Origin of the sequence: Rhodanobacter denitrificans, assembly GCF_003335105.1 — a bacterium.
Lineage (GTDB): Bacteria > Pseudomonadota > Gammaproteobacteria > Xanthomonadales > Rhodanobacteraceae > Rhodanobacter > Rhodanobacter denitrificans_A.
The window spans coordinates 1-109180 of record NZ_QFWQ01000005.1; the positions used below are offsets into that span (position 1 = coordinate 1).

A 109180-nucleotide genomic window follows, 5' to 3' on the forward strand; every position below is an offset into this window, starting at 1 on the left:
TCCGTAGGAGACTTCCCCGTCAACCCGTGCGTATGAAGCTTTTGCCCTGGGCTTTCGGGCCGCTGCCGGTGATGGGATTTCGAATGAGACGTGAAGCGTGCTGCGGTCGGTGCATGACGGCGGACAGCGTGTGTCAGACGGCATTTCCGTAGACGGTCTTGTTGCACCGGTGGGGCTGGTGCGGACCAGGGTATAAACCGCGCCCGGAGACCTCGTTCATTCAGCGGTGTCGTCGGTGGCTGGGGATCGGCCGGCACACCGTTTGGACGTCCGAATAGTTAGTCAGGTTCTCCCCGGGTGGGTCTGACCCGTTGTTACCGTGCTGCACTGACGGTGGAACGAAACGGTGAGGCAGAGCGGTGAAGCGAAAGCGTGCGATTCAGGTCGTGCTGGCCTGCCGGTGCATGGGATGGGCGAGGCAGGCTGAGGGATCGTAGTCGACGTCGTGCGCGAGCATCGCCCAGATTTGTCGGGCGTGTTTATTCGCAATGGCCACCAGCGCCTTGCCGAACGGCAGGCGTTGGTCGAGCGTGCGTATCCAGCGCTGCTCGGGCGTGGCCTTGTCGATGGTGACGGCCTTGGCACGTTGCAGGCTGCTACGCGCGCCCTGGATCAGCAGGGTGCGCAGGTAGGCGTCGCCACGACAGCTGATGCCGCCCAATCGCGCATGCCCACCGCTGGAGTGCTGGGTGGGTACCAAGCCCAGCCATGCTGCCATCTGCCGGCCGTTCTTGAACTCGCGCGCCTGGGTCACCGTGGCCACGGCGGCATCGGCGGTGATCAGCCCCACGCCGATCAGGTGGCCAAGCCGCTGGCAGCGCGTATCCTCGCGCGCGTGGTCGGCGATGCGTGCACTGCACGCGTCGACGGCCTCGCGCAGACGTGCCCAGTGGGCGCGCAGCCCGCCGAGCAGCTCACGCAGCTCATCGGGCAGTGCCGGCTGCGCATCGAGATCGGCCAGCACGCGGCGCAGCGCCGTGTCGCTCTTCGCCACCACCAGGCCGAACTCGGCCAGCAGGCCCCGGATGCGGTTGCCCAGCGCCAACGCCTCGACCTTGTAGCCTTCGCGCACACGGTGGCAGGCGAGCCGCGCCTGCTGCTCCACCGTCTTCACCGGCACGAAGCGCATGTGGCCCTGCTGCGCCGCCGTGGCGATCGCCTCGGCATCGTTGCGGTCGTTCTTGATGGTGCGGCTCTTGCGGAACGGCGCCACGAACTGTGCGGCCATGAGCCTGGGCTGCAGACCGTACTCGATGCAGCGTCGCGCCCAGTGGTGCGCCCCGCTGCACGCCTCCATCGCCACCACCGTGCCCGCCGGCCGTTGCGCCAGCCACACGGCAAATGCCTCACGCTTGAACTCCCGCTGTCGCAGCACGTGCCCGGTGCCGTCCATCTCGCACACCGAGAACACGTTCTTCGCCAAGTCCACACCCAGGGTTATAGTGCTCATGGAGACTTCCTCTTCTGCTGACGGTTGTTTCGCAACACCATCATGGCCCTCGAGGCCGAAAGGGGAGGAAGTCTCTTTTTACTCGTTCAAGGCGGACGACTTCACCGCCACTCAACTCAGGCGTTAGCTGGCAATGGATAAATCCCCAGAGTTTGCAGAGCAGTACAGCAGAGCCGAAAGAATTCGGATTGCGTTGCTTGGTACAACGGCGGGAGGGTTGCTTGTAGCTTTTGAGAAGCTTTGGCTCTCTCCTTGGTTGCGTGAATTTTCAACCTCGGCGCAATGTCGGACTGTCTTTGGTGTCAGCGGGACTACCGTGCTGTGGCAGGGTCTTTTTGTCGGCCTGCCGTTTCTCGCTGGGCTTGTCGTTGCCTTTGCGTTCGGGCGGCGTGGCTTCAAGATCCTCAGAGACGGACAGGTCCCTCCCTTGCGTGAGAAATCGTTGCGCCTGATCAGAGTTCGGCGGGGGTCCGGGGCAAAAATCATTGGTTACTTGCATTTGGTGGCGTTCGTGCCTTTCCTCGCTCTCGGGCTCTGGGGATATGCGCAGGCAGAAGGCTTGTCCAGACAGGCGCAGCACAAAGCTGTCGATTGCTCGGCAAACAATTCATTCAAGCCGAAGCCGCTTCACAGCTCGACTTGATTCAGGTGTCAGGCGCCGTCTGGAGATTCGTACAATAAAAGGGGCGTGGCTAATTAACCCTCGCCCTTCACGTTGGCGAGCCTTGGACGTGGGATTGGTTGGCCATGTTATGGCCCCGGAATTCCGATGGCGCGACGCCCGGTATCGCACTACTCTGCCTGCTTCCGCATCGGGGGATGGGGAGGGGCTATATGCGCAGGGTATGGAAGTGGCTCGGCCGCCTGCTGGCCGCCGTGCTGGTGCTGTTGCTGGCGGTGGTGCTCTCGGCCTACGTGCTGAGCGAGCGGCGCATGGCGAAGGTGTACCGGATCGATCCACCGGTGCCGGCGGTGCCCAGCGATGCGGCGGCGGTCGAGCGGGGCAGCCACCTGGCCGCGATCCGCGGCTGCAAGGACTGCCACGGCCCTGACCTGGGCGGCGCCACCTTCATCGACAATCCACTGTTCGCCCGGCTGTCGGGCGCCAACCTCACGCCGGCCGGGGCGGGCGGCAAGCTCACCGACGTGGACCGGGTGCGTGCGATCCGCCACGGCGTGGCGCCGGACGGGCGCCCGCTGCTGTTCATGCCGGCGCAGGAGTTCAGCCACCTCGGCGATGCGGACCTGAGCGACCTGCTGGCCTACCTGCACAGCGTGCCGGCGGTCGAGCGCACGCCGCCGGCGAACCGGGTCGGCCCGCTGGGGCGCGTGCTGTTCGTGGCCGGCAAGGTGCCGCTGCTGCCGGCGGAGATCGTCGACCACGCCATGCAGCATGGCGAGCCGCCGCCGGCCGGCCCCACCGCCGCCTATGGCGCCTACCTCGCCACCGCCTGCGCCGGCTGCCACGGCAAGGGTTTCTCCGGTGGGCATATTCCGGGCACGCCGCCGGACTGGCCCGATGCCGCCAACCTCACGCCGGACCCGAGCGGCCTGGCGAACTGGAGCGAGGCCGACCTGAAGAAGGCATTGCGCGAGGGTATGGCGCCGGGCGGCCGCGCGCTGAAGACCGACTACATGCCGGTGCGGGTGACCCGCTTCCTCACCGACGAGGAGGTCGGCGCGCTGTACGCCTACTTCCGCAGCCTGCCGGCCAAGCCGCACGGGCGGCACTAGGGATGACCTGATCGAGTCCTTGCTTGTCATCCCAGCGAGGTGCCTTTCCACAGCGAAGGCGGGCCAAGTTGGAAATCCAGGGTCTTCGAACAGTTGCGGAGGCACTGGATCCCAGCTTTCGCTGGGATGACGGCTTGGCTGTGGCGGCGGCTAAGGGGCGGGTTGCGCGGCGCATGGATGCGGCGTGCGCTTTTCGGTATGTTGGCGCCTTCCCAACGCCAAGGCGCGCCGCATGACCGCATCGCTGGAACACCCGGATCACCTGAGGCGCAGCCTTTCCAACCGGCACCTGCAGCTGATCGCCATCGGCGGCGCGATCGGCACCGGCCTGTTCATGGGCTCGGGCAAGACGATCAGCCTGGCCGGGCCCTCGATCCTGCTGGTCTACCTGATCATCGGCGTGATGCTGTTCTTCGTGATGCGGGCGATGGGCGAGCTGCTGCTGTCCAACCTCGAGTACAAATCCTTCATCGACTTCTCCACCGACCTGCTCGGGCCATGGGCCGGCTTCTTCTGCGGCTGGACCTACTGGTTCTGCTGGGTCATCACCGCGATTGCCGACGTGATCGCGATCGCCGCGTATGCGCAGTTCTGGTTTCCGGGGCTGGCGCCGTGGATTCCCGCGGTGCTGTGCGTGCTGCTGCTGCTCAGCCTGAACCTGGTGACGGTGAAGCTGTTCGGCGAGATGGAGTTCTGGTTCGCGCTGATCAAGATCGTCGCGATCGTCGCGCTGATCGTCACCGGCTTCGTGCTGGTCGCCTGGGGCTTCACCTCGCCGACCGGGCACAAGGCTTCGCTGGCCAACCTGTGGAGTGACGGCGGGTTTTTCCCGAAGGGCATCAGCGGTTTCTTCGCCGGCTTCCAGATCGCGGTGTTCGCCTTCGTCGGCATCGAGCTGGTCGGCACCACCGCCGCCGAGACGGCCGACCCGAAACGCAACCTGCCGAAGGCGATCAACTCGATCCCGGTGCGCATCATCATCTTCTACGTGCTGGCCCTGGTCGCGATCATGATGGTGACGCCATGGCGCCTGGTGGAAGCGGGCAAGAGCCCGTTCGTCGAATTGTTCGTGCTGGCGGGCATCCCGGCTGCGGCCAGCCTGATCAACTTCGTGGTGCTGACCTCGGCCACCTCCTCGGCCAACAGCGGCATCTTCTCCACCAGCCGCATGCTGTACGGCCTGGCCGAGGAGCAACATGCGCCGAAGACGTTCGCGCGGCTCTCGCGCGCTGCGGTGCCGTCGCTGGGCCTGCTGTTCTCCTGCTTTTGCCTGCTGCTGGGCGCGGCGCTGATCTACCTGATCCCCGACCTGATCACCGCATTCACCCTGATCACCACGCTGTCTGCGGTGCTGTTCATGTTCGTGTGGTCGCTGATCCTGTTCGCCTACATGGCCTACCGGCGCAAGCGCCCGCAGCTGCACGAAGCGTCGACGTACAAGATGCCCGGCGGCGTGTTCATGTGCTGGGTGTGCCTGGCGTTCTTCGTGTTCGTGCTGGTGCTGCTGAGCCTGCAGCCGGATACCCGCGAGGCGCTGATCGCCAGCCCGGTGTGGTTCGTGCTGCTGGGCATCGGTTACCTGTGGAAGGGGCGCCAGGCGCGTCGCGCGGTGGCCGTGGCGGCCGAGTGACCCCAGTCACCGCAGCAGGCGGCGCAGTCCGCGCCGGCTTCGTAGGGCGGGCACGGCCCGCCGCTCTGGATGATGCGCATCGTTGAAAAACATGGCGGGCGGTGCCCGCCCTACGAAGCGGCAATCGCGGGCAGCTCAGTACTGGTCGTGGATCTTCACCTGGCTCCAGGTGGGGTGCTGCGGCCAGCCTTCGGGCGAGTCCTCCCAGGCTTCCTGGCGGCCCCACGGCGTGACGTCGAGCAGGCCGAAGCTGCTGATGGGCAGCTCGATGCCGCGGCCGGTGGTGAACCAGGTCTGGAAGATGCCCTCGTCCGTGCGCAGGAACACCGACAGGCCGAACGGCGCGCCTTCGGCGGTCACGAAGTCTTCGTGGAAGCGGGTGCCGAAGCATGAGTACCAGGGAAAGTTCCAGCCCAGCCGTGCCTTGACCGGCTCGATTTCGGTCACCCGGGCGCGCGAGACCACCGCGAAGGTGACGCCGCGTGCGCGCAGGTGCGCCAGATTGCCGATCTGGTCGCAGTAGAACGAGCAGCCGGGGCAGACGTGGTCCGACTCCGGCGCCAGCATGTTGTGGTAGACGATCAGTTGCGGCCGGCCCTCGAACATGTCGGCGAAGCTGTGCATGCCAACGGGCGAGCCGAACGTGTAGCTGTCGTCGACGCGAGTCATCGGCAGGTGCCGGCGCTTGGCGTTCACGGCGTCCTGCGCGCGGGTCAGCGCCTTTTCTTCCGCGAGCTGGGCGTGGCGCGCGGCCTGCCATTGTTCGCGGCTGACGATGGGCGGGTGGTTCATGGCGGTCTCCTGCGGGTTGCTCAGTCGCGGTCGGGCGCGCCGAGCGGGAAGTACGAACGGTACGGTCGCGCCTCGTCCACCGCGCGGGCGAACGAGGGGCGCGCCAGCAGGCGTTGCCGGTAGGCCAGCACGTTGGCGCATCCCGCCGGGATGCGATGGGTCCAGTCGGCGTAGAACAACGCTGGCGCGGCGGCGCAGTCGGCGAGGCTGAAGTCGCCGCCGATGGCCCAGTGGCGGCCGGCGAGTTTCCCCTCCAGACAGGCGTAGGCGGTGTCGAGCATGGCGCGCGCCTCCTTCACGCCGTAGGGGTCGCGGTCGGTGGCGGGGCGCAGACTGTCCCACACGATCTTCTGCTGGGGCGTGTGCACATAGTTGTCGAGGAAGCGGTCCATCGTGCGCGCTTCGAGCGCGGCGTCGGCGTCGGCGGGAATCAGCGGTGCGATGCCGGGGTAATGCCGGTCGAGGTACTCGATGATGATGCTCGACTCGACCACCATGCGTTCGCCGTCGCGCAGCAGGGGAAAGCGGCGGATCGGCCACAGCGCGGTGAATTCGCGGTCGGTGGCCGCGTCGTCCGGCGCGAGCAGGCGCCATTCGAACGGGATGCCGTTCTCGTACAGCGCGACCAGCACCTTCTGGCAGTAGGAGGAGAACGGGTGGGCGTAGAGCGCGAGGGGCATGTCGGATCGCCTTCTTGCAGAGGTTGTCCATGCGACGAACGGCCGCCGGCCGGATCGACATGGCCGGGCCCGTGCTTGACCGGGGTCAAGGCGGCAGCCGGCGGCGCTGCCGAATATCGGTGTCAACGACGCCGTGACAGTGTCCATGAAACGAGGCAATCCGATGGAATTCCACATCGCCCTGACCGATGCGTCCCCCAGCCCTGCCGTTGTGCAGGATGCCCTGTTCGACATCGATCCGACCGCGGTGGCCGATCTCGACATGAGCGGCCTGGTGCTGCGGGTATCCGCCTCGATGACGGCGGCGGACCTGATCGAGGTGCTGCGGCAGGTCGGCTGGCCGGTGGCACCGAAGCAGGTGGTGCAGTTGCCGTCGATCTGCTGCGGCGGTTGCGGCGCCTGACGTGTTCGCGGCGACGCCTCACGGGCTATGGGCTCGCGATCCCCCGTGAATCGGCATGGCTGGGCGGCCTCGATGGCCACAGCCACAAGGCAAGGCTGCCGAAGATGGCGACGACGAAGGCGAGGTACCACCGGTCCAGCAGCGGGTCGAGCGGCGTCGGCATCAGGTACATACCGAACATCCGCAGCGACAGCCGTACCGTGTTGAGGCCGAAGGCGCATGACGCCAGCCAGCCGAGGCGGCCACCGCCCAGACAGCAGGCGAGTACCAGGCTGCCCAGCGCCTGTGCCAGCAGCAACGGGAAATACAGCGCCCGTTGCACGGACTGGAATGCCGCCGCCTGCGCCAGCACCTGCGCCTGCGCGTCATGCGATGACGCCGCCCGGTACAGCTCCGGCAATGCCAGTTGCCCATGGAACAGCTCGACCGAGCGCAGCAGCACCTCGATCAGGCAGTACGCGAAGAAGCCGAGATAGGCCGCGACTGCGGCCAGCGGCGTGCGTCGGAACGCCAGCGCGCAGACCACCAGGAGCAGGTAGGCCTGGGCGAAGAACGAAAGCAGCATAAGCAGGGCGCGAGCGAGGTTCAGTGGTGCCGCTCCCAGCAGCAACTCCTGCGCGGGGCCGTCCGGCACCGGCAACTGCGCGAAAACGTATGACTGGAATGCCTGCACGAGGATGTAGAGCATCGCCACGATGGCCGCGGCGCGGCGGTGCAGGATCGATCCGGGCATGGCGGGCTCCTGGTTCTCCGGTCGCCGCAGTGTGGCAGCCGCGCGCCGGCCGACCTTGTGCCGGTGGTCATGCCTCGGGAGCGGGCCTCGTTGGCGTCGAAAGCCGCGGCGTGGGAGGCGCGGCTCCCGATGCCGCTTTCTTGACCGGTGTCAGCGCCGGTCCCGGCGTGGACCGATAGCTTGCCGTGGTCATCCCCTGGGAGTGCAGCGCATGTCGTTCGATATCGTGGTCATCGGCGCCGGTCCGGCCGGGTTGTGTTTCGCCCGCTCGCTGGCCGGCAGCGGCCTGCGCATCGCGCTGGTCGAGCGGCAGGAAGAGGCGGCGCTGGCGGCGCCGGCGGACGACGGGCGCGAGATCGCGATCACCCATCATTCGCAGCGGCTGCTGGGCGAGCGGGGCCTGTGGGCACGCCTGCGCGAGGAGGAGGTCGGCACCCTGCGCGACGCGCTGGTGCTCGACGGCGACGATCGCGACGGCCTGATGTTCCGCCACGACGAGGCGGGCAAGTCGCAGCTGGGCTGGCTGGTGAGCAACCACGCGATCCGCCGTGCCGCGTACGAAGAGGTGATGGCGCTGCCCGAGGTCGAGCGCATCACCGGCGCGCGGGTGGGCGCGGTGCGCACCGCCGCCGATGGTGTCGAGGTGAGCCTGGGCGGTGACGAGACCCTGCGCGCGCAATTGCTGGTGGCGGCGGACAGCCGTTTCTCCGAGACGCGCCGCGCGATGGGCATCGGCGCCGACCTGCACGATTTCGGCAAGACCATGCTGGTGCTGCGCATGCGCCACGACATGCCGCACGAACAGGTGGCATGGGAATGGTTCGGCGTCGGCCAGACCCTGGCTCTGCTGCCGCTGCACGATGCGCACACTTCATCGGTGGTGCTGACCCTGCCGCCGCCGGCGATGCAGGCCCTGCTGGCGCTGGACGACGCGGGGCTGGAGGCGGCGCTGGCCGAACGTTTCCAGCAGCGGCTGGGTGCGATGCGCGTGGCTGGCCCGCGGTGCGCCTATCCGCTGGTGGGCGTGTACGCGAGGCGCTTCGTGGCCGAGCGCTTTGCATTGATCGGCGACGCCGCAGTGGGCATGCACCCGCTCACTGCGCACGGCTTCAACTTCGGCCTGCTCGGGCAGGCCGCGCTGGCGCGCGAGCTGCGTGCGGCGGTGGCCGCGGAGCAGCCGTTCTGGAGTCCGGCGCTGCTGCAGCGCTACGAGCGCCAGCACCGGCTGGCCACGCGGCCGCTGTACCTGGCCACGCAGATGCTGGCCGGCCTGTACACCGACGACCGCCGCCCGGCGCGGGTGCTGCGCAAGCTGGCGCTGGGCGCCGGCGCCCGGTTGGGACCGTTCAGGCGGCTGGTGATGTCCGGCCTCGTCGCCGACCACGCTGGTGTTCCGGGGCCGTTGCGGCGGTTGCGATATTCGCGACCGTCGGCGTAGCTGGCGCGGATTCGGGAGGCGTCGCACCCGCGCACGGCGGGCTTCCCCGGATCGTGCGATAAGATCCGGGGATGAGCTTTTCCCCGTCCCCCGCCGTGAAAATCGGCCTCTCGATCGCCGTGGCGACCGGGCTGTACGGCGTGTCGTTCGGCGCGCTCGGCGTCGCTTCCGGGCTCGGCGTGTGGCAAACGGTGGCACTGAGCGCGCTGATGTTCACCGGCGGCTCGCAGTTCGCCTTCATCGGGGTAGTGGCCGGCGGCGGCGCCGGTTCGGCCGCATTCGGTGCGGCGACCCTGCTTGGCGTGCGCAACGCGGTCTACGGCATGCAGCTGAACCGGATGCTCAAGCCGCGCGGCTGGCGCCGGCTGCTTGCCGCCCAGGTCACCATCGACGAATCCGCCGCCACCGCCGCGGGCCAGCTCGATCCCGGCGAGCAGCGCCGCGGTTTCTGGAGCGCCGGGTTGGGCGTGTTCGTGCTGTGGAACCTGTTTACCCTGGCTGGCGCGCTGCTCGGCGACGCGCTGGGCGATCCCCGCCGCTGGGGCCTGGACGGTGCGGCGGTGGCCGCCTTCCTCGGCCTGCTGTGGCCGCGCCTGCGTGCCCGCGAGCCGGTGGCGCTGGCCGTGGTTTGCGCGCTGGTGACCGTGCTGGCGATGCCGCGGGTGCCGCCCGGCGTGCCGATCCTGCTCGCCGCGCTGGTCGCGGCGCTGTGGGGCTGGTTCAGTCGCGGGCCGGCGGACGAGGGGCTGGAGCCGGACGTCGATCCGGCTGATTTCGACGCCGCTGGCGGCTCGCCGCAGGAGCGTCGCTGATGGCGTTGTGGGGATGGTTGTTGCTGGCCAGCGCGGCGGCGTACGCGATCAAGCTGGCCGGTTACCTGGTGCCGGCGCGCTGGCTGGAGAACGAGCACATGAGCCGCGTGGCCGGCACGCTGACGATCGGCCTGCTGGCTTCGCTGACCGCGATGAACACGTTCAGTGCCGGGGCGGCGCTGGCGCTCGACGCACGACTTGGCGCGCTGCTCGCCGCCGCCTTGGCGTTGTGGCTGCGCGCGCCGTTCCTGCTGGTGGTGGTCGCGGGCGCGCTGGCGGCGGCGCTGCTGCGTCTGGCAGGCATCGGCTGAAGTTGCCCACGCCGGAGCTGCACGAGCAGATCCGATTCTGCCTGTCATTCCGGCGAAAGCCCATGGCTCCGAAAACCTTCAGTCGTCATTCCGGCGCAGGCCGGAATCGCACTTGAACGACGCAGAGGGGCGGCCCAGATGGATCGCCGGGCTAAAAATCATGGCCGATGCGATGCGTTGCTGCACAGGATGAAGTGCGATTCCGGCCTGCGCCGGAATGACGATTGGAAAGGCCCCGAAACGCTGGAGCTGCAGGCCACCAAAAATGTTCCGGACAGCAGTGTGCTTTCACAGGCATGCCGAACAAGGCACCCGATGGTTCAGGCCTTCCCTTGCGCGCCCGCCAGCTGCGAGGCGATCCGCACCTCGCCGGTCAGCACCTTGTGGATCGGGCACTTGTTGGCGATCTGCAGCAGGCGCTCGCGCTGCTCGTTGTCCAGCTCGCCGTCGAGCGTGATCACGCGGGTGATGTCGTTGCCCGCCGCGGGCGTGCCGTCGGGATTGAACTTGAGTTCCACCGCCACGTGGCGCAGCGGCCAGCCCTTGCGCGCCGCGTACATCTCCAGCGTGATCGCGGTGCAGGCGCCCAGCGCGGACAGCAACAGCCGGTGGGGCGCCGGGCCGGTATTGGCGCCGCCTTCCTCGACCGGTTCGTCGGCATGCCAGGTGTTGCCCTGGTCGTCGGTGAACTCGACTGCGTACGGCGCGCCGCCGGTGCTGGCGCGGACGGTGGGGATGCTCATGGCGGGTTCTCCTTGGTCGGGTTTCAGATCACGTCCCACATGTAGCCGTCGTGCGCGAGCACCGCGCCGGCCAGCTGTTCGATCGCCTCGTCCTCGTTGCGTTCCAGCCCGCGCACGTTGCGCGCCATGCGCCGGCGCGCCTGGCGCGCGAATACTTCGGCGATGCTTACGGCTTCGTCCGCGGCGGGATGCGCCTGCTTCAGCAGGCTGTCGGCGCGCGACAGCACGCACAGGCCCACGAACAGGTCGATCGCGATGTCGGCCAGGCGCTTCTGCGCGTGCTGCATGTCGGCCACCTTCTTGCCGTAGCGGCGCAGCAGCGCGTCGGATGATTTTGAAAGTTCCACCGTGTACTTCTCATAGGTGGCGGCGACCTTGCGCAGCCGCGGCGACAGCTCGTGCGCGATGCGGTCGATGCCGTAGCCGGTGGCCTCGCGCATGCGCCGGCCGGTGTAGCTGCCGAGCACGCCGAAGCCCTTGATCGGCTCGTTGAAGATGTCGCCCACGGCGGCCTTCAATTCGGAGAGGCCCGCGCCGACGCCCTTCAGGCCGGACAGCGCGATGTACAGCCGCAGGATCTCGTTGGTGCCCTCGAAGATCGACAGGATGCGCGTGTCGCGGGTGATCTGCTCGTACGGGAACTCGCGCATGAAGCCGTTGCCGGCGGCGATCTGCAGTGCCTCGTAGGACGCGCGCTGCACCGCCTCGCTGGCGAACACCTTGCTCATCGCCGCCTCGACCGAGTAATCGCTGCCGCCGCCGTCGATCAGGTGCGCCACCATCCACACCGCACTCTCGGCGGCGAAGCAGTCCACCGCCATCTGCGCGACCTTCTCGCGCACCAGGCCGAACTCGGCGATCGGCTGGCCGAACTGCTTGCGCTCCTTCGCCTGCGCGCTGGCCAGGCGGATCAGCGTGCGCATGCCGCCCACCGCGCCGCCGCCCAGGCCGGTGCGGCCCGAGTTCAGGATGCTCATCGCCACCTTGAAGCCCTTGCCGACCGGGCCCAGCACGTTTTCCGGCGACACGCGCACGTCGGCGAACGCCACCGTGGTGGTGCTTGATGCGCGGATGCCCATCTTGTCCTCGTGCGGGCCGTGGCTGACGCCGGGCCACTTCGCCTCGACCAGGAAGGCGGTGATCTTGCCCTCGGGCGTGTCGGTGCGCGCGAACACGGTGTAGAAGTCGGCGATGCCGCCGTTGGTGATCCAGATCTTCTCGCCCGAAAGCGTCCAGCTGCCGTCGTCGTTGCGCACGGCCTTGGTGCGGATCGAGGCGGCGTCGGAGCCGGCGCCGGATTCGGTGAGGCAAAACGCAGCGATCATCTCGCCCGTGGCCAGCTTCGGCAGGTAGCGCTGCTTCTGCTCATCGCTGCCGAACAGCAGCAGTCCCTTCATGCCGATCGAGCTGTGCGCGCCGATGGTCAGCGAGACCGAGCTGTCGTGGCTGCTGGTCTGGCCCAGCACGCGTGCGTAGGCGCCGTTGGACAGTTCCATGCCGCCGAACTGCTCGGGGATGATCAGGCCGAACAGGCCCATTTCGCGCAGCGCCTGGATGAACTCGGCCGGCTGCTCGGCGTCGCGGTCGTACTGCTTCAGCGCGGCGCCCTTGTCGGCGAGGAACTGGTCGATCGCGTCGGTCATCGCGCCCAGCATTTCCCTGTCGCGCGCGTTGATCTCGGGGTAGGGGAACAGGTTCTCCTCCAGGATGTTGCCCAGGAACAGCTGCTTGGCGACGCTGTCGTCGCTGCGCAAGGTAGCGGAAGCGGAAGTAGCGGGCGACGACGGGTTCATGACGCGATCTCCATGAAGGGCGAAGCGCCATTCTGGCACTTCCGCCATGCCCATCCATGTCGCCAATCGACGCACCCGGCGCGCTGCGCAGCGGCACCCTCCGGCGGCGCTGCCGGGCCGCCAACGCTTGAAACGTTTTCCCGGCGCACCCAAATTATCGTTTGTGATGCGTCATATCGGCGGGTTTTCGGAGGTAAGACCATGGCAACCGGATGGGCAGGCGACGGCGCCGTGCAGGACCAGATCGACGCCACGGTCGACGACGCGGTGCAGCGGGCGCGCCAGCAGTTGCGCAAGGGCCCGGGCCTCAAGCACTGCGAGGAATGCGACGCGCCGATTCCCGCGGCACGGCGCAAGGCCGTGCCCGGCGTGCGCCTGTGCGTGGCCTGCCAGGAAACGCAGGACGCGGCGCAGCGCAGTGCCGGCTTGTACAACCGCCGCGGCAGCAAGGACAGCCAGCTGCGCTGAGTGCTCCCGCGCCTAACGCCCGACGAAACTGATGTCCGCCAGTCCGTTCGATTTCGCGCTGGACAGCACGTCCGCCACAGCCTGGTAGGGAGTGCCGTCGGCAGCGTCGATGTGCAGCGCCGGCGGCTTCGCCTGCAGCGCCGCGAGGGCCAGCTGGACGTTCACCGCGGAGCGGTCGACCGGCACCGCGTTCCAGTACATCGAGCCGTCGGAGTGGATCGCCAGCTGGATCGGCGCGGGCCTCGGCAGGTGCGGCTGCGGCCCCGGCTGCGGCAGGTCGATCTTCAGCCGCCGGGTGACCACCGGCGCGGTGATCATGAAGATGATCAGCAGCACCAGCAGCACGTCGACCAGCGGGGTGACGTTGATTTGCGCAATGGCATCACGGGAAGCACGGACGGGGAGAGCCATGGGTCTTCCTCCAGTTGCGTGATGGTGTCGAGCGGCGGGATGCCCGGCGCGAGCGGGGGATGCCGGGCGAGTCCAGCTTACTCCCGGCTTGCCGGGATCGGCTGCTTGCCTCAGACGGCCGGTTCGGTGGCCGCCGCCGACGGCTGCCGCCGCTGGCGCGCCAGGCTGTGTTCGCGGTGGGCGATATACAGGCTGGCGCCGATGATGATGGCGGCGCCCGTCGCGGTGTAGCGGTTCACGTCCTCGCCGAAGATCCACCACGCCAGCACCGCCACGATCAGCAGCTGCAGGTAGCTGAAAGGGGCGAGCAGCGAGGCGTCGGCCAGCCGCAGCGCGCGCGTCCAGCACCAGTGGCCGCCGGTGCCTAGTGCGCCGGACAGCACCAGCCACGGCCAGATCCCGGCGTGCGGCCATTGCCATACAGGCAGCGCGGCGGGCAGCGACAACGGCACCCACAGCAGGGTGGTGAGCAGCACGATGCGGTCGGCCGGCTCGCTGCCGGTCAGCGACTTGATGCTGATCGTCACCGCGCCGGTCAGTGCGGCCGCCAGCAGCGCGACCAGGCTGCCGGCGGCGAACGCATCGCTGCCCGGGCGCACGATCACCAGCACGCCGATGAAGCCGGCGACCACCGCGCTCCAGCGGCGCAGGCGCACCACCTCGCCGAGGAACAGCACCGCGCCAATGGTGACGAACAACGGCGAGGAGTACGACAGCGCCACCGCCTCGGCCAGCGGCAGGTTCACGATCGCCCAGAACCCGGCCAGCATGCCGCCCATGCCCAGCACGCAGCGCATCAGGTAGAAGCCGAAACGCGGCGTGTGCAGCAGTGGCCAGCCGTGCACCCAGAGCAGCGGCAGGGCGAACAGCGTGCCGAACGCGCTGCGGAAGAAGGTGATCTGGAACGGGTGCAACTGGGCGGAGGCGAAGCGGATCGTCACCGCCATCAGCGCAAAGAAACTCGCGCTGCCCAGCATCAGCAGCACCGCGCGCAGCGGCAGCGGCGTGGAGGCGGGCGGCGATGCAGGGATCGGGTCCAGGGCCATGCCAGGGAAAGCTTGGGAGGTGCGCATGGTATCCCACTTGCACCACGGCTTTCGCATCGACGGCGTCCGCGCGCTGCCGCCGACGGGTTTCAGTGGGCGGGTCGTGCCCCGGTGTCCATGGCGCCGTTCGACCATGCCTGCAGCCGCTCGCGCACGGCCGGTTCCAGGCTCTTCAGGCCCCAGCGGCGACCTTCGGCGACAGCCGCCTCGGCCGGTTGGCCGCCGACCTGCGCGGCGCGCAACGCGATCATTGCGCCGACCCGGTTGCCGCTGGCGCAATGCACCAGGGTCGGCCGGTTGCCGGCTTCGCGCAGCAGCCGGTCGAACCGCGCGACGTTGGCGCGGGTGAGGTCGTCGGCGCCGCGGATCGGCAGGTTGCGGTAGCCGATCCCGGCCGCGCGCACGGCGGCACCCTCGTCGAAACCCGCTTTCTCGCGGTCCGTGCTGAGGTCGATCACCTGGCGGATGCCGCCGCGCCGCAGCGCGGCGATGTCGCTAGCCTGCAGGCGCCCGGAGGCAACCCGGTGCGGCGCCGGGAATGCCACGTGGGGCAGCCCGGCGAGGGCGGTGTCGGCCGGCGTGGCGGCGAGAGCGGCGCCGGCGGCGCACACGAGGGCGAGCGACAGCAGTAGCGAGCGGAACATCCCGGATGCCTCCAGCCGATGGAAGCGACACCATACCCGAAGCGGGCCGCGCACCGCCGCCAGCGCTTCAGGCGGTTGCCGACTCGACGAAGGTGACCCTGTTGCCGTCCGGGTCGCATACCGGGGCGAAGCGCAGATAGTGCGTCGCCAGCTGCGGCACGGGCACGTCGATCTGCCGGCCTTGCAGATCCTGCAGGATGCCGTCGAGGTCGTCGACGATGATGCCCAGCGAGGCGACACCGATTCGCCGGCTCGCCTCGGCCAGCCCGTCCCGCGATCGTACGCGGACCCGGGTGCAGTCGGCGAGCTGCCATTCCGCGCAGTCGGCGTCCGGGGTGCAGTCGGGCACGCGCCCGAACAGGCGGGCATACCAGGCGCTTGAGGCCGCGAAGTCACTCGCGGCGACCGTGGCGAGGACCTGGTGGGCATTCATGGCGAGTCTCCGCAAGGGCTCGCCTGCTTTATAGCCGCCGACCGATGTCGATCGTGTGAAAGGCGGCCAGCCCGTACAATCGCGTTTCGCTTGAATGATCGCCAGGATCCGCCGATGTCCGATTTTCCCGCTTGCCCATCATGCGCGATGGAGAACACCTATCCCGACGGCGACAGCTGGATCTGCGCCGACTGCGGCCACGAATGGCCGGTGGCGGGTGCCGCGGACGAGGCCGATGCCGCGGCGGTGGTACGCGATGTCAACGGCAACGTACTCGGCAGCGGCGATACGGTGACGGTGATCAAGGATCTGAAGGTGAAAGGCTCCTCGATCCCGCTCAAGCAGGGCACGGTGATCCGCAACATCCGCCTGGTCGATGGCGACAGCGGGCACATCGAGGGCAATTCGGACAAGATCAAGGGTCTGGTGCTGAAGACCTGTTTCCTGCGCAAGGCCTGACCGCGCCGGCTACGGCGGCGCCTCGCTCATCAGCGCGCAGTTGCCGCCCCGCCGCTTGGCGGCATACATCGTGTCGTCGGCGCGCCGCAGCAGCGCACGATCGTCCTCGCCGTGCTCGGGATAGACGGCCATGCCGATGCTCACCGACATCTGCACTTGCCGCCCGCCCAGCTCGAACGGCTGTGCCAGCGCGGCGAGGATATCGGCGGCGATCGCGGTGGCGATCGCGGCGGCGTGTCCGGACGGGCCGATGCCGGCCAGCAGCACCACGAACTCGTCGCCGCCGATGCGGCCGACCGTGTCCGACTCGCGCACGCAGCGGCGGATGCGCGCGGCGGCTTCGCACAGCAGCAGGTCGCCGATGTCGTGGCCGTAGCTGTCGTTGACCGACTTGAACCGGTCCAGGTCCAGGTACAGCACGGCCGGACGCCGGCTGTCGCGGTGCGCCTCCGCCAGCGCGGTGCGCAGGCGGTCGTGGAACAGCTCACGGTTGGGCAGCGCGGTGAGCTGGTCGTGCCGTGCGAGGTAGCGCAGCCGCGTTTCGGTCTGCTTGCGCTCGATCGCCGCGGCCACCTGGGTGGAGACGAACTGCAGCAGCGCCTTGTCCTGCTCGGTGTAGCGCACCTCGCCGGAATAGCTCTGCACCACGAGCGCGCCGATCACGCCGTGCTGGCCGGCGAGCGGCACGCCCAGCCAGTCCAGCGAATGGCGCCTGGTGAGCGACCGGTCCGGTTCGGCCGGTGTCGGCGTGTCCGGCGTCAGCAGCAGGGCCCGGCCGCTGCGGATCACCTCTCCGCTGAGCGTGCCCGAGTCCAGCCGGCATGGCGCGGGCGCTTGGTCATACTGGTCGACGAAGTAGGGGAAGCTCAGCTCGTCCTTCCTCGCGTCGTACAGCGCCACGAAGAAGTTGTTTGCCGGGAGCAGCTTGCCGATGATCAGGTGGATGTGCCCGAACAGCGTCATCAGGTCCGCCGCCGAGTGTGCGGACTCGGAGATCGCATGCAGCGCCACCTGGATCTGTTCGGCACGCTCGAGTTCGGTGATGTCGCGCGCCACCGCGATGCGCATCCCGTCCGCCTCCGACCAGCGCGCCGACCACATGATGTGGACCACCCGCCCGTCCTTGCGCACGTAGCGGTTCTGGAAATGCGGCTTGGGCTGGCCGGCCATGATCTCGTTCGCCGCCTGCAGGGTGCGTTCGCGGTCGTCGGGATGCACCAGTTCGATCATCGGCCGGCCGATGATCTCCTCCGGCGCATAGCCGAAGATGCGTTCGAACGCGGCGCTGACGAACACATAGCGCCCCTCGACATCCACCACGCAGACTGCGTCGAGCAGGAGATCCATCACGTGGTCGATGGAGGGGGCGGCACCGGATGGGGGCGGGAAAAGCGGCTGGTTCATGCGTGCCCGGGCAGCGGTCGAAGTGGCGGTGGTGCCGGCTTTGCAGCCTATCCCGATTTCACGCGGAAAATGTCTACGGAGGCGCCTCCGCGGTCAATCCAGCGGGGCGGTGAGGATCAGCTGGTCGACCGGGTAGCCGCGCTGGCGTGCGCGTTCCTTGAGGGTTGCGAACAGCGTGCGATCGAGCGCGGGGCGACGCGAGAGTATCCACAGGTGCCGCCGGCCGGGGCTGCCGACCACCGCCCATTGGTAGTTCGCGTCCACCTCGATCACCCAGTAGTCGGCCCACACCGCCGGCAGCCAGGTTAGCCAGGCCGGCGCGAAGCGCACTTCCAGCGCGGCCGGCTGGTGGCCCTTGATCCGCGCCACGCCGTCGACCGCCATCACGCCCTTGTCGGTGCGGCAGGTATTGTGGATACCGACGGTGCCGTCGGGATTGGGCGTGTAGGTGGCGATGACGGCATCCAGGCACTTGCGCTCGAAGTACATCGGCAGGCGTGCGATCTCGTGCCACTGGCCGGCGTAGCGGTGGAGGTCCAGCGATGGCACCGGCCGGTTCGGCAAGGTGGCGGTCGCAGCGGGCCAGGCGAAGATCATGGCCGCCGTGACCAGAAGCCGGTGGAACATGAGCATGGTCGGGCTCCGTGGCTTGTGCATGGGCGAGCAAGGCGGAATTTCCGGGACGATACAGCACGGACTAGCTAGCGGTAGCGTGCTTCCTGCAGGTCGATCTCGCGCACCAGTCGGCGCGAGACCTCGTCGGAGATGCGGCGGCGGCGTGCCAGTTCGAAGATGGCCTCGCGCTGGCCCTGCAGCGCGGCCAGGCGCAGCTCGCGTTCGGCCACGTCGGCCTTGCGCAGCTGTCGCGCCTCCTCCTCGTTGGAGGAGTCCTCGTCCAGCCAGTGCTGGTACAGCGCGATCACCCGGGTGCCCGCGCTGGTGTAGATATCGATGTCGCTGCCCGGGGCTTTTTCCAGCAGTTCGTGCTGGGCCTTCTCGACGGCGGCGATCGCCGCGGTGGCGGCGGTGCGGCGGGCCAGGTTCTCTTCCCGCAGGGCCGCTGGCTCCGGCGGCAATTCGAGGCCTTTCAGCAGCGGCGGCAGCCCGATGCTGGCGGCCAGCAGCGACAGCAGGATCACCGCGGTGGCGAGGAAGATCGCCAGCTCGCGCGCAGGAAAGGGCGTGCCGTCAGGCAGCAGCAGCGGCAGCGTCATCACGCCGGCCAGGGTGATCGCACCGCGCACGCCGGCCAGCGAGGTGGCCAGCAGCAATCGCCAGTGCGGCCGGCTCACCGGGGCGCCGCGGTGGTACGCCTTCAGCACGTTGATCCGCAGCGAGATCCACACCCAGGCCAGGCGCAGCAACGCCAGGCCGATATTGATCGCCAGCGCGTACACCAGCAGCCACCATGGATTGCGATGGCCGCTCTGCGCCACCGACGCCATCGCGCCCTGCAGGCTGGCGGGCAGCTGCTCGCCCAGCAGCACGAACATGATGCCGTTCAGGGCGAACTGCACGGTGTTCCATACCGCCGCGCGCTGCACCCGTGTGGTGGCCAGCAGGCGGCCGCTGAGCTCGACGTAGCTCATGGTGATGCCGGCCGCGACCGCGGCGAGGATGCCCGAGGCGGCAACCTGCTCGGCCAGCAGGTAGGCACCGAACGGGATCAGCAAGCTGATCAGGATCGGCGAGCCCGCCTCCTGGCCGAAGTGCCGCGACAGCCAGCGTTGCGCGAAGCTCACCCCCACGGTGAACAGCACGCCCACGCCGAGCCCGGCCAGCGCCACCCACAGGAAGGTCAGCGACGCCGACAGCAGCGAGAAGCCGCCGGTCACCGCCGCCGCCACGGCGAAGCGGAAACAGACCAGGCCGGTGGCGTCGTTGAGCAGCGACTCGCCCTCGAGGATGTGCATCAGCCGCTTCGGGATCGGCACGCGCGCGGTGATCGACGACACCGCCACCGGGTCGGTCGGCGACACGATCGCCGCCAGCGCGAACGCCACCGCCAGCGGCATTGCCGGGATCAGCCAGTGGATCAGGAAGCCGACGCCGACCACGGTAAACACCACCAGTCCCAGCGCCAGCGCCACGATCGCACCGCGGTCGCGCAGCAGCCCGTCCTTGGGAATGCGCCAGCCGTCGAGGAACAGCAGCGGCGGCAGGAACAGCAGGAAGAAGATCTCGGGGTCGAGCGCCACGCCATGCTTGAACACGCCGGCGATCACCGCGCCCAGCCCGATCTGCACCAGCGGCAGCGGCAGCGAGAACGGCAGCATGCGCACGAGGTAGCCGCTGCCGACCACAGCCAGCAACATGGCCAACGCTACTTCGATCGAATTCATGCGTGTTCCGGCGACGAGTTTTGACCTTAGCAAGAGCGTGGCCACATCGTCGAGAGGGTCACGGGAACGGGCGCGGCTGGCCGTGGCGGCAGGGATGGGCATACCATCGGCGCTCCCCGCCGCCATGACCGTGCCAGGAGACAGCGTGCAGCCGATCATTGCCGTCAACCAGCTCAGCAAGACGTATGCATCCGGGTTCCAGGCGCTGAAGCGGATCGACCTGGAGATCCGCCAGGGCGAGATCTTCGCCTTGCTGGGCCCGAACGGCGCCGGCAAGACCACCCTGATCAGCATCATCTGCGGCATCGTCAACCCCAGCGAGGGCACGGTGCTGGCCGACGGCCACGACGTGGTGCGCGACTACCGCGCGGCGCGCGCGAAGATCGGCCTGGTGCCGCAGGAGCTGACCACCGACGCGTTCGAGACGGTGTGGAACACGGTCAGTTTCAGCCGCGGCCTGTTCGGCCGGAGCGCCAACCCGGCGCATGTCGAGAAGGTGCTGAAGGACCTCTCGCTGTGGAGCAAGAAGGACAGCAAGCTGATCACCCTGTCCGGCGGCATGAAGCGGCGCGTGATGATCGCCAAGGCGTTGTCGCACGAGCCGCAGATCCTGTTCCTCGACGAGCCCAGCGCCGGCGTCGACGTGGAACTGCGCCGCGACATGTGGGCGATGGTGCGCGCGCTGCGCGCCACCGGCGTCACCATCATCCTGACCACCCACTACATCGAGGAGGCCGAGGAAATGGCCGACCGCATCGGGGTGATCCACAAGGGCGAGCTGATCCTGGTCGAGGACAAGGCCGAGCTGATGAACAAGCTCGGCCGCAAGCAGCTCACCCTGCACCTGCAGGATCCGCTGGAAACCATCCCCGCGGCGCTGGCCGGTTACCCGCTGGAACTGTCGGCCGATCGGCAGCAGCTGGTCTACACCTTTGACGCGCAGGGCGAGCACACCGGCATCGACATGCTGCTGCGCCGGCTCGGCGAGGCGGGCATCGACTTCAAGGACCTCAAGACCAGCCAGAGTTCGCTGGAAGACATCTTCGTCAGCCTGGTGAGGGAGCACGCATGAATATTTACGCGATTCGTGCAATCTACCTGTTCGAGATGGCGCGCACCTGGCGCACCCTGCTGCAGAGCATCGTCTCGCCGGTGATTTCCACCTCGCTGTACTTCGTGGTGTTCGGTGCGGCGATCGGTTCGCACATGACCGGCATCGACGGGGTCAGCTACGGCGCCTTCATCGTGCCGGGGCTGATCATGCTGTCGCTGCTGACGCAGAGCATCTCGAACGCCTCGTTCGGCATCTACTTTCCGAAGTTCGTGGGCACGATCTATGAGATCCTGTCGGCGCCGGTGTCGCCGTTCGAGATCGTCGCCGGCTACGTGGGCGCGGCGGCGAGCAAGTCGGTCATCCTGGGCCTGATCATCCTGGTCACCGCGCGGCTGTTCGTGCCGTTCCAGATCGAACATCCGCTGTGGATGCTGGCCTTCCTGCTGCTCACCGCAGTCACCTTCAGCCTGTTCGGCTTCATCATCGGCATCTGGGCGGACAACTTCGAGAAGCTGCAGCTGGTGCCGCTGCTGGTGGTGACGCCGCTGACCTTCCTCGGCGGCAGCTTCTACTCGATCCACATGCTGCCGCCGTTGTGGCAGAAGGTCACCCTGTTCAATCCGGTGGTGTACCTGATCAGCGGCTTCCGCTGGAGTTTCTACGGTGTGTCCGACGTCGGCGTGGGCGTCAGCGTGGGGATGACCGCGGTGTTCCTCGCGATCTGCCTCGCCGCGGTGTGGTGGATCTTCCGCACCGGCTACCGGCTGAAGGCCTGAGCCGGATGCGTGCCGACGTGCTCAGGTCAGCGCGGTATGCGCATGGAACGGCAGCGGCCGGGCGCCGGTGCGCACCACCGCCGGCTCGGCCGCATCGAGCTGTTCCCGGCTGGCGTCGATCACCACCAGGATGCGCCCTGCCGCGATCTCGTCCCTGAATTTGCGGCTCACCGTATCCGGCACTTCGAAGCCGACGATCTCGCCGATGCAGGTGCCGAATGCGGCGCCGGCGATGGTCATTGCCGCGGCGCCGGCCAGCGTCACACCCAGCGGCGGCACCGCGACCGCGATCAGCCCCAGCAGCAGGCCGGTGCCGCCGCCGCAGACGCCGCCGCGCACGGCGGCGGGATAGAAGTCGTTGCGTCCCTGCATCAGGTGATCGGGGATCTTCTCCAGCTCGATGTCCTCGCGGGCGACCAGCGAGATGTCGCGGTCCTCGACGCCGGCCTCGCGCGCCGCAGCCATCGCGGCGCGCGCTGCCAGCAGGTCGGCGGTGCTGAATACACAACGGGTTTTCATGGGGCGGCCCTCCGCTTCCGGCATGGCGACTGCTGCACGGATGCTCCGGTTGACCCGGTAGATCCACACGGGCAAGACGGTTGCGCAGTCGAACCTTTAGTCGTCACGACGTTGTCGGCGCGTGACCCGATTGTTATCGGACAAGGATGGGAGGCGGTCCGCGACAGGCCGCCGGGACAGCTGGTACGGTGTCGTGACATTACACGCGCGATGAACGAATCGCGCATGAACAAGTCCATACCGGATATCCGACGGAAGAACGGGAGTGAACATGCGCAGGCATGCATCGACAGGCAGCTGGATCGGCGCGGTGGTGGTAGTACTGGCCATCGTGGCGGGGGGCATATACCTCGCGCGCAAGGCCATGCATCCCGACATATCGGTGCCAACTGCGCCGGCGCCTTCGGCGTCGGCCGCCGCGGCTCCCGCCGCATCGTCGGTCCAGCATCCGATCGAACAGGTGCAGGCCGGTCCGGCGGCGGCCTCGACCGCTGCGTTGCCCGCGCTGGGCGACAGCGATGCCAATGTGGCCGCAGCGCTCCTCGCGCTGGCCGGCGACAGCAACCTGTCCTCGCTGCTGCTGAGCCAGCAACTGGTCGCGCGCATCGTCGCCACCGTCGACGCGCTGCCGCGCCACGACGGGCTGGCTGCGTTCACGCTGCCGGCGCGCACGCCCAGAGGCACGTTCGCCGTCGACCAGGCGGGCGCCGTCACGCACTCCGGCGCCGCGAACAGCGCGCGCTACGCGCCGTACATGCGCGTCGTGGATGCGGTCGATCCCCAGGCGCTGGTGGCCTGGTACGTCCATGCCTATCCATTGTTCCAGCAGGCCTACCGGCAGTTGGGCTACCCCAAGGGGTATTTCAACGACCGCCTGATCGTCGCGATCGACGACATGCTGGCCGCGCCGGAGCCCGCCCAGCCGCCGGCCGTGGTGCGCTCGAAGGCGTACTACGTCTATGCCGACCCGGCGCTGGAATCGCTGTCGACCGGGCAGAAGCTGCTGCTGCGCGTGGGTTCCGCCGATGCGGCGAGGATCAAGGTGAAGCTGCGCACTATCCGGAGCCTGCTGGCCAGGCGGCCCGTGCCGGTGGCGCCCACGCCGGCGGCCACCGCCGGCTAGGTCCGCGCGCCATGTCGGCAGTCCAGCGATGACCCGGCGACTCCAGTCCTCCGGTCCGCCCCAGCTCGACCTGCTCGGCGGTGACGTCACGCGGCCGGCCGAGGTGCATCGGTTGTTCCTGGCCCTGCTGCCGGATGCGGCGACGCGCACCCGGCTGGCGCAGGCCGCGGATGGACTCCGGGCCAGCCAACCCGGCCTGCATGCGCGCTGGGTCAACCCGGCGCGCTATCACGCCACGCTGCATTTCCTCGGCGACCATGCGTTGCTGCGGCAGGATGTGGTCGCCGCCGCGACAGCCGCCGCGGACCGGCTGCGCACGACCTCGTTCGAGTGGGTGCTGGACCAGGCCGCCAGCTTTCGCGGCCGGCAACCGCCGTGCATCCTGCGCGGCGCCGGCGTGCCCGAACCGCTCCATCAGCTATGGCGGGAGCTGCGCCACGCCTTGACCCTGGCAGGGCAGGGCCGCCACCTCGAACGCAGCTTCACGCCGCACGTCACGCTCGCCTACAGCCACGGCGCGCTACTGGATCCCATGCCGGTGGAGCCGGTGGCATGGCAGGTCGATCGCGTCGCACTGGTCCACAGCGTGGTCGGCCAGCCGGACTACCAGATACTGGCGGATTGGCCGCTGCCGGAGCCTGCGCCGGAATAGGGAATCCCGCGCCGGTGCCGGGAGCGGCGGGTCGCCGATCGCTTTCTGAACAACGGCGGGGGTACAGTGGCCGTGTCGTCGCTGATGCCTTGCGGAGGTTGCCGTGATGATGCGTTGGCCGTGGCTGGCCGGGATGGCGATCCTGCTCGCGCTGCCGCTGCGCCCCGCGTTCGCTGCCGGGCCGGCGGCCGATGCCAGCCCGGCCGGCGCCGGCATGGTGGCGCAGATCACGCTGGCCGGACCGATCGGGCCGGCCGCCGCCGAGTACTTCGACGACGCGGCGAAACGCGCCGTGGCCGACGGCGCGGTGGCGATCGTGCTGCGGCTGGATACGCCCGGCGGGCTGTCCGATTCGATGCGGCAGATCATTGCCGGCATGCTGGCCAGCGAGGTGCCGGTGCTGGTGTACGTCGCCCCGGGCGGTGCCCGTGCGGCATCGGCAGGAACCTACATCCTGTACGCCGGGCAGATCGCCGCGATGGCGCCGGCCACCCACCTGGGGGCGGCCACGCCGGTGCAGCTGGGCGGCTCGCGGCCGATGCCGTTGCCGAAAGCGGGCGAGCCGCCGGCGTCGCCCGGTTCCGCCGCGGAAGACGAGGCAACGGCCGAGGATGCCGAAGCGCAGAAGGCCATGAACGATGCGATCGCCTACATCCGTTCGCTGGCGCAGTTGCGCGGGCGCAACGCGCAATGGGCCGAGCAGGCGGTGCGCGGCGCGGCCACGCTGACCGCCAGCGAGGCCGCGCAGCAGCACGTGATCGACTTCGTGGCGACGGATGTGACCGACCTGCTGGCCAGGGCGGACGGGCGCAAGGTGCGGGTGGGCGACCGCGACGTCACCCTGCGTGTCAAGGGTGCATCCGTGCGCGAATATGCGCCCGGTGCGCGCACGCGCTTCCTGGCCATCATCACCAACCCCACCATCGCCTATCTGCTGCTGCTGGCCGGCATCTTCGGGCTGCTGCTGGAAGCGATGCATCCCGGTGCGATGCTGCCGGGCATCGCCGGCGGCATCTGCCTGCTGGTCGGCCTGTACGCATTGCAACTGCTGCCGGTGAACTACGCCGGGCTGGCGCTGATGGCGCTGGGAGTCGGCCTGCTGGTGGCCGAGGCGGCCAATCCCAGCGTGGGCGCGTTCGGTGTCGGTGGGCTGGTGTCGTTCGTGGTGGGCTCGGTGATGCTGATGAATACCGGGGTGCCGGGCTATGGCGTCAATCTCGGCGTGATCGCCGGCATCGCCGTGTGCGCGGCGGCCTTGCTCGCGCTGATCGTGTGGCTGGTGTTCCGTTCGCGCCGCGCCCATCAGGTTACCGGCGATGCGGCGATGCTGGTGGATACCGGGGAACTGCTGGAGCCGGTGGAAGCCGGCGGCGAGGCGTGGATGATGGTGCGCGGCGAGCGCTGGCGCGTGCGCTGCGACAGCTCCCTGCCGGCCGGTGCGCGGGTGCACGTGGTGTCGCGGCAAGGGTTGTTGTTGCGGGTCGAGCCGCTGTGATTTTGTAGGGCCGGCAGTGCCCGCCGGCTTCTGCCTCCTGCACTGGTGCGAGGGGCATGGCGAGAGCGGCGGGGAGTGCCCGCCCTACTTTCGGATGTTTGGCCGGCGACGTGGTGGAGCGGAGCGGCGAAGGCGGCTTCAAGATTCGGTTCACGGGAGAGTGTCATGTTCGGATTCGTCGGTGTACTGATCATTCTCGGCGCGCTGCTGCTGTTCTCCGCGGTGAAGATCCTGCCGGAGTACCAGCGCGGGGTGGTCCTGACCCTGGGTCGCTACACCGGGACCAAGGGGCCCGGACTGGTGTTGCTGGTGCCGTTCGTGCAGCGGATGATCCGGGTCGACCTGCGGGTGACCGTGATGGACGTGCCGCCGCAGGACGTGATCTCGCGCGACAACGTCTCGGTGCGGGTGAATGCGGTGGTCTACTTCCGCGTGGTGGAGCCGGACAAATCCGTGCTGCAGGTGGAAAACTTCCTGCAGGCGACCAGTCAATTGGCGCAGACCCGGCTGCGCTCGGTGCTGGGCCAGCACGAGCTGGACGAGATCCTGTCGCAGCGCGACTCGATCAACCACACCCTGCAGACGATCCTGGACGAGGCTACCGACCCGTGGGGCATCAAGGTCGCCAACGTGGAGATCAAGGACGTCGACCTCAACGAGACCATGGTGCGCGCGATCGCCCGCCAGGCCGAGGCCGAGCGTGAGCGCCGCGCCAAGGTGATCCACGCCGAGGGCGAGCTGCAGGCCGCCGAGAAGCTGCGCGACGCCGCCGAGCTGCTGTCGCAGCAACCGCAGGCGCTGCAACTGCGCTATCTGCAGACGCTGGCCGACATGTCCAACAACGGCAAGTCCTCCACCGTCGTGTTCCCGCTGCCGCTGGACCTGATCCGGCCGCTGCTGGAGGCGTTGCCGGCAAAGCCCGGTCCGGCGCCGGAGCGCTGAGCTGGCGCCGCCGTCCGGGGCCGGTGAATAATGCCGTTCACCCCCTTGCCGAGACGAGCGACCGCCATGGATGCAGCACCTTCACCCGGAAGCCTGGTCTGCGTGGGCCTGGGCATGACACTGGGTTCGCACCTCGGGCCGCTGGCGCGCAGCCATATCGAACAAGCGGACGTGGTGTTCGCCGGGCTCTCCGACGGCATCGTCGAGATGTGGCTGCACAAGATGCATCCGGATGTGCGCAGCCTGCAGCCGTACTACCGCGAGGGCAAGTCGCGCATGAAGACCTACCGCGAGATGGTCGAGGCGATCCTTACCGAGGTGCGCGCGGGCAAGAGGGTGTGCGGGGTGTTCTACGGCCATCCCGGCGTGTTCGCCTGGGCGCCGCACAAGTCGATCGAGGTGGCCCGTAGCGAGGGCTACGCCGCGCACATGGAGCCTGGGATCTCCGCCGAGGACTGCCTCTATGCGGACCTCGGCATCGACCCCGGCCGCTACGGCTGCCAGCACTTCGAGGCCAGCCAGCTGCTGTTCTACCGGCGCCGGATCGACCCGACCGCCTACCTGGTGCTGTGGCAGGTGGGCCTGGTCGGCGACCAGTCGCTGGCACGCTTTTCCACCGGCCCGGCCTACCGCGAACTGCTGGTCGAGGTACTGGCGCGCGACTACCCGGCCGACCACGAGATCACCATCTACCGCGGCGCGACCCTGCCAATCCAGCAGCCGCGGATCCGGCGCATCCGGCTGGGCGACCTGCCGCACGCCGAGGTAAGTATGGAAGACACCGTGGTATTGCCGCCGGTCGGCCCGCTGCAGCCCGACATGGAAATGCGCGCGCGGCTGGACGCGCTGGACAAGGCCGAAATCCGGCCGGACATGGGTATTTTGTGAACAGGTAGGCAAGCTGCCATTGGCGCCGTCCCTAGGATGAATCGGCGCGATTCGCGGCCAGTTGCCGGGAAAATACATTGCACTCCCGGAGCCGGGTGAATCGCGCCATTCCATCCATCGAACATTTTAGGAGACGCGCCATGTCGAATATCGTCGATTTTCTTGAAACCGTCGGGCAGAACGCCAGTTTGCGCTATGCCCCCGCTGAGGACATGCAGCGGATACTTGCAGGTATCCAGGTCGACCATGAAGTGCGTGATGCCATACTGGCGAAGGATCAGGCACGGCTGACAGCACTCGTGGGTGCGACAAACGTGTGCTGCATGCTGGTCCCTGCGATGTTGCAACCGAGCCAGGATTCGGCCTCGGATGAGGAGCGCGGGGGTTACCACCAACGGCGTGCCTGAGGCAGGAAGGATTCGCTGGCGTACTGCGAATGAGGAATCTCGACTCTCCCGGGTGTGCTGTTCCAGCCAGCTTCAACCTGAGGGAATTGCATGTCGGACGTCGAATTTCCCGATCAAGTTGGCCAGGATGCGCGGCTTGGCCGCGGAACAGGGGACGAATTCAAGCTTGCACTGGTTGCTGAAGGTTTTGATCCTCAAGTCCAGGAGGCCATTCGTTCCGGGAGTCAGACCCAACTGGAGGCTATGTTTGGCATGGCACCAGCCATCGGGTTTCTGGCGTTGGGCAAGGAGCAGTAGGATGATGCCGGGGGAGCTCCCGGGGCGTGACAGCAGCGGAGGTTCGGGGCTTTGGGGCCGCTGAGTCGTTGGGCGAGGGCAATGCATACATCCGGCAAGCGACATGGAATGCAGATTGCTGGACTTGTCCTGCTCGGGATGCTGTTTGCGGCGGGTACGGCCTTGGCTGCCGTACCCGTCGCCTCAGGCGACGTTTCGGTGTCGCTCAAGCATGCGGACAGCATCAAGTTGTCCGATCAGGGGGAGTTCCAGCGGATTCTTGATCGACTGGACCACGACAGGGCTGCGCTGACGCAGGAGCAGACTGGTTACCTGCACTACCTCCAGGCTTGGCAGGCTGCCTATCGCGGCGATTACCATGCTTCAGACGCCATGGTCGGAGAACTTCTGGAGAAGTCCCACGATACCACTGTCCTCTTCCGGACCAAGGTGCTGAAAGTCAATACCCTGGCGGAGCGTTCGCGTTACGAGGAGGCGTTCCAGCTGGAGAGCCAGCTGCTCGCCCGGTTGCCGGAAATTACCGATGCGGATGCCCGCGGGCAGGCCTTGGTCATCGCTGCTTACCTGTATGAAGAGGCGGGGCAGTACGACCTGGCGTTCGACTATGCCGACCAGGTATTCAAGGAAAGCCCCGGCCCGTACAGCTGCAAGGCCGAACACGCCAGGCTGGCCGCGCTCTACAAGAGCGGCAGGCTGGAAGGTATCGACGAGCAATTCCGCAAAGGCATCGAAATCTGCACGGAAGCGAAGGATCCCCTCTACAGCAATGGCATCAGATTTTACATGGCCAGCCTGGCGCTCCAGCGCGGCCATGCCGAGGACGCCATCCGTTTGCTGGAGGGCAATTACGCCAGCGTCACGCACAGCAATTACCAGATGTTGATTTCCGAATTCGACGCCCTGCTGGCCGAGGCTTATATGAGTACCGGCCAGCTGGCGCAGGCGAAACGGTTCGCTCTCCAAGTCGTCGACCAGAGCACGCGCAACGAGTACGCCGAGTCGCTCAGCATCGCCTATCGCGTCCTGTACCTGATTGAAAAGCAGCAGGGCCATCTGGACAAGGCCCTCGTCTACCACGAGCAGTACATGCTGGCCAACAAGGGCTACCTGAACGCGGTGAATGCCCGGGCACTTGCCTACCAGACTGTGCAGCAACAGTTGGCTGCCAAGAAGCTGCAGATCGACACCCTGAGCAAGCAGAACGAAATCCTGCGGCTGCAGCAGAACCTCGACCGGAAAGCCACGGAGAACAGCCGGCTGTACATCATCCTGCTGGTCACGGTGCTGGCCTTCATCGGCTTCTGGGCCTACCGCATCAAACGCTCCCAGCTGCGCTTCATGCGGCTGGCGCGGCGCGACGGCCTCACCGGCATCTTCAACCGGCAGCATTTTGTCAATGAGGCCGAGCTGCAATTGCAGTACTGCCGGAAGTCGGGTCGGGAGGCTTGCCTGGTGCTGATCGATCTGGATCATTTCAAGGCGGTCAACGACAACTACGGGCATGCGGTTGGCGATCGCGTTTTGAAACGCGCGGTGGCGGCTTGCCACGCGCATCTGCGCTCCACCGATATCTTTGGCCGCCTGGGCGGCGAGGAGTTCGGCATCGTGTTGCCGGAGTGCACGCTCGAGCAGGTGCTGAGCCGGGCTGAACGGATCCGGCGGGCTATCGTGGAAGTGGTCCGCGGCGATGCTGTCGACGACATTTGCGTCTCGGCCAGCTTCGGCGTGGCCAGCACCGCACGTTCGGGCCACGATCTGCGCCAGTTGCTGATCCACGCCGACGATGCGCTGTACCAGGCCAAGCGCGAGGGTCGAAACCGGGTCAGCGTGAGCGATGGTCGGGCAAAGCCGCGTCTGGGTACCGTCGGCGCGGCAACCGGGAGTGTGCAGTAACCGCTCTTCCGTCCGTCTGCCGACATACGCGCATCGGACGGCTATCTTCCTGCACGCTGCCGCAGGTCGACGCAGGCATGAAAGATACGAGGATGGCGCCAGCAGCCCCACCCCGTGCAGGTCGGTCACAAGGTTCGGCGCGGCTTTCCGTGCTGGAACGAGCCGTTGCTGGCGCTATTTGAAAGGCTCGGTGTCGGAAGCTCCATCCGTCCGAAAGCGAGCTCGACAGGTCGAATGGGCCGATAATCCAGGGCAGGGTTATTGCACTGGGGAATAGTCTCCAGCGGAACGGGTGGCGATCCGGGCAGGCTGGCAATCGGCCATCCAAAACCAGTTCGTCATGTGCGGTGCGAAGTGATGGTGTATTTTTGGTTTGCTGGAGCAGGTTGGTGTTACTGCTTGCAACGGACAAAAGGGCGGCGCCGGGGAGACAAGGCTCACCGAAGCTAGTGACGGAGCGGCTCACCAACGTGTTGCAGGTGAACTTTGAAATCGCCCGGCATTGGCTGGTTCCGTAAAAGGACTCAGTGAAAGCTTCGAGTCTTTCGTCAACACCATCCGTCGTTCGTGACTCCAGCGTTACCGGATTCTCAGCGGGAAAGGGGGTAACCGATGTTCGACGTAATCGATTTTCTCCAAACTGTCGGCCAGGACGCACAGTGGCGTCATGCTGACACGGAGGCGCTGGCCGTCGCATTGACTGAGGCAGAGATTGATCCGGAGCTACGGGTGGCGATCCTTGCCGGGGATGAACAGGGATTGCAGGCATTGCTGGGGCAGGATCCGTTCTGCTGTCTGATCAACCCTGCCAAGCCAGATGAAGAACAGGAGGAGTGTGACGGCAGCTGCGAAGAGGAGGAGGAGAACGACAACGATAAGGACAAGGAGAATGACAAGGGAAGGGGGTGAGATTAAGGGCCTGGCTTCACGATTTGTCGTTTCTGCGCCTACGACCACTGGCTAGCTCATGAACCAGGCTGGCAGATACAGACTGATGCTCCGATGCTGCGCACTTCTGCCCTGGTTTGTCGCAGGCGCGGTTGCTGCGACTGCGCCTGTATCCAACGATCCCGCGCAATTGCTAAGAGAAGCCGAAATCGCGCAGCCTTCCCGTCGCGCCGAGTTCAATGAACTCATGGGCCGACTTGATCAAATTGCGGCGCGGCTCTCCCCCCAGCAGAAACTACATCAGCGTTACCTTATGGCACGGCAAGTCGCCTTTGCAGGCAACTACAAAGAAGCCCTGCCATCGTTGACGGCGGTCGCCGATCAAACCGCAGATCCTGTTCTGGCGTTTCGTGCCAGTGCCACGGTGATCGACCTTCTGGTAGCTGAGTCTCGGTATGAGGAGGCTTTTGCCAGACTCAATCCCTTGCTGGACCAGTTGCCGACCATGAAGGAAAGCGACGTCCGCATGCAGGGACTTGGCGTCGCGGCGCAGCTGAACAACGAGGCAGGTCAATACGATGTGTCCGTTCGCTATGCCGATCAAATAATCAAGGAAAGTACCGACGCCCAAGGTGCATGTCGGGGCTGGTTCTACAAGTCGGATGCGCTGTTTCAAAGTGGTGATACACAGCTGGCCGCCGATCAGCTTCACGATGGCACCGAGGCATGCGGAAAGGCGGGCGATACACTGTTTTCGCTCAGTTTCCAGCATTTGCTGGCAAGTTTTGACCTGAGGCAGGGGCGCCCTGAGTCGGCTATTCGCGTGTTGCAAGCGAGCTACCCCAAGGTGCAGCAAGCAGGCTTTCCACCTCAGCTTTCCCAGTTCGAGTCTACGTTGGCCACGGCTTACTGGGAGAGTGGGGATCTCGTCTCGGCAGCGAAATTTGCCAATGACGCCCTGGCGACGAACGCCAACAGGCAGTATTCGGAGTCGACGGCGAACGCCTATCAAGTGCTTTACGAGGTCGACAAGAAAATGGGCAACAGCAATGGCGCCCTGGCATACCTTGAAAAATACTCAGCTGCCCACGATGGCTACCAGAGTAGGCTCAGCGCGAAGGCACTCGCCTATCAGATTGTCAAACAGCAGGTGCTGGCGAAGAAGCTCCAGATCGAGGGGCTCGACAAGAAGAACAGGATTCTCACCCTGCAGGGAGAGCTGGATCGCAAGGCAGCGGAAGCCAGCCGGCTGTATATCGCCCTGCTGCTGCTGGTACTGGCATCGATTGTCCTGTGGACCTACCGCATCAAGCGTTCGCAACTGCGCTTCATGCGGCTGGCGCGGCGCGACGGCCTCACCGGCATCTTCAACCGGCAGCACTTCGTCACCGAGGCCGAGCGGCAGTTGCGCTACTGCCGCAAATCGGCACGCGATATCTGCCTGGTTTTGATCGACCTGGACCACTTCAAGCTGGTCAACGACACCCATGGGCATGCGGTGGGCGATCGGGTGCTGAAGCGCGCGGTCGATGCCTGCCAGGCGCACCTGCGTTCCACCGACGTGTTCGGCCGTCTCGGCGGAGAGGAGTTCGGCCTGTTGTTGCCCGAGTGCACGCGGGACAACGTGCTGGTGCGGGTCGAGCAGATGCGCGCGGCAATCGCCGCCGTTTCGAGCACCAGGGATGCGCCTGATATCCCGGTCTCGGCCAGCTTCGGCGTGGCTGCCGCAGTCGACTCCGGTTACGCGTTGCGGCAACTGATGATCGATGCCGATCGCGCCCTTTACCAGGCCAAGCATGAAGGGCGCAACCGGGTCAGGCTTTTTGACGCGAACATGCGCAGCTGAATGTCGTGCGGGTGCACGATGCCCTGATGCCTGGTGATGGCGGCCGCATCATGATGGTGTCGGCCAGCCGTTGCATCTTGCGTTCGCCACTGCAACCCGTCGCATGGACAGCGGGACAAGTGCGCGCTACAAAGGTGGTCGATTTCATCGGTGGGAGCGTTTTGATGCGAGTGAGGAATTTCGCCCTGGTGGTCGCCCTGGGCCTGGCCGCGCTTCCGCTGCAGGCGGCAGCGACTGGGCCAGACACGGCGCGGGCGCCTTCGATCAACGCCGCCGATTTCGCCCGCTTCGACAAGACGCTCAGCTCCGATGCGTTCGGCGGGCGCAAACCCGGCACGATCGGCGCGCAGCGCACCACCGATTTCCTGGTGGCCGAGTTCAAGCGGATGGGCCTGCAGCCGGGCAACCACGGCTCGTGGTTCCAGACTGTGCCGGCCGACTCCACCTTGCTGCTGAACACCGATGTCAGCCTGGACGTCACCGCGCGCGGCAAGCCGCTGAAGCTGGCGTACCGCACCGACATGGTGGCACAGACCCTGCAGGCGAAAGCCGAGGTCGCGCTGAAGGATTCGCCGGTGGTGTTCCTCGGCTACGGTGCGGATGCACCCGCCTGGCACTGGAACGACTACCGGGATGTCGACGTGAAGGGCAAGACGGTGATCGTGCTGGTCAACGACCCCGGCTTTGCCAGCCGCGACCCGAAGTTGTTCAACGGCCGCGCGATGACCTGGTACGGCCGCTGGCCGTACAAGTATGCGGAGGCGGCGCTGCAGGGCGCTGCCGCCTGCTTCATCGTGCATACCAGCGACGCCGCGGCCGGTTATCCGTGGAGCGTGCTGCAGAACGGCGCGGTCGGGCCGCAGCTGAGCCTGCCGGCCAGCGTCGATCCGTCGCCGCGGCTGCCGGTGGCAGGCTGGCTGACGCGCGACGCGGCGGTCCGGCTGTTCGCCGCCGCCGGCCTCGATTTCGCTGAACTCGAACAGGCGGCGGCGAAGCCGGGTTTCAAGCCGGTGCCTCTGGGCGCGACGGCCTCCATCACGCTGCGCAACAAGATCGGCCACATCGAATCGAAGAACGTGGTGGCGCTGGTCAAGGGCAGTTCCAGGCCCGACGAGGTGGTGGTCTACACCGCGCACTGGGATCATCTGGGCACCGACCCGACCCGCCTGGGCCACCAGGTCTATGCCGGCGCGATCGACAACGGCACCGGCCTGAGCATGCTGCTGCAGATCGCCAACGCATTCGCGCACCAGGCAAAGCCGCCCGAGCGCAGCGTGCTGTTCTTCATGCCGACGCTGGAGGAATCGGGCCTGCTCGGTTCGCAGTACTACGTGGCGAAGCCGCTCTTCCCGCTGGACCGCACGGTGGCCGACATCGCCGTCGATGCGTTGCCGGTCATCGGCCCCGCGCGCGACATGACGGTGATCGGCAAGGGCCAGTCCGAGCTGGAGGACATGCTCGCCGGCGTGTTGCACAGGCAGGGCCGGGTGATTTCGCCCGAGACCACGCCGGAGAACGGCTTCTACTTCCGCTCCGACCATTTCAACTTCGCGCGGGCCGGCGTGCCGGCGATGCTGGCCAGTTCGGGCCTCGACCTGCTCGATGGCGGCCGGGCCGCCGGCCAGAAGGCGGCCGACGACTACACGGCGCACCGCTACCACACCACCAACGACGTGTTCGACCCGCATTGGAATCTGCAGGGCATCCTCGAGGATACCCAGGCGCTGTACGAACTGGGCCAGCACCTCAGCCGTGCGGGCGTATGGCCGCAGTGGTACACCGGCAACCCGTTCAAGGCCGTGCGCGACGCCGCGATGAAGCCGGTCGCACCGCCGTCAAAATGACCGGGTGGAAGCGTCGCCGGCCTCAGGGTTGTGCCGGCGGCGTATCCAGCCTGTCGAAATTCACGATGGCGTTGAACACCAGCGGATAGCTGCCGATGGTCTCGCCGCGCCAGATCGGGTTGCTGGCGAACAGCAGCACATGGCCCTTGCCGTAGTGGGCGTCGACCACGGCGGCGCGCTCGGCCATCTCGTCACCGCCGTCGAGCAGGCCGGCAATCAGCAGGTTCTTCGCATCGGCGTAGCGCAGGATCACCCGCGGACGCCGGTCGGCGGGAATCACCCACGGGTTGTTGCGCGTCTGCTCGGCGTTCAGCGGCAACGGCTGCCATGGCTTGACGTCGGGCAGTGCCGGCGCGGCGACCGAGGAACGGCCCTCGGGCGTGTCCGCGTCGTGCGGGCCGCCGCGCCCGGTCGGGCGCTGGTAATCCTTCGCGTTCGGCAGGCCGTGGTCGCCGGTGACCAGGCTGGACACGCTGAACGATTGGCCCGCGGCGCTGTACAGCGCCAGCTCGTCGCGCTCGTAGCCGGCGGCGATCGGGCTGCGGCGATCGACGAACTTCGCCTGCAGCACGCTGCCGACGACCTTCAGCTTGGTGCTCGGGGTGACGAACACGCCAGGCGCCAGGCCCGCATCGATGGCGAACTTCGCGGTGTCCTCGGCGGTGACCAGCAGGCCGCCGGCCTGCACGAACTGCCTGAGATGAGCGAGGCCGCTGGCGCCGAGGCCGGGGCGGATGTCGTCGGTGGCGTCGATGTGACCGAGGTTCGGCGTCAACGCGGTGGTTTTCCACGGCATCGGGTTGCCCCACATAGGCAGGCCTTCGACGATCTGCTGCATGCTGGCGCCACCGACCGGGGCGAACAGGATCACGTCGTACTTCGCGCGCAGGTCGCCGGCCTTCGCCACGTCCTGGGTGCTGATGTAGCTGTATGGCACGTGGAGCCGGTCCAGCGCCATGCGCCACCAGCCTTCGGTCTGGGTATCCAGCCAGGTGTGCATCAGCGCAATGCGCGGCAACTTCGCAGCGGGCATGTCGATCGCAGGCAGGCCCTGCGGCACAGCGATCGGTTGGCCGACCGGTTCCATCGGCGCCTTGAGGATCGCGGTGTCGGTGACGCGCACTACCTGCACGTCGAACAGGTCGCCCATCGACCAGGCGGTGTCGTCGTAGGGATGTTGCTGCGGATCCTTGGGCGACCAGTACTGGCGATCCAGCAGCGCATCGGCGATGCGCGAATACGGCTGGTCCATGCGCACCAGGTAGCTGCCGGCGGGGAAGGTCCGCGTCCCCGCTTTCTTCTTGTCGTCGTCCTGCTTCGGTGACGTCACCGTGACCGGCGCCGTGAGGCGGCTGACCTCCGCATGCTGCAACTGCATGATGCGCAGCAGCTGCGCCCGCGAGCCGGTGCGCCGGTCGTCGGCCGGGAAGACATAGGCGGCCGGGCCGGCTTCCTGCGGCTTCTCGATCGAGCGCTTGCTCTTGAGATAGAAGTTCTTCAGGAACAGCTGGCCGTTGTCGGAGAAATAATGCAGCGCGGCAAGCAGGCCGGTCTGCTGGTAATTGTTGTTGTCGCGCTGCGACCACAACACGGTCGGCAGCGGCGGATTGGGCTTGTACCAGGTGCGCTGGTAATCGCTCGGATCAAGGATGCGCTGCACGGTGTCGGCACCGTCGTTGCCGAACGTCTCGTACAGGCGGCTGATGCCGTTGTGCATGGCGGCGATGAACATCAGGTAGCCCGGGCTCCAGGTGTCGAAGTCGCCGTGGGTGAACACGCCGGGCATGCCCAGGCGGGTGAGCTGCTGCACGTTGTCCCAGCCCAGCTGCTGCCACTCGCCGGTGAGGATGGGGTCGATCCAGGCGTTGTACGGGCCATCGCCCACGGTGTTGTCGTACAGGAACGGTACCGACTCGTGCAGGTCGTGCAGCACCTGCGCATGCCAGCCGACATAGGTATCGGCCACGTTGCGGGTGAGGTTCAGCGTCATCGCCATCGCGTCGCGGTTGTTGTCGTGCGCCACGTAATGGCCCCAGTACAGCAGCGGCGGGTAGTTCTCGCCCGGATGCGCCAGGTGCCAGTTGTAGCGGTCGACCATGCGCTCGCGGCCGTCCACCTCGACGATCGGGGTGATCAGGGTGATCACGTGCGAGCGGATGTGCCGGATGTACGGCGCCTCGTCCACCGCCAGGCGATAGGCCAACTCCATCAGCGCGGTGGGCGAGCCGGTCTCGGTGGAGTGAATGGTGCCGGTGATGTAGTAGACCGGCGTGGATTGCGCAACCAGTTGGTCGGCGACGGCGTCGTCCATGCCGATGCTGCGCGGGTCGGCCAGCCTGGCCAGGCGCGCCTTGTTCGCGTCGAGGCCGGCCAGCAGGTTTTCGTCGGCGATCGCCACCGCGATCATCTCGCGGCCTTCCTCGCTCTTGCCGATGGTGAACACCTTCACCCGCGGGCTGGCCGCGGCCAGTTCGCGGAAGTAGCGATGGACCTCGGCCACGCGCGGCAGGTAGTCCGGCGCGCCGGCGATGTGACCCAGCACCTTCTCCGGCGTGGGCACGTTGATGGAGGCGGGCAGGTAGTCGGTCAGCGGCGAGTTGAACGAGGGATCGGTGGTGAACTTCAGGATCTGCGCCGTATACGCCTGGTCGATCGGCTGCGCGGGGTCGCGCGCATACGGTTTGGAACTGTCGGCTCCGGTCGCCGCAAATGCTCCCAAGGAGCCAGACGCCAGCAGGACGGCGAGCAAGAGCCGGACGGATGCATGCATGATGAGTTTTCCCCAGGAGTCGCGTGGCAGCTGATCGCCGCACTCTGCCAGAACGGGTGTGGTTGCGCGTAGCCCATCAGTTGGGCAGGGCCATCCGAACCGTCGGCCGCGCTGCTGCGGCGACCGGCCGCCACATGGGCGAGCCGTAATGACGCGCTCCTGCCGGAACCGGGCAGGAGCGCGTCTGTCCCCGCAGAGGGTCAGTGGGCGGCGGCGGTATTGCTGTTCCCCGTCCCCGTGGTGCCGGGGCCGATGCTGGAGTCGACGAACTGCACGAGCTTCGCATACAGCTCGGCCTGGTTGGTCTCGTCGTAGAAGCCGTGCATCTCGTTGGGCTTGTACAGCCATTCGTGCGCAATGTTCCGTTTCGCCAGCGCCTGGTGCAGGCTGATGCCCTGGACCGGCGGCACGCGCCTGTCCTCGCCGCCGACCACCAGCATCACGCGTGCCTTGAGCCTGTCGAGCTGGTTGATCGGCGAATGGCCGGCCAGCACGCCCATGTCGTCGCCCAGCTGGCGCTTGAGGTAAGCCTCGCCGAAGCTGGATTGCGGAGTGTCGCCGCGGCGGTACATCAGGGGCAGGTCGTAGACGCCCGCGTAGCCGACCGCGCACTTGTACAGGTCCGGCTCCTTCATCGCGCCCTCGAGTGCCGCATAGCCGCCGTAGCTGCCGCCGTAGATGCAGATCCGCTGCGGGTCGGCGATACCCTGGGCGATCGCCCAGCGGGTCGCGTCGGTGACATCGTCCTGCATCTTGCCACCCCACTCCTTCCAGCCGGCGCGTTCGTAGTCGTAGCCGTAGCCACCGGAACCGCGGTAGTTCACCTGCAGCACGGCGTAGCCACGAGTTGCCAGCGCCTGCACGTCCGGCTGGTATTCCCAGTGATCGCGGATGCCGAACGGGCCACCGTGTACCAGCACCACCATCGGCAGATGCCTGGCGCTTTCCTTGCCGGGCGGATAGCTCACATAGCCGTGCAGCTGCATGCCGTCGCGTGCCGCGAAGTCGACCGGTTGCATGGTGGCCATCCTGGCAGGGTCGATCCACGAGGCCCTGGCCAGCAGCGGCGTGAGCTTCCGGGCCTTGGCGTCGTACAGCAGGAAAGTGCCGGGATCGGCATCGGCCTCGACCAGCACCACGCTCAGGCTGCCGTCGCGCGTGCCGGAGACGAAGCGGACGCTCTCGCCGGGGAATTGCTTCATCAGGGCCAGCAGGGTCTGCGCATCGATGGACTGCGCGTCGAACAGCGCCGCGCCGGTACGGCCGTCCATGAAGCCCACGCCGAGGATGCTGTCGTCGGCCAGGCCTTGCAGTATCCGGGTCGCTTCGACGTGCGGATTGCTCCATACGACGCTGAGCGATTGCTTTGCCGGATCCCAGCGGCAGATGCCGAAGGTGGCGGGCGCAGAGCAGGTGAAATACGCCTCGCTGTCGTCGCGGTTGAATCCGATCGGCATCGAGCGGTTCTTGCTTGCCTCAGGCAGCAACTGCCAGCCGTCCCCGCCGATCGGATGCTGATAGACCCGGGTATTGCCGTCGTTGTCGAAACCCGCCGCGAAACGGATCCGCCCCTGGTGGTCGGCGACGAAGCCTGCGCCACGCATGGGAGCTACGATGAGTTGCGTCTTGTTGCCGTTGCGCACATCCATGCTGTAGGCCACCGGGATGGCGCCCTCGAACCCCGCTCCCGACCACGTGCTGATGGATACCAGTACATGGTTGGGATCGCCCGGGATGGTGGCGATCAGCTCCGCGCTGCCGTTTTCGGCCGTTGCCTGCTGGATGTGCGAGCCGGTGCTCATGCCCGCACGGCGGTAGCCATACAGCATGTTCGCGCCGTTGCCGTCGGCGTTGACCGCGAACAGTTCGCCCGTGGCGAACGGAACGTCGTAACCGCCGACGCGTTCACCCACGGAATACAGCACGCGGGTATCAGAGGCCCACCAGAAATCGGTGACATCGTCCTCCTGCCGCGGGCGAACCAGGTTGCCCTTGTGATCGGACAACCGGATCAGGGCCAGCACGGTCTGTCCCTTCACCACTGCAGTGGCGGCCAGATACTTGCCGTCCGGAGAGATCTTCACATCCTTGTACTGCGCATGCCGTGCCAGTTCGGCAAATGAGACCGGCTGCGCCTGCAGCACGGCAGTAGACAGCAAAAGCAGACCCGCAACGATCCAGCGCTGCATTCCCATCGTCTATTTCCCCCTGTCGTGACACGCAGCCAGACAGTGTGCCGGCCACTTCACGCCGACATTTATAGCAGGGTGCCGGCCGTATCGGGACGGGTGCCGCCAGGCGGCTCCTCTCGACTTCTTCGCGAGCAGGCCGGGTGGTGCGGGGGGCGGCTGCAGCGGCAGCCGGATTGTGGCGGACTCGAAACGGATCGAGGGCGGCCGATGATCCGGCCGCCCCATGTTCGAGAGTGACGCCGCCGGCTAGGACTGCTTGTCCAGCAGCATCGTCAACCGGTCGAGTTGCGCACGGTAGCGGTCGAGCACCTTGGCGGTGAGCGCGGCGTAATGGTTGGCCTCGTCCCAGCGACGTGCCTCGATGGCCTCGCGCACGCCGGGCACGGTCTTGACGCCGTAGCCGGTGAGCATGCCCGGTGCGTAGATGAAGTGCTTGAACCAGTTGCGCCCGGGCAGGCCGGCGGGATCGGTGAGGGTCTGCTCCATGCTCCCGATCAGCTGGTTCAGTTGCTGCTGCCGGGCTGCGGGCAGGTCGGGGCCGGCGGCGTGTCTGGCGTAGGCCGCCTGATACGCCTGGGCGCTCTGCCTGAGCCGTTTCGCGGCCTGGTCCAGCGGAGCCAGGTCGATCGCCGGCATGTCCGAGTCGCGCGCGGGCGCGGCGACCGGGCGGGTGGGGTCGGCGTCGAGCGCGAACGCGTGGCTGTCCAGCAGCTTGTGTTGCTGTTCGGTGGCCTTGCGGGTGTCGTCGACCAGCTTGTGCAGCTCGCCCACGTAGCGGTCGAGCGTGTCGCTGAAGTCGCCGAAGCGCAGCGGCAGCACCTCGGCGTCGGCGGTGCGCAGCATGATGTGCCCGGCGACCTTGGCCAGCGCCACGCCGTAACCGAAGTCCGGATCGCCGAAACGCGCATAGTGGTCGAACGAGTCGTAGCGCGAGTGGTAGATGCCGGCGTCGTCGTCCTCCCCGCCGAAGCCGAGGTTCAACGAGGCGATGCCGAGGTGTTCCAGGAAGGCGCTGTAATCGGAGCCGGAACCCAGCGCCTGGATCGGCACGTCGCCGCCTTCGGCCGCCAGCTTGGCGATGGCCTTCGCTTCCGGTTTTGCATCCTTGCTGCTGCCGTCGACCAGCATGTGCGCGCGCAGGCGCTCGCGCACGCTGACATGGGTTTCCGGATCGGTTACGCCGTCCGCAGCCTGGTTGACCAGATGCTGCAGGGAATGGCTGCCACCGGCATCGAGGAAGCCGCGGCCGTTGGTGTCGGAGTTGAGGTACAGCACGGCCTTCTGCTGCAGTTCCGAGGCATGCGCCTCGGCCCACTCGGTGGAACCGAGCAGACCCGGCTCCTCGCCGTCCCAGCTGGCATAGACCAGCGTGCGCTGGGGCCGCCAGCCCTGTTTGACGAGGCCGCCGATGGCCTTGGCCTCGGCCATCAGGGTGACATTGCCGGAAAGCGGATCCCACGCGCCGAAGGTCCAGCCGTCGTGGTGGTTGCCGCGCACGACCCACTGGTCCGGCGCGGTAGCGCCCTTGAGCATGGCGATCACGTCGTAAACGGGTTTCTGGCTCCAGTCCGACAGCACGGTCAGGTGGACCTTGCTCGCGCTCGGGCCGACGCGGTAGGTCAGCGGCAGCGCACCACGCCAGCTGGCCGGTGCCGTCGGGCCGCGCAGCGCCTGCAGCAGCGGCGTGGCGTCGGCATAGGAGATCGGCAGCACCGGAATCTTCAGGATGGTCTTCGCGTCTTTCAGTGCCAGTCGCTTCGCGCCGGGCGTGGAGCCGATGCCCGGGGTCAACGGGTCGCCCGGGTACAGCTGCATGTCGGCCACCGAGCCGCGCTGCACGCCCTGCGCCGGCCGCCAGCCACCCTGCGGATAGGTCTCGCCCTGTGCGTAGCCGTCGTCGCGCGGGTCGGAATAGATCAGGCAGCCGATAGCGCCGTGCTCCTGCGCAAGCTTGGGCTTCAGCCCGCGCCAGCCGCCGCCGTAGCGGGTGATGACGATCTTGCCGCGCACGTCGATGCCGCGCCGCGCCAGTTCCTTGTAGTCGTCCGGCATGCCGTAGTTGGCGTAGACCAGCGGCGCGCTGACGTCACCGTCGGCACCGTAGACGTTGTACGGCGGCAGGACGCCCGCAAGGTCGGAGGTGGTATCGCCGGCGACGGCCGGTTCATGCAGCGCCGCGGTGTAGGGATTCGGCCCCAGCAGTTCCAGCGCCACTTTCTTCGGCGTGGGGTAGAGCACGCTGAACGTTTCGATGTGTGCGTCCCAACCCCATTCGCGGAATTTCGCCAGCATGAATTCGGCGTTCGCCTTGTCGTGCGGAGAACCGACCTGGTTCGGCTGCGATGCCATCTGCTTGAGCCAGCCGCGCAATTCGGCCGGATCGAGCTGCGCGTCGAAACGCTGTTCCAGGCTTTGCTGGGCGGTGGCGGCGGTGCGGCTGAAGCCGAGCATGGCGCCGTCGTCGCGATCGGCAGCGGCGGCGGTGGCGCTGGCGGCGGTGGCCAGCATGCAGGCCATCGCCAGCAGGGGGCGGATCCTGGGGTGTGTCATGGGCGATCTCTCGGTGGGACGATTGGGGGCGTGAGCGGCGGCATCAGCAGGATGACGGAGCACAAGGGTGGGGCGGGCCGTGCTAGGGCGAGGGGGCGACGGGCGATTCCGGTACGTCGATGTTCTGCGAGAAGAGCGTCTGGCTCTGCTCGTCGCCGATGGTCAGGCGATACCTTCCCGGCCGCAGATAGAGTTCGCCCGGTGTGGCTTCCATGCCGGTGAGAACCCGGTCTCGCGGCGTGGCGTTCAATGGCACCGGATCGAGCACCATGCGGTCCGCCGGAATCGCGTCGTTGCCCTCCCCGGCATAGCGCGCCTCGATCAGGCACGGGTAATTGTGTTTGCAGCGCTCGCTGTTGACGAAATACGGCCGGCGCAACCCGCCGAGAGTGAGCCAGGTCGGCCGCCCGCGGCTCAGGAATTGAGGCGGGAACACCACGCTGACGTCGTAGCCGGTGCGCAACGTCCACGGCTTGCCTTCCTTGTTCACGAACACGATCGGCGCAGTCGGCTGCCATTTTTCGACGATCTGCGCGTAATAGGGATGGTCGTCATCCTTGGTCGGGTGCGGGATCAGCATGGTCTGCTCGACCGAGAGCCCGTCGATGCGGGAAAGCTTGTGCAGGTGCTGGGCCATCGAGGAGCCACCGAGGAAGATGCCCGACTTCTGGATATGCGCGTACCCGGCTTCGACGACCACCCGCGCCTGCGGATCCTTCGCGAACGTCTCGCGGTAGAGGTTGCGCGCCTGCTCGGCCTCGCGGGCGTCGCCGGTGGCGTCGGAGAGCGCCTCGTAGCCGATCACCTTGAAGCCGAGCTTGAGAGCGGTGCGCACCATTTCGGCGCTGATCGGTTCCTCGGTGTAGAAGCCGCTGTCACTGGTCGGATAGCCGCGGGATTGCAGCTTGGTATCGGTCTGGTAGATGGTTTCGACGGCGAAATAATTGAACCCTTCCTGGCGCAGCCGGCTCAGCAGCTGCACCGTGAGGGTACGGGTGAGCGGGATGTTGTGCGCCTCGTTGAGATAGACCAGGCGGTAGTCGCGGGCCAATGCCGGTATCGCTTCCAGTGCCGGCCTGGCCTGCCAGCCGGCATCGGCCAGCGGCGCGGGATGGTCGTCCTTCTGCGGCGGCTGCTTGATGGAAAAGCTGGCCGCTGCGTCGGGGTAGTCGCCGATGAAGGTCTGGTACCAGCTCAGGTACTGGCTGAATATCAGCCGGAACGCGGGGTTCCTGTCTGCGGCAAAGGCATAACGCATCACCTGGTAGCGGGCCAGCAGGCCCTTGCGCTGGTTGGCCTCCCGCATGATCTGCTCGGATTTCCCGGAGGCGGCGAGCTGTTCCGCCTGCCACTGCCCGGCCGTCTGGGCGCGTATCGGCCCGCCGCAGGACAGCGTGGCCAGCGCCAGGCAAAACGCAAGGAGAGTCGAGCGGCTCGGCATCGGGTTCCCTGGATCGGATGTTCAGGCGGTTCGCGCCTGTTTTACCAGCGCGGAGCGGCGATGTCGCGTGACGGGCGTCGCCCGGTGGCCAGCATGGATCCAGCGCCGGCCCGGCGTACCGTGCCGGACGTCACGGGACCGGGCGTCTGATTCGGGAGCACAATGGGGTCTGGTCGGGTCTGCGGAGGAAGATGCCATGCGTCAGACGGTCCTTGCTGTACTGCTTGCTCTCGTACTACCCGCGGCGGCGGCTTCGCCTCCGCATGAAGGCGCTGTTCCCTCCGCGGTGCGCAAGGCTCTCGACGATCCCGCGCGCCAGTCCGACAAGGCCGACGATGCCCGTCGCAAGGTCGCCGAAGTGATCACGTTCGCCGAGGTCGCGCCGGGCCGGAAGGTTTTGGAACTGGTGCCCGGCAGTGGCTACTGGACACGCGTGTTCAGCGCCGTCGTCGGCCCGCAGGGCCACGTCTACACCGTGTGGCCGCACGAGATGGACAAATACTCGGCAAAGAGTCTGGCGAACTGGCAGGGCCTGGTGGCCACGCCGCACTACGCGAACGTCAGTCTGCTGCAGCAGCCGGCGGCGCAATTGAGCGTGCCTGAACCGGTGGACGTGGTGTTCACCGCGCAGAACTATCACGATTACCACGACCCCTTCATGGGGCCGGTGGACATGGGCAGCTTCGACAAGCAGGTCTACGACGCGCTCAAGCCCGGCGGCGTATTCGTGGTGATCGACCACGTGGCCCCGGCCGGCTCCGGCCTGGCCGATACCGACACGCTGCACCGCATCGATCCGGCCACGGTGAAGAAGGAAGTGGAAGCTGCCGGTTTCGTGTTCGACGGCGAGAGCCATGCCCTGCGCAATCCCGCCGACCCGCACGACGTGAAGGTGTTCGACAAGTCGATACGCGGCCATACCGACCAGTTCATCTACCGGTTCCGCAAGCCGGCGAAGTGATGCCGGCCCGCTTGAGCCGCCGCAGTTCCGGCGGCACCATCGTGCAGCGGGCGGATCTGCCGCCCGCTGCATGAGATCCGGATGACCAGCCCCACCGACTTCCCGGCGCCCACGGACGACCCAGCCGATCCGCTGCCGCTGCCTCCGACCGCACCGGAGGCCGCCGACTGCTGCGGCGAGGGCTGCGTGCGCTGCGTCTACGACGTCTACGAAGAGGCGCTCGAACGCTACGAGGTCGCGTTGGCGGCGTGGCGGGTCCGCCACCCCTGAGCCGACCGTTTTTGCGGGAGCAGCCATGACCATCCGCTATCGCCTCGCCCGCCCGCAGGATGCACTCGAGATCGGCGTGCTGGCGCGCCGGGTGACGCGGCGCTGGATCCTGCCGTGGCAGCCGGCCAGCGCGGCCGGGCCGCTGCTTCGCGGCATGGACGCCAGGGCGATCCGGGGCAAGATCCTGGCCGGCCAGCGCTTCCACCTGGCGTGGCAGGACAACGGGCGCCTGGTCGGCGTGGCGGCGATGCGCGACGACTCCCACCTGTTCCAGTTCTTCGTCAGCACCCGCATGCACGGGCGCGGCATCGCGCGCCGGTTGTGGCAGCGCACGATGCGCGATGCGGTGCGTCGTGCCGGCACGCGGCGCTTCACGCTGAAAGCTTCGGCCATGGCGGTGCCGGTGTACCTGCACTTCGGTTTCGTGCCCAGCGGGCCGCTGCTGGTCAGCGACACCGGCCTGGTCACCCAGCCGATGCACCTGGACCTGCGCTGACGCGGCTGTGCCGGCCGGGCTGGTTCACGCGCCCTCCCGCGGCGGGAAATTGCGGCGCAGGTCGTGCTGGCAGCGCACCACCGATGCCGGGGCGAACGATTCGGGCCATGCCGGGCCAAGGTCGAGATCCTGCGCGATCCGGTCGTGCTCGCCCAGCAACTGCGCCATCGCCAGCTGGTCGGCGACGACCAGGGCCTTGCCCAGCGGCGATGCCGCCGGGCTTGCCCGGTTCCGGTATTCCGTGATGGCATCGATCACGCGCGGCGGCAATTCCCAGTGCTGGGCGGCCTGCAGCGTGAGCCGTGCGGCCAGATCGGCGCAGCCGGCGAGGAAATGCGGCGAGGGTGGCGCGCCGTCCGTAGGGGCCAGGCGGCCGAGCAGGCGCACCACGGCGCCGGTCCCGGTATGGCAGATGACACCAGCCAGGTAGGCTTCGAACGCATCGCAGCCACTGGCCTTGCCGAGCCAGGCACAGGCGTGCGCGCAGCGTTCGGCATGGCTCCACAGCCGCTCGCCGGCGGCGTGGCCGAAGGCGCCGGCATTGGATTGGAGAATGGGCTTCATCACGTGCTGGACGAGCACGCGGTGCAGGCCCTCCTGGCCGAGCACCACCACCGCCTGTTGCAGGCTGTTGATCGGTTGCGCGGCACGGTAGTGCACGCTGCCGGTGACCCGCATGACCTCGCCCACGATCAGCGGGTCGCGGCCGATCAGCGTGGCCAGCTGGCCGCCGGCGGCATTGCCGCTTTTCAGCGTACGCAACAGTTGCGGCAACACCACCGGCAGGCGCGGCAGGTTGCGCACGTCGAAGCGCGTGCCGAGCAGTTCGAGCCGCCTGAGCGTGGCCAGCTCGGCGGCACGGAGTTTGCCCGCGTCGCTGTCGGGCAGGTCGAACACGAAGCGGTGGAACCGGTCTTCGAGTTCCGCCGGCGGCATCGCCGAGCGGGTGATCGGCGCCATCGGTGGCGCACGCGCGGTCATCACGGCAGCCGGCTGTGCACGGTTCGCTGACGCCGCTGGCTTGCGGCTGCGAAAAATGCGCCGCCACATGTTCCCCATGTCCCGTGCCCCTCGTTCCGGCGCGCCGGCTCCCGGGCGCCCCGTGTCGAACTATCGGCGTCGGATGGGAAAAGTTTAGCGAGGGGGAGAGGCCAGCGGCTTCCGTTTGCACGCGCGGCTCGCAGGCTGGCGTGCCGCGGGGCGGTATGTCATGTCCTGCGGCGGTCGCCGTGTAGCCGTGCGCAAGGCGCCCGGTTTACTTGTTCTTCTTCTTTTCCTGCTTGGCGGCCTTCTTTTCCTTCATGGTCTTGGCCGGCTTCTTTTTCTCGTTCTTCTTCGAGTCCATACCCTTGCTCATGCTGTTCTCCGCGGTGTGGTTGAACGGTGGCGATTCATGACACGCGGGCAAGTCTAAGCCGTTCCGGCGGCTGTTGGGCAAGCTGGTGGTGCGCGGATTCAGATGCGTTCGTGCGGTGCGAGATAGCGCCATTGCCCCGGCGGCAGTTTCGCCAGCGAAATGCGGCCCACGCGCAGGCATTTCATCGCCAGTACTTCCAGGCCGACCGCGTTGCACATCGGCTCGATCCGGGTCGGCTGCAGCAGTTTGAACGCGAAGCGCAGGCGTCGTTCGCTCTGCCAGCTGACCTTGATCGGCGGCATCGCGTAGTGGTTGAAGTGCAGGCCGTGGTTGAGCAGGGCCAGCCCGTTCGGGATCGGCTCGCCGCTGACCTCGACCACGAACTCCTGCTCGACCCGCTCGATGTCCTCGGTGAGTTTGCGGACGACGCGCCAATCCTGGGTAAGGATCAGCAGGCCGCTGGCGCTGGCCGGCAGCGGCAGCGGCGTGGCGAGCCGGTGCAGGTGGCGTTTCAGCGGACGCACGCCTGATGCGTCCTCAGCCCAGCGGGTCTGCGGCGTGACCAGTGCGCGGGCGGGGTTTGGGCCGTCGCCGGCGTCGCAGCCCGGCGGCTTGTGCAGGATCAGGGTCATCGGTTCGACGGGCGCCAGCTCGGCTTGCGGGTCGAGTTCGACCTGCTGCACGTCGACCATGAACTGCGGCTCCTCCACCACGACGCCGTCCACCCGTACCCAGCCGCCCTCGATGTATTGCTCGGCTTCGCGCCGCGAGCACCGTGTCAGCGCGACGACGCGTTTGGCGAGGCGGACGGGTTCGGTCATCGGGATGCCGTGGGGCGGAGGTGGGTCATTGTAGGCGCAGGCACGGTGGCAATCCGCCCGGCAGCCCCCACATCGTGGCCATCCATCCTGGCGAGAGCCCGACATGATCCCGTTTTCCATCCTCGACCTGGCGCCGGTCACCGAAGGCAGCGACGCCAGCCACGCGTTCCGCAACACGCTCGACCTGGCCCAGCTGGCCGAGCGGCTCGGCTATCACCGCTACTGGCTGGCCGAGCACCACAACATGCCCGGCATCGCCAGCGCGGCCACGGCGGTGCTGATCGGCCACGTGGCCGGCGGCACCTCGACCATCCGCGTCGGCGCCGGTGGCATCATGCTGCCGAACCACGCGCCACTGCAGGTGGCCGAGGCGTTCGGCACACTGGCCTCGCTGCATCCGGGGCGCATCGATCTGGGCCTGGGCCGCGCGCCCGGCACCGACCAGCCCACCGCGAAGGCGCTGCGCCGCTACTTCGACAGTGCCGACGCGTTCCCGCAGGACGTGCTGGAACTGCTCGGCTATTTCGAGCCGGCGAGGCCCGGCCAGCCGGTGCGCGCCGTACCCGGCGCCGGCATCGAGGTGCCGGTGTGGCTGCTCGGCTCCAGCCTGTTCAGCGCGCAGCTGTCGGCGCAGCTCGGCCTGCCGTTCGCTTTCGCCTCGCACTTCGCGCCGGATGCGATGGACGAGGCGCTCGCGCTGTACCGGCGCGATTTCCGCCCGTCCGCCCGCCTGCAGCAGCCGTACGCGATGCTGGGCCTCAACGTGGTCGCCGCCGACAGCGATGCCGAGGCGCGGCGCCTGTTCACCACCCAGCAGCAGAGTTTCATCAACCTGCGCCGCGGCCGGCCGGGGCTGATCCCGCCGCCGATCGACGACATCGGGTCGTACTGGACGCCTCCGGAGCAGCTGATGGTGGAGCGCGCGCTGGCCTGCGCGGTGGTCGGCGCCGCCGGCACGGTGCGGGACGGCATCGAGGCGTTCATCGCCAGGCACCGGCCGCACGAACTGCTGCTTACCGCCAACGTGTTCGAGCACGCGGCGCGGCGGCAATCGTTCGAGATCGCGGCGGCGGTACGCAACCAGCTTGGCGCCCGCCACGGGCCGGTCGCCAATCGGGGATAATGCAAGGTTTCCCATGACCGAAGCCCACGACGCATGAAAACCCCCAAGGGCCTGCAGGACCTGATCGACGAAGGCGTGATCGACCAGGTGCTCAGGCCGCTGAAGAGCGGCAAGGAAGCTTCCGTCTACGTCGTGCGCTCGGGCGAGGACATCCGCTGCGCCAAGGTCTACAAGGACATGGCGCAGCGCAGCTTCCAGCAGCGCGTGCAGTACCAGGAGGGCCGCAAGGTACGCGGAAGCCGCGAGATGCGTGCGATGGGCAAGGCCACCCGGTTCGGCCGCAAGGAGGCGGAGGCGGCGTGGAAGAATGCCGAGGTCGACGCGCTGTACCAGCTGACCGCTGCCGGCGTGCGCGTGCCGAAACCCTACGGCTACTTCGGCGGCGTGCTGGTGATGGAACTGGTCACCGACGCGGACGGCCATTCCGCGCCGCGGCTGGGCGAGGTGGAGCTGTCTGCCGACACGGCCCGCGACTACCACCGTTTCCTGATGCAGCAAGTGGCACGCATGCTGTGCGTGGGGCTGATCCACGGCGACCTGTCCGAATACAACGTGCTGGTCGGGCCGGCCGGCCCGGTGATCATCGACCTGCCGCAGGTGGTCAGCGCCGCCGGCAACAATGCGGCGCGCACGATGCTGCGCCGTGACGTGGGCAACATCACCATCAGCCTGTCGCGTTTCGCGCCGGAACTGCTGGACACCCACTACGGCGAGGAGATGTGGGCGCTGTACGAACTGGGCGAGCTGCACCCGGACAGCGAGCTCAGCGGCCAATTCGAGTTCGACGAAAGCATCGCCGACGTCGACAGCGTGATGCAGTCGATCATCGACGCGCGGGAAGAGGCGATCATCCGCCAGCAGGGGCGCGAAGCCGCGATGCAGGGGGACTGAGCGGCGGCTTGCGAGGCGGGTTCAGTCGGCGAAATCCGGCTCGAAGAAGCTCCAGCGCACGTCGCCGAATTCGGCTTTCATGGCCGCCTCGACGGTGTTGATCGCCTCGATCATGCCGTGATCGCCGGCGCCGGGCTGCATGCGTGCCTTGACCGCCACCATCACGTCCGGCCCCATCTGCAGGGTGATCAGGTTGAGTACCTCGGCGACTTCGGGGCGGGCGTTGAGGAAAGCCAGCAACTCGTCGCGGCGGCGCGGCTCGACGCCCTGGCCGATCAGCAGCGCCTTCACCTCGATCGCCACCAGCAAGGCGACTACGATCAGCAGCACGCCGATGGCGATGGTGCCGACGGCGTCGAACATCAGGTTGCCGGTGAGCATGGTGGCGCCCACGGCGAGCGCAGCCAGGCACAGGCCGAGCAGGGCAGCCAGGTCTTCGCCGAAGATCACCAGCAGCTCGCTGGAGCGGGTTTCGCGGAACCAGGTCCACAGGCCCTGGTCGCCGCGGGCCTTGTTCACTTCGTGCAGGCAGCCGCGCATCGAGACGCCTTCGACCACGATGCCGAACAACAGCACGCCCAGCGCCAGCCACGGCCACTTCAGCGGCTCGGGGCTGGTCAGCTTGTGCACGCCTTCATAGATCGAGAACATGCCGCCCACGCTGAACAGCAGGATGGCCACCAGGAACGACCAGAAGTACAGCGCACGGCCCCAGCCCAGCGGGAATTCATCGGACGGTGGGCGTTTCGCCTGGCGGATGCCGAGCAGCAGCAGGCCCTGGTTGCCGCAGTCCGCCAGCGAGTGCACAGCCTCGGCCATCATCGCGCCGGAGCCGGTGACGATGGCGGCGACCAGCTTGGCCACGAAGATCGCGAAGTTGGCGCCCAGCGCGAGCAGGATCGCCTTGATGGGGGTGGCGTGGCTGGACATGCGGAGCTCGGTGCGGCAGGCGGGCTGCCATCATAGCGGCGCACGCGATGCGCACAGCATTGGGCTTGGCCGCTGGAATCGGGCTTTCATTCGGCTACGGATAGATTGGCTGGACACCGCAGCGGTATGTGCTCCCGGCCAACAGCGGCCACTCACGAAGTGCACCGACTGTTCCATTCCGACTCAAAAGCTGTCTTACGTTCACTACTACGTGATGCCGGCTGCGAATGCGGCAACAGTAGGCTTGGCGGCGGAATGCAATGCGCGACGGGAGCGCGAGGCCAAACCTGCTTTATCCAGTCGCTGCTGGAACGCCCGTCTTCCTTGTCTTGACAGCCCTGGATTGAGGAACATCAGTGGGCGAGCCGTCAAAGCGGGCGCGCGCGGCATGGATTTCGCCGCTGCTACGGTCGGCCCAAACGATGAGACTCGCCATCGGATCCAGCAGGGATCGGCCTAGCGGCGACAGACGATATTCGACGCTCGGCGGAGTGGTTGGATAGACATGTCTGGTGATCAGTCCATCGCGCTCCAGATCCCGCAGGGTCTGGGTGAGCATCCGCTTGGAGATGTCACGGACGGCTCGGTGAAGCTCGCTGAAGCGTTGGGATCGCGACGCGAGCGTCATGATCATCAGAATGCTCCATTTGTCGCCAATGCGGTCGAGCACATCGCGCACTGGACAGCAGACTGGCTGTTCGGACTGGGCGTCTTCTGACTGATATCGGCTGAATCTCTCGATCGCGCTTGATGCTGTGCTCATGCGGGTTCCCTTGGTCTCACCTGGTTACAAAAAACTGCCTCCTTGCGGCGAAGGATCTAGGTCTTAATATGAGACCTTACCTCAATTATAGACCTTATCGGGTCAGGAGAAAACGCATGTTTTTAGTGATGGGAATTACCGGAAAAGTTGGCGGCGCAACGGCAAGGCATTTGCTGGCGCAAGGCAAGGCGGTCCGCGCGCTCGTCCGTGATCGTGAGAAAGCGGTGGATTGGGCGCGCCAGGGCGTGGAACTGGTCGACGGCGACTGGAATGACGCGGCCGCCATCGAGCGGGCGCTCGAGGGAGTCGACGGCGCGTTTGTGATGTTGCCGGCGATTTGGGCGCCCTCACCGGACTTCAAAGAAGCCAAGGGCGTCATCGCGAACTATGTCAAGGCGCTCACTAAGGCGCCGCCGCCACGGATCGTCGCGCTCTCGTCGATGGGCGCAAATAGAACCAGTGGGTTGGGGATGATCACGGCCCTGTCTCTGCTGGAGCAAGGCTTTCGCAACCTGACAGTCCCGACGGCCTTCGTGCGCGCCGGCGGCTTTTTCGAAAACTTCCTTTACGGCTTGCACGTCGCCCAAGGCGGCACGCTCCCCGTCTACTACGACCCGACCAGCCGGAAATCGACCATGGTTGCGACCAACGATATCGGCGCCGAGGTCGCAAAGCTTCTGACCGGGCCGGCGTGGTCGGGTCATCGGGTCATCGAGCTCGGTTCGATGGTCAGCGCGGATGACGTCGCGGCGCAACTCGGAGAAGTCCTGAATCTCGACGTCAAAGCCTTCGCCGTTCCGCGGGCCGAATGGCCGGCAGCGTTCGAACAGCTCGGCATCCCCAAGGGCCAGACCGGACCGGCCGAAGCCATGTTTGAGGCCATCAACGCCGGCTGGACTGACCTTGGCGTCAAGGGTGCGGAGTGTGTCGCCGGCACGACGTCCGCCCGCGACGTCTTCGCAGCGGCCCTGAAGGCCGCTACGGCATAGCTCCGGATGAGCGTTCAGCGGCTCGGTCGTCCCGAAGGGCGCGACCGACGCCCGATATCCATCAGACAAGGTCGGACAAATGTCCAAAATTTCCTGGCGTCATGTCTCAGCCCTGGCTCTTGCCGCTTTCTTCGTCGTGGGGGCGCTCAGCAACATCTTTGCTCCTGGCGCTATCTACGAGGAATACCTGAAATGGGGGTATCCAAGCTGGTTCCATTTCGTGACCGGCTCGCTGGAGCTCACAGCCGCCGTTCTGCTGGCGAGGGAACGAACCCGGTTATTAGGCTCCGCGATCGGCTGCACCATAATGCTGGCGGCGCTCGCGACCGTCACACTCCACGGCGAATACGGGCACGGGGTAGCGCCGATTGTCGTCGCCACACTGACGCTCGTTGTCGGCTGGATCACCTGGCGCACACGGTTTTCAGCCTCGACATAACTGACGGCGCCGCGCCGGCCGAACGGCTGAATCCGCAGGTCGAAAGCGGCCACTGCTGGTAGTTAACCTGCCTAGGCCCTGCTGCTCGGCCATGGCCAACCGACCGTCAGCGGATGCCGACGCCCAAGCCCACGCCGAAATGCACGTTGTTCCGCCCCTTGTTCATCTCCTCGGTGGTCCACACGTGCGATTGCGCCACGCTGACCAGCGGGAACACGTAGTCGGCCTCGCCGACCTTGCCGGCGCGGCTGCCGCCGAGCTTGCCGTCGACCGTCATCAGCGCGCCGGAGGGGTAGTCCAGCGGTTCCACGTAGCCGGGCATCACCGCGATGAAGCGGCCGCTGCCGCTGTCGTTCGCCTTCGGACGCTGCGAGGCATCCAGCGGATAGGCCAGCAACTCGATCTCGCTGTGGTCGGCGAGCACCTTGACCTGCACGATGCGGCCGCCCCAGATCACCTGGCTGTTGCTGAACTTCTCCGGCGATTGCGCGACCTGGAACGGCGCGGCGGTGACCGCGGCGCTGCTGGCCTTGTAGATCGGTGCCGGGGCGCAGGCGGCCAGCATCAGCAGGGCAGCCGGCGCGGCGAGGCGGATCGGCAGGAAGGCGAGGCGGGTGCGCATGGTCGTGCTCCTGGATAAAGCCTGGATGCGCCGAGCTTAGCGGCGCCCCGGCGTTCGCGGTAGCCGCGAGGCGGGCAGGGGGCTGGGCGTGTTCAGCTGGCTGCCGGCTTCGTCCAGCAGCCAGTCCAGTTTCACCTCGGCCGGGCGTTCCTGCGACAGCAGGCTGGCCAGTACGCGCAGCGGTTCGCGCAAGGTGTCGTCCAGCTTCCACGGCGCGTTGAGTATGACCATGCCCGAACCGTTGAGGCGCAGCGGCGAATCGTCCGGGTGCACCAGCAGTTCGGCGCGCAGGATGCGCTTCACCCCGCTGTGCTGCAGCTTGCGCAGGAACGGCTGCACCTGGCTGCGCAGCTTGATCGGGTACCACACCGCATAGACGCCGGTGGGCCAGCGCAGCAGGGCCGACTTCAGCGCCTGCTCGATCAGCTTGTACTCGGCCTCCTGTGCCTCGTACGGCGGGTCGATCAGCACAAGGCCGCGCTTCTCCTTCGGCGGCAGCAGCGCCTTCAGCGCCTCGTAGCCGTCGCGCTGGTGCACGTGCACCTGCGGATTGCCGTGGAACAGCTCACGCAGCTTTGTCGCTTCCTCGACATGCAGTTCGCACAACTGGGCGCTGTCGCCCGGGCGCAGCAGGCGGGCGACCTGCAGCGGCGAGCCCGGGTAATGCTTCAGGCCCTGCTCGTTGCCTTCGCCCTTGAGGATGCCGGCGCGCCAGCGCTGCAGCAGTGGCGGCACTTTTTCGGCGGGGTGCAGGCGCGCGATGCCGTCCCGGTGCTCGCCGGTCTTCTTTGCCTCGAAGCCTTCCAGCGAGTAGCTGCCGCTGCCGGCGTGGGTGTCGATGTAGCAGAACGGCGTGGGCTTGGCCTGCATCGCCTCGATGAGCGCCAGCAGCACGGTGTGCTTCAGGACATCGGCGAAATTGCCGGCGTGATAGGCGTGGCGGTAATTCATGGCGGTCACGGCGGGCGGGGTGGACAAGTATAGAGGGGCTGGCGCCAAGCTCCCCGGGGCGCGACGTAACCTTTCCTGCACATTGGCCGGTGCAGGCTGCGCCTGTTGCAGCATTGCAACCGGCCGGGCGTATGGCCCCGACCGCCTACCTGCGCGGAGAATCATCATGACGTTCTCGCCAAGAATCATCGTTTCGACGGCCGCTTTCGGCCTTTGCCTGGCATTCGGCACGGTCAGCGCCCAGGACACTGGAGGCATGGCGCCGGCATCGGGGTCGAGCAGCATGGGACACATGGGCGGGATGCACCACAAGATGATGCAGCACGACAGGAACGGCAGCATGCACATGATGCCGGCCACGGTGAGTTCGGTCGACACCAAGACCGGCATGGTCGAGGTGGACTCGGAAGGCATGTCGCTGCGCCTGCACTTCCCGCCGGCTTCGGTGGCCAACCTGAAGGCTGGCGACAAGATCACGCTGCACATGGGCTATACCAAGTAGTTCGTCGGGTAACTGACGAACCGCGGCTGCCGCGGGTCACGAGGCAATGGACCCGCGTCCAGAGTTGAGGCTCGACGGCATGGATCTTATGCTGTGCCGATGAGCCGCCCCCTGCGCCATGCCGCACGCTTGCCGTCCTTCCGGGCGATGGCATGGTTGGCGTGGCTGCTCCTCGCCCTGGCGCCGGTGCACGGCATGCCGCGCGGGACGATGGGTGATGTGCTTCAGGGTACGCCCGCGTCATCCATCGCCCACGTTGCCGATCACGGCCAGCACGCCATGCCGGCCCCGACCGATTGCTGTGGTGACCAGGCGCATGACCGGCACCGGTCGATGGGGCCGGCCCATTGTGCGGCGATGTGCGGCAGCATCCTGCCGGCGGTCGCCATGGCCGGGCTGGTTCCGGTGGCGCCGGAACCTCTGCGCCTTTCTCCATCCTTCGCGCCCGCGCCCGGCATCGTGCATGCGGTGCCGCTGCGGCCTCCTGTCGGCTGATTCCCGCTCGCTGCGATAGCGCCTTCATGCCCGCCCGACGGCGTGCCTGAACGGCGGTCCGTGTCGGCATCGAACACCGATGCTCCCAGAAGGAGACAAACGTGCATCCATTTCCTCCGTTGCCCGCGACCGACCTGTCGCGGCGACGTTTCGTGCAGGGTCTGGCCCTGGGCGGTGCGGCAGCCGGCCTTGGCCTGCTGCGGCCTGCGAGCGCCTGGGCGCTGACCAGTCCGGGACAGCCCACCGCACTTGGCGGCACCGACTTTGCGCTGGACATCGTCGAAACGCCGGTCAACTACACCGGCAAGACGAGGCTGGCGACCACCATCAACGGCGGCATTCCCGGCCCCCTGCTGCGCTGGAAAGAGGGCACCACGGTGACCCTGCGCGTGACCAACCGGCTGCGCACGACCACCTCGATCCACTGGCACGGCATCATCCTGCCGAGCGGGATGGACGGGGTACCCGGCCTCAGCTTCGACGGCATCGCGCCCGGCGAAACCTTTGTCTACCGGTTCGACGTGCGCCAGTCGGGCACGTATTGGTACCACGCGCATTCGGGTTACCAGGAACAGACCGGCGTGTACGGCCCGCTGGTGATCGAGCCTGCCGGCCCCGAGCGGCATCCGGTCGATCGCGACTACGTGGTGATGCTGAACGACTGGACCGACGAGAACCCCGCGCACATCTACGCGAAGCTGAAAAAGCAGAGCGATTACTACAATTTCGCGCAGCCCACGGCGGCGGACTTCTTCCGCGACGTCGGCGAAAAGGGCCTGCGCCAGGCGCTGGCGCAGCGCAAGATGTGGAACGAGACGCGGATGAGCCCGGCCGACCTCGCCGATGTCTCGGGCTATACCTATACCTACCTGATGAACGGCACGGCGCCGGCCGGCAACTGGACCGGCGTGTTCCGTCCCGGCGAGAAGATCCGCCTGCGCTTCATCAACGGCTCGGCGATGAGCATCTTCGACGTGCGCATCCCCGGCCTGAAAATGACCGTGATCGCCGCCGACGGCCAGGATGTCGAGCCGGTCGTGGTCGACGAGTTCCGCATTTCGATCGCTGAAGTCTATGACGTGATCGTCGAGCCGCAGGACGAACGCGCCTACACGCTGTTCGCGCAGTCGATCGATCGCAGCGGCTATGCCTGCGGCACACTGGCGCCGCGCCCGGGCATGCGGGCCGATGTGCCGGCGATGGACCCGCGCCGGCACCTGGCGATGCGCGACATGATGGGCGCGATGACGATGGGCGGTCATGGTCATCATGGCGACGCCGCCGCGATGCCTGGCATGGATCGTAAGGGAGTGGCGCCGGACGTCGTGCCGATGGTGCACCACGCCCGCACCGAATACGGCCCGGGCACCGACATGCGCGTGGACATGCCGCGCAGCAACCTCGACGACCCGGGCCTCGGCTTGCGCGACAACGGCCGCCGCGTGCTGACCTATGCCGACCTGCACACCATCGGCGGCCCGATCGACGCACGCGAACCCGGCCGCGAGATCGAACTGCACCTGACCGGCAACATGGAGCGCTTCATGTGGTCGTTCGACGGCGTGAAGTTTTCCGACGCCAAGCCCATCCATTTCAACACCGGCGAGCGACTGCGCATCGTGCTGGTCAACGACACCATGATGAACCACCCGATCCACCTGCACGGCATGTGGAGCGAGCTGGAGAATCCCGACGGGCAGTTCCAGGTGCGCAAGCACACCATCAACGTGCAGCCGGCGCAGCGCATCAGCTACGCGGTATCCGCCGACAATCCGGGGCGGTGGGCCTACCACTGCCACATGCTTTTCCACATGGAGGCGGGCATGTTCCGCGAGGTGGTGGTGTCATGAGGGCGCTCCATTGCATCGCTGCTGCACGCCTGGCCTTGCTCGCCGCCTGCCTGTCGGCGTTTTCGCTGCCGGCGACGGCACAGAGCGTTCCGGATGCCATGTACGGCATGGATCATGGCGGCATGACCATGCCGGCGCCGGCGGCTACGTCGCCGGCGCCGGCCGGCATCGCCGTGACGCCAGAGAAGTCCGCGGCGAAACCGGCTCCGGCTTCGGAAGATGCGCACCCGATGCATCACGGAACGATGTCCGGCATTGACCACCACGCCATGTCGGGCCAGGCTTCGATGCCGGGCATGACGATGGCGCCGATGCAGGGTGGCAGCCCGCCACCCGATGCACGCAGCCCGGATTACTCCGATGGGCTGGGCCACATCTCCACGCATGGCACCGGCATGCACGACAGCGGCGAGCTGGGCATGCTGCTGGTCGATCAGCTGGAAGCGTTCCATGGCCGCGACGGCAACGGCCAGTCATGGGAGGCCGAAGGCTGGTACGGCAACGACGCGGACAAGCTGTGGCTGCGCAGCGAGGGCGAGCGCAGCGGCGGCCGGCTCGAGGATGGCGAGATCGAGGCGCTCTGGAACCACGCCGTCGCCGCGTTCTGGGGCGCGCAGCTGGGCGTGCGCCACGATTTCGGCGCTGGCCCGCGGCGCGGCTGGGCCGCGTTCGGCGTGCAGGGCCTGGCGCCGTACTGGTTCGAGATCCAGGCCACCGCCTATGTCGGGCCTTCCGGACGCACCGCGGCACGACTACGCGCCGACTACGAACTGCTGTTCACCCAGCGCCTGATCCTGCAGCCGGAACTGGAGGTCAACCTGTACGGCGAGCCCGACCCGGCGCGCGGCATCGGCAGCGGCGTCTCGGATGCGAAACTGGGACTGCGGCTGCGCTATGAGATCCGGCGTGAATTCGCACCGTATATTGGCGTAGTCTGGATACGCCGCTTCGGTGCCACCGCGGACTTCGCCCGAGAGGAGCATCAGGCGGTTTTCGACCAGCAATGGGTCGCCGGCCTGCGCATCTGGTTCTGAGGAAATCCCATGAAGCGATTCATCATCACTCTCGTGGTTCTCTGCGTCGTCGTCATCGCCGGTGTCGGCGTCTTCATCGTGTCCGGCGTCTACAACATCGGGGCCGACGCCCATCACACGAGGCCCGTCTATGCGCTGATGCAGGCGCTGCGCGAGCGCTCGATCGAGCATCACGCGCAGGGCATCGTGGTGCCGAAGCTCGACGACCCGCAGCTGATCCTGAAGGGCGCCGGCCAGTACGCAGCGATGTGCACCGGCTGCCACCTGGCGCCGGGCATGGCCGAGAACGAAATGCGCCCGGGTCTGTACCCGAAGCCGCCGCAACTGTCGAAGTTCCGCCCCGACCCGCGCGAGGCGTTCTGGGTGATCAAGCACGGCATCAAGATGAGCGCGATGCCGGCGTGGGGCGCCAGCCACGACGACGCCACCATCTGGAGCATGGTGGCGTTCCTGCAGAAGCTGCCGGATCTGTCGCCGGCGCAATACAAGGACATCGTGGCGAAGGCGCCGCCGGATGAAGACATGGACATGCACGGCGACGCCGACCACCATCCCGACGCGGCGGAGCATCAGCCATGACGCCGGCGGCAACCACCCGTACCAGGAGCACGACGATGAAACGATGGCTCGCCCGCTGGGGCGGCACCGTGCTGTTCGCCGCGCTGTTCGCGCCGGCGGTGCTGGCGGCGAATGCGTTCGACGTATATCGCGATCCATCCTGTGGCTGTTGCAGCGCGTGGGTCAGCTACATGCGCGCGCAGGGCTACGCCGTCACCGTGCACCAGGATCAGCCGATGACGGCGGTGAAGGCGCGCTTCGGTGTACCGTCCGGCGCGATGTCCTGCCATACCGCCGTGATCGACGGCTACGTGATCGAGGGCCACGTGCCGGCAGAGGACATCCACCGCCTGCTCGCCGAGCGGCCGGATGCGCGCGGCCTGGCCGCGCCCGGCATGCCGATGGGCTCGCCCGGCATGGAGATGGGTGCACACGAACGCTACGATGTGGTGCTGATCGGTCGCGACGGCTCGACCCGGGTGTATGCGACCCATGGTCCCGCAGCGTGAGCCAGGTCGGTTCCGCCTGGTACGCTGAATGACCATGACGACCGAACCCATTCTGCGCAGCACGCTGACCTGCCCGCATTGCGGCCACCAGGTCACCGAGACCATGCCGACTGACGCCTGCCAGTTCTTCTACGACTGCCCCGGCTGCGGCGAACTGCTGCAGCCGAAGCCCGGCGACTGCTGCGTGTTCTGTTCCTGGGGCAGCGTGCCGTGCCCGCCCGTGCAGCAGCAGAAGTCCTGCTGCGGATAGGCGCAGGTCCGGCGTCTATAGCGTTGGCGATGCATCCCGATGCATTCGGCGCCCTGGTCCGGCAAGCCGTTTCCCGGTGCGGTCGCCGCCCGGTCGGGGTGTGTCCTTCGAAAGGGTTGGCGACGATGGGTCAGTCGACCATGCCGTGGCTTTCGGCGGTGCCGAGCAGTTCGGGTTGCTTTGGTGGGCGTGCTCGCCGGTTCAGCAGCGGGTGCATGAATACCGCGGCCAGGATCACCGCCACGCCGGCATAGAACCAGCGGTCCAGTTCATGCTGCTCGCCCAGCAGCACGATCGCCAGCACGATCGCGTAGACCGGCTCCAGGTTGGTCACCATCTGCGTGCCGAACGCGCTCATGTGGCGCAGCGCCACCAGTGCCAGCGTGAACGGCAGCAAGGTGCAGCCGAACGCCAGCGCCAGCAGCAGCAGCGCATCGTGCGCGCCCGGCAGCATGAATGCAGGGCCGGCGTGCGGAATGAACGGCGCGAGCAGGGTGAGGAAGACGGTGCCGGTGCCCAGCTCGATGCAGGTCACCGTGAGCGGGTCGCCGTGCTCGACCAGGCGCTTGTTGAGCGAGCCGAAGAACGCTACGAACAGCGCCGACAGCACGCCTACCGCGATGCCCAGACGCATGTCGTGCGGCACACCGCCCACCACCATCACCACACCCGGCACCACCGCCACGCCGATCAGCAGCTCGCGCGGATCGAAGCGGCGTTTCGCGATCCACGGTTCGATGAAGGCCAGGAACACCGGGCCCAGCGCGATGCAGGTAGCACCGACCGAGGCGTTCGACAGCTTGATCGCCGCGTAGAAGGTGAGCCAGTGCAGCGATACCAGCACGCCGATGCCGGCATAGGCCCAGACCAGCCGCGCCGGCATCGCACGCAAGCCGCGCCAGACCCGCGGCATCAGCAGCAGCGCCACCACCACCAGCAACATGCGCCACCACACCAGCGGCAGCGCAGGCAGCGTGATCAGCTTGCCGAGGATCGCGGTGAAGCCCCACAGCAGGACGCAGAAGTGGATCTGCAGGCGGGCCTGGTTGACGGGTTGCATGGGGTATTCGCAGGGAAGGGTGGCGCGACATTCTAGCGTCCGCATCGGGGCGGGCGGATTCCCGCAAGGGGAGTGCAGGGGGTGGTCTGGCCGGGCCTGTTGCCACGCTGGAGTATGAGTTTGCCTGCGGCTGTGGCAGATTGCCCCGACTTGCCTTGCGCCGGGGGAATCGCATGTCTCGTTGCCGCTCTGCCTGGATGGCACTGATCGTGTTGGGGGTATTGCAGGTTCTCGTCGGCTGCTCGAAGAAGCAGGAGGTCTCGCCTGCACCGATCAGTGGGGAAAAATCGAAGGCGGGTGCGATGCTGGCCTATGAGCACCTGCTGCGGATCAGGTTGCCCGGGGCCGAGATCGCCGGCCGCCTGGCGGCGACCCGGCAGGCTTGCGAGACGGCCCGCTTCGGTGCCTGCAATGTATTGCGCATCGAGCAGGCCAAACATGACGCCGAACTCGCCGTGCGGATCGTTCCGGAAGGTGTGGAGCCGATGGCGAGGCTGGCTGCGCAAGGCGGCACGGTCGGCTTTCGGCAAACCACGGCGGAGGATCTCGCCGATGCCGTCAACGACAACCAGCGTCAGCGCGAACTGCTCGAGAAGCACGCGCAACACCTGGCGGAACTGGCTGCGCGCAAGGACATTGCCATTGCCGACCTGATTGCGCTCAGCCACGAGCAGGCTTCGGTGGAGAGCCAACTGCACTCGCTGCAGTCAGTGGCCGCCAACCAGCAACGCCGGCTGGATACCAACCGGCTCGAACTGCACTTCGGCGACACCAGTGCGTACTCGCGCAGTGGGCGTATCGGCAATGGCTTTTCCGGCCTGCTCGACGAAACCACTGAGGGCATGACGGATGCCTTGCGGCTGCTGGGCTATGGTCTGCCGTTCCTGATACTGGCCTTCCCGCTGGCGCTGCTGTGGCTCTGGCTATGGCGTCGGTTCACCCGTCGCGGACGAATGCAGGAGCGTTGACGAGGCACGGCCGGGCTGTTGCGTTCGGTGCGGTGCAAAGAGCCTACTTCTTTGCCGCCGTCTTGCCGGCGCGCATCACGTTGCCGGAGCTGCGCAGCTGCTGCAGCACGGTGCGGCAGGTGTTGTCGCTCTCGTCGTCGTGGCTGGGCGCGACCAGGGCGAGCAGGGCGGCGGCCGGGGCGGCAACGACGCCCAGCGCGACGGCGCCGGCGCCGCGCGCCAGCAGCGGGCCGGCGTGCACGCCGACGTCCGGATCCTTCAGCGTGCCGCGGACGTACAGCGGCGAGCGCAGCGAGAACACGCGGAACCCCTTGGTGTGCGGCTTCACGTCGAGGTCGAGTTTCTCGTCGGCGAAGTTCACCGTACCGGTCACGTTGATCACCGCGTCGCCGGTGTCGAACACGAACAGGCGCATGTCGAACAGGCCGTTGGTCGCGGCCATGTCGGTGGCGGCGCAGTTGATCGGCACCGTCTTGTCGCCGAACAGCTTGCCGATGACGATGTTGGCCACGTTGAGGCCAGCGGTTTCCAGCAGGGTCTTGCTGATCGCACCGTCGTTCATCAGCAGCTTCAGTTCGCCGTTCGCGCTGCCGAGCAGGGCGGCGACCGAGTTGCCCTGCGCATCGAGCGCGGCATCGCCGTTGATCTCGCCGAAGCTGGTGCGCATCGGCTCGAAGGTCGGGAACAGCTGCTTGAGCTTGAGGTGGCGCGCGTCGAGTTTCATCACGCCGCGCATCGGCGTGCGGCTGCCGTCGAGGGTGAGGTTGCTGTGCACCGTGCCGCCGGCCAGGCTGAAGCTCAATGGGTCGAGGTACAGCGCGCCGTTGTTCATGACCAGATGCGTGCTGAGCGAGTCGATCGGCAGCGCTGCGCCGCGCACGATGCGTGCGCCGGTGAAAGTCACGTCCGCGTCCATCGCCTGCCAGCGGTCGGTGCGGAACGGTTCCACCGGCAGCAGCTTGTCGGCGGGCTGCGGCGTGGCGTCGCCGCGCCGTTCCTTGCCGGCACGGGAATCGGCGCCGATCAGCGGGGCCAGGTCGGCGAACTGCAGCAGTTTGGAGTGCAGGTCGCCGCTCAGCTTCGGCCGCGCACCGCCGGTGACGAACAGCAGGTTGCCGGCCAGGTCGCTGCCTCCGACGCGGCCGCGGAAGCCCTGGTAGTCGTAGCGGCTGCCGTGGCGGTGCAGCTCGGCCTTGAGATGGCCCTCGGTGGCGTAGGGCGGCGTGTCGGGCAGGGTGATGCCGGTGATCGGGTAGAGCCTGGCCATGCTTGAGCCGGAGAACCACAGGCGCACGTCGAGCGCGCCCAGGTGCAGCGGATCGGTCAGCGTGCCGACCAGCGCTATGTGGCTGTCGCCGATGCGCAAGTCGGCCTGCAGCGGGAGCGGCATGCTCTTGTCCTGCAGTGCCAGCACGGCGCCGGTGCGGCCCTTTCCCTTGAGCGGGCTGCCCTGGTAGCTGCCTTCGGCGGTCCAGCCGAACTGGTAGACGGTCGATGCGGTCGCCTGGCCGACCCGCTCCGGCGTGGCCTCGCTGCCGGCCATGGCCTTGGTCGCCGCCGCGCCGGCTGTCTTGCCGGCCTGCTCGCGCGCAGCGCTGGATTGCTGCGCCACGATCTGCTCGTAGGGAATGGCTTGCTGCAGCGGCTCCACCACCAGCTGCAGCTTCACCCGGTTGGCGGCATCGTCGAGCGTGATCAGCCCCTGGTCGAAGCCGATCGTACCCAGCTGCAGTTTCCAGGCGGAGGGCGCGGTGCTTTGCGGCAGCGCGAAATCCCAGCTGGCGCGGCCAGACTTGTCGCGCTCCAGGTCGACCGTGGGGCGCACCAGTTGCAGCGTGGGCACCTCGATGCGGTGCGCAAGCAACGCCGGCAACGACAGCCGGAAACGCAGCGCGTCGAGGTGGGCGAACTGCGGTTGCGCGGCCCAGTCCGGATTGGCGATGCGGATATCGCGCGCGGTGAACTCGGGCCACGGCAGCCACGAACCGGGCCAGCCGGCGAGGCGGTCGCGCCGCCAGTCCACGGTCAGCGCGCCGTTGATCGCGAACGGTCGTCCGATCGCCTGGCTGACCTTGTCGCCGATGAACGGCTTCATGCGGTTCCAGTCGAACGTGGCGACGGCGACCAGCAGCATCGCGAACAGCACCAGCAGCGTGCCCGCGACCCAGCTGAGTACTTTTCGGCTGCGTTGCATCCGTCACTCCTGCGGCGGTTGGCCCGCGCGTCGGGTGGACGCGTCGAGGCACCGCGCCCAGTGATAGCCGCAGGGATGCAAAGGTTATGTGGTGATGGCCGCCGGCTTTCAGATCCCGTTCACGCGCGGTCGCCGGGGCACGCCCTGCGGCGGATCAGGCTGCGACCTGGCTCTGGGCCCGCCGGCTGATGCAATACACCGCCGCGGGCGGCAGGTTGAGCAGGGCGCTGCCGAGCCGGTGGGCCTGCAGGCCCAGCCGCGCGAGCAGGGCTGGCGGCAGCGGGCAGCGCGGGCCGTAGGTGAACTGGTAGAACATGCCGCCGCTGCGCAGCTGGCGTTCGAACACACCACGCATGATCGCGGCGACCTGGCTTGACGGCATCGACAGCAGCGGCAAGCCGCTGACCACGGCGCAGGCGCGTTCGTCGCCGAACAACGGCTCGGTGTCGCCGAGCCGGGCCGCGTCCATGTGCAGGATGGTCGCTTCCGGGTAGCGCCGGCCCAGCGTGTCGGCGAGGTGCGGATCGGCCTCGACCAGAGCCAGCCGGTGCAGCGGCACGCCACGCGCCAGCAGGGCACGGGTCAGCGCGCCGGTGCCCGGCCCCAGTTCGATCACCGGGCCATCCAGCGCGCCGACGCGGCTGGTCATCAGCCGTGCCAGCGCGGCGCCGGACGGCGTCACCGCGCCGATGCCGCGCGGGTCGCGCAGCCAGGCGCGCAGGAAAGTCAGGGTGTCGTGCAAGGGCATGCAGTGGTTTCCGCGCTCGGCTGGAGATGCACGGTAACCGACGCGGGTGAACAAAATGTTTGCAGCGGTGTGGTGGCGTCAATGCGCCGCTTTCGCCTCGCGCACCGGCACGTCGATGCTGCACAGGTCGACCTTGCCGGCCGGCCGGGCATAGAAAGCATTGCGCCCGTTGCGCTTTGCCTCGACCAGCGCGGCGAAGCTGGCGCTGCCGGTGCGCAGCACCTCGATCGCCGGGCGATCCTTTGCCGGAATGTCGGCGGCCAGCCGTACCGACTCGATGGCGACGCGTTGCGCCGGCTTCGTATAGAAGCCCATTGGTTCCGCGCCGCGCGGCAGTCCGGACAGCAGCGGCATGCCTTCCAGCACGCGGCCGGCCACGGCGAGGTTGCGGTCCAGCCGTCGCGGCGCCTGGCCGATCACCGCGTACAGCGAGCTGCCGCTGCCGGTTTCCGGGGCCACGTCGCGCGCCACGCCGACCATGCCGTAGCAGTGCGCCAGCCATTGCTGCCCGCTGGCCGGGTCGCGCGCCACCGGAAAGCCTTCGCTGAAGCCCACCTCGGGCGCGTATACGTCGCCGTCCGGCAGCGGCGTCCACGGCAGCTTCGCGTCGATCGGGCGGGTGAACTCCGGCGGCAGCGTCCTGCTGGCCTTGCCCAGGGAACGGATCTTGCTCTTGTCGCCGTTGTCGTCGTCGTTCGGGTCGCCCCATTGGGTGACGAAGTTGTCCTGCACCCGGATGATCGCCAGCCCGTCGAAGTAGTGGTTGCGCACCAGGGTACGGATGTTCGCCGCGTGCAGCGGGGTGAAATCCGGCGCCAGCTCGATCACCACGCGTCCGGTCGGCAGTTGCATGAACAGCAGGTTCTGTGGATCCGGCGTGCGCCACTCCGCCGGTGTGGATCTGGCCAGGATTTCCTTCGCCGTCGGCGTGGGCTTGTCCTGTTCGGCGGCGACGGCGGGCAGCACGAGCAGGCTGCCCGCCAGGGCGAGTGCGATGGCGAGATGGCGATGGAGCATGGCATTCCCTTTGCACGTAGAGATGGGCGAGGGCAGCAACTTAGCAGAGTGCCGATGGGCATGGCATCGAGGCCCGCACTGATGCCTCGTAACAGCGCTGTCTTGCAAGCTGGGCATGCTTTCCGCGGTGCCGAGGCAGGGTTTGATCCGTCGTCGCGCTTGATGGGCGAACGTGAAATATATTCTTTAATATATTGAAATATAAAAGAAATATTTCGTCACCGGCTCAAGTAAACGAAGCGGCAGCCGTTAGATGGTGACCTCGCCAGCCTTGATTCCCTCATGTCCCTGCGCTTCGCCCTTCCATCCCTCTCCTCTTTCGGCGCACGTCTGGCAGCACGACTGGCCGGCACCGTCGTATTGCTTTTGCTGGTGTGCGCCGGGTCTGCCATGTTGCTCGCCAGGGCCGACACGCGGCTGCAGCAGGTGGTGTCGGATACCCTCGCACCGGTAGCGGACGTGGGACGGATCCAGAACGACTACAACGATATGCTGCAGGCGGTGACGCATGCAGCGCTGACCGAATTGCCCTCGTCTGTCGATGACGCCGAGACCCAGATCAAGGGCCGCCGCATTGACGTCCAGAAGCATTGGCGGCCGCTCAGGGAGAGTGGCCTGGGTGCCGGGCAACGGCAGCTGTTGACGCTGGTGGAAGCGCATCGCGCTGCGGCGGATTCGTCGATCGACGAGGCCGTCGCCCTGCTCAAGTCCGAGCAGTTCGACTTGGCGAGGCTCAAGGTCTCGAATGACGTGGAGAACGCCTTCGGTCCGCTCAAGAGCGATTTTTCGAACCTGTTTGCATTGGCGCTCGCTGCCGGCGATTCGCAGGCTACCCTGCAGCATGTGGCGAACCGGCGCGGGCTCCATGCGCTGATCCTCCTGGTGCTTGCCGCGCTGGGCCTGACGCTGTGGGTGGATCTGCGCATCATCCGGTCCCTGACGGGGCGCCTGGCGGTTGCGGCGCGGGTGGCCACGCGCATCACCCAGGGCTCGCTGGGCGAGCCGGTCGAACCCGGGCACGATGACGAGATCGGCCGCCTGCTGCGGAGCCTCGACGGCATGGACCGCCAGCTCGCCGCGGTGGTCGGCCAGGTGCGGGACCGGGCCTGCATGCTCGACGGCAATGCCGCCGGCATCGCCGATGGCAATGACGCGCTCAGTCGACGCACGGAGCTGCAGGCGATGCAGTTGGCGCGTACCTCCGGCGCCATGGCCAGCATCGCGGCGACTCTTTCCGAGAGTGCGCGCCTGGGCAGGGACGCCGATCGCGCAGCGAGCAACGCACGCGAGCAATCCGGGCATGGCCGTCTTGCGGTCGGCGAAGCCATCGGTTCGATGGAAGCCATCGACCGCACCAGCCGCAGCATGGGCGACATGCTGGACATGATCGATCAGGTGGCCTTCCAGACCCGACTGCTTTCCCTCAATGCGGCCATCGAGGCCGCCCGGGCCGGCGAGCACGGCCGCGGATTCGGGGCCGTGGCCACCGAGGTGCGCCAGCTGGCCCAGCGAAGCGGGGAGGCGGCACGGGATATCCGTGGCCTCGTCAAGGCGAGCGACGACGCCGTGCGCAGCGGCCTCAGCCGTGTTGCCAGGGCCGGTGAGGTGATCGAAAGCATCGGCAGCAGCGTCGATCGCCTTGCCGAAGCAATGGCGGCCATGCTGGTGGCCGGCCGCGCGCAGGCCAGCGAGATCACGGCCGTGAACCAGGCGGTGATCGACATGGATGCGATGACCCGGGAGAATGCCGCACTCGGCGAGCAGGCCGCCGCGGCGAGCCGTGCGATGAGGGAGAGCGCCACGGCGCTGCTGGACGAAGTCGGCTTCTTCACCCTCGTGGAGACGGCGGCCCCGCCGCCAGCCATCGACGAGGTTGCCGTGTCTTCGCGAACCATGTTCGCCGCTCCACTCCCGGTTCTCACCTGATCGGACGGTCAAGCTCGCATGAGCATGGTTATTGGTCCAGACAATCGCGGTCCATCCCTGCTCGACCAGGCGGCTGGCGGCAGCGGACTGCGGGCGGTGTTCCAGCCGATCGTGCGGCTCGATACCATGACGGTGGTGGCGCACGAGGGCTTGTGCCGGCCGGCGGAAGGAGCCCGGGACCTCAGCGTGCTCGACATGCTCGACCTGGCTCGCGCCAAGGGCCGGCTCGGCGAGTTCGAACTGCTGGCTGCCCGCACTGTCTGTTCCGCCTTTGCCATGCAGTCTGCGGGCGGTCGTTTGCTGGTCAATCTCAGCGCGCACACCATCATGGACGGCGGGCTGCAGCCGGACCAGCTGATCGCCGCGCTGTCGAGGGCGGGCATAAGCCTCGACCGCATCACGATCGAGATCACCGAACGCGACATCGTGGAGAATCCGGCCGAACTCGCCCACGCCGTCGGTTATCTGCGGGCGCGCGGCACGCGCATCGCGCTGGATGATTTCGGCAACGGCCACTCCAATTTCGAAATGTGGAACGAACTTCACCCCGAAATAGTGAAGATCGATCGCTACCTGGTGCACGGGCTGGCGCGAAGCGCCGAAAAGCTCGCGATCGTCCGTGCGCTGTGCAGCGTCGCCGAGACGCTCGGCGCCGATCTGGTGGGCGAGGGCGTGGAAGATGCCGCGGACCTGCGGCTGCTGCGGGAGCTGGGCATTTCCTACGCGCAGGGCTTTCTGCTTGGACGACCGCTGACCGAGGCCGTCGTTGCGGTCAGTGACGAGGCCCGCGAAGCGATCCGCGGGCACACGGTGCCGGTGCCGCCGCGGCCGCGCGGCCCGGTCACGCAACGGCCGCTGCAGGCGGGTCACCTGGTGATTCCCGCCCCGGCCGTCACCCTGCAGCAGACCAACGACGACGTGGCGGCGCTGTTCGCGCGGCACGACGAACTGCATGCCGTGGCGGTCACCGACGCGGAACGTCCGGTGGGCCTCATCAATCGCCGCGTGTTCACCGAGCGACTTGCGCAGCCGTTCGCGCGCGAGCTGTTCGGGCGGAAATCCTGCGAGGCCTTCATGCACGTCGCACCCCTGCTTTGCGAGGAGGGCCAGTCGGTGGAGAGCATGGCCGACGTGCTGCGCGGCGAGGACCAGCGCTACCTGACCGACGGTTTCATCATCACCCGCGACGGGAATTATCTCGGGCTCGGCACCGGCGAGTCGCTGGTGCGGCGCGTGACCGAGCAGCGCATCGAGGCGGCGCGCTATGCCAATCCGCTCACCTTCCTGCCGGGCAACATACCGGTGACCGGGCACATGGAACGCCTGATCCGCGAGCAGCGCGCATTCGTTGCCGCCTATGTCGATCTGAACGACTTCAAGCCGTTCAACGACCAGTACGGCTACTTCCGGGGCGACGAGATGATCCGCCTGCTGGCGGCGATCCTCACCGCGCGGATCGATCCGGCATGCGATTTCGTCGGCCACATCGGCGGCGACGATTTCATGCTGCTGTTCCAGAGCGCCGATTGGGAATCGCGCTGCCGGACGGTCATCGCCGAATTCAACGAGCGCTCGCGTGCCCTGTTCGATGCCGAGGATCTCGCCCAGGGCGGCATCGAGGGCGAGGACCGTCGCGGTGCGCGGCAGTTCTTCGCGCTGGCCACCGTGTCGATCGGTGCGGTGCGCGTCCAGGCGCCGTTTCCGCGCCGTCCCGAAGTCATCGCCACGCTCGCCGCCCGGGCCAAGCGGCATGCCAAGCGCGAACGGCTTGGCTTCCACGTATTTCTGGCTTCCGCGAGCGAACCGGTCGCGTCCGTCACCTGAGCTGCATCAGGGCGGCCGTGGTTCCTGGAAACCGCAGGTCGCGCTGGCGGTTTCCGCACCCTCATCCGGCAAGTTCTGCCGTCGCCCTGGCTGCGTCGGCCGTCGCATTGCGCAGTTCCAGGCGGAGCTGGGCCGGGCTTCTATGATCCGCATCGAGCCTCGCGAGATGGCGCCGCAACAGGCGAAGATCTTGCTGCCGGCCCAGGGCATCGGTCATGCGCTTGAGTTCGCGCATGTGCCGTCGGGGGTGCGCCGGGTCGACGACATACGGCGACATGGCGGAAGCCTTCGCCATGGCATCGAGCTGCAGGCGCAGTCGACGCAGGCGACGACGCCAGCGATGGAGCAGGCCGACGGTATCCCGGCGCCGGGCATCGTCTTCGCTGCGTTTGGTGCGGCGCTGGCTGCGTTTCAATGCCCGCGCCATGGCTTGCGGACTGACACGTTCCCACGGCAGGGCGGAAAGCGCCTGGCGAATCCGGCCAAGTTCGCTTCTTCGCGCGGCGAAGTCGGGGTCCGTGGCCAACGCACTCCGCAACGCCTGGTTGCAGACCTCTTCAAGGGCGACGGCAGGGGCATGCCACGGCGCTGCGCTTCCACCCACGGCCAGCGACTGCGCTGTCTGCATCGCGACGAATGCATCGCGCAGTGCGGAGAGGCCCCGTGCTAGCTTGCGCAGGCGACGATCGATCCGCCGGGTTGCGTGATCCGGCATCGGCTCCGCCAGCGCAAGGATCGCGCGAAGCGAACGGATCCCTTTGCGTGCCCGATGAATGCCGGCGTGCCTGTTCCGGGTATTGGCCAGCGCCCGGTCGATCGCGCGGCATTCGCGCCCCGCAAGCACGGCCAACGCCCCGCCGGGCGTGATGGCCATGGGTTGAGCGCGGGATGGTGTCGATTCTGGAACAGGCATGGCCGGCCCCTGGCAAGGCAGGTTGAGCGTCGTATCCCTGTTTGTCGTATGCGACGGTGCCTCTTTCATATCGCGACCGGCGCTGGATACCTCCATGATGCCCGTGTTCGCACGAAGCGCACAAACATGAGTGCCCGACCACGGCTGCCGGTTGGCCGTGGCATGACTTCAGGCCCATGGACTAGTGTCAAGTTAATACTATGATTCACTCAACTCTGGGTGGCAGTGCGGGTGAGCCGAAGTGGACGACAGCTCGGGCCAGTTGAAGAAGTTCCAGAAGGAGCTTTCCAGCGGCACCGTGTCGCTGGTGCTGCTGGCGGTGCTGGGGCAGTCGCGCCAGCCGATGTACGGCTACCAGATCGCCAAGAGGCTCGAAGAAACGGGCGAGGGGGTGCTGGCCGGCAAGCAGAGCGCGCTGTATCCCGTGCTGCGCAACCTGGAGGCGGCCGGCCTGCTCGCCAGCGAGGTGGAGCCGTCCGTCAGCGGGCCGCCGCGCCGCTATTACCGCATTACCAAACCGGGGCGCGAGGTACTGCGCGAATGGGTCGCCGCATGGAACGCCACCCGCGATTCCGTCGACAACGTCTTGCAAGGAGGGGTGTCATGAACGCGCCACGTACCATCGTCGAATACCTTGAGCAGCTGCGTGCCGCGTTGCGCGGCGCCGACCCGGCCCTGGTCCAGGACGCGCTGTACGACGCCGAGGAACATCTGCGCGCCGAACTGGCCGAGCAGCCCGAACGCAGCGAAGCACAGATGCTGGAACACGTCGTCGGCAGCTATGGTGCACCGGACGAGGTGGCGGACATCTACCGCGACCAGGAGATCAAGATCCAGCGCGCGCTGCGGCCGCCGCGGCCGCCGAAGCGGCGCTCGCTGGCGGGGCGCTTCTTCGGCGTCGCCGCCGATCCGCGCACCTACGGCGCGCTGTTCTACATGCTGCTGGCGCTGGCCACCGGCATCTTCTACTTCACCTGGGCGGTGACCGGCCTGTCGCTGTCGATGGGGTTGTCAGTGCTGATCATCGGCCTGCCGTTCATCGTGCTGTTCTTCGGCAGCGTGCGCGTGCTGTCGCTGGTGGAAGGGCGCATCGTGGAGGCGATGCTGGGCATGCGCATGCCGCGCCGGCCGGTGTACCCGACCCAGGGCATGACCCTCATGCAGCGCATCGGCAGCATGTTCACCGACGTGCATACCTGGACCACCCTCTGCTACATGTGGCTGATGTTGCCGCTGGGCATCGTGTACTTCACGCTGGCGGTGACCTTGCTCAGCGTGTCGGTCGCCTTCATCGCTGCGCCGCTGGCGATGCTGTTCCGCGACGACAGCTGGTTGTCCTGGCCGCGCCAGGTCACCGTGGACTGGGGTTTCGGCGCACATGTGCCGGGCTGGGGCGACGCCATCGCGATGTGCGTGATCGGCATCGTGCTGCTGTTCGCCACCCTGCACCTGGCGCGCGGCCTCGGTCGGCTGCACGGATATATCGCCAAGCACATGCTGGTGCCGCGCGAGGCGAGCTGACCGCGCAGTGGCTCAGACCAGTTGCAGGTCGCGCGGTCGGGCCTGCGGGAACACCGCCTGCAACTGGCCGTCCGACAGCCCCCAGAGGCGCTTGAACACGCCGCCGAACACGTCGCGGTAGTTGTTGAGCACCGGGTAGTCGCGATCCTGCAGCAGGCGTTGCTGCGTGACCGCGACCTGGTCGCCGGCGATGCGGCCGCCGTTGACCTTGCCGCCCAGCACCCAGTGCACCGTGCCGTGGCCGTGGTCGGTGCCCTTGTCGCCGTTCTCGCGGAAGGTGCGGCCGAACTCTGAGACCACCACCACCACGGTGTTGTCCCATTCGCTGCCAAGCGCGTCGGCGTAGGCCGCCAGACCCAGCCCGAGGTTTTCCAGGTTGTTCGCCAGGGCGCCGCTGACGCTGCCCTGGTTCACATGGGTATCCCAGCCGCCGACGTCGACGAAGCCGAGGCGGTATTGATCGCGCATCAGCGTGGCGATGCGCCGGGTCTCGGCGGCGAAGTTCCTTGCATTGGCGGCGCCGCGGTTCGCCTTGGTCATCTCTTCCTGCAGATCCTTCGATACCTGCTGGTGCAGCTCCAGCCCGTCGGCAGCGGCAGCGGCGAGCGGGGTGTCCCTGTACATGCCGGCGAGGATCGACGATTGCCCGGCGTCGAACACCGGCCTGGCCACGCCACGCAGCGAAATGTTGGGAATGTCCGTGCGACCCTGGAAGCTCAGCGGCAACGCGTCGGTGAACGCGATGGCCGGGACGCGCGGCAGCGTGCCGGACAGGCGTGCGAGGAAGCCGCTGCGGAAATCGCGGTGCGGCGCGATCGGTTCGCCGGATTCGATGTTGTCCTGGGTCTCGAAATGGCTGCGCGAGAGATCGTCGGTGCCGGCGAACGGCACGAAGGCGATCTGCTTGCGCTGCCACAGCGGGTAGATCGAGTCGCGCAGCACCGGGTTGAGGCCCCAGTCCGCGTCCAGCGCGATCGCGCTGGACGGGTTGCCGGCATCGGGCCTGGCGATCGCCAGGGTCGGGCGCGATTCGTAATAGAAGTCGCTGCCGTACGGCACCAGCAGGTTGTTGCAGTCGTAGCCGCCGCGCAGGAACACCAGCAGGAAGCGTGGCGAACTGGCCGGCGCGGCGAACAGCCTGCCGGAAAACGACAGCGCCGGAACGGCGGCAGCGCTGGCGGCGGCAAACAGGAATTCACGGCGGTTCATGGGGTGCCTCGGCGGGTGGCGGGGAAGGCGGCTGGATGGACACGTGCGGCGCTCAGCGGTAATTGAAATCCGGCGACGACAGCAGGAAGGTGTTCCACTCCCGCTGCGAGGTTGCCTTGCCCAGCGCCGCGCGGGTGCTGGCGGAAAGGCCGGGCTCGAGCGCTTCGTAATAAAGCCGGGTGGTCAGCATCGGGAAGCCGGCGTTGACCCTGGGACTGCCTTCGGGCCGGAACAGCTGGTTGTCGCCGGTGCCGATCGCTCGGGCGATTTCGAAGCGCTTGGCCATCTGGCCGGAGCTGCTCCAGCCGGCGGACTCCAGCGGCCAGCCGTCCGGCGTGGGGCGGCCGAATGGCGGTTCGCCCATCTGGTTGAGCCAATTGACCAGCGGCCGCGCGTTGGCGATCGGCTGGCCGTCGTAGGCCAGCCGCATGGCCGACACCACGAACCGGGACGGATCCTTGAACTTGCCGCCGCTCCCGTCGAACTCCGCCGACGTCAGCATGGTGCGCATCACGGCGGCGATGTCGCCGCCGCTGCGCTGGAAGGTGGTGGCCATCTTCGCCACCAGCGACGGCGGCGGATCGTCGGCGACGAAGTATTCGGCGAGCTGCCGGGAGATGAATTGCGCGCAGGCCGGTTGCTGCACGATCAGCTGCACCGCCTGTTCCACCTCGCGGAAGCCGCTGCCCTTGATGCGCTGGCCGAGGAACACCTTGTCGCTGAAATCGTGGCGTGCCGGGTTGAACTCGAACAGGCCCCGGCGCACGACCAGCGCCTGCATGCGTGGATTGAAGCGGCGCTGCCGGCCGCTCGGCGGGGCCAGCCCCGAGCCGGTCAGGATCAGCGCCAGCTGCTGCACGTCCTGTTGGGTATAGCCCGAGCCGACGCCCAGCGCGTGCAGTTCCATCAGCTCGCGCGCGTAGTTCTCGTTGACCTTGCCCCGGGCGTTCTGCGCGTTGTCCAGATACTCGAGCATGGCCGGGCTTTCCAGCGTGGCCAGCAGCAGATCGCTGAACTTGCGCAGTGCGTGCGGGCGGATGGTGTTCTCGGCGTAGTCCGCGACGACCCAGCGTACCCGCCCTTTCGCTGCGTACACGCTGAAGTGGTTGAGCCAGAACCACGTCAGCTGTTCCTTGAGCTGGTCGGTGCCGTAGACGGCGCGCAGCAACTCGGTCTGTTGCGCCTGCAGCGCCAGGTTCTGGCCGTGTTGCTGCAGGGCCTTTTTCGCGGCGACCTTGCCGTCGCCATCGGGCATGTCCCGGATGCGTTGTTGCTCGTCGCGCAGTTGCGTCATCAGTTGCGCCGCGGGCGTGTTGATGGCTTCGTAACTGCCGATCAGGCCCGCGACGGGCGCAGGCAGTGCATCGGACCCGCTCGCGGCGAGCTGGCGGTCGAGGTAACGACCCCGGCCGAGCTCGCGATAGGTGGCTACCTGAGCCGAGTCGATGCCGAAGCCGATCCGCTGCAGCCAGGCGATATCGTCGGGATGCAACGGCCGGCCGTGAGGGCTGCCGGGTGCCGCGAGTACTGCCGTTCCATCGGCGCCGCGGTCGGGCCGGGCCTGCGCACCGCACGCCGAGACGGCGAGGGAGGCCAGCGCGTACAGGACAAGTCGCGGCAGGTGCGGACGCGGCGAGGTGGCAGTGGCCGGCGGACGGTGTGACAACGATATTGGCTGCATGCGGGGCGTTCCAGGCAGTGCACGGCAGGGATGGGCAACGGCGATGCCACAGTGTCAACGCACGCGAGTGGCATCCGATGACCGCGGGGAGGTTTTTCGTCGAGGCATTGGGTCGGGATTCATGCACCGGCACGAAGGCATCGATCGATCCGCGACAACTTGCGAGTGGTCCGGGGAATGGCGCGCCGCGAGGCCCGTTGCCGGTTACCATGCCGCCTTTGCCGGAGCGGGCCGATGCCGAAGACCTACGATCGCGACTATTTCGACAAGTGGTACCGCGACCCGCGGCATGCGGTCGGCTCGCCGGCTGAGCTGAAGCGCAAGGTGGCGATGGCGGTGGCGCAGGCCGAGTACTACCTGGGCCGGCCGGTGCGCAACGTGCTCGACGTGGGTTGCGGCGAGGCGACCTGGCGCGCGCCGCTGCGCGCGCTGCGGCCGGGCATCGCGTATCGCGGACTGGACGCCAGCGAGTACGTGGTGGCGCGCTACGGGCGCAGCCGCCAGATCGGGCTGGCGCGGTTCGGCCAGCTGGAGCAGCTGCGCTTTGATACCCGCTTCGACCTGATCGTGTGCACCGACGTGCTGCATTACCTGAAACCGGCGGAGATCCGTGCCGGGCTGCAGGGCATCGGCGAGATGCTCGAAGGCGTGGCGTTCCTGGAGGTGTTCACCAGCCGCGACGACGTGGCTGGCGACCACCACGGTTTCGTGGCGCGCGCACCGGCGTGGTATCTGCGCGAGTTCAGTGAAGTCGGCTTGCTGCCGTGCGGCTCGCATTGCTACCTGGGGCCGCGGCTGGAACGCCACATCGCGGCGCTGGAACGGGCGCAACTGCCGGTTGCCTAGTCGGCGACGGTCTTGTGCTTGTAGCGGCAAAGGTCGCGGATCACGCAGTGCGGGCAGTCCGGCTTGCGCGCCTTGCACACGTAGCGGCCATGCAGGATCAGCCAGTGGTGGGCGTCCTGCTTGAACTCCGCCGGGATCACCTTCTCCAGCTTGTCCTCGACCGCGCGCACGTCCTTGCCCGGGGCCAGCCCGGTGCGGTTGGCGACGCGGAAGATGTGCGTGTCGACCGCGATGGTCGGCTCATTGAAAGCTGTATTCAAAACTACGTTGGCGGTCTTGCGGCCCACGCCGGGCAGTGCTTCCAGCGCCTCGCGGGTGTGCGGCACCTCGCCGCCGTGCTGCTCGAGCAGCAGCCGGCACAGCGCGATCACGTTCTTCGCCTTCGCGTTGAACAGGCCGATCGTGCTTATGTAGCCCTTCAGGCCGTCCTCGCCGAGGTCGAGGATCGCCTGCGGCGTGTTCGCCACCGGGTAGAGCTTCTTCGTGGCCTTGTTCACGCCCACGTCGGTGGCCTGCGCCGACAGCACCACGGCGACCAGCAGCTCGAACGGCGTGGAGTAGGCGAGTTCGGTGGTGGGATGCGGGTTCAGCTCGCGCAGGCGGCTGAACAGCTCGACCACGTCGGCGCGCTTCATGGGCATGGTGAAACGTCCGTCATGCCAGCGACAGCTGGCATCCAGTGTCTTGCCGCCGCCCCAGCCCGAGAGTCACTGGGTTCCAGCTTGCGCTGGAACGACGATCTGCTCCCTCGCGTTTTCATGGCGACTTGTCCTGCTTCGCACGCGCGCGCGCCAGCGCGGCCAGCACCGGGTTGCTCGATGCGGCGGTGTCCACCGCCGCCTTGCGCGCGGCGAGTTCTGCCTCGCGCAAGGCCGTTTCGCGCGCCAGTCGTGCCTCGCGGCGCCGGAAATGTCCCCGCGCCGCGTCGGCGTGCGCGTGGTCGATCTGCTGCGCCGGCATCGGTTCCAGCACGATGCAGTCGACCGGGCAGGCCGGCACGCACAGCTCGCAGCCGGTGCAGTCGTCGGCGAGCACGGTGTGCATCAGCTTCGAGGCACCCACGATGGCGTCGACCGGGCAGGCCTGGATGCACTTGGTGCAGCCGATGCAGTCGGCCTCGACGATGCGCGCCAGCAGGCGCGGCTTTTCCACGCCGCGGGCCGGGTCCAGCGGCAGCGCCGGCCGCTGCAGCAGGGCGGCGAGCTGCGCGATGCCGGCCGCGCCGCCCGGGGGGCAGCGGTTGATTTCCGCCTCGCCGCGCGCGATCGCCTCCGCATACGGCCGGCAGCCGTGATAGCCGCACTGCTCGCATTGCGTCTGCGGCAGCAGGGCATCGATGCGGTCGGCGAGGGGCGGCAGCTCAGCCATGGTGCCCGCGTGTTCTGGCTTCGGCGGTCTGCCTGGCCAATTCGGCATAAGTATCTGGAGGAACTGCTTTCCAGTGGTGGCCACAGGACTTGCAGCGCTCCCTCCACTTGAGGGCGGGCCATATCGGCAGCCCGAGGAAGCATCCGAAGAAAAAAGCCCAGCCGCGATAACTGGGGTTTTCTTCGATATCGCTGCCGTCACAGCGAGGGCAGCGATCGTCGCAGTCGAGGCAGTAGTCGCCCCGCCGCCAGTGGTCGTGAACGTCACGGGCATGCGTGACACATGCATCGGGCACCATGACCAGGGGGCCACCGAATGCGATCACCTGGTACCACTTGAGCCGTGACAGGCCATTCTCGAAAACGAAGGCGGCGCAGCCTTCCTCACGCAACAAACCGGCGACGATCTCCGCCTCGGCATGGTCGTAGGATCGGTGGACGCACTGCATGGCTCTTCCGTCAGCGCACGGTGGCGCCTGGCTTGGCGCCCTGGTCGGCGTCGAGCAGGAACAGGTCGCTGCCGCCGTCGCCGGCGGAGAGGATCATGCCTTCGGACAGGCCGAAGCGCATCTTGCGCGGCGCCAGGTTGGCGATGAACACCACGTTGCGGCCGACCAGCTTTTCCGGCTCGGCGTAGGCGGCGCGGATGCCGGAGAAGATCTGCCGCGTGCCCAGCGGGCCGGCGTCCAGTTCGAAGCGCAGCAGCTTGTCCGAGCCGTCCACGAAGCCGCAGGCGATGACCTTGCCGATGCGCAGGTCGAGGCGCGCGAAATCGTCGATGCCGATGGTGGCGGGATCGGGAAGGGGGGATGGCCCGGCATTCACCGGCTGGACGCCGGGATTCGACGCGGCAGGCTTCGGGCTGTCGTTCCTGGGCTTTTTCTTCTTGTCGGCAACGGGAGCTTCGGCCGATGCGCCGAGCGAATCCTTCGAGGCTTCGACCATCGCCTCGATGCGCTTGGGGTCGATGCGGCCGAGCAGCGGGTCGAACGCGTTGATGGCGTGGTTGCGCAGGCTGGCGCGGGCGTCGTCGAAGTCGGCGATCGGCGCGGCCAGGAACTGTTCGGCGGCAGCCACCGTGATCGGCAGGATCGGCTTGAGCAGGCCGGCCAGCAGGCGGAACGCGGTCAGCGCGAACGAGCACACCTGGTGCAGCTCGTCGCGGCGGCCCTCGTCCTTGGCCATCGCCCACGGCGCCATCGCCGCGATATGGCCGTTGACCAGGTCGGCCATCAGCACGAAGCGGCGGGTGACCTCGGCGAAGTCGCCGCTGTCATAGAGCGCGGCGACGCCGTCGTAGTGCTCCAGCAGGGTGTTCCACAGCGCGCTTTCCCCGGCGCTGAACTGCGGCGCCAGGCGCCCGCCGAAATACTTGTGCACGAAGCCGGCGGTGCGGCTGGCGATGTTCACCCACTTGCCGACCAGGTGCGAGTTGACGCGCTCCTCGAATGCCTTGAGGTCGAGGTCCACGTCGACCGGCGCGTCGCTGAGCATGCTGGCGAAGTAGTAGCGCAGGAATCCCGGGTGCAGGCCGGCGTCGAGGTAGGTGCGCGCCTTGATGAAGGTGCCGCGCGACTTGGACATCTTCGCGCCGTTCACCGTGAGGTAGCCGTTGACGTGCAGCGCGGTCGGCGTGCGGAAACCGGCACCGTGCAGCATCGCCGGCCAGAACAGGCCGTGGAAGTTGATGATGTCCTTGCCGATGAAGTGGTGCATCTCGGCGCTGCTGTCGGGAGCGAGGAACTCGTCGAACTTCAGGCGGGTGCGGTCGCACAGCGCCTTGAAGCTGGCCAGGTAGCCGACCGGCGCGTCCAGCCATACGTAGAAGAACTTGTCCGGCGCGTCGGGGATCGGGAAGCCGAAATAGGGTGCGTCGCGCGAGATGTCCCAGTCCTTCAGGCCGCCGTCCAGCCATTCGCGCAGCTTCGCCGCGACGCCGCTGTTCGCCACCGGCTTGCCGTGGGTGAGCTTGCCGGCGAACCAGTCGCGCAGCAGCCCCTCGAACTTGCCCAGCTCGAAGAAGTAGTGCTCCGAGTCGCGCAGCACCGGGGTGGCGCCGGACATCACCGAGTACGGATTGATCAGGTCGGTCGGCGCGTAGGTGGCGCCGCAGTGCTCGCAGTTGTCGCCGTACTGGTCCGGCGTGCCGCAGTTCGGGCACACGCCCTTGATGTAACGGTCCGGCAGGAACATCTGCTTTTCCGGATCGAACAACTGCTGGATCTTGCGCCTGGCGATGTAGCCGCCATCGCGCAGGCGCGTGTAGATCAGCGTCGCCAGCTCGCGGTTCTCTTCCGAATGGGTGGTGTGGTACTGGTCGAAGTCCACGCCGAACGCGGCGAAGTCCGCCTCGTGGCCCTCGCGGATGCCGGCGATGAAGGCCTCGGGCGTCATGCCGGCCTTCTCCGCGGCCAGCATGATTGGCGTGCCGTGCGCATCGTCGGCGCAGACGTAGACCACCTTATTGCCGCTCATCCGCTGCGCGCGCACCCAGATGTCGGCCTGGATGTAGCCCAGCAGGTGGCCCATGTGCAGCGGGCCATTGGCATAGGGCAGGGCGTTGGTGACGAGCAGGCGACGACTCATGGGGCGTATTCCGTTGTTGACTGCGCATTATGCCATGGCCGCCACGGCCGCATTGGCTTCGGACGGGCTTCCGGCGGGGTTTGGCGGCAGGGTCGGGCGCGCCCCGGCCGCGCCTCGCGGTGCATGGAAACGATCTGGGCGATTGCGTATTTGTACATGTTTATATACATTTATGCGTATTCAATCAGACGGAATCGGCGTGCAGACGAACAGCATTTCCCGGGCACAGGGCGAGCGGGACGCCATGGCACCAGCCATCCGTGCCACCCGGCTGGTCTTCCTGGCTTCCGGCATCGGCATGGCCGCGTGGGCGCCGATGGTGCCGTATGCGAAGGCGCGGCTCGGCCTCGACGAGGCTTCGCTTGGCTTGTTGCTGCTGGCCTTCGGCGGCGGCTCGATGGTCTCGATGCCGCTGGTCGGCTTTCTCACCCATCGTTTCGGCAGCCGCCGGTTGATCGGCTTCGGCGGCCTGCTGCTGTGCCTGGCGTTGCCGCTGCTGGCGATGGCGCCGGGCGCGGCCACGCTGGCGCTCGCCCTGTTGTACTTCGGCGCGGCGCTGGGCGCGGTGGACGTGGCGATGAACGCGCATGCGGTGGAGGTGGAGCGTCGCGACGGCCGTCCGCTGATGTCGGGATTCCACGGGCTTTTCAGCATCGGTGGCTTGAGCGGCGCAGCGGGCATGAGCCTGCTGCTGGCGCTGGGCATGCCGCTGACCGCTGCCGCCGTGGCGATCGCCGCGCTGCTGGCCGTGGTGGTGGTGACGCAGTGGCCCTGCCTGATCGAACACGTCGACGATGCCGGCGAACGCGCGACTTTCGGCATGCCGCGCGGTCTCGTGCTGGTGCTTGGGCTGCTGTGTTTCATCAGCTTCCTCGCCGAGGGTTCGATGCTGGACTGGAGCGCGGTGTTCCTGCGCGATTTCCGCGGTTTCCCGGCGGCCTCGGCCGGTATCGGCTATGCCGCCTTTTCGGTGGCGATGGCGGTGGGGCGGCTTGGCGGCGACTGGACGGTGGCGCGTTTCGGCCCGGTGCTGACCGTGCGCCTGGGCGCCTGCACCGCGGCGGCGGGTTTCCTGCTGGCGTCGATGCTGGCGTGGCCGCCCGCGGCGCTGGTTGGCTTCGTGCTGGTGGGGTTGGGCGCGGCCAATATCGTGCCGGTGATGTTCGGCGCGGCCGGCCGCTTGCCCGGCACGTCGCTGGGCATCGCCATCGCCACGGTGACCACGCTGGGTTATGCCGGCCTGCTCAGCGGCCCGGCGCTGATCGGTTTCCTGGCCCAGGCCAGCAGCCTGCCGGTGGCGCTGGCCGCAGTGGCCGGGCTGCTGTTGCTGACCGCCGCCTCGGCAACGCTGGTGCGGCCATGAGTGCGCCGCGCTTCGATACCGTGGTGTTCGACCTCGGCGGCGTACTGCTGGACTGGAACCCGCGCCATCTGTATCGCCGGCTGTTCGACGACGAAGCGGCGATGGAGCGCTTCCTGGCCGAGGTCTGCACCCAGCACTGGAACGAGCAGCAGGATGCGGGGCGTGCCTGGCGCGAGGCCATCGATGGACTCAGCGCGCAGCATCCGCAGCATGCCGAACTGATCGCCGCCTACCGCGAACGCTGGGACGAGATGCTGCGCGGGCCGATCGAGGGCAGCGTGACCATCCTTGGCGAGTTGCGCGCACGCGGCGTGCCACTGTACGCGCTGACCAACTGGTCGCAGGAAACCTTTCCGCTGGCGCGGCAACGCTACGGCTTCATGGAGGCCTTCCGCGGCATCGTGGTGTCGGGCGAGGAGCGGCTGATCAAGCCCGACCCGGCGATTTTCCGCGTGCTGCTGTCCCGCCATGGCCTTGAGCCCGTGCGCACGGTGTACATCGACGACGCGCCGCGCAACGTCGAGGCCGCAGCGCGGCTGGGCATGCATGCGCTGCACTTCCGTGATCCCGCCACCTTGCGCGGGGAACTGTGCCGTGCGGGGCTGCTGGAGGCGGCGCATGGCTAAGCCGACGCTGCCCGGCGAGATGCTGCCGCAGGAGCGCCAGCATGAAATCCTGCAGCGCCTGCGCAGCCGCGGGCGGGTGGTGGCGGCGGAGCTGGCGGTCGAGTTCGCGGCGTCGGAGGATTCGATCCGCCGCGACCTGCGCGAACTGGCCGCGCAGGGATTGTGCAAGCGCGTCTACGGCGGCGCGCTGCCGCTGTCGGCCGCGATCGCGCCGCTGAAGCAGCGGCGCGGCGAACAGGTCGGCCGCAAGCTTGCGCTGGCGCGCAAGGCGGTAAGTCTGGTGCGCGAAGGGCAGGTGCTGCTGATCGACGCCGGTTCCACCAATGCCGCGATTGCCGCGGCGCTGCCCGAACGGATGAACCTCACCGTGATCACCAACGCGCCGGATATCGCGCTGGCGCTGATCGAACGCGAAGGCTTCGGGATCCTGCTGCTGGGCGGCCGCCTCGACCCGCGGATCGGCGGCGCGGTGGGGGCGCAGACCCTGCAGGAACTGCATCGCGTGCGCGCCGACCTGTGCTTTCCGGGCGCCTGCGCCATCGACGCGGACAGCGGCCTGTGGGGTTTCGACAGCGAGGAATCGCTGCTGAAGCGGGCGATGGTGGAGGCCAGCGGCGAGACCGTGGTGGTGGCCACCAGCGACAAGCTGGGCGCGGCGGCCACGCACCGGATCGCGCAGATCGCCGAGGTGCAGCACCTGGTGGTCGAGCATGCCGTCGGCCGCCAGGCACGCGCCGCGTTCGCCGCCCATGGCGTCAGCGTGCATCGGGCCGAACCGGCGGTCGACTGATCAACCGCACATGAATACGCCCCGGACCGGCGGGCGGTGCGGGGCGTTCGGTCAACCGAACTGATGCGGGGTCAGTCCTGCCGTTCCCAGACCTGCGAGCGGCCGAGCAGGGCGAAGCCGATGTAGCCGTGCACGTCGAGCTTGCGGCCGCCGTCCACCAGCTTGAGCTTCACCTTGTAGACCTTGCCGTTCTTCGGATCGAGGATCCTGCCGCCGCTCCACTCGTCGCCGTCCTTGCTGACGCCCCACATGAAGGTCATCCCCACGATAGGCTGGTTCTTGCGCTCGCCGTCGCACTTGGCGCAGACCGGGTGCTCGCCGTCGCGGGCCACGTCCTCCGGCGTGCGGTTCAGCAGCTGCACGATCTTCGCCTGGTACTCGCCGTTGTGTTCGGTGATCTGGACGATCGACTTCGGCTGGTGGGTGGTGTCGTCGATGGTCTTCCAGGTGCCGGCCGGGGTGTCGGTGGCGGCCAGCGCGGTGCCGGCAGCCAGCAACAGGCCGGCGGCGAAGGTGAGGCGGACAGCAAGCTTCATGGATATCCTCCCGTACGAAAGCGTATGGATGCGAGACTGGCGAGGTTCCACGGGGCCGTCAAGTTGCATTGCGCCATGTCCGTCGCTGACCCAGGTCAGCGGGGCCGCGACGGCGGACTGGCATAATGGCGCTTCCGAGAATCATTCGAATTGACATGACACAGGCGAACGAAACCCTGGTCCGCCAGATCCTGGGCGGCCTCATCGACACCCATACCGGCGCGCCGCTGGCCGAGTCCGTGCGCGCGGTCGGCGTGGACGGGACGAAGGTGTCGGTGGACCTGCAACTGGGCTACCCGGCCGCCGGCGCCATCGACAGCCTCGCCGCGCGCGTGCGGCAGGCGCTGGAAGCCGATCCGGCGATCGACGCGGCCGTGGTGTCGATCACCAGCCGCATCCACGTGCACAAGGTGCAGGGCACGCTGGGGCCGCTGCCGAACGTGAAGAACATCATCGTGGTGGCTTCCGGCAAGGGCGGCGTGGGCAAGTCCACGGTGTCGGCGAACCTGGCGCTGGCGTTGCAGGCCGAGGGCGCGAAGGTCGGCGTGATGGACGCGGACATCTACGGTCCCAGCCAGCCGACCATGCTCGGCGTGCACGGCAAGCCGGCCTCGCCGGACGGCAAGAGCATCATCCCGATGCAGGCACACGGCATGCCGGTGATGTCGATCGGCTTCCTGGTGGAGGAAGACACGCCGATGATCTGGCGCGGCCCGATGGTCACCCAGGCGATGATGCAGCTGCTCACCGACACGCGCTGGGAACAGCTCGACTACCTGATCGTCGACCTGCCTCCGGGCACCGGCGACATCCAGCTCACGCTGTCGCAGAAGGTGCCGGTGGCCGGCGCGGTGATCGTCACCACGCCGCAGGACATCGCCCTGCTGGATGCGCGCAAGGCGCTGAAGATGTTCGAGAAGGTCGAGGTGCCGGTGCTGGGCGTGGTGGAGAACATGGCCACCCACGTCTGCTCCAACTGCGGTCACGAGGAAAACATCTTCGGCGAAGGCGGCGGCGAGCGCATGGCCACGCAATACGGTGCGGCCTATCTCGGCTCGCTGCCGCTGGACATTCGCATCCGCGAGCAGGCCGACGGCGGCAATCCCACGGTGGCGGCGATACCCGATTCCGACCTCGCCATGCGCTATCGCGAGATCGCCCGCAACGCGGCGGGGCGGCTGTCGCGGCAGCCGCGCAACAAGTCGCTGGGGCTGGGCAAGATCGTGGTGCAGGGCGTGCCCGCCGCATGACGGTGACGGCGCAGCGCGTGCTGTGCCTGTGCGGCAGCCTGCGCCGCGTTTCGTCGAACCGCGCGGCGCTGGAGGCCGCGCGCCAACTGGCTGCGCCGACGCTCGAACTGGTGTTGTACGAGGGGCTGGGCGCGCTGCCGCTGTTCAGCCCGGATGACGATGTCGATCCGTTGCCGCCCGTGGTTCTGGCGCTGCGCGAAGCCGTCGGTCGCGCCGACGCCCTGCTGATCGCCTGCCCCGAGTACGCCCACGGCCTGCCCGGCGCGTTCAAGAACCTGCTGGACTGGCTGGTCGGCAGTCTGGAACTCCCCGGCAAGCCGGTGCTGCTGCTGAACACCGCCGCGCGTGGCTCCTACCACGCGCAGGAGGCGCTGGCCGAGATCCTGACCACCATGTCCGCCCAACTACTGGCGTCGCAGCCCTTGCCGGTGGCGCTGCCGGGCGCCGGCTGCACAGCCGCGCAGGTGCTGGCCAGCGCGGAGCGCTGCGCGGAATTGCGCGCGGCGCTGGACGTGCTGGCCGACGCGCTCCCCGTGGCCTGAGGCCACGCGGCTGGCGCGGCGGCGCCCCGACCATGTATTTTTGCCGCTTTGCGCCCGGCCCGACCGGGTGCTGCCGCTACCCACCGGAGACCGCGTGAGCATCAAATCCGACAAATGGATCCGCCGCATGGCCGCAAGCCACGGCATGATCGAGCCGTTCGAGCCGGGCCAGGTCAAGCTGCGCGACGGCGACAAGCTGATCTCCTACGGCACTTCCAGCTACGGCTACGACGTGCGCTGCGCGCGCGAGTTCAAGATCTTCACCAATATCAACTCCACCATCGTCGACCCGAAGGCGTTCGATCCGAGCAGCTTCGTCGACGTCGAGGCGGACGTGTGCATCATCCCGCCGAACTCGTTCGCGCTGGCGCGCACGGTCGAGTACTTCCGCATCCCGCGCAAGGTGCTCACGGTCTGCCTCGGCAAGAGCACCTACGCGCGCTGCGGCATCATCGTCAACGTGACGCCGCTGGAGCCGGAGTGGGAGGGCCACGTGACGCTGGAGTTCTCCAACACCACCCCGTTGCCCGCAAAAATCTACGCCAACGAGGGTGTGGCGCAGATGCTGTTCCTCGAATCCGATGAGGAATGCGAGACCAGCTACAGGGACCGCGGCGGCAAGTACCAGGGCCAGCAAGGCGTGACGCTTCCGCGCACCTGAGTACGCGAGCTGAACGGCGGAACGGCGACCCGCATCGCCGTTCCGGGCCGCGCTACACTTCCACGATCCAGATGTTCGATTGCCAGGAGACTCCCATGACCCGTTTTTCCACATTGCTGACGCGCGTCACGGCGGCCCTCATGCTGGGCAGCCTGCTCGTGCTGGCAGGCTGCCACCGGGGCAGCACCCGGGACGCGGTCAGTACGGCATCGATGAAGGGCCAGTTCGACGCCACGCTGCAGGCCTACAAGGACGGCCAGTTCCTGCTCGATGGCGCGGTGCTTTCTGCGCTCGACGTCGGCAGCCATTTCGCCTACCTGAAGGATCAGGGCAAATTGCCGAAGACCGTGCTGCTCACGCGCAGCGACGATTCCAAGATCCGCAAGCGGCACCTGGAATACCTGGCGCGCATGCAGATGGACTATGGCTTCACCGCGTATTACGACGATGGCGGCACGCTGACCAAGATCAATCCGGTGGAAACCAAGGCCCGCGCGCTCGAGGATCATCATGCGCCGACGCCGTTGCCCGATTCGCAGAAAGGCAAGGACGCCAGCAGCGGCGGTTTCGACCCGCAGCACCAGTACTGATTCCCGCCGGATGGACCATGGAAGCCGCGATGCGAATCGCGGCTTTCTGTTTTGGGGGGGACCGGAGCCGGCGCGGGACCCGTCAGTCCAGGGTGCCTGCGCCGAGCCTGCGGTCGCGCCGGGTGGTGGCTGCCGTACGCAGGGCGATCTCCAGGCCACGCACCACCTCGGCCTGCGTCATGCTGGGCGCGCCGGGGTGGTGCGCGGCCTGCGCCGGAAGGAACGGAATGTGGATGAAGCCGGCGCGTGCACCCGGCCGCCGGGAGGCCAGGTGCAGCATGGCGTAGGCGATGTGGTTGCAGACGTAGGTGCCGGCGCTGTTCGAGATTTCCGCCGGCACTCCCTGCGCGCGCAGCGCAGCCAGCATCGCCTTGATCGGCAACGTGCTGAAGTAGGCGGCCGGAGCGTCGGCGATCACCGGCTCGTCGATCGGCTGCGCACCGGCGTTGTCGGGGATGCGCGCATCCTGCAGGTTGATCGCCAGCCGCTCGATCGACAGTTGCGCCCGCCCGCCGGCCTGGCCGACACCGAGCAGGATCGTTGGCGCCACCTCGCGCACCGCGCTCCTGAGCAGGCGCAGCGAGGCGGCAAATTCGGTGGGCAATTGCAGTGCGGCGACGCGATGGCCGCCGATGCGCCGGCCGTGCAGCGCGCGCACGGCTTCCCACGACGGATTGACCGCCTCGCCGGCGAACGGATCGAAGCCGGTCAGCAGGATGCGTGGCAGGGGTGTGCCCATGGCGGCCTCTTCAGCGTGTTCAATGGAATACCAGCAGCCACATCATCATGAAGGTGGCGAGCAGGATCCACCACGCGCTCCACAACTGGGCGCGGATCACCCCGTACGGGCTGCGCAATTCCAGCAGCGCCGCCGGCACCAGGTTGTAGTCGGCCGCCATCGGCGTCAGCAGGGTGCCGCAATAGCCGCACAGCATGCCCATCGAGCCGAGTATCGCCGGATCGGCGCCGTGCTGGCGGATCAGCAGCGGCAGGCCGATGCCGGCCATCATCACCGGGAAGGCGGCGAACGCATTGCCCATGATGACGGTGAACAGCACCATGCCCAGCGCGAAGGTGATCAGGCAGGCCAGCGCGCTGCCGGTGGGCAGCCAGCTGGTGGCCAGCGCGGCGATCGCCGCGCCCACGCCGCTCTGGGTGAACACCTCGCCCAGCGCCGCCAGCAGCAGCGGCAGCAACGCCGCCCAGCCGATCGCGTCGAGCAGGCGGCGGCCTTCGGCCAGGCCGGAGCCCAGCGGCGCGCGCGCCACGCGCGCGGCGGCGAACAGCGCGATCACGCAGGCCAGCGCCAGCCCGGTCAGGGTCATCTGCGCGGAGGCGAACAGATGCCGGCCGGCAAACGCGAGGTAGCCGCCGAACAGCGCCACCAGCAGGGTCACCAGCGGGATCAGCAGGGCCGGCACGAGCAGCTTGTGGCCGAGCCGGATGGCCGACTGCAGGCGTTGCGCGGCGCTGTTGTCCTCGGCATGGGCGTGCCGGTGCAGTCGCGGCGCCAGCAAGGCCAGCACGATCACGCCGGCGCCGGCCAGTTGCGAAGGCAGCGCATGGCCGGCGGCCTGCTGCGCCAGCACGTAGTCGCCGCCGCCGAACAGCACGCCTAGCACCAGCCAGAACGCGGCGTGCCAGGCGCGCCGCTCGCGCAGGTCGCGCAGGCCGCAGTAGAGCAGGAACGCGGCGATCAGCCAGTAGACGTGTTCGATGCGAAGCATGCTCAGTCCGCCGCCCCCGCGCGCAGGCCGGCGGCGCGGCGCTGCAACCGGCGCTGGTACAGCCATATACGCACGGACTGCACGACGAAGGCCGCGACCGCAGTGGGCAGGGCCCACAACGCGATCGACAGGGGGCTCAGCTCGATGCCGTGCTGGGCGTAGAAGCCCTGGATCAGCAGCACCGCGCCGAGCGCGATGAACACGTCCTCGCCGAAGAAGCGGCCGATGTTGTCGGTGGCTGCGGCGACCGCCCGCAGTTCGTCGCGGTCGGTATCGTCCAGCCCGGGATCGATCTTGGCCGCCGCTGCCTCGCCCATCGGCGCCAGCAGCGGGCGCACGGTCTGGGCGGGGCCGGCCACGCCGGTCAGCCCGAGCGTCGCCAGCAGCTGGCGCAGCAGCAGGTAGCCGATCAGCAGCCGTGCGAGGGTCAGTCCGTGCAGCCGGCTCATCCAGCGCTGCGCATGTTCGCGCAGGCCCGCGTGCTCGAGCAGGCCGATCGCCGGCAGGGTCAGCACGAACAACATGAGCATGCGGCTGGAGACGAAACTCTTGCCGAGCAGGGCGAGCAGGGCGGGTATCGTCAACCCGGCGAGCAGGCCGCTGCCGACGGCGGCCGTAACCACCACCAGCACCGGATTGAAGCGCAACAGGAAGCCGATGACGATCACCGCGACGCCGAGCAGGGGCCAGTAGTTCATGCGGGTCCTCCGAGGTAGGGCGCAGCGCGCTTCATGCCGCATCCGGCGCGGCGATGCGCAGGCCGGCGGCGTCGAGCGCCTCGCGCAGGCGGCACGCCAGCTGCACCGCGTGCGGACCGTCACCGTGCAGGCACAGCGTGTCGGCCCGCAGCGGAACAGTCTGGCCGTCCACCGCCCGCACCGTGCCGTCGCGGGCGATGCCGAGCGCCTGGGCCACGGCGGGCTCCACCTCTTCGATCACCGCGCCGGCCTCACGCCGCGGCTGCAGCGAGCCATCGGCACGGTAGCGGCGGTCGGCGAAGGCCTCCGCCGCCACCGCGAGGCCGAGCTTCCGGCCCGCTTCGATCAGCGCCGAACCCGCCAGGCCGAACAGTCGCAGCTGCGGGTCGAAGTCATGCACCGCGCGGGCCACCGCATCGGCTAGGAGGGCATCGCGCGCGGCCATGTTGTATAGCGCGCCGTGTGGCTTGACGTGGCTGAGCGTGGCGCCGGCGGCGCGGGTGAACGCGTGCAGCGCGCCGATCTGGTAAAGCGTCATGGCGTAGGCCTCGGCGGGCGTCACGGCGATCTCGCGCCGGCCGAAACCCTGCAGATCCGGCAGCGAGACGTGCGCGCCGATCGCCACCCGGTGCGCCACCGCCTGCGCCACCGTGCGCTGCATGATCTCCGGGTCGCCGGCGTGGAAGCCGCAGGCGATGTTGGCCGAGCTGAGCAGCGGCAGCAGCGCATCGTCGTCGCCCATGCGCCACGCGCCGAACGATTCGCCGAGGTCGCCGTTGAGGTCGATGCGGTTCATGCGCCGGTTTCCAGTCGTTGTGCGATCGCGTCGAGCATGCGGGCCAGTCGTTGCCGGTGTGCGGCCAGCCGGGCCAGTGCCTCGTCCATGCCGGTCTCGCGGAAGCATACGGTATCGCCGGGACGCAGCTGCGCCAGCCGCGGCAGATCCACCGCGGCGAGCTGGCCGATGCGCGGATAACCGCCGGTCACCGGCGCCTCGGCCTGCAGCGCGATCGGCTGGCCCGATGGCGGCAGCTGCAGCGTGCCGGGCAGCACCGCCTCGGATACGAGCTCCAGCGGTTCGGCCACGCGCAGGGCGAGGCCGTCCAGGCGAGCGGCGGTGCGGTTGCTGTCCTTGCTCAAGATGAAACGCCCCCCGTACAGGTGCCGTTGCGAGGCGCTGTCCAGGGCGGCCCAATGGCTCCCGTGCAGCAGCGCCAGCGGCCGGTACGCGAAGTCGAACCAGGGCTGCGGGTCGAGGCCCCAGCCCAGCACGCGCACGTCGTGGCCGGGGGGAAGGGCACGCAGCGGCGGCGCCGCGCCCAGCGGCAGTACGTCGCCCGCCTGCAGCGCGCGGCCGATGCGTGCATGCAGGTCGCTGCTGCGGCTGCCGAGCAGTGGCGGCACGTCGAAGCCGCCGCGCACGGCGAGATAGCTGCGGCAACCCTGGCGCATGCCGCCAAGCTGCAGCACGCTGCCCGCGGGCAGCAGGCAGGTCGTCCATGGCGGGATCGCCCGTGAGCCGACCTGGGCGGCGATTGCCGCGCCGGTCACGGCGATGACCGCGGGCTGCTCGAAACGAAGGCTGGGCCCGGCCAGGGTGCATTCCAGCGCGGCCTCGCCGTGGCGATTGCCGACCAGTGCATTGGCGAGCCGCCATGCCGGCATGTCCATCGCCCCGGCACGGCCCACGCCCAGCGCGGCCTGCCCCGGGCGGCCGGCATCCTGCAGACTGCTCAGCAAGCCTGGCTTGAGCACCGTGACGCTCATCCGGAGTGGGCCGTGGCGAGCTGGCGAAAGGCGTCCGCCTCGATCGCGCGGAAGCGCACGCGATCGCCCGCGGCGAGCAGTGCCGGCGCTTCCGCCGCGAGATCGAACAGGCGGAGCGGCGTGCGCCCGATGACCTGCCAGCCGCCCGGCAGCGCCTCGGGGTAGATGCCGGTCTGGCGGCCGCCGATCGCCACGCTGCCGGCCGGCACGCGCTGGCGCGGATCGCTGCGACGCGGCATCATCAGGCGTGGATCGAGTCCGAGCAGGTAGGGGAAGCCCGGGGCGAAGCCGAGCATCGCCACGCGGTAATCCGCCGCCGCGTGCAGCGCGGGCACCGCGGCCTCGTCGAGCCCGCAATGGGCGGCGACTTCGGCGAGGTCCGGGCCGTACTCGCCGCCATAGCAGACCGGAATGACCAGTTCGTGCGCCGCGGCGACGCCCTCGCCGGTCTCGGCCAGGGCCGCATCGGCGGCCGCCTGCAGCTGGAGGTGGGGACCGCCATCGCCGGGCCAGTCCCGCGGGTCGAAGCGCAGCAGCACGCTGGCGTAGGCCGGCACGCACTCCACCCGCGGCAGCCGGCGCAGACAGGCGGCCGCCGCCTGCACCCGGGCGTTGAGCTCGATATCGATGCGGTCGCCGAAACGCAGCAGCAGTGCGTCCTCGGCCAGTGTCTCGAACCGGGTCGGCGACTCCATCGGTGCGTTACCGGGCCGGGCCAGCCAGCTGATGGCGCAGCGCATCCTGCCGCGCGGCCAGCGCCGTTCCGGCATACGGCTGCGCGCGGCCGCTGCCCCAGACCGGGCCGGGCCACGCCGTGTCGCCTTCGCGACGTGCCACCACGTGCACGTGCAGCTGGCGCACGATATTGCCGAGCGCGCCGAGGTTGAGCTTGTCGCAGGGGGCGACGGCACGCAACGCAGCGGCGGCACGATTCACCTCCTGCCACAGCGCGGCCTGCTCATCGTCGCGCAGGTCGGCGATCTCGACCAGGCCGTTTCGGCGCGGCACCAGGACCAGCCACGGGTAGCGCGCGTCGTCCATCAGCCGCACCTCGCACAGTGGCAGCGACGCGACCGGCCGGGTGTCCGCCGCCAACCGCGGGTCGAGCGCGAAGTCGGCTGTGCTCATGCGGCACCGGCCAGCTGCCGGTCGAAGAACGCCAGCGTGCGCTGCAGCGCCAGTTTCGCGCTGGCCTCATGGTAGGGCGCGCTGCCGTCGCGGTTGAAGGCGTGGTCGGCCGGATAGGTGAAGAGTTCCATCTGGGGCAGCGCCTCGCGATGCTTTGCCACCATCTCCGGCGGGATGCTGCGGTCCTTCTCGCCGAAGTGGAACATCACTGGCGCCCGCGGCGTCTCGTGCAGGAACGGCAGGTTGCGCGCGCCGTAGTAGCTCACCGACGGCAGCCCCAGGCGCAGCGCGGCAAGCAGCGCCACGGTGCCGCCCCAGCAGTAGCCGACGGTGCCGATCCGGCCGGCCGAGGCGATCGATTCAGCGGCGCTGGCGACATCTTCCAGCGCGCGCTCCAGCCCCAGTTCGCCGATCAGTTGCCGGCCCTTGTTCATCCCGGCCTGGTCGTAGGCCAGTTCGACGCCGCTCTCCAGGTGATCGAAGAACGCCGGTGCGATCGCGACATAGCCGTGCCCGGCGAAGCCGTCGGCCACGCGGCGGATGTGCGCGGTGACGCCGAAGATTTCCTGGATCACCACGATGCCACCCTTCGGCTTGCCCTGCGGCTGGGCGAGGTAGCCGCCGATGCACTGGGTGCGGCTGGTGGGGATGTTGATGTGCTGGCCCATGGTGCGGCTCCGGCAGGGGGATGGCGTGAAGTCTAGCTGCGCCGGTGGCCGGGCCGCACTGCCGTATAATCGTCGGTTGTTCCGCATGTTTCCGGTGTCGACACGCATGTCCCAGACCGCACACAAAATCGGCTTCGTCAGCCTCGGTTGCCCCAAGGCGCTGGTCGATTCCGAGCGCATCCTCACCCAGCTCAAGGTCGAGGGCTACGAGATCGTGCCCAGCTACGGCGAGGCCGACGCGGTGGTGGTGAACACCTGCGGCTTCATCGACGCGGCGGTGCAGGAGTCGCTGGATTCGATCGGCACCGCGCTCAACGAGAACGGCAAGGTGATCGTCACCGGCTGCCTGGGCAAGCGCGAAGCGCTGATCCGCGAGGCTTACCCCGACGTGCTCTCGATCAGCGGCCCGCAGGACTACGCCAGCGTGATGGGCGCGGTGCACGCGGCGCTGCCGCCGAAGCGCAACAGGTTCATCGACATCGTGCCGGACACCGGCGTGAAGTTGACGCCCAAGCACTACGCATATCTCAAGATTTCCGAAGGCTGCAACCACCGCTGCAGCTTCTGCATCATCCCCTCGATGCGCGGCAACCTGGTCTCGCGCCCGGTCGACCAGGTGCTGGTGGAGGCCGAGAAGCTGGTCAAGGGCGGCGTGAAGGAACTGCTGGTGATCTCGCAGGACACCAGCGCCTATGGCGTCGACATGAAATACGCCGAACGCGAGTGGCGCGGCAGGCCGTACCGCACGCGCATGACCGAGCTGTGCGAGGGCCTGTCCGAACTCGGCGTGTGGACGCGGCTGCACTATGTCTACCCGTACCCGCACGTGGACGAAGTGATGCCGCTGATGGCGGATGGAAAGATCCTGCCGTACCTCGACATCCCGTTCCAGCACGCCAGCCCGCGCATCCTGAAACTGATGAAGCGCCCCGGCAACATCGACAAGACGCTGGAGCGCATCCAGAACTGGCGCAAGCAGGTGCCGGACCTCACCATCCGCAGCACCTTCATCGTCGGCTTTCCCGGCGAGACCGACGCCGAGTTCGAAGAGCTGCTGGATTTCCTGCGCGAGGCCGAGCTCGATCGCGTGGGCGCCTTCGCCTATTCGCCGGTGGACGGCGCGAAGGCGAACGAACTGCCCGGCGCGGTCTCCGAGGAACTGAAGGAAGACCGCCTCGAACAGTTCATGGCAGTGCAGGCGGAAATCTCCGCCGCGAAGCTCAAGCGCAAGGTCGGCCGCACGATCAGGGTGCTGGTCGACGAGGCGGGCGCCGATGGCGCGGTGGCACGCTCGGCGGCGGATGCGCCGGAAATCGACGGCACGGTGCTGATCGCCGACGGCCACTCGCTGAAGCCGGGCCAGTTCGTCGACGTGCTGGTCGAGGCGGCCGGCGAGCACGACCTGCACGCGCGCCTGGCGCATCCCGCGCTGAAGATCATTTGAGGTTGCGGCCACCGATGGCCGCTTCCGGCATCGATGCGAGGCGTGGAGTGGATGCCATGACGATCTGCGGGTCGGCGCGTTCACGGACGTGCACTTGAAATACATGGCGCCGGCGCGCGATGCGGTCGACCCGCAGCTGTTCGGGCGGATGCCTCTGGCGGCGTGGCGCGACCATGCCGGGCTGATCGAAGGCCGCGACTGGCCATCCGTCGACGCGTTCAACACCGCCCGCCCTGCAGGCATGTGCGAGCGCTTCGTGGCGCAAACCCACGAATTGCTGGCCGACGGCCTGCACTACGAACAGCGCGTCGCCGACCGCGGCGAGATCGCCACCCGCGAACGCAACTGGCACGATCTGTTCAATGCGCTGGTCTGGCTGCGCCATCCTGCGCTCAAGCGCGCGCTCAACGCGCGGCAGGTTGCCGAGATCGCCCGCGAGGGGCTGAAGCAGCGTTCGCGCGCCCAATGCGCGCTCACCCATTTCGACGAAGCCGGCGTGGTGGTCGCGCTGCGCGACCCGGCGCTGCTCGCACTGTGGGACGCCCACGACTGGCACGGCCTCTTCTGGCGCGAGCGCGCGGCGTGGCTGGATGGCCGCATCCAGGTGGAAGTGTTCGGCCATGCCCTGCTCGAACATGCGCTGACGCCGGAAAAGCTGCTGGTGGGCAAGGCGCTGGTGGTGGCAGATGCCTCCGCGATACCGCCGCCGGTGGCGGGCGAGGCTTGCGCGCAGGCGATCCGCGAAACCCGCCTGCTGCGCGACCCGCAGGAATTGCGCCCCCTGCCACTCGCCGGCGTGCCTGGCTGGCATCCGCGCAACGAACTCGAAGCGTTCAGCCGCGAGGCTCCCTGCTTCCGTCCGTTGCGGGCGGGACGCCGCTATCCGGCACCGCTGCGGCTGGTCGACTGAAGCGGCAGGCATGGGACGCGCCGCTGTCCGGCACGCCGGCACGGCCTTCGTGGCCGGGCCCACGCGGAGACGCGCGTTTGCGACCGCGAGCGTCGCGCCAGCCCCATCGACCGACGGTGGCACGCGCGTCACCCCCGGGGCGCCGAGCAGATAGCATTCGTTCCTCCACAGGCGGAGCCTGCGCCTGATGGATCATTCAAGCCGGTACCGCATCCGCGATGCGGCCTGATCCAGCGGCAGGCATCGCGCGGGCGCAGCGGTACATATCTCGAACCCCAGGGAGTCAAGGCATGGTTTCCACGTTGAGCGACTTCGCGGCGCGCCAGCAGATTGAAGATGTCGTGGTCAGGATGTTCGTCGCGACGGACGAGCGGGACTGGGCGACCCTGAAAGCCTGCTTTACCGATCCGTTCGTCCTGGACATGACGTCCATGGTGGGCGGCGCGCCGACGAGCATGACGCCCGGGCAAGTCGCGGACGCGTGGGCGGAAGGCTTCAAGACGCTCGACCACGTCCACCACCAGATCGGCAACCTGCGGACCAGCGTGACCGGCCCGGCGGCCACCGTGCGCTGCTACGGCGTCGCGTTGCATCATCGCGGCGGGATCACCGCGGCGGACAAGACGCGCAGGTTCGTCGGAACCTACGAATTGGGCCTGGAGATGGAGGCCGGGAACTGGCGCATCGCGAAGCTGGTATTCCTGCTGAAGTTCATTGACGGCAACCTCTCGCTCGAATCGGCGTCCTGAACCCGGTCGCCGCTTGACTGATGCCTGTATCGGCGACGTTGGCAACGACGTCGGCCGGGCGGGCGGGATGGCAGGCCTGCAGTTCGCGCGACCTTCATGCCTCGTAGCGCACCTCGACGACCAGGAAGCGTGTGCGTCCAGCGGGAAGCTCGGCCTCGAACTCGTCGTCGAGGCGCTTCTTCAGCACCGCCCGTGCCAGCGGCGAGTCGATGCTGATCCAGCCGCGCTTCGCGTCGGTCTCGTCGGGGCCCACGATGCGGTAGCGGACTTCCTCGCCGCTGGCGAGGTTCTCCAGCGTGATCGCGGCGCCGAAGAACACCGCCTCGCGGTCGCCCGGCGCGCCCTCGGCCACCTTGAGCGAAGGGATGCGCTTGCTGAGGTAGCGGGCGCGGCGGTCGATCTCGCCGAGCTGCTTCTTGCGGTAGGTGTACTCGGCGTTCTCCGAGCGGTCGCCCTCGGCGGCGGCCGCCGCCAGTGCCTTCACCACTTCCGGTCGCAGCACGTGCCACAGGTGGTCGAGCTCGGCCTTCAGCCGCTCGAAGCCCTCGCGGGTGATGATCGCGGTGGAACCCGGCGCGGGCGGACGCCAGCGGCTCATGCGGGGCTGGCCAGGCGTTGCCGCTGCGCGTCGATCTCGGCACGCAGCGGATGTTCCGGCCATGCGCCGGCGAGTTGGTTGAGCAAGGTCGTCGCGTCGGCGTGCTGGTCGGCGTGCGCGCCGAGCAGGCGCGCGGCGAGCAGGCCGTAGTGCGGCGCCTGCGGATCGCGCGGCCAGTGCGCGAGGTAGCCGCGGCCGAGATGGATGGCGAGGCGGTCCATGCCCAGGCGCGCGGCGAGATCGGCCAGTTCGCCGCAGGTGCGCGGGTCGTCCGGCACGAACGCGGGATCGAGGCTGCAGCACTCCTGCAGCACGCCCAGCGCGCGGCGCGGCTCCTTCTGTGCGATCAGCGCGGCGATCCAGATCTGCCCGTGCACCAGCAGGTCGTCGCGCAGGCCCTGCCGCTTCAGCAGCTCGCGGTAGAGCTGGTGCACCGGCGGTGGCGCGCTGCGCAGGCGCAGGCGTTCGGCCAGCCGGCGCAGCGCGGTGACCGGCTCGTCGGCGGCCAGCGCGCGCGCCTCGTCGACCAGGCGGTCGTCCTCGTCCTGGCCGGAGGCCTTGGCCAGTTCCGGCGCCTCGGGAACCAGGCCGAAGCGCTCGTGGCGCTGGTGGATCATCGCGCCCATCAGGTGGAAGGCGAGCACGATCAGGTAGGTGTAGGCGAAGGCGAACAGCGGCAAGGCCAGCAGCCGCGGCAGCAGCGCCGAGGTGACCGAGGCCAGCACGATCAGCAGGCCGAGCAGCAGGTTGATCGCCACCGGGATCAGGTAGGCGGCACCGAAGCCGCCGATGACGCGCGCCCAGTTCAGCGGGTTGATCGCCAGCGCGAGATTGCCGTCGAACGCCAGCGACATGTCGATCGCCGGCAGCGCCAGGGCGGACAGGATCAGCACCGGCCACAGCAGGCGCGGGAAGAACACGATGGCCAGCACGCACAGCGCAACCACCAGCAGGTGGATCGCGGTGAGCCCCCAGCCGCTGGCGCTGTTGCCGTCGCTGCCGACGTCCGGCGGATCGGCGTAGCCGTTGGCGGTATGCAGCAGGCAGTCGGCGGCGTAGCGCCAGGTGGCGGCCCATACCAGGGCGCTGGCCAGCACCCCGGTCCAGGACGGCAGCAGGCCGACGTAGTGCACCAGCGCCAGCACCACGCAGGTGGCCAGGGCGGCACCGCGCAGCGGATAGCCGAAGCCGGCTGCGAGGCGCTCGCCGAAGGGCGTGTCGGCGGGGACTACTTCGACGCGCGGCATCGGCGGCGCCTCAGCGCTTGCCACCGAAGATGCCGCCGAGCACGCCGCGCAGGATCTGGCGCCCGATCTGGCTGACCATGGTGCGCACCACCTGGTTGCCGTAACGCGGATCGAGGTTGACGCTGGTGCTGTCGTTGCGGCCGATGAGGATCTCGGTCATGGCGTTCCATCCGTTGCGGGTGGGTCGATTGTAACCAGGCATTGCCGCGCGTTGAGTCGGAGCCGTGCGCCCGCTATGGTGGGCGTTTTCCGCGGGTGAAGTTCGTGATGTCGTCGTATCCGGTGGTTCGTTCCTTGCGCCTGGCGCCCCTTGCCATGGCGATCATCCTGCTCGGCGGTTGCGCCAGTGCCGGCGGCGGCGCCAGGCACCCGGCCCAGGTCGATGAGCTCTACGGCCAGCTCGACCAGGCCAGCAAGGGCTATGAGACCGCCCTGCAGCAATCGCGCGCGGGCGACCGGCAGGCCTCGCAGCAGACCCTGGCCCGTTCGCTCGACAGCCTGAAGGCGGCCGCGGCGCGTTGCGGCAATACGGCCGGCTGCGATCCGCAACGGTTCTTCTCGGCGTTCGACCACCTGCTGCGCCTGAAGGATGGCGATTTCGACGACACACAGGATCTGGCCGGCGACGTCGATCCGTCGCAGGCGGCGCTGGCCGCCGGCAAGGCCGGTCCGGGCAGCCTGCCGCAGGCGCAGCGCAGCGTGACCCTGCTGCACGGGCAGAAGCTTTCCCAGCTGATCGCGATGAACGGGCCGGTGAAGGCCGCGCTGGAGATGTGGCTGACCCAGTGGCGCCCGCAGCTGATGGACGCCTGGGTCAACTACCAGTACCTGCGCTACCAGATGTGGCCGCAGTACGAGAAGGCGGACCTGCCCGAGGCGCTGCTGTTCGGCATCATGGCCAAGGAATCCGGCGGCAAGGTGCATGCCGTCTCGCGCTCGGGCGCGTCGGGTCCCCTGCAGTTCATGTACGCCACCGGCATGCGCTTCGGCCTGGGCAGCGACGGCGGCTTCGACCTGCGCTTCGACCCGGCCGCCTCGGCGCGGGCGAATGCTGAGTACATCAACGAGCAGTTGCGGATCTTCAACGACAACCTCGAACTCGCGCTCGGCGCCTACAACGGCGGCGAGGGCCGCATGCGCCGCTCGGTCGGCGACAACACCGCGACGAGCTTCTACGATCCGCGCATCTACGACCAGCTGTCGCAGGAAACCCGCGACTACGTGCCGGCCGTGCTGGCCGCGGCCTGGCTGTTCCAGCATCCGGACAGCTACAACCTGCGCTTTCCCAGGGTTGATGGCGCACCGGGCTCGGTCACCCTGAAGCGACCGGCTTCGCTGACCGAGCTGACCGTGTGCCTGGGTTCGGCCGGCGGCATGAGCGACGGCTGGTTCCGCACGCTGCGCAACCTCAACCCGCGGCTGGACCCGCAGGTGAGCCAGCCGACGGGCAGCACGCTGCAGCTGCCGAAGCTGCTGGAAAAGGCGTACGCGTCGCGCTGCGTCGATGGCCCGTGGCCGATCCTCGCCGACGACCTGCATCGCGCCGTGGTACCGGTGGTGCTGGCGCCATCAGCGGCGCCGGTGGCGAAGGAAATCCGCCACTACAGGGTGCGCCACGGCGACACGCTGATCAGCATCGTACGCAAGCTGCACTGTTCGAGCGTGCAGGAGGTGACCGACATGAACGACCTGAGGCACCACCGCATCGGCGTCGGCCAGACGTTGAAGCTGCCGGTCTGTCGCTGAGCGGACGACCGCGAAATTCGCCCTGCGTCAGGCGACGGCGGCCTGCTGCACCCAGCTGCGGTTGGCAGTGTTTTTGCCGCCGTGCGCTTCCTTCAGTTCGCGCAGCAACTGCATCAGTTGGCGATGTTGCGGTTGCAGGCTGGGGTAGGGGGAGTTCTTGGTCTCGTGATAGGCCACGGCCAGCCACAGCGCGATGCCGCGCAGCGCCACTTCGGGGTTGCTCGAGCGGGCGCGATCGTAGCCTGCCTCGGTGCCCTGGCCCCAGGGGAAGTAGCGCGCCTCCGGCGCAGTGCCGTACAGGTGCGGGAAATCGCTGCGCGAGGCCTGCCCGATCTCGCGCAAGGTGAGTTCGCCGAGGCGCTCGCGGGTGCGCCTGGGCAGGATGCGCACGTTGCGCTCGATATCGCGGAACTGGCGGCCGAGCTGGCGCGCGCGCAGCATGACAAGGAACGGCGTGAGTAGTTGCATGGGATCCCCTCGGCCTGGAATTCGGCAGCGGGCAAGGCTCGCTGCGGAGCCCAGAGCGTAACGAAGCGATCAGCGGAATAGCGCTTAGGGCGTCACAAAATGACCCGCTGCGTCAGCTTGCCGGGTGACGCACGTGGCGATTTCAACCGCGGCCAAGCCGCTGGCCCACCCGCACGGCCTGCTGCGGCTGCAGCGCGTCCAGCTCGGCCGCGCCCTCGGGCAGCAGCAGGATCACGGTGGAGCCCATGTTGAAGCGCGCCATCTCGGCGAAGCGTTCCAGCGTGATGTCCTGGCCGCCGAACGACTTGCGCCGGATCGACGAGGCATACGGCGGGATCACCAGCCCGTCCCACACCGTGGCCACCGACGAAACCAGGATCGCGCCCACCATCACCACCACGAACGGGCCGTGCTCGCCCTCGAAGTGGCAGACCAGCCGCTCGTTTCGGGCGAACAGCCGCGGGATCGCCTCGACCGCGAACGGCGCCACGCTGAAGATGCGCCCGGGCACGTGCACGGTTTCCTTCAGCGTGCCTTTCAGCGGCATGTGCACGCGGTGGTAGTCGCGCGGCGACAGATACACGGTGGCGAAGCGGCCGTTGCGGTACGGCGCGGCGGCGGCCGCGTCGCCGCCAAGCAGTTCGGCGGCGGTGTATTCCTGTCCTTTCGCCTGGAAGATGCGGCCGTCGACGATCGTGCCGGCGTGGCTGATGCGGCCGTCGGCGGGCGAGAGCAGGGCGGCTGGATCGGCGTCGGCCTGGCGCGCGCCAGGCCTCAGCTTGCGCGTGAAGAACGCATTGAAGTGCTGGTAGGCCAGCGGATCGGACTGTGCCGCCTCGGCCATGTCCACGTCGTAGTTGCGCACGATGGTGGCGATCAGCCAGTTCTTCCACGGTGCGAAGGTCCAGCGCGTGGCCCAGTAGACCACCCGCGACAGGGCGCGATGCGGCAGGATGTACTGCAGGAATACGTTGAAAGTCATCGGCCCAGTATACGGGGTGGTCGCCGTTTCAGGCCCTATAATGGCCGGCCAATCCGCCGCACTCCTGGATCGCCGTGACCGCCGAGCTCGCCACCATCATCGACTTCATCCGTTATGGCGCCAGCCGCTTCTCGGCGGCGGGGCTCACCTTCGGCCACAGCCACGACAACCCGATCGACGAGGCCACCCACCTGGTGCTGGCCAGCCTGCACCTGCCGCCTGACATCCCGCCGGCGTATGGCGCGGGTCGGCTCACCACGGCCGAGCGCGCGAACGTGTTGACGCTGATCGAGCGTCGCGTCAAAGAGCGCCTGCCGGTGGCCTACCTGGTCGGCGAGACCTGGTTCGCCGGTCTGAAATTCAAGAGCGACCGCCGCGCGCTGGTACCGCGTTCGCCGATCGCCGAGCTGATCGAGTCGGGCTTCGCGCCGTGGCTGGACCAGCGCCACGTCGCGCGCGCGCTGGACCTGTGCACGGGCTCGGGCTGCATCGGCATCGCGATGGCCGAGTACAACCCGGAGTGGCAGGTCGACATCGTCGACGTCAGCGACGAGGCGCTGTCGCTGGCGCGCGAGAACATCGCGTTCCAGCACGTCGAGGGCCGCGTCGAGGCGATCCAGTCCGACCTGTTCGCGGGCGTGGCCGGACGCCGCTACGACCTGATTGTCTCCAACCCTCCTTATGTCACCGACGACGAGTACGCCGCGCTGCCCGGCGAATACGCACACGAGCCGAAGCTCGGCCTCACCTCCGGCGCCGACGGCCTGGACCTGTGCCTGCGCATGCTGGACGAGGCCGCCGACCACCTCACCGAGGACGGCCTGCTGATCGTCGAAGTAGGCGAGAGCGAACACGCGCTCGCCGCGCTGCTGCCGGAAGTGCCGTTCGTGTGGATCGAGTTCAAGGTCGGGCCGATGGGCGTGTTCGCGCTGGAGCGGCGCGACCTGGTCGAGCACGCCGCGGCGATCCGCGCGGCGGCCGCCGCGCGTCGTCCTGGCTGATCGATGGAACTGGTCACGGCGCGGCTGCGGATCGACGCGTTGCGCCCTGATGACACCGCGGCGCTGTTCGCGCTGCGCAGCGATCCCGCGGTAGCGCGCTACCAGGGCTGGCGCCCGGCCGATCCCGCTGCCGTCCGCGCGTTCATCGATGCGCAGCCGCAGCCGCTGTCGCACGGCTGGTTCCAGCGGGCGATCCGGCTGCGCGAGGGCGGCACGCTGATCGGCGACCTCGGCGTGAACCTGCCCGAAGCGGCCGGGGATTCGGTCGAGTTCGGCATCAGCATCGCGCCGGCCCGGCAGGGCCTCGGTTATGCCGGCGAGGCCGTGCGTGCGGTGTTCGACCAGGTGTTCGAGCAGCTCGACCGGCATCGCATCCATGCCTCGGTCGACCCGCGCAACCTCGCCTGCATGGCGCTTCTGCATGCGCTGGGCATGCGCCAGGAGGCGCACCACCGCGAGAGCCTGTGGCTGCATGGCGAGTGGGTCGACGACGCGATCTTCGCCCTGCTGGATCACGAATGGCGGGCAGCGCAGCGCCATCGCGGTTAAGCTGTGGCGATTACCCAATAGACGTCCAAATCCCGTGTCCAGCAATTCCTTCGGCAAACTGTTCACCGTCACCACCTTCGGCGAAAGCCACGGGCCGGCGATCGGCTGCGTGATCGACGGCTGCCCGCCGGGGCTCGCGATCGGCGCCGAGGAATTCCGCAGCGACCTCGATCGCCGCGCCACCGGCCGCAGCCGCTACACCTCGCAACGGCACGAGGCGGACGAGGTGGAGATCCTCTCCGGCGTCTACCAGGGCAGGACCACCGGCACGCCGATCGCGCTGCTGATCCGCAACACCGACCAGCGCAGCAAGGACTACGGCGAGATCGAGCAGACCTTCCGCCCCGGCCATGCCGACTACACCTACTGGCAGAAATACGGCATCCGCGACCCGCGCGGCGGCGGGCGCTCCTCGGCGCGCGAAACCACCATGCGCGTGGCCGCCGCGGTGGTCGCCAAGAAGTGGCTGGCCGAGCGTCATGGCGTGCGCGTGCGCGGCTACCTGGCGCGGATCGGCGATGTCGTGCCGCAGGCGTTCGACTGGGACGCGGTGGAGCAGAACCCGTTCTTCTGGCCGGATGCGGCCCAGGTGTCGGCGATCGAGGATTACATCAACGCGCTGCGCAAGTCCGGCGACTCGGTTGGCGCCCGCGTCAACGTGGTTGCCGACGGCGTGCCGCCGGGCTGGGGCGAGCCGATCTACGGCAAGCTGGACGGCGACCTGGCCGCTGCGCTGATGTCGATCAACGCGGTCAAGGGCGTGGAGATCGGCGACGGCTTCGCCGCCGTGGCGCAACGCGGCAGCGAGCATCGCGACGAAATGCATCTGGACGGCTTTACGTCCAATCATGCCGGTGGCATCCTCGGCGGCATCAGCACGGGACAGGCAGTGGTCGCCTCGATCGCGCTGAAACCCACCTCCAGCATCCTGATCCCCGGCCACAGCGTGAACCTGGCCGGCGAACCGGTCGAGGTGGTGACCAAAGGCCGCCACGATCCCTGCGTCGGCATCCGCGCCACGCCGATCGCCGAGGCGATGATGGCGCTGGTGCTGATGGATCATGCCTTGCGCCATCGCGCCCAGTGCGGCGATGTGGGCGCCGTGGCGCCACGCATTCCCTGAACCGGAGGGGCACCCCATGCCAGCATCGTCGAATCCGCTCCACGCCGCTCCGCCGCATGCGTCGTTGCAGGACATCCTCGGTGACGCGATCCGCTACTGGGAGGTGCGGCGGATCGCCTACAACTTGGCACTGGCGCTGGTGGTCGCGGGCTGGGTCATGATGAGTTGGCCGGGTGTCCTGGCCGGCCTGCGATTCCAGTCCGTGCTGGCCTTGTTCGTGCTGGCGGTGCTCGCCAATGTCTGCTACTGCGCGGCCTACCTGGTCGACATTGCGGCCCAGTATTCGCCGTTCCGCGCAGCCTGGCGGCATGGGCGCTGGGCGTTGTGGCTGATCGGAACCCTGTTCGCGATGACGCTGGCGTACTACTGGCTCGCCGACGAGATGGCCCCCGCGATCGGAGCCGCGCCTTGACCAGCAAGCCGCGCGTCTGGATCTCGCGACCCACCTTCCCGGAAGTCATAGCCCGGCTCGAACCGCATTTCGAGGTGACGGCCGAGGCGGAGGAGCGCAGGTTCAGTCCGGCCGAACTGGCGGCGAAGCTGGCCGGGCAGGATGCCGCGGTGGTCGGCCTGAAGGACCGCATCGGCGCGGCGGAAATCGCCGGCGCGCATCGGCTGCGCATCGTCGCCAACCTCGGCGTGGGTTACGACAACCTCGATCTGGATGCGCTGAGCGGAGCCGGCATCGCCGCCTCCAACACTGCCGACGTGCTCAACGAGAGCGTGGCCGATTACGCCTGGGCCTTGCTGCTCGGTGCGGCGCGGCGGATGACGGCGGCCGAGCGCTGGCTGCGAGCCGGCCAATGGCACGCTACCGAGTTCAAGGCCTGGCTGGGCGCGGACGTGCGCGGCCGTATCCTGGGCATCCTCGGCATGGGCCGGATCGGCCAGGCCATCGCGCACCGCGCGGTCGGCTTCGGCATGCCGGTGCTGTACCACAACCGTTCGCCGCTGCCCGAGGCTACCGAACGCGCCTGCCATGCGCGCTTCGTCGACAAGGCACAGCTGCTGCGCGAATCCGATTTTCTGGTGCTGGTGCTGCCGTTGACGCCGCAGACCCGGCACGCGATCGGTGCGCCCGAGCTGGCGCTGATGAAGCCGACCGCGATGCTGGTGAACGTGGCTCGCGGCGGTATCGTGGACGACAGGGCGCTGGCGGCGGCCCTGCGCGAGCGACGCCTGGCCGGCGCCGCGCTGGACGTGTTCGAGGGCGAGCCGGCGCTGTACCCGGGCCTGCTCGAGCTGGACAACGTGGTGCTCAGCCCGCATATCGCCAGCGCCACGACCGAAACCCGCCGCGCGATGACCTCGGTGGCGGTCGACAATGTGCTGGCCCTGTTCGGCCACGGCCCGCACGCCGGGCGGCCGCCGACCATCCTCAACCCTTCCGTGCTGGACAAGTGACCGGCGCAACCCTCCACCCCTGAGCAGACAATCCCCCATGAGTCAGAAGAGCAGTTACAAGGTCGCCATGGTCGGCGCCACCGGCGCGGTCGGCGAGACCCTGCTGGCGATCCTCGCCGAGCGCGAGTTTCCGGTCAGCGAGCTGGTGCCGCTGGCCAGCGAGCGTTCCGCCGGCGGCAAGGTCAACTTCGCCGGCAAGGACATCACCGTGCAGTTGCTGGACACCTACGACTTCGCCGGCGTCGACATCGCGTTCTTCTCGGCCGGCGGCTCGGTCAGCCGCGTGCACGCACCGCGGGCGGCGGCGGCTGGCGCGGTAGTGATCGACAACACATCCGAGTTCCGCTACCAGGACGACATCCCGCTGGTGGTCAGCGAAGTCAACCCGCACGCGATCGCGCAATACACCACGCGCGGCATCATCGCCAACCCGAACTGCTCGACCATGCAGATGCTGGTGGCGCTGGCGCCGATCCACCGCGCGGTGCAGATCGAGCGGATCAACGTGGCCACCTACCAGTCGGTTTCCGGCGCAGGCCGCAGCGGCATGGAGGAGCTCGGGCGCGAAACCGCGGCCCTGCTGAACTTCCAAAGCGTGGAACCGGGCAAGAAATTCCCGGCCCAGATCGCGTTCAATGTCATCCCGCAGATTGACGATTTCCAGCCCAACGGCTACACCAAGGAAGAGATGAAGCTGGTGTGGGAGACCCGCAAGATCCTGGAAGACGAGTCGATCCAGGTGAATCCGACCGCGGTACGCGTGCCGGTGTTTTATGGCCATTCCGAGGCAGTGCACATCGAGACCAGCGACAAGATCACCGCCGAGCAGGCTCGCGAGCTGCTGCGCCAGGCGCCGGGGGTGGTGCTGGTGGACGAGCGCAAGCCGGGCGGCTACCCGACCCCGGTGGGCGAGGCGGCCGGCAACGACCCGGTGTACGTGGGGCGCATCCGCGATGACATCTCGCACGAGCGCGGGCTGGATATGTGGATCGTCTCGGACAACATTCGCAAGGGCGCGGCGCTGAACGCGGTGCAGATCGCCGAATTGCTGATCGAGGACTATCTCTGAAGATGCGTGTAGTGCGATTTGCCGTTGTCATGGGGTTTGTTTTCTCGTCCGCGGCCTGGGCTGGCAGTCAGGCCGCACCACCGCCCGGTCCGGCCGGCGCCGCGTCGCTGCACCCGGCCAACGGCCGGCGGCTGACCCGCAGCCAGGCCGAGGTGGAGCGCCTCAAGCGGGATCTCCACCGGCAGGAATCGGACAACCGGCAGGCCGGCGAGCGGCTGCAGCAGCAGGACCAGAAGATCGCCGAACTGCGCAGGCAACTGCAGGACCTGCAGGCCGGCCAGCCCGCTGCGCAGCACTGAAGGCATCATCCGGGTGAGAACGCACCCTAGCAATGCACTGCAAGTATTCGCCGCAGCTATTGTTGATTGGCCTGCATATAACTAAAGTGGCACCTCGTTTGCCGCCGTCACCGCCCTGGCGGCGTCGCCGGGTCAAGAGCTGCGCCAAGGATTTGTTCGGGGGAACACGCATGAACCGTTCGTTGAAATTGTCGATGCTGATGGCCCTGGCACTGGGGAGCAGCCAGGCCATGGCATTGGATCTCGGCCAGATCCAGGTCAAGTCGGCGTTGGGCCAGCCGCTGCTGGCGGAGATTCCGTTGCATCCTGCCAATCCGGCGGAGCTGCAGAACCTCACGGTGCAGCTGGCCTCCAGCGAGGAATTCGCGCGCGCCGGGGTCGCCGGCGGGCGCACGACGATCCCGCTGAACTTCAGCGTGACCCATGCCGGCAATGGTCAACCGGTGATCCGCATCACCAGCAGCGCGCCGGTGGACGATCCCTTTCTCGACCTGCTGCTCGAGGTGAACGGCAAGGCCGGCAAGAGCGTGCGCGAGTACGCCATCCTGCTCGATCCGCCGAACGCCACGGCGGCGACGGCTGCCGCGGCGCCCGCGCCGGTGCCGGCCACAGCAAGCCGCCCGGCAGCCAAGGCACCCGCCAGGGCCGCCGCGCCGGCTGCGCCAGTTGCTGCTGCTCCGGCCAAAGCCGTGCCCAGGCCCAGGCCAACGCCCGCAGCACCCGCACCGACGGCATCGACCGCCGGCAAGGGCCAGGTCGGTCCGGTCGAACGCGGGCAGACGCTGTCCGGCATCGCACGCAACGTGGCCCCGTCCGGCATCGACGTGCAGCAGATGATGCTGGCGCTGCAGCAGGCCAATCCGAATGCGTTCTACCGCAACAACATCAACGCGCTGAAGAGCGGCGTGGTGCTGCGCGTGCCGACTTCGGCCGAGGCGCAGGCCATGACGATCGCCGCCGCCGTCGCCGAGGTGCGCCGGCAGAACAGCGACTGGCGTGCCGGCACGCCGGGCAAGCCGGCGGTGGTGGCCAATGCCGCCACCCGCACATCCGATGCCGGCGCTCCCGCCGGCACGCCTGGTGCCGGCGACCGGCTCACCCTGGTGACGGCAAAGTCCGGCAGCGGCACCGGCGCGCAGGGCGGCGGCACGGCCGGCTCGCACCAGGAACTGTTGCGCACCAAGGAGAGCCTGGCCAGCCTGCAGCAGCAGAGCGCCGACCTGAAGGCCCGCCTGAAAGACCTCACGGACATCAACAGCAAGAACGAGCGCCTGCTGTCGCTGAAGGACAGCGAGATTGCCGAGCTGCAGGCCAAGCTGGCCGCCGCGCGCAAGTCCGCCGGCACGCCGGCCGCAGCGGTCCCCGCGCCGGCTGTCGCCGCGGCGAAGACCGCCGCCGCGTCGCCGGCCGCTACGCTGGAGACCGCTGTGGCCACCGCCGGCACGGCGACCAGCGCGCATGCGGCCTCGACACCGGCCGCTGCCGGTTCGGCGCCACACGCCGCGTCGCCCGCCATGACATCGTCCGTGGTGACCACGCCGCTCGCCACGCCGGCGCCGGCCAAGCCGGTGGAGAAGGCAGCCGCCCGACAGCAGCCGCACGCGCCGGTGGTCGTCGAGGAGCCTTGGTACATGCAGACCTGGGCGCAGGCTGCGGGCGCCGCCGCGGTCGTGATGCTGATCCTGCTGGCCCTGCTGGGGCGCCGTCGGCGCAAGCCGGCCGACGCCACTGCGGCGTCGAAATCCGCCGCGTCCCTGGCCGATCGTTTCGGCTCGACGCCGGGTGGTGCTGAGGCCCACCTTCCGGGTGACGACGTCGATCAGGAGGAATTGCTGGACCAACTGGCCGAGCATCCGGACGACATCGGCCTGCACCTGGAACTGGTCACCCTGTATTACTCGCGCCGCGACGTCGAGCACTTCGAGGCGGCCGCCGAGGCGATGTACGCCCACATCACCGATCCGCAGCAGGACGAGTGGCAGGACGTGCTGCACATGGGCGAGGATCTGGTGCCGGGCCATCCGCTGTTCGATCACCACGCCGTGCCGGCCGCCCACGAGGATGCGCATACCCTCGGCGAGTTCGACATCGACGACTATGCTCGCGAAAGCGACGCCTCCACGGTGGTGTCGTCGGTGCCGCCGCCGCTGCCGGTGGGTGGGGCGAAGAAAGTCAGCGAGTACAACTTCAATTTCGACCTGACCCGGGCGACGACCGAAGCTTCGGCGCGGCCGGGGACGGACGATGCCAAGGTGGCGGCCCCGCCGGGCAGGGAGCCGGCCCCGGCACCCGCGCCCGCGCCCGAAAAAGCGGCCTCGAGCTGGCACTTCGACGACGCGGACGATGCGCACCTGGCGAATGTGCCGGTCCACGAGCTGGGCGAGTTCAGCGACGATCCGGTGGATACCAAGCTGGACCTGGCCCGCGCCTACATCGACATGGGCGATGCCGAAGGCGCACGCGCCATGCTGGACGAGGTGGTCAAGGAAGGCAGCCAGATGCAGAAGGACGTCGCCAGGCGTTTGCTTGACGGCATGCACTGAGAGGTTGTGACTATTCAACCTCAAAGTCCGGCCATGGATGGCCGGACGCGGATCGGGCACGCCAGTGCCTGATTCGCGTGAGCGAATCCGGACATGTGCCGGACTCGCGACAGAAGAAAACCACAGGAAGTGGTTTTCTTCACAAACTCTGAGCCGACGGGCGCCATCGGTCCCGCGCATCGGGCCGGCTCATGCCGGCCCGATGCCGTTGCGGCCTGCTAATCTTTCCGCCTTCACCGTGGAATCCCGCACGACCCCATGCGCATCGCTCTCGGCATCGAATACGACGGCACCGACTTCAGCGGCTGGCAGCGCCTGAAGGACGAGGTCAGCGTGCAGGGAGCGCTGGAGCAGGCGTTGTCGAAGGTCGCCGACCATCCGGTGGAGGTCAGCTGCGCGGGGCGCACCGACGCTGGCGTGCATGGCCGCTGTCAGGTGGTGCATTTCGACACCGAGGCACGCCGCGACATGCGCGGCTGGGTACTGGGCGGCTGTTCCAACCTGCCGGCCAGCGTGGCGGTGCTGTGGGCGCAGCCGGTGCTGGACAGCTTCCACGCGCGTTACGCGGCGCGCAGCCGGCGTTATCGCTACCACATCCTCAACCGGCCGGTGCGCGCGGCGCTGGATGCGCGCTACGTCACCTGGGAACGCCTGCCACTGGACGCCACGCGCATGCACGCGGCGGCGCAGGCATTGCTGGGCGAGCACGATTTCAGCGCGTTCCGCGCCCTGTCCTGCCAGGCCGCGCATCCGCGCCGCAGTGTGCTGGCAGCAAGCGTGCGGCGTGAGGGCGAGCAGTTGTTCGTCGAGATCGAGGCGAACGCGTTCCTGCATCACATGGTGCGCAATATCGTCGGCTCGCTGCTGCTGATCGGCCGCGGCGAGCAGCCGGCGGAATGGCTGGCCGAGCTGCTGGCCGGCCGCGACCGCCAGGTGGCCGGGCCGACCGCGCCGGCTTCGGGGCTGACCTTCATCGGGCCGCGCTACGAGACGCATTGGGGTTTGCCGGCCGAGGTCTGCCTGATGGGAGCCGGCCAGTGACCCGCATCAAGTGCTGCGGCATGACCCGGGCCGGGGACGCGCTGCTCGCCGCGCGGCTCGGCGCCGATGCGATCGGACTGGTGTTCACCGCACGCAGCAGGCGGCAGGTGACGCTGGCGCGGGCGCGCGAGATCGTGGTGGCGCTGCCGCCATTCGTGGCCACCGTCGGTTTGTTCATGGACGACGAGCCGGGCCTGGTGCGGCAGGTGCTCGATGAAGTGCGGCCTATGCTGCTGCAGTTCCATGGCAACGAGAGCGATGCCTGGTGCGCGCAGTTCGGCCATCCATTCCTCAAGGCGATCGCGATGGGCGAGGGCGTGGCGGCGTTGCCGCGGCTGCGGGAGTATCCGCAGGCCGCCGGTCTGCTGCTGGATGGCCATGCGGCAGGCGAGGCCGGCGGCAGCGGCAGGGCGTTCGACTGGTCGCTGCTGCCGGATGGCCTGGCGCAGCCGCTGATCCTTGCCGGCGGCCTGCACGCCGGCAACGTGGGCGAGGCCGTGCGTACGGCGCGGCCGTGGGCGGTGGACGTGGCCAGCGGGGTGGAGTCGGCGCCGGGGGTCAAAGACCCGGCCCGGCTGGAAGCCTTCATCCGTGCGGTGCGCGAGGCGGATGCGGCGTGAGCGGCGCTCCGGCTGCCATCGAGGAATGCCGCGATGGCGACGGTCCGCTCGCCCTCGCCGACCTGGT

The 109180-nt window shown here is 68.0% G+C and carries 112 protein-coding genes and 1 pseudogene (1 of these 113 cut by a window edge); 64 read left to right on the forward strand and 49 right to left on the reverse strand.

Going from position 1 to position 109180, the window contains the following annotated elements:
- Nucleotides 1-379: 379 nt before the first annotated feature.
- The gene (locus DEO45_RS07240; RefSeq protein ID WP_114341924.1) at nucleotides 380-1450 is read right to left on the reverse strand and encodes an IS110 family transposase; all 1071 of its coding nucleotides are present in this window, start codon (nucleotides 1448-1450) and stop codon (nucleotides 380-382) included.
- Between the two features lie 133 nt (nucleotides 1451-1583).
- On the opposite strand from DEO45_RS07240, the gene DEO45_RS16495 reads away from it, so the two are divergent.
- The 3 genes from DEO45_RS16495 to cycA all read left to right on the forward strand — a co-directional run bounded on the left by DEO45_RS16495 (nucleotide 1584) and on the right by cycA (nucleotide 4814).
- Nucleotides 1584-2093: a hypothetical protein gene (locus DEO45_RS16495; protein ID WP_147269688.1), complete on the forward strand. Its 510-nt coding sequence runs from the start codon at nucleotides 1584-1586 to the stop codon at nucleotides 2091-2093.
- A 191-nt stretch (nucleotides 2094-2284) separates the two neighbouring features.
- Nucleotides 2285-3184 carry a c-type cytochrome gene (locus DEO45_RS07245; RefSeq protein WP_114341928.1) on the forward strand — a complete coding sequence of 300 codons (900 nt, stop codon included), beginning with the start codon at nucleotides 2285-2287 and terminating at the stop codon, nucleotides 3182-3184.
- A gap of 232 nt (nucleotides 3185-3416) precedes the next feature.
- Nucleotides 3417-4814, forward strand: coding sequence for a D-serine/D-alanine/glycine transporter (cycA, locus tag DEO45_RS07250; RefSeq protein ID WP_114341931.1), 1398 nt, complete (start codon nucleotides 3417-3419; stop codon nucleotides 4812-4814).
- Nucleotides 4815-4949: 135 nt separating this feature from the next.
- Here cycA and DEO45_RS07255 read toward each other — a convergent pair whose 3' ends face one another.
- The gene (locus tag DEO45_RS07255; RefSeq protein WP_114341935.1) at nucleotides 4950-5606 is read right to left on the reverse strand and encodes a DUF899 domain-containing protein; all 657 of its coding nucleotides are present in this window, start codon (nucleotides 5604-5606) and stop codon (nucleotides 4950-4952) included.
- Nucleotides 5607-5626: 20 nt separating this feature from the next.
- Nucleotides 5627-6286: a glutathione S-transferase family protein gene (locus tag DEO45_RS07260; protein ID WP_114341939.1), complete on the reverse strand. Its 660-nt coding sequence runs from the start codon at nucleotides 6284-6286 to the stop codon at nucleotides 5627-5629.
- Nucleotides 6287-6431: 145 nt separating this feature from the next.
- Here DEO45_RS07260 and DEO45_RS07265 point away from each other — a divergent pair, with 145 nt between their 5' ends.
- Complete coding sequence (locus DEO45_RS07265) at nucleotides 6432-6689, forward strand: hypothetical protein (RefSeq protein WP_223250816.1); 258 nt, start codon at nucleotides 6432-6434, stop codon at nucleotides 6687-6689.
- Nucleotides 6690-6714: 25 nt separating this feature from the next.
- Here the strand turns inward: DEO45_RS07265 and DEO45_RS07270 are convergent, their stop codons facing one another.
- A complete protein-coding gene (locus DEO45_RS07270; RefSeq protein ID WP_114341946.1) occupies nucleotides 6715-7422 on the reverse strand; it encodes a hypothetical protein in 708 nt (235 codons plus the stop codon).
- Between the two features lie 211 nt (nucleotides 7423-7633).
- Here DEO45_RS07270 and ubiM point away from each other — a divergent pair, with 211 nt between their 5' ends.
- The 3 genes from ubiM to DEO45_RS07285 all read left to right on the forward strand — a co-directional run bounded on the left by ubiM (nucleotide 7634) and on the right by DEO45_RS07285 (nucleotide 9983).
- A complete protein-coding gene (gene ubiM, locus DEO45_RS07275) occupies nucleotides 7634-8860 on the forward strand; it encodes a 5-demethoxyubiquinol-8 5-hydroxylase UbiM (protein WP_114341949.1) in 1227 nt (408 codons plus the stop codon).
- Nucleotides 8861-8931: 71 nt separating this feature from the next.
- Nucleotides 8932-9672 (forward strand): AzlC family ABC transporter permease, encoded by a 741-nt coding sequence (locus DEO45_RS07280; RefSeq protein WP_114341953.1) that lies wholly within the window; start codon nucleotides 8932-8934, stop codon nucleotides 9670-9672.
- Nucleotides 9672-9983 carry an AzlD domain-containing protein gene (locus DEO45_RS07285; protein WP_114341956.1) on the forward strand — a complete coding sequence of 104 codons (312 nt, stop codon included), beginning with the start codon at nucleotides 9672-9674 and terminating at the stop codon, nucleotides 9981-9983. The genes DEO45_RS07280 and DEO45_RS07285 overlap by 1 nt, the downstream gene beginning before the upstream one ends.
- 320 nt (nucleotides 9984-10303) lie before the next feature.
- Here the strand turns inward: DEO45_RS07285 and DEO45_RS07290 are convergent, their stop codons facing one another.
- Both DEO45_RS07290 and DEO45_RS07295 read right to left on the reverse strand, forming a co-directional pair.
- A complete protein-coding gene (locus tag DEO45_RS07290; protein ID WP_114341959.1) occupies nucleotides 10304-10726 on the reverse strand; it encodes an OsmC family protein in 423 nt (140 codons plus the stop codon).
- Between the two features lie 23 nt (nucleotides 10727-10749).
- The gene (locus DEO45_RS07295; protein ID WP_114341962.1) at nucleotides 10750-12519 is read right to left on the reverse strand and encodes an acyl-CoA dehydrogenase family protein; all 1770 of its coding nucleotides are present in this window, start codon (nucleotides 12517-12519) and stop codon (nucleotides 10750-10752) included.
- Nucleotides 12520-12720: 201 nt separating this feature from the next.
- Here DEO45_RS07295 and DEO45_RS07300 point away from each other — a divergent pair, with 201 nt between their 5' ends.
- Complete coding sequence (locus tag DEO45_RS07300; RefSeq protein ID WP_114341964.1) at nucleotides 12721-12987, forward strand: DksA/TraR family C4-type zinc finger protein; 267 nt, start codon at nucleotides 12721-12723, stop codon at nucleotides 12985-12987.
- Nucleotides 12988-12999: 12 nt separating this feature from the next.
- On the opposite strand, the gene DEO45_RS07305 is transcribed toward DEO45_RS07300, so the two are convergent.
- From DEO45_RS07305 to DEO45_RS07320, 4 genes are all read right to left on the reverse strand, one after another.
- A complete protein-coding gene (locus DEO45_RS07305) occupies nucleotides 13000-13398 on the reverse strand; it encodes an ExbD/TolR family protein (protein ID WP_114341967.1) in 399 nt (132 codons plus the stop codon).
- 110 nt (nucleotides 13399-13508) lie between these two features.
- The gene (locus DEO45_RS07310; RefSeq protein ID WP_223250817.1) at nucleotides 13509-14444 is read right to left on the reverse strand and encodes a DMT family transporter; all 936 of its coding nucleotides are present in this window, start codon (nucleotides 14442-14444) and stop codon (nucleotides 13509-13511) included.
- Nucleotides 14445-14533: 89 nt separating this feature from the next.
- Nucleotides 14534-15088 carry a fused DSP-PTPase phosphatase/NAD kinase-like protein gene (locus tag DEO45_RS07315; RefSeq protein WP_114341973.1) on the reverse strand — a complete coding sequence of 185 codons (555 nt, stop codon included), beginning with the start codon at nucleotides 15086-15088 and terminating at the stop codon, nucleotides 14534-14536.
- 67 nt (nucleotides 15089-15155) lie between these two features.
- On the reverse strand, nucleotides 15156-15521 hold the full coding sequence (locus DEO45_RS07320; protein ID WP_114341976.1) for a VOC family protein: 366 nt from the start codon (nucleotides 15519-15521) through the stop codon (nucleotides 15156-15158).
- 114 nt (nucleotides 15522-15635) lie between these two features.
- On the opposite strand from DEO45_RS07320, the gene DEO45_RS07325 reads away from it, so the two are divergent.
- Nucleotides 15636-15980: a zinc ribbon domain-containing protein YjdM gene (locus DEO45_RS07325; RefSeq protein ID WP_114341979.1), complete on the forward strand. Its 345-nt coding sequence runs from the start codon at nucleotides 15636-15638 to the stop codon at nucleotides 15978-15980.
- Nucleotides 15981-15989: 9 nt separating this feature from the next.
- Here DEO45_RS07325 and DEO45_RS07330 read toward each other — a convergent pair whose 3' ends face one another.
- The 3 genes from DEO45_RS07330 to DEO45_RS07340 form a co-directional block, all read right to left on the reverse strand.
- Nucleotides 15990-17384: a GGDEF domain-containing protein gene (locus DEO45_RS07330; protein ID WP_114341982.1), complete on the reverse strand. Its 1395-nt coding sequence runs from the start codon at nucleotides 17382-17384 to the stop codon at nucleotides 15990-15992.
- 93 nt (nucleotides 17385-17477) lie between these two features.
- The gene (locus tag DEO45_RS07335; protein ID WP_114341985.1) at nucleotides 17478-18017 is read right to left on the reverse strand and encodes a lipocalin family protein; all 540 of its coding nucleotides are present in this window, start codon (nucleotides 18015-18017) and stop codon (nucleotides 17478-17480) included.
- A gap of 68 nt (nucleotides 18018-18085) precedes the next feature.
- A complete protein-coding gene (locus DEO45_RS07340; protein WP_114341988.1) occupies nucleotides 18086-19726 on the reverse strand; it encodes a Na+/H+ antiporter in 1641 nt (546 codons plus the stop codon).
- Nucleotides 19727-19850: 124 nt separating this feature from the next.
- Between DEO45_RS07340 and DEO45_RS07345 the strand changes: the two genes are divergently transcribed.
- Nucleotides 19851-20798: an ABC transporter ATP-binding protein gene (locus DEO45_RS07345; protein ID WP_428992431.1), complete on the forward strand. Its 948-nt coding sequence runs from the start codon at nucleotides 19851-19853 to the stop codon at nucleotides 20796-20798.
- Nucleotides 20795-21556 carry an ABC transporter permease gene (locus DEO45_RS07350; protein WP_114341990.1) on the forward strand — a complete coding sequence of 254 codons (762 nt, stop codon included), beginning with the start codon at nucleotides 20795-20797 and terminating at the stop codon, nucleotides 21554-21556. Before DEO45_RS07345 ends, DEO45_RS07350 begins: the two co-directional genes overlap by 4 nt.
- 21 nt (nucleotides 21557-21577) lie before the next feature.
- On the opposite strand, the gene DEO45_RS07355 is transcribed toward DEO45_RS07350, so the two are convergent.
- Entirely contained in the window at nucleotides 21578-22075 is a 498-nt protein-coding gene (locus DEO45_RS07355; protein ID WP_114341993.1) for a hypothetical protein, read from the reverse strand.
- A 271-nt stretch (nucleotides 22076-22346) separates the two neighbouring features.
- Here DEO45_RS07355 and DEO45_RS07360 point away from each other — a divergent pair, with 271 nt between their 5' ends.
- The 11 genes from DEO45_RS07360 (at nucleotide 22347) to DEO45_RS07410 (ending at nucleotide 34350) form a co-directional block, all read left to right on the forward strand.
- Nucleotides 22347-23198: a DUF3014 domain-containing protein gene (locus DEO45_RS07360; RefSeq protein ID WP_114341996.1), complete on the forward strand. Its 852-nt coding sequence runs from the start codon at nucleotides 22347-22349 to the stop codon at nucleotides 23196-23198.
- 28 nt (nucleotides 23199-23226) lie between these two features.
- A complete protein-coding gene (thpR, locus tag DEO45_RS07365; protein WP_114341999.1) occupies nucleotides 23227-23850 on the forward strand; it encodes an RNA 2',3'-cyclic phosphodiesterase in 624 nt (207 codons plus the stop codon).
- Nucleotides 23851-23956: 106 nt separating this feature from the next.
- Entirely contained in the window at nucleotides 23957-25345 is a 1389-nt protein-coding gene (locus tag DEO45_RS07370; RefSeq protein WP_114342001.1) for an NfeD family protein, read from the forward strand.
- A gap of 165 nt (nucleotides 25346-25510) precedes the next feature.
- Nucleotides 25511-26287 carry a slipin family protein gene (locus tag DEO45_RS07375; protein WP_114342003.1) on the forward strand — a complete coding sequence of 259 codons (777 nt, stop codon included), beginning with the start codon at nucleotides 25511-25513 and terminating at the stop codon, nucleotides 26285-26287.
- A 66-nt stretch (nucleotides 26288-26353) separates the two neighbouring features.
- Nucleotides 26354-27175 carry an SAM-dependent methyltransferase gene (locus tag DEO45_RS07380; protein ID WP_189339695.1) on the forward strand — a complete coding sequence of 274 codons (822 nt, stop codon included), beginning with the start codon at nucleotides 26354-26356 and terminating at the stop codon, nucleotides 27173-27175.
- A 140-nt stretch (nucleotides 27176-27315) separates the two neighbouring features.
- The gene (locus DEO45_RS07385; protein ID WP_114342010.1) at nucleotides 27316-27582 is read left to right on the forward strand and encodes a hypothetical protein; all 267 of its coding nucleotides are present in this window, start codon (nucleotides 27316-27318) and stop codon (nucleotides 27580-27582) included.
- Nucleotides 27583-27672: 90 nt separating this feature from the next.
- Entirely contained in the window at nucleotides 27673-27879 is a 207-nt protein-coding gene (locus DEO45_RS07390; RefSeq protein ID WP_114342014.1) for a hypothetical protein, read from the forward strand.
- A gap of 108 nt (nucleotides 27880-27987) precedes the next feature.
- Nucleotides 27988-29772 carry a GGDEF domain-containing protein gene (locus DEO45_RS07395; RefSeq protein ID WP_114342018.1) on the forward strand — a complete coding sequence of 595 codons (1785 nt, stop codon included), beginning with the start codon at nucleotides 27988-27990 and terminating at the stop codon, nucleotides 29770-29772.
- A 612-nt stretch (nucleotides 29773-30384) separates the two neighbouring features.
- Entirely contained in the window at nucleotides 30385-30681 is a 297-nt protein-coding gene (locus DEO45_RS07400; RefSeq protein ID WP_114342022.1) for a hypothetical protein, read from the forward strand.
- A 58-nt stretch (nucleotides 30682-30739) separates the two neighbouring features.
- On the forward strand, nucleotides 30740-32506 hold the full coding sequence (locus tag DEO45_RS07405; protein WP_223250818.1) for a tetratricopeptide repeat-containing diguanylate cyclase: 1767 nt from the start codon (nucleotides 30740-30742) through the stop codon (nucleotides 32504-32506).
- A gap of 164 nt (nucleotides 32507-32670) precedes the next feature.
- Nucleotides 32671-34350 carry a M28 family peptidase gene (locus DEO45_RS07410; RefSeq protein ID WP_114342026.1) on the forward strand — a complete coding sequence of 560 codons (1680 nt, stop codon included), beginning with the start codon at nucleotides 32671-32673 and terminating at the stop codon, nucleotides 34348-34350.
- 22 nt (nucleotides 34351-34372) lie between these two features.
- Here DEO45_RS07410 and DEO45_RS07415 read toward each other — a convergent pair whose 3' ends face one another.
- From DEO45_RS07415 to DEO45_RS07430, 4 genes are all read right to left on the reverse strand, one after another.
- On the reverse strand, nucleotides 34373-37120 hold the full coding sequence (locus DEO45_RS07415) for a M14 family zinc carboxypeptidase (RefSeq protein ID WP_114342030.1): 2748 nt from the start codon (nucleotides 37118-37120) through the stop codon (nucleotides 34373-34375).
- A gap of 200 nt (nucleotides 37121-37320) precedes the next feature.
- Nucleotides 37321-39315: an alpha/beta hydrolase family protein gene (locus DEO45_RS07420; protein WP_114342033.1), complete on the reverse strand. Its 1995-nt coding sequence runs from the start codon at nucleotides 39313-39315 to the stop codon at nucleotides 37321-37323.
- 243 nt (nucleotides 39316-39558) lie between these two features.
- On the reverse strand, nucleotides 39559-41862 hold the full coding sequence (locus DEO45_RS07425) for a transferrin receptor-like dimerization domain-containing protein (RefSeq protein ID WP_114342036.1): 2304 nt from the start codon (nucleotides 41860-41862) through the stop codon (nucleotides 39559-39561).
- An 82-nt stretch (nucleotides 41863-41944) separates the two neighbouring features.
- Nucleotides 41945-43303 (reverse strand): hypothetical protein, encoded by a 1359-nt coding sequence (locus DEO45_RS07430; protein ID WP_114342040.1) that lies wholly within the window; start codon nucleotides 43301-43303, stop codon nucleotides 41945-41947.
- A gap of 196 nt (nucleotides 43304-43499) precedes the next feature.
- On the opposite strand from DEO45_RS07430, the gene DEO45_RS07435 reads away from it, so the two are divergent.
- The 3 genes from DEO45_RS07435 (at nucleotide 43500) to DEO45_RS07445 (ending at nucleotide 45030) form a co-directional block, all read left to right on the forward strand.
- The gene (locus DEO45_RS07435; RefSeq protein WP_114342044.1) at nucleotides 43500-44264 is read left to right on the forward strand and encodes a class I SAM-dependent methyltransferase; all 765 of its coding nucleotides are present in this window, start codon (nucleotides 43500-43502) and stop codon (nucleotides 44262-44264) included.
- A gap of 81 nt (nucleotides 44265-44345) precedes the next feature.
- The gene (locus tag DEO45_RS07440) at nucleotides 44346-44534 is read left to right on the forward strand and encodes an oxidoreductase-like domain-containing protein (protein WP_114342046.1); all 189 of its coding nucleotides are present in this window, start codon (nucleotides 44346-44348) and stop codon (nucleotides 44532-44534) included.
- Nucleotides 44535-44559: 25 nt separating this feature from the next.
- A complete protein-coding gene (locus DEO45_RS07445) occupies nucleotides 44560-45030 on the forward strand; it encodes a GNAT family N-acetyltransferase (protein ID WP_114342048.1) in 471 nt (156 codons plus the stop codon).
- 24 nt (nucleotides 45031-45054) lie between these two features.
- Here DEO45_RS07445 and DEO45_RS07450 read toward each other — a convergent pair whose 3' ends face one another.
- Together DEO45_RS07450 and DEO45_RS07460 are read right to left on the reverse strand one after the other, a co-directional pair.
- Nucleotides 45055-46011, reverse strand: coding sequence for an HDOD domain-containing protein (locus DEO45_RS07450; RefSeq protein ID WP_223250819.1), 957 nt, complete (start codon nucleotides 46009-46011; stop codon nucleotides 45055-45057).
- Nucleotides 46012-46485: 474 nt separating this feature from the next.
- Complete coding sequence (locus tag DEO45_RS07460; RefSeq protein ID WP_114342054.1) at nucleotides 46486-47208, reverse strand: rRNA pseudouridine synthase; 723 nt, start codon at nucleotides 47206-47208, stop codon at nucleotides 46486-46488.
- Nucleotides 47209-47311: 103 nt separating this feature from the next.
- Between DEO45_RS07460 and DEO45_RS07465 the strand changes: the two genes are divergently transcribed.
- Both DEO45_RS07465 and DEO45_RS07470 read left to right on the forward strand, forming a co-directional pair.
- A complete protein-coding gene (locus DEO45_RS07465; protein WP_114342057.1) occupies nucleotides 47312-48331 on the forward strand; it encodes an LLM class flavin-dependent oxidoreductase in 1020 nt (339 codons plus the stop codon).
- A 33-nt stretch (nucleotides 48332-48364) separates the two neighbouring features.
- A complete protein-coding gene (locus tag DEO45_RS07470) occupies nucleotides 48365-49222 on the forward strand; it encodes a PA4780 family RIO1-like protein kinase (RefSeq protein ID WP_114342059.1) in 858 nt (285 codons plus the stop codon).
- A 21-nt stretch (nucleotides 49223-49243) separates the two neighbouring features.
- On the opposite strand, the gene DEO45_RS07475 is transcribed toward DEO45_RS07470, so the two are convergent.
- Nucleotides 49244-50152: a cation diffusion facilitator family transporter gene (locus tag DEO45_RS07475; RefSeq protein ID WP_114342061.1), complete on the reverse strand. Its 909-nt coding sequence runs from the start codon at nucleotides 50150-50152 to the stop codon at nucleotides 49244-49246.
- Nucleotides 50153-50444: 292 nt separating this feature from the next.
- Complete coding sequence (locus tag DEO45_RS07480) at nucleotides 50445-50915, reverse strand: winged helix-turn-helix transcriptional regulator (protein ID WP_114342063.1); 471 nt, start codon at nucleotides 50913-50915, stop codon at nucleotides 50445-50447.
- Nucleotides 50916-51031: 116 nt separating this feature from the next.
- Between DEO45_RS07480 and DEO45_RS07485 the strand changes: the two genes are divergently transcribed.
- Nucleotides 51032-51904: an NmrA family NAD(P)-binding protein gene (locus DEO45_RS07485; protein ID WP_114342065.1), complete on the forward strand. Its 873-nt coding sequence runs from the start codon at nucleotides 51032-51034 to the stop codon at nucleotides 51902-51904.
- 79 nt (nucleotides 51905-51983) lie between these two features.
- Complete coding sequence (locus DEO45_RS07490) at nucleotides 51984-52343, forward strand: DoxX family protein (RefSeq protein ID WP_114342068.1); 360 nt, start codon at nucleotides 51984-51986, stop codon at nucleotides 52341-52343.
- 106 nt (nucleotides 52344-52449) lie between these two features.
- Here DEO45_RS07490 and DEO45_RS07495 read toward each other — a convergent pair whose 3' ends face one another.
- Both DEO45_RS07495 and DEO45_RS07500 read right to left on the reverse strand, forming a co-directional pair.
- Complete coding sequence (locus DEO45_RS07495) at nucleotides 52450-52965, reverse strand: Slp family lipoprotein (protein WP_114342070.1); 516 nt, start codon at nucleotides 52963-52965, stop codon at nucleotides 52450-52452.
- 36 nt (nucleotides 52966-53001) lie between these two features.
- The gene (locus DEO45_RS07500; RefSeq protein WP_114342072.1) at nucleotides 53002-53916 is read right to left on the reverse strand and encodes a 23S rRNA (adenine(2030)-N(6))-methyltransferase RlmJ; all 915 of its coding nucleotides are present in this window, start codon (nucleotides 53914-53916) and stop codon (nucleotides 53002-53004) included.
- 292 nt (nucleotides 53917-54208) lie between these two features.
- Here DEO45_RS07500 and DEO45_RS16690 point away from each other — a divergent pair, with 292 nt between their 5' ends.
- The 7 genes and pseudogenes from DEO45_RS16690 (at nucleotide 54209) to DEO45_RS07535 (ending at nucleotide 59114) form a co-directional block, all read left to right on the forward strand.
- Nucleotides 54209-54418 (forward strand): hypothetical protein, encoded by a 210-nt coding sequence (locus DEO45_RS16690; protein ID WP_223250820.1) that lies wholly within the window; start codon nucleotides 54209-54211, stop codon nucleotides 54416-54418.
- A 99-nt stretch (nucleotides 54419-54517) separates the two neighbouring features.
- A complete protein-coding gene (locus tag DEO45_RS07510; protein ID WP_223250821.1) occupies nucleotides 54518-54913 on the forward strand; it encodes a hypothetical protein in 396 nt (131 codons plus the stop codon).
- A 101-nt stretch (nucleotides 54914-55014) separates the two neighbouring features.
- On the forward strand, nucleotides 55015-56763 hold the full coding sequence (locus DEO45_RS07515; RefSeq protein ID WP_114342078.1) for a copper resistance system multicopper oxidase: 1749 nt from the start codon (nucleotides 55015-55017) through the stop codon (nucleotides 56761-56763).
- Nucleotides 56760-57797 carry a copper resistance protein B gene (locus DEO45_RS07520; RefSeq protein ID WP_189339696.1) on the forward strand — a complete coding sequence of 346 codons (1038 nt, stop codon included), beginning with the start codon at nucleotides 56760-56762 and terminating at the stop codon, nucleotides 57795-57797. Before DEO45_RS07515 ends, DEO45_RS07520 begins: the two co-directional genes overlap by 4 nt.
- Nucleotides 57798-57806: 9 nt before the next feature.
- Nucleotides 57807-58361: pseudogene (locus tag DEO45_RS07525) on the forward strand (c-type cytochrome); the annotation flags it as partial.
- A 50-nt stretch (nucleotides 58362-58411) separates the two neighbouring features.
- Nucleotides 58412-58864: a DUF411 domain-containing protein gene (locus DEO45_RS07530; protein ID WP_114342083.1), complete on the forward strand. Its 453-nt coding sequence runs from the start codon at nucleotides 58412-58414 to the stop codon at nucleotides 58862-58864.
- Nucleotides 58865-58898: 34 nt separating this feature from the next.
- A complete protein-coding gene (locus DEO45_RS07535; protein WP_114342886.1) occupies nucleotides 58899-59114 on the forward strand; it encodes a GDCCVxC domain-containing (seleno)protein in 216 nt (71 codons plus the stop codon).
- Between the two features lie 130 nt (nucleotides 59115-59244).
- Here DEO45_RS07535 and DEO45_RS07540 read toward each other — a convergent pair whose 3' ends face one another.
- Nucleotides 59245-60174 carry a DMT family transporter gene (locus DEO45_RS07540; protein WP_114342086.1) on the reverse strand — a complete coding sequence of 310 codons (930 nt, stop codon included), beginning with the start codon at nucleotides 60172-60174 and terminating at the stop codon, nucleotides 59245-59247.
- A 197-nt stretch (nucleotides 60175-60371) separates the two neighbouring features.
- Here DEO45_RS07540 and DEO45_RS07545 point away from each other — a divergent pair, with 197 nt between their 5' ends.
- Nucleotides 60372-61142: a DUF4349 domain-containing protein gene (locus tag DEO45_RS07545; RefSeq protein WP_114342088.1), complete on the forward strand. Its 771-nt coding sequence runs from the start codon at nucleotides 60372-60374 to the stop codon at nucleotides 61140-61142.
- A 43-nt stretch (nucleotides 61143-61185) separates the two neighbouring features.
- On the opposite strand, the gene DEO45_RS07550 is transcribed toward DEO45_RS07545, so the two are convergent.
- From DEO45_RS07550 to DEO45_RS07560, 3 genes are all read right to left on the reverse strand, one after another.
- A complete protein-coding gene (locus DEO45_RS07550) occupies nucleotides 61186-63336 on the reverse strand; it encodes an AsmA family protein (RefSeq protein ID WP_114342090.1) in 2151 nt (716 codons plus the stop codon).
- A 154-nt stretch (nucleotides 63337-63490) separates the two neighbouring features.
- Nucleotides 63491-64084, reverse strand: a complete 594-nt coding sequence (locus DEO45_RS07555; RefSeq protein WP_114342093.1) for a class I SAM-dependent methyltransferase — start codon at nucleotides 64082-64084, stop codon at nucleotides 63491-63493.
- Nucleotides 64085-64162: 78 nt separating this feature from the next.
- On the reverse strand, nucleotides 64163-65101 hold the full coding sequence (locus tag DEO45_RS07560; RefSeq protein ID WP_114342095.1) for a peptidylprolyl isomerase: 939 nt from the start codon (nucleotides 65099-65101) through the stop codon (nucleotides 64163-64165).
- 282 nt (nucleotides 65102-65383) lie between these two features.
- Between DEO45_RS07560 and DEO45_RS07565 the strand changes: the two genes are divergently transcribed.
- Nucleotides 65384-67027: a methyl-accepting chemotaxis protein gene (locus DEO45_RS07565; protein WP_114342098.1), complete on the forward strand. Its 1644-nt coding sequence runs from the start codon at nucleotides 65384-65386 to the stop codon at nucleotides 67025-67027.
- An 18-nt stretch (nucleotides 67028-67045) separates the two neighbouring features.
- Nucleotides 67046-68851 (forward strand): EAL domain-containing protein, encoded by a 1806-nt coding sequence (locus tag DEO45_RS07570; RefSeq protein ID WP_114342101.1) that lies wholly within the window; start codon nucleotides 67046-67048, stop codon nucleotides 68849-68851.
- Between the two features lie 61 nt (nucleotides 68852-68912).
- On the opposite strand, the gene DEO45_RS07575 is transcribed toward DEO45_RS07570, so the two are convergent.
- Nucleotides 68913-69725, reverse strand: coding sequence for a CHAD domain-containing protein (locus DEO45_RS07575; RefSeq protein WP_189339697.1), 813 nt, complete (start codon nucleotides 69723-69725; stop codon nucleotides 68913-68915).
- A gap of 280 nt (nucleotides 69726-70005) precedes the next feature.
- Here DEO45_RS07575 and DEO45_RS07580 point away from each other — a divergent pair, with 280 nt between their 5' ends.
- Both DEO45_RS07580 and DEO45_RS07585 read left to right on the forward strand, forming a co-directional pair.
- The gene (locus tag DEO45_RS07580) at nucleotides 70006-70371 is read left to right on the forward strand and encodes a PadR family transcriptional regulator (protein ID WP_114342106.1); all 366 of its coding nucleotides are present in this window, start codon (nucleotides 70006-70008) and stop codon (nucleotides 70369-70371) included.
- Nucleotides 70368-71285, forward strand: coding sequence for a sensor domain-containing protein (locus tag DEO45_RS07585; RefSeq protein WP_114342109.1), 918 nt, complete (start codon nucleotides 70368-70370; stop codon nucleotides 71283-71285). Before DEO45_RS07580 ends, DEO45_RS07585 begins: the two co-directional genes overlap by 4 nt.
- A gap of 12 nt (nucleotides 71286-71297) precedes the next feature.
- On the opposite strand, the gene DEO45_RS07590 is transcribed toward DEO45_RS07585, so the two are convergent.
- Nucleotides 71298-72494, reverse strand: a complete 1197-nt coding sequence (locus DEO45_RS07590; RefSeq protein WP_114342112.1) for a DUF1501 domain-containing protein — start codon at nucleotides 72492-72494, stop codon at nucleotides 71298-71300.
- Between the two features lie 52 nt (nucleotides 72495-72546).
- On the reverse strand, nucleotides 72547-74175 hold the full coding sequence (locus DEO45_RS07595; protein ID WP_114342114.1) for a DUF1800 domain-containing protein: 1629 nt from the start codon (nucleotides 74173-74175) through the stop codon (nucleotides 72547-72549).
- 234 nt (nucleotides 74176-74409) lie between these two features.
- On the opposite strand from DEO45_RS07595, the gene DEO45_RS07600 reads away from it, so the two are divergent.
- Nucleotides 74410-75021, forward strand: a complete 612-nt coding sequence (locus DEO45_RS07600) for a class I SAM-dependent DNA methyltransferase (protein ID WP_114342116.1) — start codon at nucleotides 74410-74412, stop codon at nucleotides 75019-75021.
- Here DEO45_RS07600 and nth read toward each other — a convergent pair.
- The 4 genes from nth to metG all read right to left on the reverse strand — a co-directional run bounded on the left by nth (nucleotide 75018) and on the right by metG (nucleotide 78974).
- Nucleotides 75018-75656, reverse strand: coding sequence for an endonuclease III (gene nth, locus DEO45_RS07605; RefSeq protein ID WP_114342119.1), 639 nt, complete (start codon nucleotides 75654-75656; stop codon nucleotides 75018-75020). The genes DEO45_RS07600 and nth overlap by 4 nt on opposite strands.
- Nucleotides 75657-75777: 121 nt before the next feature.
- Nucleotides 75778-76389, reverse strand: a complete 612-nt coding sequence (locus DEO45_RS07610) for an RnfABCDGE type electron transport complex subunit B (RefSeq protein ID WP_114342122.1) — start codon at nucleotides 76387-76389, stop codon at nucleotides 75778-75780.
- Nucleotides 76382-76837 (reverse strand): putative signal transducing protein, encoded by a 456-nt coding sequence (locus DEO45_RS07615; RefSeq protein WP_114342125.1) that lies wholly within the window; start codon nucleotides 76835-76837, stop codon nucleotides 76382-76384. The genes DEO45_RS07610 and DEO45_RS07615 overlap by 8 nt, the downstream gene beginning before the upstream one ends.
- A gap of 10 nt (nucleotides 76838-76847) precedes the next feature.
- Complete coding sequence (gene metG / locus DEO45_RS07620) at nucleotides 76848-78974, reverse strand: methionine--tRNA ligase (protein WP_114342129.1); 2127 nt, start codon at nucleotides 78972-78974, stop codon at nucleotides 76848-76850.
- A 244-nt stretch (nucleotides 78975-79218) separates the two neighbouring features.
- Here metG and DEO45_RS07625 point away from each other — a divergent pair, with 244 nt between their 5' ends.
- The 3 genes from DEO45_RS07625 to DEO45_RS07635 are packed head-to-tail and all read left to right on the forward strand — an operon-like array spanning nucleotide 79219 to nucleotide 81753.
- Nucleotides 79219-80337 carry an MFS transporter gene (locus DEO45_RS07625; protein ID WP_114342133.1) on the forward strand — a complete coding sequence of 373 codons (1119 nt, stop codon included), beginning with the start codon at nucleotides 79219-79221 and terminating at the stop codon, nucleotides 80335-80337.
- The gene (locus DEO45_RS07630) at nucleotides 80334-80963 is read left to right on the forward strand and encodes an HAD family hydrolase (RefSeq protein ID WP_114342136.1); all 630 of its coding nucleotides are present in this window, start codon (nucleotides 80334-80336) and stop codon (nucleotides 80961-80963) included. The genes DEO45_RS07625 and DEO45_RS07630 overlap by 4 nt, the downstream gene beginning before the upstream one ends.
- The gene (locus DEO45_RS07635) at nucleotides 80956-81753 is read left to right on the forward strand and encodes a DeoR/GlpR family DNA-binding transcription regulator (protein WP_114342889.1); all 798 of its coding nucleotides are present in this window, start codon (nucleotides 80956-80958) and stop codon (nucleotides 81751-81753) included. Before DEO45_RS07630 ends, DEO45_RS07635 begins: the two co-directional genes overlap by 8 nt.
- A gap of 71 nt (nucleotides 81754-81824) precedes the next feature.
- Here DEO45_RS07635 and DEO45_RS07640 read toward each other — a convergent pair whose 3' ends face one another.
- Nucleotides 81825-82289: a DUF2147 domain-containing protein gene (locus DEO45_RS07640; protein ID WP_114342141.1), complete on the reverse strand. Its 465-nt coding sequence runs from the start codon at nucleotides 82287-82289 to the stop codon at nucleotides 81825-81827.
- A gap of 155 nt (nucleotides 82290-82444) precedes the next feature.
- Here DEO45_RS07640 and apbC point away from each other — a divergent pair, with 155 nt between their 5' ends.
- The 4 genes from apbC (at nucleotide 82445) to DEO45_RS07660 (ending at nucleotide 85332) form a co-directional block, all read left to right on the forward strand.
- Nucleotides 82445-83539 carry an iron-sulfur cluster carrier protein ApbC gene (gene apbC, locus DEO45_RS07645; protein WP_114342146.1) on the forward strand — a complete coding sequence of 365 codons (1095 nt, stop codon included), beginning with the start codon at nucleotides 82445-82447 and terminating at the stop codon, nucleotides 83537-83539.
- Nucleotides 83536-84081: an NADPH-dependent FMN reductase gene (locus DEO45_RS07650; protein WP_114342149.1), complete on the forward strand. Its 546-nt coding sequence runs from the start codon at nucleotides 83536-83538 to the stop codon at nucleotides 84079-84081. Before apbC ends, DEO45_RS07650 begins: the two co-directional genes overlap by 4 nt.
- 94 nt (nucleotides 84082-84175) lie before the next feature.
- The gene (gene dcd, locus DEO45_RS07655; protein WP_114342153.1) at nucleotides 84176-84742 is read left to right on the forward strand and encodes a dCTP deaminase; all 567 of its coding nucleotides are present in this window, start codon (nucleotides 84176-84178) and stop codon (nucleotides 84740-84742) included.
- A 95-nt stretch (nucleotides 84743-84837) separates the two neighbouring features.
- On the forward strand, nucleotides 84838-85332 hold the full coding sequence (locus tag DEO45_RS07660; RefSeq protein ID WP_114342157.1) for a hypothetical protein: 495 nt from the start codon (nucleotides 84838-84840) through the stop codon (nucleotides 85330-85332).
- 82 nt (nucleotides 85333-85414) lie between these two features.
- Here DEO45_RS07660 and pcp read toward each other — a convergent pair whose 3' ends face one another.
- Genes pcp through DEO45_RS07700 form a run of 8 tightly spaced genes read right to left on the reverse strand, consistent with a single transcriptional unit; the run spans nucleotide 85415 to nucleotide 91320 of the window.
- Nucleotides 85415-86071, reverse strand: coding sequence for a pyroglutamyl-peptidase I (gene pcp, locus DEO45_RS07665; RefSeq protein WP_114342160.1), 657 nt, complete (start codon nucleotides 86069-86071; stop codon nucleotides 85415-85417).
- A 19-nt stretch (nucleotides 86072-86090) separates the two neighbouring features.
- Nucleotides 86091-87059: a 5-oxoproline transporter, DUF979 family subunit gene (locus tag DEO45_RS07670; RefSeq protein ID WP_114342162.1), complete on the reverse strand. Its 969-nt coding sequence runs from the start codon at nucleotides 87057-87059 to the stop codon at nucleotides 86091-86093.
- 2 nt (nucleotides 87060-87061) lie between these two features.
- The gene (locus DEO45_RS07675) at nucleotides 87062-87757 is read right to left on the reverse strand and encodes a DUF969 domain-containing protein (protein ID WP_114342165.1); all 696 of its coding nucleotides are present in this window, start codon (nucleotides 87755-87757) and stop codon (nucleotides 87062-87064) included.
- A 31-nt stretch (nucleotides 87758-87788) separates the two neighbouring features.
- Nucleotides 87789-88553, reverse strand: a complete 765-nt coding sequence (locus DEO45_RS07680) for a LamB/YcsF family protein (protein WP_114342167.1) — start codon at nucleotides 88551-88553, stop codon at nucleotides 87789-87791.
- Nucleotides 88550-89512 (reverse strand): biotin-dependent carboxyltransferase family protein, encoded by a 963-nt coding sequence (locus DEO45_RS07685; RefSeq protein ID WP_262982189.1) that lies wholly within the window; start codon nucleotides 89510-89512, stop codon nucleotides 88550-88552. Before DEO45_RS07685 ends, DEO45_RS07680 begins: the two co-directional genes overlap by 4 nt.
- Before the next feature lie 8 nt (nucleotides 89513-89520).
- Nucleotides 89521-90219, reverse strand: a complete 699-nt coding sequence (gene pxpB / locus DEO45_RS07690; protein WP_114342171.1) for a 5-oxoprolinase subunit PxpB — start codon at nucleotides 90217-90219, stop codon at nucleotides 89521-89523.
- A 7-nt stretch (nucleotides 90220-90226) separates the two neighbouring features.
- Nucleotides 90227-90652, reverse strand: a complete 426-nt coding sequence (locus DEO45_RS07695) for an HIT domain-containing protein (protein ID WP_114342173.1) — start codon at nucleotides 90650-90652, stop codon at nucleotides 90227-90229.
- Nucleotides 90649-91320: a dienelactone hydrolase family protein gene (locus tag DEO45_RS07700; protein WP_114342176.1), complete on the reverse strand. Its 672-nt coding sequence runs from the start codon at nucleotides 91318-91320 to the stop codon at nucleotides 90649-90651. Before DEO45_RS07700 ends, DEO45_RS07695 begins: the two co-directional genes overlap by 4 nt.
- A gap of 106 nt (nucleotides 91321-91426) precedes the next feature.
- On the opposite strand from DEO45_RS07700, the gene rimO reads away from it, so the two are divergent.
- The 3 genes from rimO (at nucleotide 91427) to DEO45_RS07715 (ending at nucleotide 94423) form a co-directional block, all read left to right on the forward strand.
- On the forward strand, nucleotides 91427-92764 hold the full coding sequence (gene rimO, locus DEO45_RS07705) for a 30S ribosomal protein S12 methylthiotransferase RimO (RefSeq protein ID WP_114342178.1): 1338 nt from the start codon (nucleotides 91427-91429) through the stop codon (nucleotides 92762-92764).
- A gap of 94 nt (nucleotides 92765-92858) precedes the next feature.
- Nucleotides 92859-93674 (forward strand): DUF3025 domain-containing protein, encoded by an 816-nt coding sequence (locus DEO45_RS07710; protein WP_114342180.1) that lies wholly within the window; start codon nucleotides 92859-92861, stop codon nucleotides 93672-93674.
- A 290-nt stretch (nucleotides 93675-93964) separates the two neighbouring features.
- Nucleotides 93965-94423 (forward strand): nuclear transport factor 2 family protein, encoded by a 459-nt coding sequence (locus DEO45_RS07715; RefSeq protein ID WP_189339698.1) that lies wholly within the window; start codon nucleotides 93965-93967, stop codon nucleotides 94421-94423.
- A gap of 94 nt (nucleotides 94424-94517) precedes the next feature.
- On the opposite strand, the gene greB is transcribed toward DEO45_RS07715, so the two are convergent.
- The 3 genes from greB to DEO45_RS16585 are packed head-to-tail and all read right to left on the reverse strand — an operon-like array spanning nucleotide 94518 to nucleotide 96428.
- Nucleotides 94518-95021 (reverse strand): transcription elongation factor GreB, encoded by a 504-nt coding sequence (greB, locus tag DEO45_RS07720; RefSeq protein ID WP_114342183.1) that lies wholly within the window; start codon nucleotides 95019-95021, stop codon nucleotides 94518-94520.
- Nucleotides 95018-96268, reverse strand: a complete 1251-nt coding sequence (locus DEO45_RS07725) for a hypothetical protein (RefSeq protein ID WP_114342185.1) — start codon at nucleotides 96266-96268, stop codon at nucleotides 95018-95020. The genes greB and DEO45_RS07725 overlap by 4 nt, the downstream gene beginning before the upstream one ends.
- 10 nt (nucleotides 96269-96278) lie before the next feature.
- A complete protein-coding gene (locus tag DEO45_RS16585) occupies nucleotides 96279-96428 on the reverse strand; it encodes a hypothetical protein (protein ID WP_189339718.1) in 150 nt (49 codons plus the stop codon).
- Nucleotides 96429-96535: 107 nt separating this feature from the next.
- Here DEO45_RS16585 and DEO45_RS07730 point away from each other — a divergent pair, with 107 nt between their 5' ends.
- Complete coding sequence (locus tag DEO45_RS07730) at nucleotides 96536-98014, forward strand: transglycosylase SLT domain-containing protein (protein ID WP_114342891.1); 1479 nt, start codon at nucleotides 96536-96538, stop codon at nucleotides 98012-98014.
- A 27-nt stretch (nucleotides 98015-98041) separates the two neighbouring features.
- On the opposite strand, the gene DEO45_RS07735 is transcribed toward DEO45_RS07730, so the two are convergent.
- Entirely contained in the window at nucleotides 98042-98482 is a 441-nt protein-coding gene (locus DEO45_RS07735; RefSeq protein ID WP_223250822.1) for a hypothetical protein, read from the reverse strand.
- Between the two features lie 142 nt (nucleotides 98483-98624).
- Complete coding sequence (asd, locus tag DEO45_RS07740; protein WP_114342190.1) at nucleotides 98625-99464, reverse strand: archaetidylserine decarboxylase; 840 nt, start codon at nucleotides 99462-99464, stop codon at nucleotides 98625-98627.
- 74 nt (nucleotides 99465-99538) lie between these two features.
- Between asd and prmB the strand changes: the two genes are divergently transcribed.
- The 11 genes from prmB to DEO45_RS07795 form a co-directional block, all read left to right on the forward strand.
- Nucleotides 99539-100465 carry a 50S ribosomal protein L3 N(5)-glutamine methyltransferase gene (gene prmB / locus DEO45_RS07745; protein ID WP_114342193.1) on the forward strand — a complete coding sequence of 309 codons (927 nt, stop codon included), beginning with the start codon at nucleotides 99539-99541 and terminating at the stop codon, nucleotides 100463-100465.
- A 3-nt stretch (nucleotides 100466-100468) separates the two neighbouring features.
- Nucleotides 100469-101014 (forward strand): GNAT family N-acetyltransferase, encoded by a 546-nt coding sequence (locus tag DEO45_RS07750; RefSeq protein ID WP_114342195.1) that lies wholly within the window; start codon nucleotides 100469-100471, stop codon nucleotides 101012-101014.
- 34 nt (nucleotides 101015-101048) lie between these two features.
- Nucleotides 101049-102137 carry a chorismate synthase gene (aroC, locus tag DEO45_RS07755; RefSeq protein ID WP_114342197.1) on the forward strand — a complete coding sequence of 363 codons (1089 nt, stop codon included), beginning with the start codon at nucleotides 101049-101051 and terminating at the stop codon, nucleotides 102135-102137.
- Between the two features lie 16 nt (nucleotides 102138-102153).
- Complete coding sequence (locus DEO45_RS07760) at nucleotides 102154-102549, forward strand: hypothetical protein (RefSeq protein ID WP_114342199.1); 396 nt, start codon at nucleotides 102154-102156, stop codon at nucleotides 102547-102549.
- On the forward strand, nucleotides 102546-103541 hold the full coding sequence (locus DEO45_RS07765; RefSeq protein ID WP_114342201.1) for a 2-hydroxyacid dehydrogenase: 996 nt from the start codon (nucleotides 102546-102548) through the stop codon (nucleotides 103539-103541). The genes DEO45_RS07760 and DEO45_RS07765 overlap by 4 nt, the downstream gene beginning before the upstream one ends.
- Before the next feature lie 37 nt (nucleotides 103542-103578).
- Complete coding sequence (locus DEO45_RS07770; protein WP_114342203.1) at nucleotides 103579-104610, forward strand: aspartate-semialdehyde dehydrogenase; 1032 nt, start codon at nucleotides 103579-103581, stop codon at nucleotides 104608-104610.
- 29 nt (nucleotides 104611-104639) lie between these two features.
- Nucleotides 104640-104909 carry a DUF724 domain-containing protein gene (locus DEO45_RS07775; RefSeq protein ID WP_223250823.1) on the forward strand — a complete coding sequence of 90 codons (270 nt, stop codon included), beginning with the start codon at nucleotides 104640-104642 and terminating at the stop codon, nucleotides 104907-104909.
- A gap of 170 nt (nucleotides 104910-105079) precedes the next feature.
- Nucleotides 105080-107452, forward strand: a complete 2373-nt coding sequence (locus tag DEO45_RS07780) for a FimV/HubP family polar landmark protein (protein WP_114342207.1) — start codon at nucleotides 105080-105082, stop codon at nucleotides 107450-107452.
- Between the two features lie 258 nt (nucleotides 107453-107710).
- On the forward strand, nucleotides 107711-108493 hold the full coding sequence (truA, locus tag DEO45_RS07785; protein WP_114342209.1) for a tRNA pseudouridine(38-40) synthase TruA: 783 nt from the start codon (nucleotides 107711-107713) through the stop codon (nucleotides 108491-108493).
- The gene (locus DEO45_RS07790; RefSeq protein WP_114342211.1) at nucleotides 108490-109113 is read left to right on the forward strand and encodes a phosphoribosylanthranilate isomerase; all 624 of its coding nucleotides are present in this window, start codon (nucleotides 108490-108492) and stop codon (nucleotides 109111-109113) included. The genes truA and DEO45_RS07790 overlap by 4 nt, the downstream gene beginning before the upstream one ends.
- Nucleotides 109110-109180 carry the start of a cupin-like domain-containing protein gene (locus DEO45_RS07795; protein ID WP_114342214.1) on the forward strand. The gene runs 943 nt beyond the window's last position, so 71 of the gene's 1014 nt are visible here — the first part of the coding sequence; the start codon lies at nucleotides 109110-109112; its stop codon lies off the right edge, out of view. Before DEO45_RS07790 ends, DEO45_RS07795 begins: the two co-directional genes overlap by 4 nt.

Excerpts from the sequence above, each read along its gene's own strand:
- DEO45_RS07240 (WP_114341924.1), bottom strand. The coding sequence starts at position 1,450 with ATGAGCACTATAACCCTGGGTGTGGACTTGGCGAAGAACGTGTTCTCG.
- DEO45_RS16495 (WP_147269688.1), top strand. The coding sequence starts at position 1,584 with ATGGATAAATCCCCAGAGTTTGCAGAGCAGTACAGCAGAGCCGAAAGA.
- DEO45_RS07245 (WP_114341928.1), top strand. The coding sequence starts at position 2,285 with ATGCGCAGGGTATGGAAGTGGCTCGGCCGCCTGCTGGCCGCCGTGCTG.
- cycA (WP_114341931.1), top strand. The coding sequence starts at position 3,417 with ATGACCGCATCGCTGGAACACCCGGATCACCTGAGGCGCAGCCTTTCC.
- DEO45_RS07255 (WP_114341935.1), bottom strand. The coding sequence starts at position 5,606 with ATGAACCACCCGCCCATCGTCAGCCGCGAACAATGGCAGGCCGCGCGC.
- DEO45_RS07260 (WP_114341939.1), bottom strand. The coding sequence starts at position 6,286 with ATGCCCCTCGCGCTCTACGCCCACCCGTTCTCCTCCTACTGCCAGAAG.
- DEO45_RS07265 (WP_223250816.1), top strand. The coding sequence starts at position 6,432 with ATGAAACGAGGCAATCCGATGGAATTCCACATCGCCCTGACCGATGCG.
- DEO45_RS07270 (WP_114341946.1), bottom strand. The coding sequence starts at position 7,422 with ATGCCCGGATCGATCCTGCACCGCCGCGCCGCGGCCATCGTGGCGATG.
- ubiM (WP_114341949.1), top strand. The coding sequence starts at position 7,634 with ATGTCGTTCGATATCGTGGTCATCGGCGCCGGTCCGGCCGGGTTGTGT.
- DEO45_RS07280 (WP_114341953.1), top strand. The coding sequence starts at position 8,932 with ATGAGCTTTTCCCCGTCCCCCGCCGTGAAAATCGGCCTCTCGATCGCC.
- DEO45_RS07285 (WP_114341956.1), top strand. The coding sequence starts at position 9,672 with ATGGCGTTGTGGGGATGGTTGTTGCTGGCCAGCGCGGCGGCGTACGCG.
- DEO45_RS07290 (WP_114341959.1), bottom strand. The coding sequence starts at position 10,726 with ATGAGCATCCCCACCGTCCGCGCCAGCACCGGCGGCGCGCCGTACGCA.
- DEO45_RS07295 (WP_114341962.1), bottom strand. The coding sequence starts at position 12,519 with ATGAACCCGTCGTCGCCCGCTACTTCCGCTTCCGCTACCTTGCGCAGC.
- DEO45_RS07300 (WP_114341964.1), top strand. The coding sequence starts at position 12,721 with ATGGCAACCGGATGGGCAGGCGACGGCGCCGTGCAGGACCAGATCGAC.
- DEO45_RS07305 (WP_114341967.1), bottom strand. The coding sequence starts at position 13,398 with ATGGCTCTCCCCGTCCGTGCTTCCCGTGATGCCATTGCGCAAATCAAC.
- DEO45_RS07310 (WP_223250817.1), bottom strand. The coding sequence starts at position 14,444 with ATGGCCCTGGACCCGATCCCTGCATCGCCGCCCGCCTCCACGCCGCTG.
- DEO45_RS07315 (WP_114341973.1), bottom strand. The coding sequence starts at position 15,088 with ATGTTCCGCTCGCTACTGCTGTCGCTCGCCCTCGTGTGCGCCGCCGGC.
- DEO45_RS07320 (WP_114341976.1), bottom strand. The coding sequence starts at position 15,521 with ATGAATGCCCACCAGGTCCTCGCCACGGTCGCCGCGAGTGACTTCGCG.
- DEO45_RS07325 (WP_114341979.1), top strand. The coding sequence starts at position 15,636 with ATGTCCGATTTTCCCGCTTGCCCATCATGCGCGATGGAGAACACCTAT.
- DEO45_RS07330 (WP_114341982.1), bottom strand. The coding sequence starts at position 17,384 with ATGAACCAGCCGCTTTTCCCGCCCCCATCCGGTGCCGCCCCCTCCATC.
- DEO45_RS07335 (WP_114341985.1), bottom strand. The coding sequence starts at position 18,017 with ATGCTCATGTTCCACCGGCTTCTGGTCACGGCGGCCATGATCTTCGCC.
- DEO45_RS07340 (WP_114341988.1), bottom strand. The coding sequence starts at position 19,726 with ATGAATTCGATCGAAGTAGCGTTGGCCATGTTGCTGGCTGTGGTCGGC.
- DEO45_RS07345 (WP_428992431.1), top strand. The coding sequence starts at position 19,851 with ATGACCGTGCCAGGAGACAGCGTGCAGCCGATCATTGCCGTCAACCAG.
- DEO45_RS07350 (WP_114341990.1), top strand. The coding sequence starts at position 20,795 with ATGAATATTTACGCGATTCGTGCAATCTACCTGTTCGAGATGGCGCGC.
- DEO45_RS07355 (WP_114341993.1), bottom strand. The coding sequence starts at position 22,075 with ATGAAAACCCGTTGTGTATTCAGCACCGCCGACCTGCTGGCAGCGCGC.
- DEO45_RS07360 (WP_114341996.1), top strand. The coding sequence starts at position 22,347 with ATGCGCAGGCATGCATCGACAGGCAGCTGGATCGGCGCGGTGGTGGTA.
- thpR (WP_114341999.1), top strand. The coding sequence starts at position 23,227 with ATGACCCGGCGACTCCAGTCCTCCGGTCCGCCCCAGCTCGACCTGCTC.
- DEO45_RS07370 (WP_114342001.1), top strand. The coding sequence starts at position 23,957 with ATGATGCGTTGGCCGTGGCTGGCCGGGATGGCGATCCTGCTCGCGCTG.
- DEO45_RS07375 (WP_114342003.1), top strand. The coding sequence starts at position 25,511 with ATGTTCGGATTCGTCGGTGTACTGATCATTCTCGGCGCGCTGCTGCTG.
- DEO45_RS07380 (WP_189339695.1), top strand. The coding sequence starts at position 26,354 with ATGGATGCAGCACCTTCACCCGGAAGCCTGGTCTGCGTGGGCCTGGGC.
- DEO45_RS07385 (WP_114342010.1), top strand. The coding sequence starts at position 27,316 with ATGTCGAATATCGTCGATTTTCTTGAAACCGTCGGGCAGAACGCCAGT.
- DEO45_RS07390 (WP_114342014.1), top strand. The coding sequence starts at position 27,673 with ATGTCGGACGTCGAATTTCCCGATCAAGTTGGCCAGGATGCGCGGCTT.
- DEO45_RS07395 (WP_114342018.1), top strand. The coding sequence starts at position 27,988 with ATGCAGATTGCTGGACTTGTCCTGCTCGGGATGCTGTTTGCGGCGGGT.
- DEO45_RS07400 (WP_114342022.1), top strand. The coding sequence starts at position 30,385 with ATGTTCGACGTAATCGATTTTCTCCAAACTGTCGGCCAGGACGCACAG.
- DEO45_RS07405 (WP_223250818.1), top strand. The coding sequence starts at position 30,740 with ATGAACCAGGCTGGCAGATACAGACTGATGCTCCGATGCTGCGCACTT.
- DEO45_RS07410 (WP_114342026.1), top strand. The coding sequence starts at position 32,671 with ATGCGAGTGAGGAATTTCGCCCTGGTGGTCGCCCTGGGCCTGGCCGCG.
- DEO45_RS07415 (WP_114342030.1), bottom strand. The coding sequence starts at position 37,120 with ATGCATGCATCCGTCCGGCTCTTGCTCGCCGTCCTGCTGGCGTCTGGC.
- DEO45_RS07420 (WP_114342033.1), bottom strand. The coding sequence starts at position 39,315 with ATGGGAATGCAGCGCTGGATCGTTGCGGGTCTGCTTTTGCTGTCTACT.
- DEO45_RS07425 (WP_114342036.1), bottom strand. The coding sequence starts at position 41,862 with ATGACACACCCCAGGATCCGCCCCCTGCTGGCGATGGCCTGCATGCTG.
- DEO45_RS07430 (WP_114342040.1), bottom strand. The coding sequence starts at position 43,303 with ATGCCGAGCCGCTCGACTCTCCTTGCGTTTTGCCTGGCGCTGGCCACG.
- DEO45_RS07435 (WP_114342044.1), top strand. The coding sequence starts at position 43,500 with ATGCGTCAGACGGTCCTTGCTGTACTGCTTGCTCTCGTACTACCCGCG.
- DEO45_RS07440 (WP_114342046.1), top strand. The coding sequence starts at position 44,346 with ATGACCAGCCCCACCGACTTCCCGGCGCCCACGGACGACCCAGCCGAT.
- DEO45_RS07445 (WP_114342048.1), top strand. The coding sequence starts at position 44,560 with ATGACCATCCGCTATCGCCTCGCCCGCCCGCAGGATGCACTCGAGATC.
- DEO45_RS07450 (WP_223250819.1), bottom strand. The coding sequence starts at position 46,011 with ATGACCGCGCGTGCGCCACCGATGGCGCCGATCACCCGCTCGGCGATG.
- DEO45_RS07460 (WP_114342054.1), bottom strand. The coding sequence starts at position 47,208 with ATGACCGAACCCGTCCGCCTCGCCAAACGCGTCGTCGCGCTGACACGG.
- DEO45_RS07465 (WP_114342057.1), top strand. The coding sequence starts at position 47,312 with ATGATCCCGTTTTCCATCCTCGACCTGGCGCCGGTCACCGAAGGCAGC.
- DEO45_RS07470 (WP_114342059.1), top strand. The coding sequence starts at position 48,365 with ATGAAAACCCCCAAGGGCCTGCAGGACCTGATCGACGAAGGCGTGATC.
- DEO45_RS07475 (WP_114342061.1), bottom strand. The coding sequence starts at position 50,152 with ATGTCCAGCCACGCCACCCCCATCAAGGCGATCCTGCTCGCGCTGGGC.
- DEO45_RS07480 (WP_114342063.1), bottom strand. The coding sequence starts at position 50,915 with ATGAGCACAGCATCAAGCGCGATCGAGAGATTCAGCCGATATCAGTCA.
- DEO45_RS07485 (WP_114342065.1), top strand. The coding sequence starts at position 51,032 with ATGTTTTTAGTGATGGGAATTACCGGAAAAGTTGGCGGCGCAACGGCA.
- DEO45_RS07490 (WP_114342068.1), top strand. The coding sequence starts at position 51,984 with ATGTCCAAAATTTCCTGGCGTCATGTCTCAGCCCTGGCTCTTGCCGCT.
- DEO45_RS07495 (WP_114342070.1), bottom strand. The coding sequence starts at position 52,965 with ATGCGCACCCGCCTCGCCTTCCTGCCGATCCGCCTCGCCGCGCCGGCT.
- DEO45_RS07500 (WP_114342072.1), bottom strand. The coding sequence starts at position 53,916 with ATGAATTACCGCCACGCCTATCACGCCGGCAATTTCGCCGATGTCCTG.
- DEO45_RS16690 (WP_223250820.1), top strand. The coding sequence starts at position 54,209 with ATGGGCGGGATGCACCACAAGATGATGCAGCACGACAGGAACGGCAGC.
- DEO45_RS07510 (WP_223250821.1), top strand. The coding sequence starts at position 54,518 with ATGAGCCGCCCCCTGCGCCATGCCGCACGCTTGCCGTCCTTCCGGGCG.
- DEO45_RS07520 (WP_189339696.1), top strand. The coding sequence starts at position 56,760 with ATGAGGGCGCTCCATTGCATCGCTGCTGCACGCCTGGCCTTGCTCGCC.
- DEO45_RS07530 (WP_114342083.1), top strand. The coding sequence starts at position 58,412 with ATGAAACGATGGCTCGCCCGCTGGGGCGGCACCGTGCTGTTCGCCGCG.
- DEO45_RS07535 (WP_114342886.1), top strand. The coding sequence starts at position 58,899 with ATGACGACCGAACCCATTCTGCGCAGCACGCTGACCTGCCCGCATTGC.
- DEO45_RS07540 (WP_114342086.1), bottom strand. The coding sequence starts at position 60,174 with ATGCAACCCGTCAACCAGGCCCGCCTGCAGATCCACTTCTGCGTCCTG.
- DEO45_RS07545 (WP_114342088.1), top strand. The coding sequence starts at position 60,372 with ATGGCACTGATCGTGTTGGGGGTATTGCAGGTTCTCGTCGGCTGCTCG.
- DEO45_RS07550 (WP_114342090.1), bottom strand. The coding sequence starts at position 63,336 with ATGCAACGCAGCCGAAAAGTACTCAGCTGGGTCGCGGGCACGCTGCTG.
- DEO45_RS07555 (WP_114342093.1), bottom strand. The coding sequence starts at position 64,084 with ATGCCCTTGCACGACACCCTGACTTTCCTGCGCGCCTGGCTGCGCGAC.
- DEO45_RS07560 (WP_114342095.1), bottom strand. The coding sequence starts at position 65,101 with ATGCTCCATCGCCATCTCGCCATCGCACTCGCCCTGGCGGGCAGCCTG.
- DEO45_RS07565 (WP_114342098.1), top strand. The coding sequence starts at position 65,384 with ATGTCCCTGCGCTTCGCCCTTCCATCCCTCTCCTCTTTCGGCGCACGT.
- DEO45_RS07570 (WP_114342101.1), top strand. The coding sequence starts at position 67,046 with ATGAGCATGGTTATTGGTCCAGACAATCGCGGTCCATCCCTGCTCGAC.
- DEO45_RS07575 (WP_189339697.1), bottom strand. The coding sequence starts at position 69,725 with ATGGCCATCACGCCCGGCGGGGCGTTGGCCGTGCTTGCGGGGCGCGAA.
- DEO45_RS07585 (WP_114342109.1), top strand. The coding sequence starts at position 70,368 with ATGAACGCGCCACGTACCATCGTCGAATACCTTGAGCAGCTGCGTGCC.
- DEO45_RS07590 (WP_114342112.1), bottom strand. The coding sequence starts at position 72,494 with ATGAACCGCCGTGAATTCCTGTTTGCCGCCGCCAGCGCTGCCGCCGTT.
- DEO45_RS07595 (WP_114342114.1), bottom strand. The coding sequence starts at position 74,175 with ATGCAGCCAATATCGTTGTCACACCGTCCGCCGGCCACTGCCACCTCG.
- DEO45_RS07600 (WP_114342116.1), top strand. The coding sequence starts at position 74,410 with ATGCCGAAGACCTACGATCGCGACTATTTCGACAAGTGGTACCGCGAC.
- nth (WP_114342119.1), bottom strand. The coding sequence starts at position 75,656 with ATGAAGCGCGCCGACGTGGTCGAGCTGTTCAGCCGCCTGCGCGAGCTG.
- DEO45_RS07610 (WP_114342122.1), bottom strand. The coding sequence starts at position 76,389 with ATGGCTGAGCTGCCGCCCCTCGCCGACCGCATCGATGCCCTGCTGCCG.
- DEO45_RS07615 (WP_114342125.1), bottom strand. The coding sequence starts at position 76,837 with ATGCAGTGCGTCCACCGATCCTACGACCATGCCGAGGCGGAGATCGTC.
- metG (WP_114342129.1), bottom strand. The coding sequence starts at position 78,974 with ATGAGTCGTCGCCTGCTCGTCACCAACGCCCTGCCCTATGCCAATGGC.
- DEO45_RS07625 (WP_114342133.1), top strand. The coding sequence starts at position 79,219 with ATGGCACCAGCCATCCGTGCCACCCGGCTGGTCTTCCTGGCTTCCGGC.
- DEO45_RS07630 (WP_114342136.1), top strand. The coding sequence starts at position 80,334 with ATGAGTGCGCCGCGCTTCGATACCGTGGTGTTCGACCTCGGCGGCGTA.
- DEO45_RS07635 (WP_114342889.1), top strand. The coding sequence starts at position 80,956 with ATGGCTAAGCCGACGCTGCCCGGCGAGATGCTGCCGCAGGAGCGCCAG.
- DEO45_RS07640 (WP_114342141.1), bottom strand. The coding sequence starts at position 82,289 with ATGAAGCTTGCTGTCCGCCTCACCTTCGCCGCCGGCCTGTTGCTGGCT.
- apbC (WP_114342146.1), top strand. The coding sequence starts at position 82,445 with ATGACACAGGCGAACGAAACCCTGGTCCGCCAGATCCTGGGCGGCCTC.
- DEO45_RS07650 (WP_114342149.1), top strand. The coding sequence starts at position 83,536 with ATGACGGTGACGGCGCAGCGCGTGCTGTGCCTGTGCGGCAGCCTGCGC.
- DEO45_RS07660 (WP_114342157.1), top strand. The coding sequence starts at position 84,838 with ATGACCCGTTTTTCCACATTGCTGACGCGCGTCACGGCGGCCCTCATG.
- pcp (WP_114342160.1), bottom strand. The coding sequence starts at position 86,071 with ATGGGCACACCCCTGCCACGCATCCTGCTGACCGGCTTCGATCCGTTC.
- DEO45_RS07670 (WP_114342162.1), bottom strand. The coding sequence starts at position 87,059 with ATGCTTCGCATCGAACACGTCTACTGGCTGATCGCCGCGTTCCTGCTC.
- DEO45_RS07675 (WP_114342165.1), bottom strand. The coding sequence starts at position 87,757 with ATGAACTACTGGCCCCTGCTCGGCGTCGCGGTGATCGTCATCGGCTTC.
- DEO45_RS07680 (WP_114342167.1), bottom strand. The coding sequence starts at position 88,553 with ATGAACCGCATCGACCTCAACGGCGACCTCGGCGAATCGTTCGGCGCG.
- pxpB (WP_114342171.1), bottom strand. The coding sequence starts at position 90,219 with ATGGAGTCGCCGACCCGGTTCGAGACACTGGCCGAGGACGCACTGCTG.
- DEO45_RS07695 (WP_114342173.1), bottom strand. The coding sequence starts at position 90,652 with ATGAGCACAGCCGACTTCGCGCTCGACCCGCGGTTGGCGGCGGACACC.
- DEO45_RS07700 (WP_114342176.1), bottom strand. The coding sequence starts at position 91,320 with ATGGGCCAGCACATCAACATCCCCACCAGCCGCACCCAGTGCATCGGC.
- rimO (WP_114342178.1), top strand. The coding sequence starts at position 91,427 with ATGTCCCAGACCGCACACAAAATCGGCTTCGTCAGCCTCGGTTGCCCC.
- DEO45_RS07715 (WP_189339698.1), top strand. The coding sequence starts at position 93,965 with ATGGTTTCCACGTTGAGCGACTTCGCGGCGCGCCAGCAGATTGAAGAT.
- greB (WP_114342183.1), bottom strand. The coding sequence starts at position 95,021 with ATGAGCCGCTGGCGTCCGCCCGCGCCGGGTTCCACCGCGATCATCACC.
- DEO45_RS07725 (WP_114342185.1), bottom strand. The coding sequence starts at position 96,268 with ATGCCGCGCGTCGAAGTAGTCCCCGCCGACACGCCCTTCGGCGAGCGC.
- DEO45_RS16585 (WP_189339718.1), bottom strand. The coding sequence starts at position 96,428 with ATGACCGAGATCCTCATCGGCCGCAACGACAGCACCAGCGTCAACCTC.
- DEO45_RS07730 (WP_114342891.1), top strand. The coding sequence starts at position 96,536 with ATGTCGTCGTATCCGGTGGTTCGTTCCTTGCGCCTGGCGCCCCTTGCC.
- DEO45_RS07735 (WP_223250822.1), bottom strand. The coding sequence starts at position 98,482 with ATGCAACTACTCACGCCGTTCCTTGTCATGCTGCGCGCGCGCCAGCTC.
- asd (WP_114342190.1), bottom strand. The coding sequence starts at position 99,464 with ATGACTTTCAACGTATTCCTGCAGTACATCCTGCCGCATCGCGCCCTG.
- DEO45_RS07750 (WP_114342195.1), top strand. The coding sequence starts at position 100,469 with ATGGAACTGGTCACGGCGCGGCTGCGGATCGACGCGTTGCGCCCTGAT.
- DEO45_RS07760 (WP_114342199.1), top strand. The coding sequence starts at position 102,154 with ATGCCAGCATCGTCGAATCCGCTCCACGCCGCTCCGCCGCATGCGTCG.
- DEO45_RS07770 (WP_114342203.1), top strand. The coding sequence starts at position 103,579 with ATGAGTCAGAAGAGCAGTTACAAGGTCGCCATGGTCGGCGCCACCGGC.
- DEO45_RS07775 (WP_223250823.1), top strand. The coding sequence starts at position 104,640 with ATGGGGTTTGTTTTCTCGTCCGCGGCCTGGGCTGGCAGTCAGGCCGCA.
- DEO45_RS07780 (WP_114342207.1), top strand. The coding sequence starts at position 105,080 with ATGAACCGTTCGTTGAAATTGTCGATGCTGATGGCCCTGGCACTGGGG.
- truA (WP_114342209.1), top strand. The coding sequence starts at position 107,711 with ATGCGCATCGCTCTCGGCATCGAATACGACGGCACCGACTTCAGCGGC.